This is a genomic window from Pelomonas sp. Root1237 (assembly GCF_001425055.1).
Lineage (GTDB): Bacteria > Pseudomonadota > Gammaproteobacteria > Burkholderiales > Burkholderiaceae_C > Pelomonas.
Genome location: NZ_LMDK01000016.1, coordinates 112,963 through 222,316, shown reverse-complemented (window position 1 = coordinate 222,316; position 109,354 = coordinate 112,963). Strand labels below are relative to the sequence as shown.

Genomic DNA, 109,354 nt, shown 5'->3' with positions numbered 1-109,354 from the left:
AGCTGGCGGCCTCGCCCTCGGCCGCGCCGGCGGCCACCATCAGCGGCAGCAGATGCTCCTCGCGCGGATGGGCCAGGCGGGCAGCGGGTGCCTGGGCCCAGGCCTGCAGGCGCTCAGCACGGCCGGCCGGAGAGGGCAGGGTGGACTGCAGCCAGGCATCAAAGGCGGCGGACGGCTCACGGCCGGCCGAGCCGTAGAGGCGCAGGTTGTGGAAGCTGAAGCCGCTGCCGAGGATGAGCACGCCTTCGTCGCGCAGCGGCGCCAGGGCGCGGCCCAGCGCGATGTGTTCGACCGGGTTCAGGCCGCGCTTGAGCGACAGCTGCACGACGGGCACTTCGGCGTCGGGGTACATCGGTACCAACGTGCAGAAGGCGCCGTGGTCGAAGCCGCGTTGGGCGTCGCGGGCGGCGGGCAGGCCGGCGGCCTGGATCAGTGCGACAACACGCTCGGCCAGCGCCGGATCGCCCGGTGCCGGGTAGACCACCTCGTAGGTGTGGGCCGGGAAGCCGCCGTAGTCGTAGAGCATGCCCGGTGCGGGCGAGGTCATGACAGTGAAGGCGGCCTCTTCCCAGTGGGCCGAGATCATCAGGATGGCCTTCGGCTTGGCCGGCAATGTGGCCGGTAGGGCTTGCAGCGAGGTCTCAAGCCTGGCGTGGGCGCGACGGTAGTCGCCGTCCATGAACGGCCAGGGGCCGCCGCCGTGGGAGAGGAAGAAGCTGGGCAGGCGAGGGGTTTGCATGCCCATAAGACTAGGCCCGCTTGCGCGGGCCTGGGTTCAGTCGGCTTGATGCCGGCGTTCGCAAAAGCCGAACGTCAGCCGCCGCGGCGACGCCGGGAGGCTGCGAGGGCCGTCACGCCGGCCAGGCTCAGCAGCGCCAGGTCGGCCGGCTCGGGCAGACGGCCTGGATCGGTGGTGATGGAGGTGTCGCTGGCCAGCCGCCAGTTCAGGATGTCGTGGTTCTGGTAGCCCGAGCCGGTCGCGGCCGTGAAGCCGACGAAAGCGTCGTTGGTGCCCAGGGCCGAGCCGATGTCGATATTGAAATTGGTGATGAGCTTGTCCGACGGCGACTGTCGACTGTCAAACCCCTCGACACCACCTAATTTGGCGGCTTCAGGGCCCGTCGATAATCCGCGCCCCATGTTGACGACACCCCTGGACACCGACGACACCGCGCGCCCCGATCGCGTGGAGGACTACTTCCGCGACGGCGCCGCGCCGGCGGATGCGCTGCTGTGGTGGCAGCTCGAACGCCAGGACGCCTTGCAGGTCGCGCTGCGGGCGCTGTTCCAGGGCCCGGCGGGCGTCACGCGGCTGCGGCTGTGGGTGTTCTTCGAGCTGCTGGCTTTGCGCGAGTCGCGCCTGACCCGCGAGGCCTTGAACCAGGCCTTCCACGTGCTGCGCGACGAGGTGCTGGACAGCGTGCTCAAGCGCCTGCGCGAGGCCGACCTGCTGGCCTGGGACGCGACCGCGCAGACCTATGCCGTCACGCCGCTGGCCCAGCAGCTCGTGGGCCTGCTGCAGCCGCTGACGCAGGAGCAGGCGCCCGACGGCGACCTGGCCTCGCTGCTGGCTGGCGTGGCCGGCGCCCATCAGCTCGGCACCTTGCAACCTGCGCAACTGCAGCATCTGCTGGCCCAACTCTCACGCCTGTACGACGAGTTTGCCGATGCCATCGCCAGCGGCAGCGAGTTCGCGCTGCGCCGCGCACGCACCCGTTTCGAGAAGGCGCTGACGCTGGTGGATCGAGCTGGCGAGGCGCTGGGTGCCATCATTGCCCAGGCCGAAGCCGCCGGCGATGCCCGTCTGGAGCGCCTGGCCCGCGAGCTGGGCCTGGCGCAGGCGCGGCTGCTGGCGATGGCCAGCCAGTTCAACCGCGCGTTGCAGCAAGCCGACCGCCAGCGTGTGACGCTCGGCTCCACCGGCATCACGACGACCGATGTTCGCCGCTGGCTGCAGAGCCAGGGCGACCTCGCCAAACTGCTGGCTGATGGCTGGGAGCGGCCGGTGCACCCCGTGCTCGTGTCGCAGCACGACCTCGTCGACACGGCCGAGGCCGAGTTCGAGCGCGACCGCCCCAAGCCTGCCGAGATCGCCGCGCTGCCGCAAGGCCAGGCCGCGCCGACGGGCGAGCTGGCTGTCATGCAGTTGCCGCCTGACATGGACCAGATGCAGGCGTTGCTGACGGCCTGGGCGGCCACTGATCCCATCGAACGCGACCTGTCACCCGCCGTGCTGGGTGACAGCTATGCCCGCGCCGCCTACCGCGCCCAGCTGCTGCCACTGCTGGGCGACGCGCAGGCGCGTCACCTCAAGGGCGCCACCGGCGACATGGCCCGCCAGCCGTGGAGCGTGCGCTGGTCCGCCGAACAAGGCCCCGTCGACGACGAGTTCGTCAAATGGATGAGCCGCGGCGTCCTCACACCTGAATCTTCTTCATGAGCCAACCTCTCGACGACGCCGCCCAACTGGCGGCGCAACTGCTGGCCCGGCGCTGGCTGCCGCGCAGCCACCCGCTGGTGCGCCGCGCGTTGATCGACACCGAGCTGTGGACGCTGCTGGGCCAGCGTCTCGGGGCCGTCGGGCTCAAGGTGGTGGACAACGTGCACGCCGACCACATCGCCGTCGCCCTCGTGCGACCGGCCGAAAGCGCCGTGTTCGGCGAGATGGGCCTGGCCGCCAACAACAACCTCGACCTGCCGCGCGACGGTGTGGCCTTGCTTGTCGTGCTGTGGTCGCTGATCGTTTTACCGAAGCGCCAGCGCCAGGTGGCGCGCAGTGACGCCATCCATGCCGGACAGGGCGAGATGTTCGCGGCCGACAAACCGCTGCCCCAGGCCGCCAGCGTCGCGCCGCTGATCAGCTACCGCAGCCTGCTGGCCGACTTCGGCGACCAGCTCGGCAAGAAGCTGCGGCTGGACACCAACCTCAAGCTGCTGGAGCGCCACGGTTTCGTCACGCGGCGCGGCGAGGACATCGCCGAGGGGCCGCTGCTGGACCTGCTGATCGACTACGACCTGCTGGCACCGCGCATCCTCGATGGCGCCATGGGCGACGTGCTCGCGCGCGCCGGCCACGCGCTGCCGCGTGAAGAAGAACAACAACATATCGACGACTGATGTTCCACCTGCAATCGCTCGAACTGCTGCACTGGGACTACTGCCAGCGCGTCACGCTGCCGCTGGACGGCGCCATCATCACCATCGCCGGCCCCAACGGCTCCGGCAAGACCACGCTGCTGGACGCCATGCGCACGCTGCTGGGCCTGGAGTGCTCGGGCGGCCGCACGTACAAGACCTACGCCCGGCACGCCAACGCCGAGACGGCCTGGCTGCGCGCGCTGGTGGACAACCGCCCGCGCTCGCGCCAGAACAGCAGCCGGCCATTCGCTTCGTCGCTGCTGTACGGCGACCAAGTGACGCTGGCCTGCCGCATCGAGCGCCACGGTGGCGACTGGGTGCGCCGCTACACCATCCTCGACGGTGCGCATGAGATCGAGCAACTGGCCGAAAAAGGTGACCGCGACTGGCTGGGCATCGAGGCGTGGAAGAAGCGGCTGGAAGCGGCCGGCCTCACGCGCGCCATCGGTCGCGTGCTGGCGCTGGAGCAGGGCCAGACCGACCGGCTCTGCGAGCTTTCTCCAAAGGAGCTGCTGCGCCTCGTCTTCGAGGTGTTCGGCGACCAGGAGGTGCTGGACCGCTACGAGCAGGCGCGCAGCCACCAGCAGCACCTGGGCAAGGAAGTCGAGCAGGCCGGCGCCGAGCTGGCGCACACGCAGGCGCAGCTCAGTGACCTGGCCAACCGTGTCAACAGCCACCGCCAGTACCAGCTCAAGATCCAGGAGCGCGAGCGCCTGGCCACCGAGGTGTTGCCCGTGCTGCGCTGGAGCGAGGTCCGCGAGCGCGTCACCCGCGATGCGCGCGAGCTGCACCGCCAACGCCTGTTCGCGTCGGGCGATGTGAAGGCGCTGAGCGAGAAGCGCGCGGCGCTGCACGGGCTGTTCACGGCGCAGGAAGCGGCCAAGGAGCGCATGAAGGCGCTGGACGGTGAACGCCGCGAGGCCCGCGCCGCGTTCGACTCGGCGCGCGAAGCCGAGCGGCCCGCCGAGGCCTTGGTCAAGCGTGAGGACGAACTGAAGGCGCTGGCCGACGTGGAGGCCGATGCCGCCGCGCTGACGGCGCGCATGCAGGAACTGGCCGGCGAACGCGAGCGCCTGCGCGCCGACTACACCCGTGCCAGCGACAAGGCCGCCCGCGCGCAGACCGCATTGGGCGAGCTGAGCGGCAAGCGCCTGCCCCCGCCGCCGCCCGAGGTCGCGCCGATGAAGCGCGCGCTGGACGACGCGGGCATCGCCCACCACCTCGTTGCCGACAGCGTCGACATCGCCGACGAAACCTGGCGCGCCGCCGCCGAAGGCCTGCTGCGCCCATCGCGCTGGGTCGTCGTGCTGAAGCACCGCAGCGACGAAGGCCGCGCCTTCGACATTGCGGCGAAGCAGCGCTACCGTCACTACGTCGTCGCCGACACGCAGGCCGCAGGCCAGGCGCCGGCCGGCTCGCTGCTGGCGGCGCTGAACGTCAGTGCGCCGCTGCCGACCTGGCTGGTGCGCCAGCTGGGCGGCATCCGCTGCGTCACGTCGACGGAAGAGGGCGCCAAGGCTGGCGGCGAATGGATCACGACCGACGCCTACTACCGCGACGGCCGCGGCGGCCGCAGCGTCTTCGTCGAGCCGCGCGACCATCAGTTCGGCGCGTCGGCCGTGGACTCGCGCCGCGGTGCGCTGGAGGCCGAGCTGGCCCGCTGGGACGGTGAGCTGAGCCGCATCGCCAAGGCGCAGGCGGAAGTCGAACGCCAGTTCAAGGACGTGCAGCGCGCAGCCGTTGGGCATAAGGCTGCGCAGGAATTGAGCGAACGCTCCGACGAATTCGCCGAAGCCCGCGCGCGCCTGCCGGTGCTGCGCCAAGCGCGCGCCGAAGCGTCCACCCGCATGAGCCAGATCGACAGCGAGCACGACCGCGTGCTGCGCGACTCGACCCGCAGCGAGCAAGCCTATGAAGGCGCGCAGATCGCGCTGAAGGACGGTGAGGGCTCCGCAGCCGGCCGCCTGCGCGAGCACGAGGCGAAGCGGGATGCTGTGCGCACGGCATCGCGCCAGTCACGCACGCAGAAAGCCCAGTTCCCCAAATCCTGGGTCACGGCCATCGCGCTGGCCGCGCTGCGTGACGAGTTCGAGAACGCCCGCCAGGCCGAGATCCGCGCCCACCACGTCGACCAGGAACTGCAAGGCGGCCACTGGGAGGTCGACGCCAGCGTCGTGGACCGTCACGCCCGCATGTCGGCCCAGGTGCACGAGCAGGACACCCAGCTCAGCGATCGCCGCGCCAGCAACGAGCTGGCCCGCATCGCCGCCTTCAACGCCCGCGAGCGCTACATCGACGTGATGCGCGCCACCGTGCGCCGCTACAAGAAGAACGTCGCCGAGCTGGGCGAACTGGCCGGCGTTACCGCCGAGGCCGTGCTGCCGCACCTGGACAACGACGACACCGTGCTCGCCCAGGCCGGCCTGCAGGTCAAGTTCAACTTCGACGGCAAGGGCGAGGTGGGGCTGAACGACGGCGAGGCGTCGGGCGGCCAGCAGGTGCTGAAGAGCCTGATCCTGCTCGTGGGCCTGATGAAAGACGACGAGACGCCGGGCGGCTTCGTCTTCATCGACGAACCCTTCGCCCACCTGGACGTGCGCAACATCCAGCTCGTCGGGCACTTCCTGCGCTCGACCCGCGCGCAATACCTGCTGACGACGCCGATCACGCACAACGTCGAGGTGTTTGAGCCCAGCGAGATCACGCTGGTGACGAGCAAGAAGCCGCGCGGCGAGCGTTGGGCGCCGCCGATTGCCGTGCTGGCGCGCCGGCCGGAAGTCTCCGTGTATGAATGACTGGGACTACCCGTCCCCGTTCACGCTGGCGCTGACGCCGGCGGCCGAACACATCGACGGGTTGGACCACACCAACAACGCCGTCTATGTGCAATGGTGCGAGCAGGCCGGCTGGGCGCATTCCGAGGCGCTCGGCCTGTCGCTTGACGACTACCGCCGCCAGGACCGCGCCATGGCCATTCGCGAAGGCCACTACGACTACCTGCTGCCTTCGTTCGAGGGCGAGGCCCTGGTGCTCGGCACATGGCTGACCGACAGCGACGGCAAGCTGACGATGGAGCGCCGCTTCCAACTGCGCCGCGCGAGTGACGGCGTCACGCTGGTGCGCGGCCGGTGGTTGCTGGTGTGCATCGAGATCAGCAGCGGCAAGCCGCGGCGCATGCCGCCCGAGTTCCTGAGCGCCTACGAAACGGTGGTGGTGCCCAAGCCTGAGTGATATACGTTTCGTATACGAAGCGTATATAGTCGCGGCATGGGAATCGTCAAAATCTCCGATCCGATGCACGAGAGCCTGCGCGTTGCGAGCCAGGCCTTGTCGCGTTCCATCAATGCCCAGGCCGAGCACTGGATGCGCATCGGCATGCTGGCCGAACTGCACCCGCAGCTGAGCCACAGCGAGATCTGCCAGCTGCTGATCCGCGCCGAGCAGGAGGGCGGGCTGGACCTGGCGCGCCTGGCCGGCTGGGCTCAGGCACCCAAGGCCAAGGGGGCCCGGGCATGAAGAGCCTGAAACTGCGAACATCCGCCGAGGTCGCCAAGGCTCGCGAGGCCGGGCACCTCATCGCCGAGGTGCTGGCCATGCTCAAGCCCCATGTCGTGCCCGGTGTGACGACCGAGGAGCTGGACGACATCTGCCACGACTACATCGTCAACACGCTGAAGTGCATCCCGTCCAACGTCGGCTATCACGGCTACCCAAAGACAGCCTGCATCTCGCCGAATCACGTCGTCTGCCACGGCATTCCGTCCAAGGACAAACGGCTGAAGAAGGGCGACATCGTCAATGTGGACGTGACGCTGACCAAGGACGGCTGGTTCGGCGACAGCAGCCGCATGTTCATCGTTGGCGAGGCCAATGTGCTGGCACGCCGGCTCGTCAACACGACCTATGAGGCGCTGCGCGCCGGCATCCGCCAGGTGCGCCCGGGTGCGACGTTAGGCGATGTGGGCCATGCCATCCAGACGGTCGCGCACGCGGCCGGTTTCAGCGTCGTGCGGGAGTACGGCGGCCACGGCATCGGCGACGTCTATCACGACGACCCGCACGTCAATCACTTTGGCCGCCCGGGCGAAGGCCTGAAGCTGCAGGAGGGCATGATCTTCACGATCGAGCCCATGATCAACGCGGGCGCCGCCGGCATCCGCGAGCTGAACGACGGCTGGACGGTGGTGACGCGCGACCACTCGCTGTCGGCCCAGTGGGAGCACATGGTCACCGTGACGGCCAACGGCTTCGAGATCCTGACGCCGTGGCCTGACGGCCTCGGAGACTATCCGGCCATCGAGTAGGCCTTGGCCTACGGGGCGATGCAGGCCGCTCCGGCAGTGGGTGAATGCACTGGGTCGCACAGTGAATGCGTCGTCGCCTCGGGAGCCGTCATGACCGAATCCTTCACGCAATTTCTGCACGCGAGAGAAGTCGCCTCGCTCGACTACGTGCGCGGGCAGCCGGACGCCTTCCTGGCGCTGGCTGCCGCGCACGGCAAGGCGAGCTTCTTTCCCCCCGGCGGTGGCCATGTGCGCGGCGCGGTGGCCGTGAAGGAGCGCCAGGCCAAGGATGCGGAGGCCTTCGACGAGGGCACGCAAAGCAGCCGCTTCGAGATCTTCCACAGCGCGGCCGACCACGAGGTTGGCTACTGGACCGGCCTGCAGCACGCCAGGGTGCAGATAAAAGGCAAGGACGAGTTGCTGTCGATGACGCTGCGCGTCACCGAGGTGTTCCGTCGCGAAGACGGCGAATGGAAGATCGTCCACCGTCACGCCGACATGCTGGCCGAACCTCAGGAGAAGGCCGAGCACTGAGCATTCAAGCCGGCGTCGCCTCCGCCCGCAGCTCGCGCGCCGCCGCCACCATGTGGGCCAGCGCCGCCTCGGTCTCCGGCCACCCCCGCGTTTTCAGCCCGCAGTCGGGATTGACCCAGAGCAGGTCAGCCGGGATGACCTCGGCGGCCTTGCGCAGCAGGCGCAGCATCTCGGCCGCGTCGGGCACGCGCGGTGAGTGGATGTCGTAGACGCCAGGGCCGATCTCGTTGGGGTAGCGGAAGTCGCCAAAGCCGCGCAGCAGTTCCATGTCGGAGCGGCTGGTCTCGATGGTGATGACGTCAGCATCCATGGCTGCGATCTCGGGCAGGATGTCGTTGAACTCCGAGTAGCACATATGGGTGTGGATCTGCGTGTCGTCACGCACGGCGCTGGCAGAGACGCGGAAGGCACGCGTGGCCCAGTCCAGGTATTCGCCCCATGCCGCGCGGCGCAGCGGCAGGCCTTCGCGGATGGCAGGCTCATCGATCTGGATGACGGCAATGCCGGCGGCTTCCAGGTCGGCCACCTCGTCGCGGATGGCCAGCGCGATCTGCAGCGCCGTGGTGGCGCGCGGCTGGTCGTCGCGCACAAAGGACCATTGCAGGATGGTGATGGGGCCGGTCAACATGCCCTTCATGGGCTTGGCCGTCAGGCTCTGCGCGAAGACGGTCCAGTCCACCGTCATGGCCTTGGCGCGCGACACGTCGCCGAACAGCACCGGCGGCTTCACGCAGCGTGAGCCGTAGCTCTGCACCCAGCCGTTGGCGGTGAAGGCGAAGCCCGAGAGCTGCTCGCCGAAGTACTCGACCATGTCATTGCGCTCGGCCTCGCCGTGCACGAGCACGTCCAGCCCTAACGCTTCCTGCTTGCTGACCGCCAGCTGGATCTCGCGCTGCATGGCTTCGCGGTAGGCGGGCTCGGCGAGCGTGCCGCGCTTGAAGGCGGCGCGGGCAGCGCGGATCTCGGCCGTTTGCGGGAAGGAGCCGATGGTCGTCGTCGGGAAGGCTGGCAGGCGCAGGCGCTGGCGTTGTGCGGCCTGACGGGTGGGGAAGGGTGAGCGGCGCTGATCGGCATCGGTCGGCAAGGCCTTGAGACGGGCCGCGACGGTGCCATTGCGCACCCGCCGGCTGGTGACGCGGTTGGCGCGGGCAATGCGCGACTCGGCCAGTTCACGGGCCACGCTCGCTTCGTCGCCCCACAGTGCTCGCTTGAGCACGCGCAACTCGTCCAGCTTCTCGACGGCGCCGGCCAGCCAGCCCTGCAGCTCGGTGTCCAGAGCCGCGTCGTGGCGCAGGCTGAAGGGCACATGCAGCAGCGAGCAGGACGGCGCCACCCACAGCCGCCCGCCGCGCAGCTCGCGGACCTTGTTCAGCTGTGACAGCGCTTGGTCGAGGTCGCTGCGCCAGATGTTGCGGCCGTCGATGATGCCGACCGACAGCTCGCGGTCCAGCGGCAGGCGCAAGGCCACCGGCAGCAGCTCCTCGGGGGCGCGCACGGCGTCGACATGCAGGCCGGCGACGGGCAGCTCGCAGGCCAGGGCGAGGTTGTCGCCCAGTGGTGAGAAATAGGTGGCCAGCAGCAAGGGCTGGCCGACGACGCCGAGGCGTGCATAGGCCAGGCGCAGCGCGTCTTGCCAGGCGGGCGTGAGGTCCAGGCCGAGGATGGGTTCGTCTAGCTGCACCCAGGTCACGCCGCGGGCGGCCAGACGGGTCAGCAACTGCTCATAGGCGGGCAGCAGGCGCTTGAGCAGCACCAGCCGGTCAAAGCCTTCCTGCTTGCTCTTGCCCAGGTAGAGGAAGCTGACCGGCCCCAGCAGCGCGACCTTGGGGCTGGCCGGCAGGGCGATGGCCTCATCGACTTCGGCGAGCAGGCGCTCGGCATTCAGGTTGAACTCGGTGGCGCTGTCGAACTCGGGCACGAGGTAGTGGTAGTTGGTGTCGAACCACTTGGTCATCTCCAGCGCGGGCACGCCATCGACGTGAGCGCCGCTGCAGCCGCAGGCCTCGGTGTGCGCATGGGTCGTCGTGATGCCGCGGGCCATCGCGAAATAGCGCTGCAGCGGGGTCTCCTGGCCGTTGAAGCCGAAGCGAGCCGGTTCGCAGCCGAACAGCTGGATCAGGTGGGCGACATGGTCGTAAAGCGCGAAGTCGCCGACGGTGACATGGTCCAGCCCCGCGTCCTGCTGCAGCTTCCAGTGGCGGGCGCGCAGCTCGGCGGCCTTGGCTTCCAGCTCGGTGGCGGGCAGCTCGCCGCGCCAGTGGCGCTCCAGCGCCGTCTTCAGTTCGCGGTGCTCGCCCATGCGCGGGAAGCCGAGGATATGAGTCTTGATCATGGTGAATCGAACAATGCTGAAATCGATTCGCGATGATCGGCACTTCATGACTATGATTCAAACGAAACGTTTTCTGAATCATCACAAGTTCCGCTCATGAAAACGCCGCTCGAACTGCGCCATCTGCGCACCCTGGTTGCTTTGCGCGAGGCCGGCAATCTGTCCCGAGCGGCGCAGTTGCTGAACCTGACGCAGTCGGCCTTGTCCCACCAGCTCAAGGCCCTGGAGGAGCACTACGGCGCCGAGCTGTTCGCCCGCAAGAGCAACCCGCTGGTGTTCGGCGCGGTCGGGCAGCGGCTCTTGAAGCTGGCAGACATCGTGCTGACCCAGGTCGATGAGGCTGATCGCGACGTGCGCCGGCTGGTGGACGGCTCGGCCGGCCAACTGCGCATCGCCGTGGAATGCCACACCTGCTTCGACTGGCTGATGCCGGCCATGGACGCCTTCCGCGGCCGCTGGCCGGAGGTGGAGCTGGACATCGTCTCCGGCTTCCAGGCCGACCCCGTGGGTCTGTTGCACCAGGATCGCGCAGAGCTGGCCATCGTGTCGGATGTGGACGCCGACGAGACGGGCGTCGTCGTCCACCCGCTGTTCAGCTTCGAGATCATTGCGCTGCTGCCCAAGGGCCATGCGCTGCTGGCCAAGCCCTGGCTCGAAGCGCTCGATTTTGCTGACCACACCCTCATCACCTACCCGGTGCCCGACGAGATGCTGGACCTCGTGCGCCGCGTGCTGCAGCCCGCCGGCATCACGCCGCCGCGCCGCACCAGCGAGCTGACGGTGGCCATGCTGCAGCTGGTGGCCAGCGGCCGCGGCATTGCGGCGCTGCCGCTGTGGGCGGTGGAGGGCTATCTGGCGCGCGGCTACGTGGCGCGCCAACGCATCGGGGAGGGCGGGCTGACCGGGCGGCTCTACGCCGTCAGCACCGAAGGGCTCGCGGCCAAGCCCTTCCTGGCCGACTTCGTGCGGCTGATGCGCGAGACCTCGCTGCTCAATCTGGCCGCCGTGAGCCTGCTCTAGTTGCGAGCGTGGGTCACGCGGTATCCGGCCACGCCAGGCAGCTCATGCAGGCGGCCGGTAAAGCGGCACAGCGTCTGGCCCTTGAAGTTCTGCTTGGCCGTGCAGACGAAGCGCCACTCTTCATGGTCGCCCTGCTTCTCGATGCTCAGCGAGCCGGGCGCGAAGCGGTAGCCCAGGCCATCGGCGAACTCGGCCAGTTCGGCCTGCGTGAAGCGCCGGCCCGATTCGCCGCGCAGCGTCACCGCGATGGCCGGGTGGGAGGGCAGGCGGCTTTCCAGCTTGGCGCCCCACATCATCAGCGTGGCGCACAGCAGCGTCAGTGCGATGGCGGCGAAATAGAAGCCCATGCCCAGCACGATGCCGATGGCCGATGCCGCCCACATCGAGGCCGCCGTCGTCAGCCCCGAGATGTTCATGCCCTCGCGCATGATGACGCCGGCGCACAGGAAACCGATACCCGTCACCACACCCTGAATCACGCGGGTCGGGTCGGTGAACTGCGGCAGCGAACCGCCGGCCATGTGGCCGCCGAACCATTGGTCGGGGTAGCCGACGAGGATGGTCACGGCGCAGGACGCCATGCAGACCAGCGCGTATGTGCGCATGCCGGCGGCACGGCCGTGGTAGGCCCGCTCATAGCCGAGCAACAGGCCCAGCACCATGGCGCCCAGCAGATGCATCAGCATCAGCACGTTGGCCGCCCATTGGCTGTCGGTCCAGTAGCGCAGCAGGTGGTCGGTTTCGAGCATGGCGTGGGCAATGGCGGGGCAAACCTGCCCCGCGACCACGCTAACCCAGTCCAGCCCCGCTCGCCAGGGGGCTGGACGCGAAGGGATTCAGGCCAGGGCTGTCATGCGCTCAACGAGCACGCAGCGCACCCATTTGCGCGCCGTGATCTGCGCGGTCTGCGCGAGCAGGAACTCCTCGGCCTGGGAGTTGGGCGACTCGAACTCGAAGCCGCCGAGCTGCACGATGCGGCTCAGCGGCCGCGTCCAGACGCGGCGCACCTCGGCGCTGAAGAGGGGCACGCCCTCGTCCTCGCCGAGCAGCAGGCGCAACTCGTAGTGCTGGGCATCCAGCGGCGGCTCGGCCGCGGCCAGGATCTGCAGGCCGGCCTCGCTGAGGTTGACGACGACACCGCCGCGCTTCTCGGCCAGGCCCTCGGGCTTGATGACCCAGACCGGCAGCTGTTCGTGCTCGTCGGGCACCAGGAAGAACTCGACGCGAGGGAAGCGGCGTTGGTCAATCGACATGATGTGATCTGGGTTCGTGAACGGGCTGGATCAAAGCATCCGCGAATGACAGGCGCTTGTCAGTCGCCTGCCGTCGCTTGAAATGGCTTCGGGTCAGACCGCAAGCAGGTCGACCTCGAACAGCAGCGTCGCGTTCGGCGGGATGACGCCACCGGCACCGTGGGCGCCGTAGCCCAGCTCCGGCGGCAGCACCAGCATGCGCGTGCCGCCGACCTTCATGCCCTGCACGCCTTCGTCCCAGCCCTGGATGACCTCGCCGCCGCCGAGGCGGAACTTGAAGGGCTGGCCGCGGTCCTTGCTGGAATCAAACTTCTTGCCACGCATGCCGTCCTTGTAGAGCCAGCCGGTGTAGTGCACCGACACGCGCTGGCCCTTGCTGGCTTCGGCGCCGTCGCCCACCACGCGGTCCTCGTACTGCAGGCCGCTGGAGGTGGTGTGCAGGTTCAGCTCGACATGTTCGGGGCCGCCGGCGAGGCCCAGCAGTTCGACCTCGAAGCACAGCGTCGCATTCGGCGGGATGACGCCGCCGGCGCCACGCGCGCCGTAACCCAGCTCGGCCGGGATGATCAGCGTGCGCTTGCCACCGATCTTCATGCCCTGCACGCCCTCGTCCCAGCCGCGGATGACCATGCCGGCGCCGAGTTCGAACTCGAAGGGGTCGCCGCGGTCCTTGCTGGAGTCGAACTTGTCGGTCTTGGCGCCGTCGACCCAGAGCCAGCCGGTGTAGTGGACGGTGACGTCATGGCCGGCCGCTGCCTGCTTGCCATCGCCTTCGACGGTGTCGTCAAACTGCAGGCCGGTGGGCGTGGTGTTCATGGGAAATCCTTGCTGTGGGGAAAGCCCCGGATTGTCGCCTCCTGGCCCAGGCGGCTGTTTCGTCGCCTGGGAGGTCTTGGTGTCGATTGCTCAGCCCTTTGTTCGTCGTGTCGAAGGGCGCCTTTGCCCTGCCGCTTCTGAGAGAGACGCATGAACTATCTGCTCATCATCGCCCACGACGACGGGTTTGCACCTACGGAGCGCCTCGTTGCGGAGATCATGGACTGGATCAAGTCGATGGAGGCTCGCGGTATTCGAGTCCAGGGCAACCCACTGCGGCCAGCCTCTGAGGCTGTCACCGTGCGCGTGAGGGATGGAAGGATCAGCCCCTCTGCAGGGCCGTTCTCGCGCTCGCGCGAACAAATGTGCGCGTATGAACTCATCCAATGCGCCAGTCTGGACATCGCCGTCGAGGTCGCAGCCAAACACCCGATGGCTGCAGTTGCCACGATTGAGGTCAGGCCGGTGTGGAGCCAGTTGTCGGAAGGTTGAGCCTGTTCCTGCTCGGCGCGCCAGCTTGTGCGTCTCAACTCGAACGTTCGCCCGCTGATTCCCTCACCAGCGCTTCCCATTTCGACACCGAGCCCGTCAGTACTTCCTCGGCGCTGTTCATCCCGTCCGGCAAGCGCAGCCCCAGCCGACTCGCGGCATCGCGCAGCCGCCCGGCAGGGTCGGCAAGGTCGATGGCCGCCGCGCCGTTCTGCTTGGACAGCTTGTGCCCGTCCACCGCCAGCACAAGCGGCGTGTGCAGATAGCGCGGTGTCGGAAAGCCAAGTGCTCGTTGCAGCGCGATCTGGCGCGGCGTGTTGTCGGCCAGGTCCTCACCGCGGACGATGTCGGTGACGCCTTGTTCGGCATCGTCGGCGACGACGGCGAGCTGGTAGGCCCAGAGGCCGTCGGCGCGCTTGAGGATGAAGTCGCCGACTTCGGTTTCGAGGTCTTGCGATTGCGCGCCCAGCCGGCGGTCCTGCCAGTTGATGCGGCCCGCGACGCGAAAGCGCCATGCCCGCACCGGCCGGCCGTGGGTGCCATCTCGGCAGGTGCCGGGATAGATCAGTTCACCATGCCTGGGCTTGGGGCCGGCTGCCGCTGCGATCTCGGCGCGGGTGCAGGCGCAGCCATAGGCATGGCCGGAGGCAATCAGCCGGTCCAGCGCGGCTTGATACAGCTCGCCGCGGCGCGACTGCCAGACGGGCGGCTCGTCGGGTCGCAGGCCGAGGGCATCGAGCTGGCCGAGGATGACCTCGTCCATGCCCGGCGGGCAGCGCGGGCCATCGACGTCTTCGATGCGCACCAGCCACTCGCCGCCGTGGGCGCGGGCATCCAGCCAGCTCGCCAGCGCCGCCACCAGCGAGCCGGCGTGCAGCGGGCCGGTGGGCGAGGGCGCGAATCGACCTCGATAGCTCATCAGAGCAGCAGCCCCTCGTGCTGTTCGAGCAGTGCCTTGCGCGTCGTCTCGCTGCGCAGCTTGTCCAGCCACCATGCCAGCGCCTTGCCCGGTGCGGGACCGGTGTCGCGCCAGGCGTAATGCATCTTGCCGGTGCGGTGGCCTTCGTAGGTGGCCTTGCGCACCAGGCGGCCGGCCTCGATATGACGGCGCACGATGGGCACCGGCAGGGAGCCGCAGCCCAGGCCGCGCATCATGGCCTCCAGCTTGATGGCCAGCGACGGCACGGTCAGCACGTCCTGGCCTGGCAGCAGACCGACGCTGAGCGGCGCCATCAGCCGGGCGCTGTCAGCCACGGCAACGATGCGGTGCTCGGCGATCTGGCTTGCGCTGAGCGGCTCGGGCAGGCTGGCCAGCGGATGGTGGGGCGCAATGCAGAAGGCGAACTCCAGCTCTCCCGCGAACTCACAGTGAATGCCGCTGTTCTGCAGCTGCCCCGGTACACCGACTGCTATGTCGGCCTGGCCATGCAGCAAGGCCTCCCAGGTGCCGGCCAGCACCTCCACGCGCAGCTTGAGCCGGGTCGGCGGTGGGCCGCCGCCGTCGATCTTCTCGGCGTAGAAAGCTTCCATCAGATCGAACAGGGCCCGGCGGGCGACGGCGTCATCGACGGCCAGCGTCAACTCGCTTTCCCAGCCCGTGGAAATGCGCCGCACGCGGTTGGCCACGGCGTCCAGTTCCTGCAGCAGGCGCCGGCCCTCGTGCAGCAGCTCCTGGCCGGCCGCTGTCAGTACGGCCTGGCGGGAGCTGCGGTCAAACAGCAGCACGTCGAGTGCGTCTTCGAGCTGGCGCACGGAATAGGTCAGCGCCGACGGCACGCGGCCCATCTCGCGAGCCGCTGCGGCAAAGCTGCCGGTGCGGGCGATGGTGTCCATCATGGACAGGGCTTCCGGGGTCAGTGCGCGGCGTTTGTCCTGGGGATTCGGCATGCGTTCAGTCTATTTGAATGATGTCCTCAACGCAGGCCGACTCCCGGATACGAGGGTCGCTCCTACATTGACTCCATCGCCAACAAGCAAGGAGCCCGGCATGCAAAACCCAGTGATGCAACTGATCAAGTCCAGTGACCGCGGCTACGCCGACCACGGCTGGCTGAAGTCCTTCCACAGCTTCTCCTTTGCTGACTACTACGATCCGGCCCGCATGGGCTTCGGGCCGCTGCGTGTCATCAACGAGGACAAGGTCGCTGCTGGCAAGGGCTTCGGCACGCACGGCCATCGCGACATGGAGATCATCAGCTACGTGCTCTCCGGCGAACTGGCGCACAAGGACAGCATGGGCAACGGCGAGGCCGGTGGTGCGAACGCTGGTGTCATCCGCCCCGGCGATGTGCAGCGGATGAGCGCCGGTACCGGCGTGATGCACAGCGAGTTCAACCATGCCAAGGACGAAACGACGCACTTCCTGCAGATCTGGATCCAACCTGACGCCCGCGGCATCGCGCCGAGCTATGAGCAGAAGCACTTCGACGCCGACTCCAAGCGCGGCCGGCTGCGTCTCGTCGCGGCCAACGACGGCTCGCAAGGCTCGGTGACCATCCATGCCGATGCCAAGCTGTATGCGGGCCTGTTCGATGGCGCCGAGCAAGCGGAACTTGAACTGGCGCCCGGTCGCCTTGCCTATGTGCACCTCGTGCGCGGCGCGCTCAGCGTGAATGGACAAGACCTGACGACCGGTGATGCCTTGCAGATTCGCGAAACATCGCGCCTCGCCTTGACGGCCGGCCATGATGCCGAGGTCCTCGTCTTCGACCTGGCAGCCTGAGTTTCTTATCCCCCACCCACAGAGGAATTCCTCCATGAGCAAGATCGTTGTCGTCTACCACTCCGGCTACGGCCACACCAAGCGCATCGCCGAGACCGTTGCCGAGAGCGCGGGCGCCCAGCTCATCGCCATCGACGCCGAAGGCAATTTGAAGGACGCAGACTGGGAAGCGCTGGCCGCGGCCGACGCCATCGTCTTCGGTTCGCCCACCTACATGGGCGCGGCCAGCTGGCAGTTCAAGAAGTTTGCCGACGCATCCAGCAAGGTCTGGTTCGGCCAGGGCTGGAAGGACAAGCTGGCCGCCGGCTTCACGAACAGCGCCTCCATGAACGGCGACAAGCTGTCGACGCTGCACTACTTCTTCACGCTGAGCCAGCAGCACTCCATGCTGTGGGTGGGCACGGGCATGATGCCGGCCAACAAGAAGGCTTCGACGCGCGACGACATCAACTACGTCGCGTCCTTCGGCGGCCTGATGACGGTCTCGCCCAGCGACGCCTCCACGGACGAAATGGCCGCGGGCGACTTCGCCACGGCCAAGGCCTTCGGCGAGCGCATCAAGACGGTTGCCGCCCGACTGAGCAAGGCTTAAACCAGGCCCAGATCGCGCGCGCTGGCCCCGGGAAAGACGGCGGCCAGCTGCGCGTCGTTCAGGCCGTACATACGCTTGAACAGGCCGCCAAATAGCGCCCGGTACTCGTTGAGCACCGGGTAGTCGCGGTTCTGGAACAGCGTGGCGGCCTTGACCTCCACCTGCTCGCCCATCACCCGCCCGCCCTTCACGCCGCCGCCCAGCACCCAGTAGGCGCTGCCGTGGCCATGGTCGGTGCCGCGGTTGCCGTTCTCGCGGAAGGTGCGGCCAAACTCGCTGACCACCACCACCACGGTGTTGTTCCACTGCGGGCCCATCTCGTCGGCAAACAGCGCGAGGCCGCGGCCGAGCTCACCGAGCTTGGTGGCAAGCTGGCCGGTCGCACCGCCCTGGCCCACATGGGTGTCCCAGCCGCCGACGTCGATGAAACCCAGGGTCACGCGTTCGCGCATCAGCCGTGCGATGCGCCGTGCTTCGAGCGCAAAGCCCTTGGCGGCAATGGCACCGCGGCTGGCCGCTTCCATTTCACCGGCCATTTCGCGTGACACCTCGTCGCGCACCTCGAAGCCGCCGCTGACCGTGTTGGCCATGCGTGTGCCGGCGTACATGCCGGCGATGACCTGGGCCTGGGCGGCATTGATGGCCGGCTTGCCGAGGTCGCGCAATGCCTGGTTGGCCACCGGCAGATTGCCACGCAGGATCAGCGGCACCTGGTCGGTGAAGGCCATGGCTTCCAACCTCGAACTGACGGGCGAGCCCGCACCCAGTACGCCGGCCAGCCGGTTCATGAAGCCGCTGCGGAAGTCACGGCTGCCCTCGTCGGCCTGGCCCAACTCGATGTGGTCCTGGGTTTCGAAATGGCTGCGTGTCGTGTCGTTGGTGCCGGCAAAGGGCACGAAGGCGGCCTGGCCTTTGAGCCAAAGCGGGTGGATGCTGTCGGCCACCGCGGGCGACAGGCCCCAGCTCGCGTCCAGCGGCAGCGCGGCCGTCTTGGCGATGGCGATGTTGGGCCGGGCCTCGTAGTAGAAGCTGGATGAGGTGGGCACCAGCAGGTTGGCCGCGTCATAGGCACCGCGCAGGAAGACGACGAGCAGGCGCGGCGTGTCGGCCGCCGCGGCCCACAGTTGTGTGGGCAGGGCGGCCGTACCAAGGCCAGCGAGGCCGAGCTGGAGCAAAAGGCGTCGGTTCATGGCGTCACCTGTTCATGAAGTCGGGGGAGGCCAGCAGGTAGGTGTTCCATTCCTGTGGCGACGTGGCCTGACCCAGCGCCTGCTGTGTGGCGGCGGCCAGCCGCGGCGCGATACCTTCGTAGTACAGCGGGTGGGCGATCTGCGGGAAGGCCGGCCTGTCCTTGGCCTCGCCCTCGACCTTGAAGAGGCCGGCGCTGCCGCTGCCGATGGCGCGAGCGATCTCGAAGCGCGTCGTCATCTGGCCCGGGCCGGCCCAGGCGTTCTCGTCGAGCGCATAGCCGTCGGGCGTCTGGCGGTTGTAGGGCGCCTGGCCGAGGCGGTAGAGCCAGCCGATCATCGGACCGGTGTTCAGCACCACCTTGTCGGCATAGGCCAGGCGCACGGCCGACACGACGTAATGCGTCGGGTCCTTGAACTTGCGGCCCAGGGACGCCTCGAACTCGGGCGAGCCCACCATGGCACGCAGCACCTCGGCGATGCGGCCATCGCTCTGCTGCCAGCGCTCCGCCATGCGCTCCACCAGCGCCGGCGGCGGCTCGTCGGCGACGAAGTACTGGGCCAGCTTGCGCGACACGAAGTGGGCCGTGCTCGGGTGTTTGGCCAGCAGGTCCAACACCTGGTCCAGTTCGGCCTCGCCCTGGCCCTTGACGGTGACGCCGAGCAGTTGCTTGTCGCCAAAGTCATGCCGCGCCGGGTTGAACTCCATCAGCCCGTCTCGGCGGTATTGCGCCTCCTGCGCGGGCTTGAGCTTGGGTTTGTTGTCGGTCAGGTTCACGCCCAGCCCGGTCAGCACGCGGGCCAGCTCCTGCACATCCTTCTGGCTATAGCCACCGCCCACGCCCAGGGTGTGCAGTTCCAGCAGCTCGCGGGCGTAGTTCTCGTTGATGCGGTTGGCGGCGTTCTGCTCGTTGTCCAGGTAGCGCAGCATGGCCGGGTGGTGGGCCGTGTAGCCGAGCAGGTCGCGAAAGCGCCCGAGCGCGCGTTCGCGCAGACCCTGCTCGTAGTCGCCCACCATGACGCGCAGGTTGCTCTTGTACTGGTGGACGTTGAAATGGTTGAACCAGAACCAGGTCATCTGCTCCTGGACCTGGTTGGGCGAGTACAGGGCATTCAGCAGCTGGCGCGTCGACGCCTCGCGGGCCAGCTTGGTCAGGGCCTGCTGGTAGTTCTTCTGCGCCTCCGCCTTGGCCATGTCGTCGGTCAGTGCATCGGCGGCCTTGCGCTGGGCTTCCATCTGCTGCACCAGGGGCAACAACGGCTGCTGGGTGACGGCGAGAGCCTGGATTTGCGCCTGAGCGGCTTCTGGCAGTGGGCCCGGGATGCGAGGCTGGAGCTGGGCTTCCAGCCAGACCTCGCGGCCCTGGCGGCGGACCTGGCTGAGATCGGCGCTGCTGGCACCCCAGCTCAAGCGATCCAACCACAGCGTGTCGGCGGCTGCGCTGTGGCTGCCCACCATGGGCGCCTGGAATGGCGCAGCGGCACAGCCGGCCAGCAATGCGGCGGTGCAAAGCGCGAGACGGGGCAAGGCTGTCATGGCGGGCGGGCCTTTCGGGCTGAGTCCGGGCCAACGGTCGGTCGCGGCCCGGCGTTGACCCCGGCAGGCTAGCAGACGCGCCGCCCCCCTAATGTGTCTGTCGGCTGCCGTCATGTTGCTGGTTTGTGGTCTTGGACCGCGTCCTTGCCGCCCTTTGTGTCGAGGCGGTGCTATTTCGAAGACATGCCAGACACCGGTGCCCGCCACATTGCGGCGGCCAGCTTCATTGACGACGTGACGCTGACGACCGCGGCCGTGCCGGAGCCAACGCCGTCGGCTCTGTTGCTGGCCGGCACGGCCGCACTGGGCGGGGTGACCTGGCAGCGTCGACGCCGCTGAGCATCGTTGGGCAGCGCCGGGCGGCTCACCGGCCACCCGGCGTGCAGCGGATGCATGGCCCTGGACTTGCCGGGCTTGCTGTCAACGCACGCAGCCGTTACTGTTTGCGCATGCAAAGCGGTCGTCGAGTTCCGCTCAGGGTAGGGCTGGTGCTTGCGGTAGCCGGGTTGTTCGCTCCGGCTGCCGAGGCGGGTTGTTCGCGTGCGATTGACGTGCCGGTGTCGCCAGCGGGACGGCTGGTGTTCGTCGAAGATGAGCGCGTCGAGGGCGTGCTGCCGGAACTGCTGCGCGAGCGCGGCGCGCTGCTTGGCTGCGAGTTCCGGTTCAGCGTCGTGCCCCGCGCGCGCGCCGCGCGAACGGTGTTCGAGGCGCAGGATGGCGATCTCTATTTGCCGGCATTGCGCAAACCCGAGCGCGATCAGACCCATCTCTTCGTACCCTTGAGTCGCCAGGGCGTGGCCGTGGCGACGCTACGCACGCACGCGCCGGTGCCGGCCGACCTGAGTCGGCTGTTGGCCGACAAGAGCCTGCGCGGCATCTTCGTGCGTGGCTACTACTTCGGGCAGGCCTATGGCGATTTCGTCGACCAATTGCTGGCGGACAAACGTGCCGACATCGTGCCCGACATCGAGGCGCTCAGCCGCATGTTGCGAGCGGGCCGCGCCGACTTCACGCTGCTGCCCCACGTGACCGGCCAGGGTGCCCTGGACCTGGCGCCACGGATGCCGCTGTCGCAGACGGCTTTTCGCATCGAGCTGCTGGAGACCCTGCCGCTGATGGAGAACGGTGTCTATCTGGCCAGGCGCAATCTCGACGCCGCCGACCTGGTGCTGCTGGTGCAGATGTTCGAGCGGGCCGTCGCCGAAGGGGCGCTCCGGCGAGCCTATCTGCGCTACTACCCGCCGGAGGTGGTCGACCACATGCGCTTCTGACCGACTTGGTGCGCTTACTTCGAACCCGGCGCGTAGATCTGGTCGAACACACCGCCGTCGTCGAAGTGGGCCTTCTGGGCCTGGCGCCAGTTGCCGAAATACTCGTCGAGGGTGAAGAGCTTGACCGGCCCGAACTGCTTGGCGTACTTGGCAGCGACCTTGGCGTCACGCGGGCGGTAGTAGTTCTTGGCCGCGATCTCCTGGCCCTCGGGGCTGTAGAGGTAGTTCAGATAGGCCTCGGCCTGCTTGCGCGTGCCGCGTTTGTCGACGACCTTGTCGACGATGGCCACCGGCGGCTCGGCCAGGATGGACACGCTGGGCGTGACGATCTCGAACTTGTCCGGGCCGAGCTCCTTGACGGCCAGGTAGGCCTCGTTCTCCCAGGCGATCAGCACGTCGCCGATGCCGCGCTCGACAAACGTCGTCGTCGAGCCGCGTGCGCCCGAGTCCAGCACCTTGGTGTTGGCGTAGATGCGCTTGACGAAGTCCTTGGCCGAGTCGGGCGTGCCGCCGTTCTTCAGCGCATAGCCCCAGGCCGCCAGGTAGTTCCAGCGCGCCCCGCCGCTGGTCTTGGGGTTGGGGGTGATGACGTCGACGCCGCTGCGGGCCAGGTCGGGCCAGTTGCTGATCTTCTTCGGGTTGCCCTTGCGCACCAGGAAGACGATGGTGGAGGTGTAGGGGCTGGCGTTGTTGGGCAGCTTCTTCTGCCAGTCCAGTGGCAGCAGCTTGTGGTCGGCGATGGCGTCGATGTCATAGGCCAGCGCCAGCGTGACGACGTCGGCCTCCAGCCCGTCGATGACGGCGCGGGCTTGCTTGCCGGAGCCGCCATGCGAGGCCTTGACGCTGACGGTCTCGCCGGTCTTGGCCTTCCACTGCGCGGCGAAGGCCTTGTTGAAGTCCTGGTAGAGCTCCCGCGTCGGGTCGTAGGAGACGTTCAGCAGCGAGGTCTGCGCAAAGGCGCCGGTGGCGGCGAGAGCGAAGGAGAGGGCGGTGAGAAGGCGGCGCATGGTGTTTGAGTTAGGGGTAAGGCGGTTCACTCTAGGGATCAGGGCAGGAGCGGGCAAAGAAGAAGAGCGCGCAAGCTCATGCGGCTTTCGACCAGGCCAGCACGGGTTCAGCCGCCACGGTCGGCAGCTCGTGGCGGGCCGCATCGACGACCTCGCGCTTGAGCGGCGAAGCAAAGGTCTGGATGAACTCGTAGATGTAGTCGCGCAGATAGGCACTGCGCCGCACGGCCAGGCGCGTCATGTTGTCCTCGAACAGATGGCGGGCATCGATGGCACGCAGATGGCGGTCGCGCTCCTCGTCGAAGGCGATGGCCGCGACGATGCCCACGCCCAGGCCCAGCTCTACATAGGTCTTGATGACGTCGGCATCCATCGCGCTCAGCACGATGTGGGGCTGCAACTGGGCCGCGGCAAAGGCCTTGTCGATGTGGGAGCGGCCGGTGTAGCCGGGCTCGTAGGTGACGATAGGAAATTGGGCCAGGCGGGCCAGCGTCAGCGGGCCATCGAGCAGCGGGTGGTCGGGCGGCACGACGACCGAGTGCGTCCAGCGGTAGCAGGGCAGGGCGACGAGTTCAGGGTACTGGGCCAGCGCCTCGGTGGCGATGCCCACGTCGGCCTCGCCATCGAGAAGCAGGCGGGCAATCTGCTGGGGCGAGCCCTGCTGCAGATGCAGGCTGACGTCCGGGTGATGGGCGCGGAAGTCGCGCACGGCGGGCGGCAGCGCATAGCGCGCCTGGCTGTGCGTGGCTGCGATGCGCAGGCGGCCGCTGCCCGCCTGGGCGAAGTCATCGGCCGCGCGCTTGAGGTTCTCGGCTTCCAGCAGCAGTCGCTCGATGACGGGCAGCACGTGCTCGCCCGGCTCGGTCAGCCCTGTGAGGCGCTTGCCCACGCGCACGAAGAGCTCGATGCCGAGCTCCTCTTCCAACTCGCGGATCTGGCGGCTCACGCCGGGTTGCGAAGTGTGCAGGGCCTGCGCGACTTCGGTCAGGTTGAAGCCGCGGCGCTGGGCTTCGCGGACGGAACGGAGTTGCTGGAAGTTCATGCGAGGCGATTCTGCAAACAGCGATCACTTCTGTCGTCGAACCATTCGCCATATCGTTATGCACTTCGTGGTGGTGTCAGGCGGTTTTGGTACGCCTACAGTTGGCCGGCATCCAAGGAGTCAATGCATGCATAAGGAAGCCATTCCGACCCAGGCCTGGGCCTTGTTCGATCGCTACGTGCACGGCGACCTGAGCCGGCGCGGGTTTCTTGAGCAGGCCGCCAGCTTTGCCGGTGGCCCGGCTGGTGCCGCTGCGCTGTTGGCCACACTCAGCCCCAATTTCGCCGCGGCCCAGCAAGTCAAGCCAGATGACCCGCGCCTGGTGACGCGCCGCCAGGCCTTCGATTCGCCGCAAGGCAACGGCAAGGTGCAGGGCTATCTGGCCAAGCCGGCAAGTGCCGCGGGCAAGCTGCCCGCCGTGCTCGTCGTGCATGAGAACCGCGGCCTGAACCCGCACATCGAGGACATCGCCCGCCGTGTCGCGCTCGCCGGCTACGTGGCCTATGCGCCCGACGCACTGGCGCCGCTGGGCGGCTACCCGGGCGACGAGGACAAGGCGCGCGAGCTCTTCGGCAAGCTCGACGCCGGCAAGACGCGTGCAGACATCGTCGCCGCTGCTCGCGGGCTGCTGGCGCTGCCGGATGCCAATGGCAAGGTCGGCGTGGTCGGCTTCTGCTGGGGTGGCTCGCTGACCAACCATGTGGCCACGCAGGTGCCTGAGCTGGCCGTGGCCGTGCCCTTCTACGGCGCCGCGCCAGCGCTGGAAGACGTGCCGCGCATCAAGGCGCGGCTGCTGCTGCACTACGCCGGCAACGACGAGCGCGTCAATGCCAGCTGGCCACCCTATGAAGCCGCGCTGAAGGCGGCGGGCGTGCGCTACGAGCAGTTCGTCTACGCCGGCACCCAGCACGGTTTCAACAACGACACGACGCCGCGCTATGACCCCGCGGCGGCGCAGCTGGCCTGGGAGAGGACGCTGGCGGTATTCAAGTCAGCGCTCGGCTAGGGCGCGCAGGCGCGATACGCTTGCGGCTCCCGAGGCCCGACGCGAGCGCGCCATGACACAGCATCGAATCAGACGCGGCAGTTTTGTCTTCCAGGTCCGACCGGCCAGGGCCGGCTGGCGGCTGGCGGTGTTGGCTGCCGTGAGCCTCATGAGCCTTTTGGGCGCTTGCGGTGCCCCCGGCCCTGCCACGGCCCCCGCGGCAGCGCCGGTCCCGGCCGCCGTGCCTGCACCGCCGCCGGCGCCGGTGCCACCCCCCACGCTGCCGTTCGATGCCGCCGTGCTGCGCGCCGCCACGGCTTTGCTCGCCGATGCGCAGCCGGCCGAGGCCCGGGAGCTGGTGATCGACCCTCTGGTGGACGGTGTGACCGGGCTTCAATCGAATGCCACGCAGACGCTGGGCGCGCAACTGGTCAAGCTGATCGGCCAGCAGTACCCGCGCTACAACGTCAAGCCGTTCAACCCGGTCAACGTCGTGCGCGGGCCGCTGATCCTGACCGGGACCTTCACCGGCGTGAATGCCGAGCGCAAGAGCGAGGGCAGGCGCGAAGCCTTCCGGATCTGCCTGGCCCTGGCGGACCTGAAGACCGGCAAGCTGGTCAGCAAAGGCCTGGCCTTCGCGCTGCCCGAGGGCGTAGACACGACGCCGTTGCCGCTGTTCGCCGATTCACCGGCTTGGGCGCCGGACGATGCCACCACCGGCTATGTGCGCACCTGTCAAGGCACCAAGCCCGGCGACGCCATCCACCCGCTGTACATCGACCGCATCGTGACGGCTGCGACCATCGCTGAGGCCAGCGAGGCCTATGCCGCCAAGCGCTATGCGCAAGCCGCCACGCTGTTCGAGACGGCGCTGGCCAGCCCCGGCGGCAACCAGTTGCGCGTGCACACCGGGCTGTACCTCACGCGGATGCGGCTCGGCCAGCGGTCGGCGGCGGCCAAGGCCTTCGGTGACATCGTCGAGCAAGGGCTCGACCAGAAGCGGCTGGGCGTGAAGGTGCTGTTCAAGCCCGGCACCGCGGCGATCTGGTCGCCGCCGGGCACCACGGCGTTGCCTTATGCGATGTGGATGGGCGAGATCGGCCGCCGTGCTGCGGCGCGGCCGAGTTGCCTGGACGTGGTCGGCCACACGAGCGCAAGCGGCGCCGAGCCGGTGAACGAAAGGATTTCGCTGATGCGCGCGGAGATGGTCGCGGGCGAGTTGAAGCGGGTGGCACCCAAGCTGACGCCGCGACTGGCCAGCAGTGGCGTCGGCTCCAGGCAGGCGCTGATCGGCAACGGCCGCGACGACCTGTCCGACGCGCTCGACCGGCGGGTCGAGTTCCTCGTCCGCGGCTGTTGAACTCTCGGCTGCCGAGCCGCCACTTCAGATGGCAAAGGCCCACTCGCGGAACTCGGCATGGCGCGGCCGCTGCTCGGCAGCGGCGCGCGCCCGGGCCGCTTCGATCCAGCTCTTGGCCAGCGGGAAGGGCCCGAAGCCGGCCTCGGCATTGATGTGCCCGACCGGGCCGAGGTTGCTGTAACTCGCTCCCCAACGGTGCGCCCAACGCGCGGCGCTGGCGGCGCTCATCCAGGGATCGGTGCTGCTGGCGATCAGGCGCGAGCGGCGCGGCAGGCGATGGTGGGGCAGCGACTCGGCGATGCCGAACTTGTCAGGCTCGGCCGGGGCAACGAAAAGGGCCTCGCGAATGGGGGAGTCAGGGTGGTCAGCCAGGTGGCGCGCCAGCGCCAGGCAGCCGAAGCTGTGGGCCACGGCCAGCCATTCCCCTTCACCCGCCACTTCCAGCGTGCGCTGAATGCGCTCGGCCCAGCGCTCCAACTCGGGTTTGCTCGGGTCGCGCTGCGTGACGCGGCGGGCGTCGCGGTACTGCCCCTGCAGCCAGGTTTGCCAATGCGCCGAGCCGCTGTCGTTCAGGCCCGGGATGATGAGAACGCGCGGCGGCTGGTAGGCCATGGCTTACAGCGTCGCGATCGACACTTCGGTGGACTTGACCAGGGCGACGACCTCGCGGCCGACCTCCAGGCCCAGGTCCTTGACCGAGCGTGTCGTGATGACCGAAGTGACGATGTCGCCGTTGCGGGTGAGGACGTCGACCTCGGAGACGACCGGGCCTTCGATGATTTCCTTGATCGTTCCGCGGAACTGGTTGCGCACGTTGATGGCGGTGATGCTCATTGGGTGTTCCTTGAACAGTGGAACCCCCAGTGTGGTCAGCGCCCTGCGATCAAGGAAGGAAGCAATGCGCAGCAGCGCATGCGCGGGCCGAATATGCCAGCCGGGTGCGGCGCGGCTCAGCGGGCCTTGGCCGGGCGCGCGGGCTTGGCTGGCGTTTCGGGCAGCAGCGCTGAGCAATCGGTGACCAGGCCGTCGAGTGAAGGGTGATCGATGCAGTCCTCGTAATCGGCCCGGGTCGGACGCAGCTTCCCGGCTGCGGGCGGATCGAACCGCAGCGCCGTGTCGTTTCGGCGTTTGGCGGCACTGGCAGCGGACTCGGGCACGACGGCCGATGCAGGGCGTGGGAGCCCACAGGCGTGAGCAGGCCGGGTGAGGTGGTAGACGCCGAGGACGGCGAGGGCGGCGAGGCCGATCAGGCGGCGCTGCAGGGCGGGGATGGGCATGGCGGGCTCCTGGCAGGGCCCGCCGGCGGACTTCGTCGACGCTGACCCTTGCCTGGACGGACGCAAACCCGACCAGCAAGCGGACGGCCGGCGGGGGTGACCCCCTAGATGCCCGCGCCGGCCTCGAACAGACTCAACCGTGCCGCGCTCAGCTTCACGCGCTGACCGCCTTGCAGCCGCAACGTGTCTGCCTCCTCGCGCGTCAGCTCTGCCTCCAGCGGCTGGCCATCCGGGCCGATCAGCTCGACACGCGCGCTCGCGCCGAAGGACAGCACGCGCTCCACGGTGGCCGACAAGCCGTGCGCCGACTCGTCAGTCAGGATCTGCAGTTCATGTGGCCGCGCATAGGCCTGCACTTCGCCGTCACCATGCGCGCCCTGGTGCGGCAACTGGTGCTCGCCCATATGCAGCACACCGCCGCGTGAGTGGCCGACGAAGCGGTTGACAGCACCAAGGAAGCCGTAGACGAAGGGTGTGGCTGGGCGCTCGTAGACCTCCTGCGGCGTGCCAACCTGCTCGACGCGGCCGTGGTCCATCAGCACGATGCGGTCGGCGACTTCCAGGGCTTCATCCTGATCGTGCGTGACGAAGATGCTGGTGATGTGCAGCTCGTCGTGCAGGCGGCGCAGCCAGCGGCGCAGCTCCTTGCGCACCTTGGCGTCGAGCGCGCCGAAGGGCTCGTCCAGCAGCAGCACGCGCGGTTCCACGGCGAGTGCACGCGCCAAGGCGATGCGTTGGCGCTGGCCGCCCGAGAGCTGGGGCGGGAAGCGGTCGCCCAGCCAGTCCAGCTGCACGAGCTTGAGCAGCTCGGTCACGCGCTTCCTGATCTCGGTCTCGGGCAGGCGCTGCTTCCTGGGCTTCACGCGCAGGCCGAACGCGACGTTGTCGAACACCGTCATGTGGCGGAACAGCGCGTAATGCTGGAACACGAAGCCGACCTGGCGTTCGCGCACATGCGTGTCGGAGGCGTCCTGGCCGTCCAGTAGCACGCGCCCGCGGTCGGCCTGCTCCAGACCAGCAATGATGCGCAGCAGCGTCGTCTTGCCGCAGCCCGACGGGCCGAGCAGTGCCACCAGCTCGCCGGTCGGGAATTCCAGCGACACGTCACCCAAGGCGGTGAAGTTGCCGAAGCTCTTGTGGATGTTCTGAACCTGGATACCCATCATTCGCTCCCGTGCGACGACTGGCTGGCGCGCCACTCGATGAATTGCTTGATCACCAGCGTCACCAGCGCCAGCAGCGCCAGCAGCGAGGCCACGGCGAAGGCGGCCGCGAACTGGTATTCGTTGTAGAGGATCTCGACGTGCAAAGGCAGCGTGTTGGTCAGGCCGCGAATGTGGCCAGAGACGACCGACACCGCGCCGAACTCGCCCATGGCGCGTGCATTGCACAGGATGACGCCGTACAGCAGGCCCCACTTGATGTTGGGCAGCGTGACGCGGCGGAAGGTCTGCCAGCCGCTGGCGCCGAGCACAGTGGCCGCCTCTTCCTCGTCGCGCCCTTGCGCCTGCATCAGCGGGATCAGCTCGCGGGCGACAAAGGGGAAGGTCACGAAGACGGTCGCCAGCACGATGCCAGGCACGGCGAAGATGATCTTCACGTCGTGAGCCTGCAGCCAGGGGCCGAACCAGCCCTGGGCGCCGAAGATCAGCACATACATCAGGCCGGCCACGACGGGTGAGACCGAGAAGGGCAGGTCGATCAACGTGATCAGCAACTGCTTGCCGCGGAACTCATGCTTGGCGATCAGCCACGACGCGCTCAGGCCGAACACCAGGTTCAACGGCACCGCGATGGCCGTGGCGATCAGCGTCAGTTTGATGGCGGAGAAGGTTTCCTCTTCGGCGATGGACGCGAAGTACACCTCCCAGCCCTTGCGCAGCGCCTCGGTGAACACGGCCACCAGCGGCAGCAGCAGGAAGACGGCGAAGAAGGTCAGGCCCAGCGCCAGCAGCGTGAAACGCACCGCGGGCGATTCGCGCGTGGCCGGGTTGTCCTGATACTTGGCGCGGGCACGCGGTGGTGCGAGGTGCAAAGCCGTGCTCATCGCTTTCCTCCCCGGCGCGAACTCCAGGCCTGCAGGCCGTTGATGGCCAGCAGCAGCACAAAGCTGACGATCAGCATGACGGCCGCGATCGCCGTGGCGCCCACGTAGTCGTACTGCTCCAGCTTGGCAATGATCATCAGCGGCGTGATCTCGCTGACCATGGGGATGTTGCCGGCGATGAAGATGACCGAGCCGTACTCGCCGACGGCGCGCGCAAAGGCCAGCGCGAAGCCGGTCAGCAAGGCGGGCAGCAGCGTGGGTAACACGACATAGCGGAAGGTCGTCCAGCGCTGGGCGCCGAGTGATGCCGCGGCTTCTTCCAACTCGGTCTCCATGTCCTCCAGCACCGGCTGCACCGTGCGCACGATGAAGGGCAGGCCGATGAAGATCAGCGCGAGCAGGATGCCCAGCGGGGTAAAGGCGATCTTGATGTCGTACTTGGCAAAGAGGGAGCCGACCCAGCCGTTGGGCGCATACAGCGCTGTCAGCGCAATGCCGGCCACGGCGGTCGGCAGGGCGAAAGGCAGGTCGATCAGCGCGTCGACCAGCTTCTTGCCCGGGAACTCGTAGCGCACGATGCACCAGGCCAGGATGAGGCCGAAGAAAAGGTTGATGAGGGCGGCCAGCAGCGAGGCGCCGAAGCTGAGCTTGTAGGACGCCATCACGCGCGGCGCGGTGGCGGCGGCCCAGAAGGCGTCGAAGCCATGCCCCGAGGACTTCAGGAACACCGCGATCAGCGGCACCAGCACGATGAGGGACAGGTAGAACAGCGTGAAGCCGAGCGTTGGCGCAAAGCCGGGCAGTACGCGTCGTCGTAGGAACAGGGCCATGTCAGTTGTATTTGTTTTGCATTCCGGGCCGAGCGCCGGGCCGCTCCCTAGCCGGCCCGCTTAGGCGATGTGCTTGCGGCTCAATGCCGCAAGCATCGCCATCCCCTCGGGGGATCGACCAGGTACGCCCGCGTTCAGCGCGGCGCGACTGGGCGAGGGGCTCCATGTCAACGCTTGATCCCCGCCATCACCTGGTCGAACGAGCCACCGTCGGCAAAGTGGGTCTTGCTGACCTTGGCCCAGCCGCCCAGCGTCTGGTCCACCGTGAACAGCTTGATGTTGGCGAAGCGCTGTGCGTGCTTCTTGAAGACGGCCGGGTCGCGCGGGCGGAAGTTGTTCTTGGCGATGATTTCCTGGCCTTCCGGGCTCCAGTGGAAGTCGAGGTAGGCCTTGGCCAGTGCCGCGCTGCCTTTCTTGGCCGCGACCTTGTCGACGATGGCCACCGGCGCGTCGGTCTCGATGGAGATGCTGGGGTTGACCTGCTCGAACTGGCCCTTGCCGAACTCGTTCTCGATCAGTTCGACCTCGGCCTCGAAAGTGACGAGCACGTCACCGATGCCGCGCTGCGTGAAGGTCGTCGTTGCGCCGCGGCCGCCACCGTCCAGCACCGGCACATTGGTCAGCACCTTGGTCACCAGCTCCTTGGCCTGGGCCTCGCTGCCGCCGGTGGCGATGACGCTGCCCCAGATGGCCAGATAGCTGTAGCGGCCGTTGCCGGTGACCTTGGGGTTGGGGATGATGACCTGCACGCCAGGGCGGGCCAGGTCGCTCCAGTCCTTGATGCCCTTGGGGTTCCCCTTGCGCACGAGGAAGGTCATGGTCGACGAATAGGGCGCCGCGTTGTTCGGGAAGCGGCTGCGCCAGTCGGCCGGCGTCAGCCCGGCGCTGGCGAGTTGGTCCACGTCGGTGGCCTGGTTCATCGTGACGACGTCGGCCTCCAGGCCGCCGATGACGGCACCGATCTGCTTGCTGGAGCCGCCGTGGCTCTGGTTGACGGTCACGGCCTGGCCCTTGGCCTTCTGCGCGGCAACGAAGGCCGGGTTGATCTGCTTGTAGAGCTCGCGAGCGACGTCGTAGGAGACATTGAGCAGCGTCGCGTCCGAGGCCAGGGCGGGCAGGGCGGCCGTGGCGGCCATCAGCGCGACCAGGGCACGGCGGGTGGGCAGGAAAGGGGGCATGACTGGGCCGTCGGGTGAACGAAAGCCGAGAGGGTGCCCAAAGTCTCTTATTCGCGGAAGGACAGTTTTCTTATTTCCTTATTCGTTCCAAGGCATTGAGTGGCGCGCTGCTTGCTAATCTCATGAGCATGCCGTTTGCCCTTGACCACCCCTCGACCGCCTCGCTGCTGCTGGAAAGCACGGGTGAAGGCATCTTCGGCATCGACATGGCCGGCTGCTGCACCTTCGTCAACCGTGCCGCCTGCGAGGCCCTGGGCTGGCGCACGGAACAGGTGCTGGGCCGCAACATGCATGAGCTGATCCACCACTCGCGAGAAAGTGGTGCCCACTATCCGGAGTGCGACTGCCCCATCTTCAACGCCTTTCGCCGTGGCGAGCCCTGCCGCATTGACGACGAGGTGCTGTGGCGGGCCGACGGCAGCGCTTTCCCCGCCGAATATTCGAGCTATCCCGTCATCGAGGCCGGGGAGGTGCAGGGCGCCGTCGTCACCTTCGTTGACATCTCGGCGCGTCGCCAGGCCGAGGCGCTCCTGCGCGCCAGCCATGACGAGTTGGAGCAGCGCGTGGCCGGGCGCACCGCCGAGCTGCGCGAGCTGGCCCACCACCTGGAGGCGGTGCGCGAGACCGAGCGCAAGCGCATCGCCCGCGAGATCCATGACGAACTCGGCTCGCTGCTCGTCGCGTTGAAGATGGACCTGGACTGGCTGGCCCGCCGCGTCGGCGATGCGACACAGCGTGAGCCCATGGTGGACAAGTGCCAGCGCATGGGCGGCCTGGTGGACACGGCGGTCGACTCGGTCGGCCGCATCATCACGGACCTGCGCCCCAGCATCCTGGACCATCAGGGCCTGTGGGCGGCGCTGGAGTGGCAGGCCCAGGAGTTTGAACTGACCGGCAGCGACGAGCGCCAGGTCGACTTCAAGATGCACGTGGCCGCCGACGTGGTGCCGCCGGAAGGGGGCCTGGCCATCGCGGTGTTCCGCATCTTCCAGGAGGTGCTGTCCAACATCGCCCGGCACGCGCGGGCGCGGCATGTAGCCATCCGCCTCGACGTGGACGCGCCGCCAGGGCCGGTGCTCTACCTGCAGGTGCGCGACGATGGCGTGGGCGCCGCGCCCGAGGCGCTCAACGATGCGCGCAGCTACGGCGTGCTGGGCATGCGCGAGCGGGCGGGACATTTTGGCGGGCGAGTGGGCATCGAGAGTTTTCCAGGGCGGGGCACCACCGTCAGGCTCGTCATGCCGTTGGAGCAAGCATGAAGCCCCTCGTCCAAGGAATACCTTGGCCGGGACCGCGCTGCGGCCAGTGGCCGCAGCGCTTCGGCAGGCACAACGCGCCCACTGGGCGCGTTATGTCCGGCCTCAGCCCCCGGGGGGACGGCGATGCTTGCCGGATTGACCGGCAAGCACATCGCCCGGACGGGCCGGCTTGGGAGCGGCCCGGCGCTCGGCCCGTGGAGGACAAATGATCCGTGTGTTGATCTGCGACGACCACCTCATCGTCCGCCAAGGCATCAAGCAGGTGCTGGCTGAAGCCGAGGATCTGCAAGTGGTCGGTGAGGCCGCCAACGGGCCCGACGCCATCCAGCGCGTGCGCATCGGTGGGGTTGACGTCGTGCTGCTGGATATCGCCATGCCCCAGCGCGACGGCCTGGACATCCTGAAGGCGCTGAAGTCCGAATTCCCGAAGCTGCCGGTGCTGATGCTGTCCACCTATCCCGACCGCCAGTACGCCGTGCGCAGCTTGAAGCTCGGTGCGGCCGGCTACCTGAACAAGAGTGCGGACAGCGAACAGATGATCGACGCGGTGCGCAGCGTCGCCCGCGGCAAGCTCTTCATCACGCCCAGCGTGGCCGAGCAGCTGGCCGGCGCCATCGGCGCGGGTGGGCCGGGTGGCCGGCAGGCGGACGACACGCAAGCGCTGCACGAACTGCTGTCGCATCGCGAATATCAGGTCTTCAAGCTGCTGGCCGCCGGCCGCAGCGTGGGCGAGATCGCCGAACAGCTGGTGCTCTCGCCCAACACAGTGTCCACCTACCGCGCCCGGGTGCTGGAGAAGATCGGCGTGCACAATGACGTGGAGCTGGCGCTGTTCGCGGTGCGCATGGAGCAGGCGGGATAGGACCGCTTCCCGAGAAGTGAAACCCTGTTTCGTTTTGCGCGGTACATTGCCGACCGCATGCATCACCGCGCCGGTCGGCGCACAGAGAGAACTTCATGAGCGCCACCCAGCAAATCGCCGAAGCCTTCACCGCCGCCCGCGCCGCCGGCCTTGCGATCGCAGCCTACCCCGGCACGCCGCCCGCGACGCTGGCCGAGGCCTATGCCATCCAGGCCGCCGCCATCGCGCGCTGGCCCGATGCGGTCAAGGGCTGGAAGGTCGCCCGTGTGAACCCGGCGTTCGCGGCGCAGTTCCCTGAAGAGCGTCTCATCGGGCCCGCCTTTGCCGCCAACGTCCACCACGTGGCGCAAGGTGTTGCCGCGCAATGCCCGGTCTTCGAAGGCGGCTTTGCGGCGGTCGAGGCCGAAGTCGTCATCGTCGTCGCGGCCGACGCGCCGGCAGGCAAGGCCGACTGGACGGCCGACACCGTCGCCCCGCTCGTCAAGTCCATGCACATCGGCGTGGAAGTCGCCAGCAGCCCGCTGGCGACGCTGAACGACATCGGCCCGGGGGCCGTCATCTCCGACTTCGGCAACAACTGGGGCGTCGTCGTCGGTGCAGAGATCGCCAACTGGCGCGAGCTGGAAACCATCGATGTGGAGACCTTCATCGATGGCCAGTCGGTCGGCACCGGCAAGGTCGCCATCAAGCCAGGGCCTCTCGGCGCGCTGGCCTTCACGCTGAACAAGCGTGCCCAGCAGGGCGAGATCCTGCGCGCCGGCGACGTCATCTCGACCGGCATGATCACCGGCGTGCACGACATCCGCATCGGCCAGCAGTCGCGGCATGTGTTTGCCGGCGTGGGCGAGGTGCAGGTGCAGATCACGCGTGCGGCGGGCGCGGGTCGCTGATCCTGGTCACAGTGCTGATCGCCTCAAGCGAGTGCGCGCTCATCGCGCTCATTCAAGCCGCGGGGATCGCTTCACGGCAGCTTCTGCATTCCTCGCTGCACGGCCAGTTCCGCGACCTTCCGGCCGAGAGCCGTGGCGTGCTCATCAGCCGTGCGGGTGTGAATGCCTGCCCAGATCCGGGCATTCTCGATCTCCGTCGCCGCCTGGGAGAAGCTGCTGAAATGACGCGTCAGCGCGTTGTTGAAGGTGGCGCTGAAGGGCACGCCGTCGTTGCCGAACAGCAGTTGGAGCGACCTGGACCAGGCGCCTGACGTCGCCGAATGGCCGGAGAGGTAGTCCGGGTGCGGCGGCGTGTTGATCAACGGCTCCCAGGTCGGGTCCGCATTGCTCGAAGCGGCGCGGATGGCCGTCACCGGGCGCCAGGTGCCCATCTTGCGCTTGACCTCCCAGCTGGCGATCACGGCGTCGAGCGCGGCCATGTTGATGATGGCGAAGATCCGGGCGTTCTCCGGCGTCGACGTGCCCTTGGCGGTGGCGGCGGCGCGCGCGGCGGCGTTCCACATCTGGCCGCCGTTTATCAGCGTGAAGATGGCCGCCGCCGTCTGGTCGGCAGTTCGCTCGGTGGAGTTGCGCCCGCCCAGGCGCCTCACCTCGTCGAGTTCCTTGGCGTATTGCACACTGTCAATCGCCAACGGGCCGGGCGCCGTCACTTCCGCCGCTGATTTGAGGAAGAAGGGCTTGACCTCGGCCCAGTGGATCGAGGCAAAGCCGCCCATCGAGGGCGGCGCCGGCTGCCAACTGCCTCGGGCGGTGGCTGGCGTGTAGACGACGCGGGCGTTCCAGCCGTCGCTGCTGCGCATGGCGATGCATTGCTCGGCGACCTGGCGGCCCAGGGCGCTGCCATCGCTCTTGCCGGCGCCATCGGGCAGCTTGGCAAGCGACGCCTGCAACGCGGCGTCGAGTGCAGGCTTTTGCAGCGGGTAGATCGACGCCAGCACCGCATGTGCCGCCGATGCCGCCGCCGCCTCGGCCGATGCGCCGGCCGGTGCCGCGGGGGCGGGACTCATGTAGGCCTGGTGCGTGCGCGTGATGGCGTTGACGGCGTCGAACATGGCGACGTGCGTGAGAGCCAAGGCACGCATCTCGACTTGCGGCGTGCTGGACGCCGTGAGGCCGAGCGCCGTGACGTTCCAGTCCGTGACAACGTCGGCTCGCGCCGAATGCAGGGCAGTCGCCAGCACGGCGGCCAGCAGGCATCTCCAAGCGGCAAGTGTCATCGCGGCTCCTTTGCAGTCGACGGTTCGAGGCTCCGCCCGCCCCGGTGGCCCGGCAACCCCTAGAAGGCGGCGCGATGGCTCGGTGTCCTCTCGGTTGAGGATTGCCGCGGGGGGATGCGAGCGTCAGTCCAGCATTGCGACTGGCCCCTCCGGCATCGCGGTCGTCAACGGCCCTCGTGGGCACATGAACAAACGAAACAAACGCCCGTCCGGCCTGAAACCGCCGCGCGACAGGCGGCAGGCACAGTGCGATGCCTTAGTTCCAGGAGACCGTCATGCCTTCACAAGCTTTCCAAGCATCCTCTGCTCGCCATGTGCTTGCCGCACTCGTTGTCGCTTTCGCCTTCACTTCGGGCCTGGCCCATGCGGCGGATGCCGAGCAAGGCATCGAGCAGGCGCTCAACGCAGCGCTGCAGGACAAGCGCGGCATCACGCTCTATGTGAACGGGCAGGCGATCTCGGGCGCCGTGACGCGCATCGAGCCGGGCCGCTGGGTGGAACTGCGCAACCAGCAGCACGGCCACATCGTCGTCCGCCTGGACCGAATCGACGGCATTGCGGCGCCCTGAGGGGCGCGCGCGTTCAAGCCTTGCTCAGGCGGGCCGCCACCTCCGGCGGCAGCGGCATGAACTCGCGCACGTCCTGCGCGCAGCGGCAAGCGGCGGCGATCTTGGCGGCCCAGTGGTGGGCGGCGTCCCGGTCGGGTACGTCGACACGGTGAAGCCGGGGATGGCGCTCTGTCTACACGCCCAGATACCTGCCGGGTTTGTGGTTCAGTGTGAGGATGGCGCCGATGGCCACGGCGCCAACGACTGACTGCAGAACCCGAACGGGCGGCACGGTGAAAAGCGCTGCAAGCACGACCAGGACATCGACCGACATCTGAATCTTTCCTGCACTCAGACCCTTGGTTTGCTGGAGCCACTGCGCCACGATATTGACGCCGCCGACGCTCGCCTGATGACGAAGCAGGGCCAGGAGGCCGAATCCGACGAGAAAGCCACCAAGTACCGCGGCCACCCAAGGGTTCAGGAACTCGAAGCGGACCACCCTGGGTGCCAACGCCGTACAGGCGGAAACCAGCGAGACGGCAAGGAGGCTTTTGAGCGTGAACTCTCTGCCGAGGCGCTGCCAGGACAGCAGGAAGAACGGCAGGCTGAAGGCGAAGAAGCACAGCGCCAGACTGAGGCCGCTGGTGTAGCTGGCGAGGAAGGCAACTCCCGCGACCCCGCCCGTCAGCAGGCCGGCATGTGCAAACATGGTGAGGCCCAAGGCGACGAACAATGAGCCCGCTATTAGTGCATGGCCGTCATCAAGCCAGGTGTGAACGGGCGGTTCTGTTGAAGTTCGATCCATGCCGGCACACAAGCACACTGCGTGCCGTCGCGGCAATCACCGGGTGTGGGTACTGAACCCCAACAGACGCGGAGGCGCTGATCGTGTTGGGGTTCACTACGCTCACCCCACGAGCTGATCCAGGGCGCCAAGTCGGCCGTGATGACCGCGCATAAACGCAGCGACAAGATCTCGCAGTGGCTGGTGCAGTTGCTCGCCCGCGTGGGCTGGCAAAAGGCGGTGGTGGCGCTGGCCAACAAGAACGCGCGCATCGTCTGGGCGCTGCTCGCCAAAGGGCGAGAGTTCGATCCGAATTACGTGTCGGTCAAGCCTGGCGAAGTGCCGCCGATACCGGTCCTGGCGCAGGCCTGAACGCATTCCCCGACGAACAAGTTCTTCCGGTAGACGTGCGTTCGAAGATGCAATTCACAGGTCAGACCGGCAGCAGGCAAGCTCGACTAACCGGGTGCCGCGCCAATTGTGGCGACGGCGGCGAGTGAATGGAGCCCTGCTGAGCGGTTGGTATCTGGGCCCAAACCGAATCCCGAGTGCAACAAGGCCGCCTGTAGATGATGTGCAGTCTGTTCTCTGTGGCGCTGCATCAAATCGAATGCAAGTCTTGATGGGAAAACAGCAAAGGCGTGATTAACCGGGAAGTCCCTGTAGCGCGGTTAGGCAAGCAATCGATCCTCTGAGCCTGGATTCCAACGATACTTATATTTTTTTTTATCGGCTTCCAGCAGTCCAAGCACAACAAGTCTGTCAATGGTCTCATACAGAAACATACTTGCTGCATTATCTGTACAGAGCACACCCTTGTACTCACGAAATTGATCATAACTACCGTCATCTGGCTGAAAAAGGCCAAGGCAGATACCGAGCTTGTAGGCTGTTATATCAGGATCTTCCCATTCGAGGAGATTTTCCTTTAGGGCTCCTGCAATTGGTGCTAGCAGTGAATCCAAGTGCACTCCTTTGCTTAACGTTCGCGCTCAGCGGGCGGCGAAGCCGTCCGCTGCAGCAAAAGGTTAAACCTCATTCTTCGCCGACCGCTTGTTCTTCGAAATGAGCACTTGCCCCAGCGGCTCATCGGGCGACTTGCGCCATTGCCGCGGTTTGGTTGCCCGCATAGTGTTCTCGGCCACATCCAGTTGATCGATGTTCGTTGCCACAACCGCTTTTGCCAGCGCCGAATCTTGTGCACGACGCTCGGACCGAATGTCCAGTGCTTTCGACAACGGAATGTTCTTCCGCGAAGACTTGCTGTTCTCGCCGTATGTATTCCGGCGGTCCTTGGCGTAGCTCAGTTGCTTCTTCTGTTGGGGCGTCATGAGGTTTAACGTGCAGGTGAGCGGACGCCGAAGGCGGTCCGCTCCAGTGACAGGTTGGACCTCAGTCCCCGAGGGAGACGGCACATGGTTCAGATCCTTCGAAGGGCACGGTAATCATTGCATCGGCCCAGCCGGTTAGAGAGAACTCGACCGAAAACTTCCCCGACTCGTACACCGTAAATCCGTCGCAAACTAGTTCCCCGTGCCCGGCGATGAACTCCTGCGCGCCATCGTGCGATCTGACGAAGGATTCAGCTGCTTGAACAAGGTGGTTGGGCTCCCGCAGAAGCCGGCGGGCAACCTCAACAACCTCCGAGCTTGGCTGCTCCTTGCCTCCCTCCATGCTGACGCAAAGACAGTCTTGTGTCTTCACGGGAAACCACATGGTTCGCACTCGCGTGAACTGGCCAAGTTCCGAATCCTCGAACCTGCGCTGGCGCAAGAAGTCAAACATCTGAGGTTCAACGTGTTCTGTGGAGACAGGCGGCGCTGCCTAGGCAGGCGCGCTGCGCTCTAGATCGGCGCATTGCAGCGCAGGCAAGTGCTTGAATCAACACAAAAAGTCTCCCGTTCCACTGCATTCCATACAGCATTAAATTTCCGGCAAAAGCGGCTCGCACTTACAAGTTCTCTGCCGTGCGTTGACGCCTGATGATGCCAGCGGCGCTGGCTCTCGCCCCGCCGCCGCCAACCGCTGCAGACCCAGGTTTTCCCTGGTAGTTCCAGCCCTACAAAAACTCGCCGCCCCCCACGATTCCGCGACGACGCGCTGGTTCCTAGAGTCGCTCCCATCCTGAGGAGCACTCGATGACCCACGATCCCTACGACGCCGACCGGCCTTTGCTGATGCATTGCGCCTGCGGCCAGCACGCCAGCGCTGCTGACCATGCTGCTGCCGAACTGCGCGCACGCAGCAAAACGGCCGACTTCGAGACCGAGTCCGCCAGCTTCGTCGAAGCCACGCTCGTGAAGGCGCTATTCCCGCAGGACGCTTTGCGCCGCCGCTTCTTGAAGGCCGTGGGCCGCCGCACGGCGATGGCGGCCATCGGCAGCGTGCTGCCCCTCGCCTCGCTGCAGGCGATGGCGCAGGGCACTCAGGGAGCACTGGAGAAGAAGGACCTGAAGATCGGCTTCATCCCCATCACCTGCGCCACGCCGCTGATCATGGCGCACCCGCTCGGCTTCTATGCCAAGCAGGGGCTGAACGTGGAGGTGGTGAAGACGGCGGGCTGGGCGTTGATCCGCGACAAGATGATCAACAAGGAGTACGACGCCACGCACTTCCTGTCGCCGATGCCGCTGGCGATCAGCCTGGGCCTGGGCGCGCCGGCCACGGCGATGAACGTGGCGACCATCCAGAACACCAACGGCCAGGCCATCACGCTCAGCGTCAAGCACAAGGACAAGCGGGACCCGGCGAGCTGGAAGGGCTTCAAGTTCGCAGTGCCCTTCGAGTATTCGATGCACAACTTCCTGCTGCGCTACTACGTGGCGGAAGCGGGGCTGGACCCGGACCGCGACATCCAGATCCGCGTGGTGCCGCCGCCCGAGATGGTGGCCAACCTGCGCGCCGGCAACATCGACGGCTTCCTGGGCCCGGACCCGTTCAACCAACGCGCCGTGTACGAGGAGGTGGGCTTCATCCACCTGCTGACCAAGGAGCTGTGGAACGGCCACCCCTGCTGCGCCTTCGGCACGAGCATGGAGTTCATTCAGAAGAACCCCAACACCTTCATCGCGCTGTACCGCGCGGTGCTGACCGCCGCGGCGATGGCCCGCGAAGCCAAGAACCGCGAACTGATCGCCAAGGTCATCGCGCCGCAGGCCTATCTGAACCAGCCGGAAACCGTCATCGCCCAGGTGCTGACGGGCAAGTTCGCCGACGGGCTGGGTAATGTGAAGGTCGTGCCGGACCGTGCCGATTTCGACCCGATGCCCTGGCAGAGCATGGCCGTGTGGATGCTCACGCAGATGAAGCGCTGGGGCTATCTGAAGGGCGACGTGAACTACAAACAGATCGCCGAAAAGGTGTTCCTGCTGACCGATGCGCGCAAGCAGATGAAGGCGCTCGATCAAGCCGTGCCGGAGGACAAAGCCGGCGGCTATCCAAAGTTCAAGGTCATGGGCAAGGAGTTCGATCCGGCCAAGCCCGACGCCTACGTCAACAGCTTCGCGATCAAACGCACATGAAGCCCTCGCTTGCTTTCCGCGCCGGCCTGCTGTCTCTGCTGCTGCTTGGCTGTCTGCTCGGCCTATGGCACCTAGCCACGCTGGGCAGCGGCGCCAGCGCCGCACCCGCAGCGGCGATGACGCCCGAGCAGATCGAGTACGCCAAGCTGATGGGCAAGCCGGTGGACGCCACGCCGGTGGCCGCCAAGAGCGGCTTCCCGACGCTCGCGCAGATGGGCCGCACGGTGGTTCATCACCTGTCCGAGCCTTTCTATGACCGCGGCCCCAACGACAAGGGCATCGGCCTGCAGCTGGCCTATTCGCTGGGCCGCGTGGGGCTGGGCTATCTGCTCGCGGCGCTGGTCGCCATCCCACTGGGCTTCGTCATCGGCATGAGCCCGCTGATCTACCGCGCGCTCGACCCGTTCATCCAGGTCTTGAAGCCCATCTCGCCGCTGGCCTGGATGCCGCTGGCCCTCTACACGATCAAGGACTCGGCCGCGAGCGGCATCTTTGTCATCTTCATCTGCAGCCTGTGGCCGATGCTGATCAACACGGCCTTCGGCGTGGCCGGCGTGCGGCGTGAGTGGCTGAACGTGGCGCGCACGTTGGAAGTCACACCGCTGCGCCGCGCCTTCGAGGTCATCCTGCCGGCGGCGGCGCCCACCATCCTGACGGGCATGCGCATCAGCATGGGCATCGCCTGGCTGGTCATCGTCGCGGCCGAGATGCTGGTGGGTGGCACGGGCATTGGCTACTTCGTCTGGAACGAGTGGAACAACCTCAGCCTGCCCAACGTCATCTTCGCCATCCTCGTCATCGGCCTCGTGGGCATGGCGCTGGACCTGCTGTTTGCCCGCGCCCAGAAGGCGGTGACCTATGTCGACTGAACTCGTCCAAGTGCAAGGCCTGGCCAAGCGCTATGGCAACGCGACGGTCTTCGATAACGTCAACTTCACGCTGACCGAGGGCGAGTTCGTCTGCATCATCGGCCACAGCGGCTGCGGCAAGACGACCATCCTCAACGTGATGGCCGGGCTGGAGCAGGCCAGCGACGGCCACGTCTTCATGGCCAAGCGCGAGGTGAACGCGCCAGGGCTGGAGCGCGGTGTCGTCTTCCAGGGCCATGCGCTGATGCCGTGGCTCACGGTGCGTCAGAACATCGCCTTCGCGGTACGCAGCAAGTGGCCCGGATGGAAGCGCGCCGAGGTCGATGCGCAGGTCGAGAAGTACGTCGCCCTCGTCGGCCTGACGCCGGCGTTGGACAAGAAGCCCAGCCAGCTGTCCGGCGGCATGAAGCAGCGCGTGGGCATCGCCCGCGCCTTCGCCATCGAGCCGCGCATGCTGCTGCTGGACGAGCCCTTCGGCGCGCTCGACGCGCTGACACGCGGCACCATCCAGGACGAGTTGCTGAAGATCTGCGCCGCCACGCGCCAGACCGTCTTCATGATCACGCATGACGTGGACGAAGCCATCCTGCTGGCCGACCGCATCCTGCTGATGGCCAACGGCCCGCAGGCCCGCGTGGCCGAGATCGTCGTCAACACGATGCCTCGTGACCGGCAACGCGCCACGCTGCACCACGACCCGCAGTTCTATCGCATCCGCAATCACCTCGTCGACTTCCTCGTCGAACGCAGCGCCACGCTGTCGCACGGCCGGGCGCCCGAGCACCCGCCTGAGGTGCGGCCGGGTCTTGCGCAGACCGCTGAAGTCATTCCCCTAGACCCCTCACTCACCACCCTCAGGAGCCAAGCATGAGCCGCCTCGACGTCACCGAAAAAATCATCGCCACCAAGGTCGCCAAAGGCATCAAGTGGGCCGACGTGGCCACTGAGCTCGGCCTCAGCAAGGAGTGGGTCACCGCCGGCTGCCTGGGCCAGATGACCTTCAACGAAGAGCAGGCGACCAAGCTGGCCAAGGTCTTCGACCTGACCGAGTGTGAGACGCAGTGGCTCAAGGTCGTGCCCTACAAGGGGAGCCTGCCGACCAGCGTGCCCACCGACCCGCTGATCTACCGCTTCTACGAGCTGATCAGCGTCTACGGCACGACCTTCAAGGAGCTGATCCACGAGGAGTTCGGCGACGGCATCATGAGCGCCATCGACTTCAAGATGGACTTGCAGCGCGAGCCGAACGCGGCCGGCGACCGCGTCAACATCGTCATGAGCGGCAAGTTCCTTGGCTACAAAACCTACTGACATGAAGCCGCCGCTTCCACCCTTCACGCCAGAGTCCGCGGTGCAGAAAGTGCGCCTGGCCGAAGACGCCTGGAACAGCCGTGACCCCGACCGCGTCGTCGGCGTCTACACGGACGACACGGTCTGGCGCAACCGCGCCGAGTTCCCGGTCGGCCGCGAGCAGGTGCATGGCTTTCTCGTGCGCAAGTGGGCGCGCGAGCTGGACTACCGGCTCATCAAGGAGCTGTGGGCTCATGACGGCCATCGCATCGCTGTGCGCTTTGCGTACGAGTGGCACGACGACTCCGGCCACTGGTACCGCAGCTATGGCAACGAGAACTGGGAGTTCACCGCAGAGGGCCTGATGCGGCGGCGCTTTGCCAGCATCAATGACCTGCCCATTGCGACATCGGCGCGGCTGTTCTTCTGGCCGCTGGGCCGGAGGCCGGATGAGCATCCGAGCCTGAGCGACCTGGGGCTCTAGGCGCGAACGGCCAGCATCACTGCATACGCCTTGAATACGGCCGTTGCCGGTTGGCCCACGGCCAAGCCGAGGCCGTCGACCGCGTCATTGGTGACGCTCGCCGTGACCACCGTGCCGCCCGGCAGCGTCACGCCGATCAGCGACGACACCGCGCCGCGCTCCACGCGCGACACCGTGCCGGCCAGTTGGTTGCGGGCCGACAGCCTGTAGCCGCCGAAATCCGTCACCAGCACGATCTCGCTGGACTTCACGAGGGCCAGCGCCTCCTGGCCCGTCTGCACCTGCAGTTCCAGCGCGGCCTCGGTCGTCAGCGAGGCGGTGATTTCCTGGCCGCCGTCCAGCGCGACGCGCACCGTCGTCGTGGCCGGGCCGGGGTTCACGCCCGAGATGCGGCCGAAGAACTGGTTGCGGGCGGTGGTCTTCATGCTCATCCTTTTCAGCAGCGCGTCGAGCGCCGGTTGGGTGGCCAGCCAGGCGGCCTGTTCGTGCAGGAAGGCGGTGTGTCGGGCCTGAAGTTCGCGCCAGGCGGCGAGCAGGATCTCGCCCTCGGCCGTCAGCCGCGTGCCGCCCCCGCCAGCGCCGCCCGTGGCCTTGTCGACCAGCGGCGCACGCGTCAACGCCGCCGCCGCGTCCAGCACCAGCCAGGCGCCCTTGTAGCTGTAGCCGGCGGCCTTGGCGGCCTTTTGCAGCGAGCCGGTCAGCGCCAATGCGGCCAGCAGGTCGAAGAAGCGGCCGTCGAGCCGGCCGGCCAGGCGCAACTCGCCCTGCAGCAACGGGTGGTCGGGAGTGCTCATAGCAGTCGGGCGCGCAGCTCGGGGTCGTCGGCCCGCAGCCGCTGGCTGACCTGGCCGCCGTCGACCAGCACGATCTCGTCGGCCAGCGTTAGAACGTCGTCGGCATCGTGGCTGACCATGACGGCCGGGATGCCCCATTGCGCCAGCACACGTTGCAACTCCGTGCGCAGTTCGCGGCGCAGCGCGCTGTGCAGCGCGGCGAAGGGTTCGTCCAGCAACAGCACCTTGGGGTTGCAGGCCAGCGCCCGGGCCAGCGCCACGCGTTGCTGCTGGCCGCCGGAGAGCGTGGCCGGTTTGCTGCGCGCCATTGCCGTGAGGCCGAAGGATTCGATCAGCTCGTCCACTCGCGCCGCGTCCGCGGCCTTCAGACGCTTGCGCCAGGTCGTCAGCCCGAAGGCGATGTTGTCGCGCACGCTGAGGTGGGGGAACAGGGCGTAGTGCTGGAACAGATAGCCGACGCCGCGAGCCTCGGGCGGCAGGTTGATGCCGGCGGCGGTGTCCAGCAGTGCGAGGCCGTTGAGCTTCATATGCCCAGCGCGCACTGGCAGCAGTCCGGCCATGGCCTGCAGCGTCAGCGACTTGCCGGCGCCCGACGGGCCGTAAAGGGCGACGAAGGGCGCCTCCGTGGCAAAGGCGACGTCCAGGTCGAAGCGGCGCCGGGCGTCGCTGACTGAGAGTTGCAGGCGAACGTCGATCAAGGTTTACCGAAACCGTACTTGGCCAGGATGCCCTGGGCTTCGGCCCCGCCGAGGAAAGCGACGAAGTCTCGCGCCAACGCGGCCTGCCGGCTGCCCGCCACGACGGCGGCCGGGTAGGTGATGGGCGTGTGGCCGCCTACCGCCGCGACCACGCGCAGCTTGTCCTTGGCGATCTCGGCGTCGGTGCGGTAGACGAAACCGGCCTCCACCTCGCCGCGAGCGACGTAGTCCAGCACCTGGCGCACGTTGTCGGCGAAAACGAGCTTGGGGCTCACCGCCGACCAGAGCTGTGCGGCCCCCAGGGCCTGCTGCGTGTATCGGCCCACGGGGACGGAGGCCACCTTGCCAACCGCGATGCGCTTTACGGTGGGCAAGGTCAGGTCGGCCACACGCCTGACGGGGCTGTCCGGCGGCGCCACCAGGACCAGGGTGTTGCTCGCGAAGTCGCGGCGAGTTCCGGTGGCAATGAGCTGTTGGTCGGCACTGCGGTTCATCGTCTCCTGGTCGGCGCTGACGAAGACGTCCACCGGTGCGCCCTGGGCGATCTGCTGCAGTAGCACGCCGGAGGCGGCGAAGTTGAAGCGCAGCGTCGCGCCGGGCTTGGCCGCCTCGAAGCGCGGGGCGATCTCCTTGAAGGCGTCGGTCAGGCTGGCGGCGGCGGACACGGTCAGTTGCTGGGCATGGGCCAGCAAGGGAATGGCGGTCAACAGGAGCAGCAGGCGCTTCATGACGGCGAGCTTTGCAGAAAGCGGTTGGACAGCACGAGGATGGCGACCGAGAAGGCCGACACGACGAGGGCGAGCGTCAGGGCCAGGTCGTCGCGCCCGGCCTGCACAGCGTCGTAGATGGCCATGGAGGCGGTCTGGGTCTGGCCCGGAATGGAGCCAGCCACCATCAGCGAGGCGCCGAACTCGCCCATCGCACGGGCGAAGGCCAGCAGCGTGCCGGCGAGGATGCCGGGCCAGGCCAGCGGCAGCGTCACGCGCAGGAAGGTGCTCCAGCCCGACTGGCGCAGCGTGCGCGCGGCGGCTTCAAGGTTGCGGTCGACCTGGGAGAAGGCGCTGCTGGCGCCCTTGAGCACCAGCGGCAGGGCCACCAGCGCCGAGGCGATGACGGCGCCGTGCCAGTTGAAGATGATGGTGTAGTCGAAGTGTTCGCGCAGCCAGCCACCGAGCACGCTGCGCCGACCCATCAGCACGAGGATGCCGTAGCCCAGCACGGTCGGCGGCAGCACCAGCGGCAGCATGCAGATGGCCTCCAGCAGGCCTCGGCCCGGGAGCCTGGTGCGCGCGAACACCCAGCCCAGGGCGACGCCCAGTACCAGGGCCAGCGCCGTTGCGACGACGGCCACGCGCAGCGTCAACGCCAGCGGCGCGGCGTCGAACTGGCTCCAGAGGTCGGTTGGCATGGTGGCGTAATGTAATCAACTACATCACGAATTGCCGGCCGAAGCGTGGACAGGCCACGGCGCACTATGCTGTCAAGCAACGCCATGGAACTGCTGATCGATCTCTTTGCCCGCTACGGCCTGCTTGCCGTGGCCGTCGCCGTGCTGCTGCACCAGCTCGGCGCGCCGCTGCCGTCCACGCCCCTGCTGCTGCTGCTGGGCGCGGAGTCAGCGGCACGCGAGGGCTTCGCGTTGCGTGCCTTCGCCGCCATCACGCTGGCGGCGATGGTGGCCAATGTGCTTTGGTTCTGGGCGGGCCGGCGCCTGGGGCGGCGTGTGCTGGCGGCGCTGTGCCGCATTTCCATCTCGCCGGACAGCTGCGTGCGCCAGAACGAAATCAGCTTCGCCCGTCGCGGCGTGCTGACCCTGCTCATTGCCAAGTTCGTGCCGGGGCTGTCCATGCTGGCGCCGCCGCTGGCCGGCGCCCTGGGCATGACGGCGGGGCGCTTCCTGACCTGGAACCTGCTCGGCTCGGCCCTCTGGGCGGCCGCGGGCCTGGCGGCCGGCCGCGTCTTCCATGCGCAGATCGATGCCGTGCTGCGGGAGCTGAGCCAACTGGGCGGTGCCGCCCTGGCCCTCGGCGCAGCGATCGTCGCCGCCTATCTCGGCTGGCGGCTGTGGCGGCGCGCCGCCGTCCGGCGCGAGTTGAGCCGTCTTGAGCGCCTCGGCCCCGACGAGGTGTTGGCGTTGATGCAGCAGGGCAGCAATGTCGTTTTCGTCGACGTGCGTGGCGTGCCGCTGGGCGGCCGCATTCCCGGCGCGCGCCATCTCGACCTCGGCGCCCTGGGCGATGCGGCCCTGGCAGGCTGGCCGTTGGAGGCGGAGTTCATCACTTACTGCGCCTGTCCCAACGATGTGTCCGCCGCGCGCGCCGCGCAGTGGCTGAAGGCCAGGGGGCACCAGGCCCGTGTGCTGCGAGGCGGCATCGACGCCTGGGCGCAGGCCGGCCATGCCCTCGAAACGGCATGAATTCATGTTCGGCCGGCATTGAGTGGTGGGTGTTGGATCTAGTATTTACCCTACAATCGGGTTTACCCTAGATCGACGAGCGGGCCACGAGCCCAAACCACCATGAGCCTGATCCAAAACTTGCTGCAATCTCTGCGCACCGCGCTGACCGTTGACACCGTCTCCGACGTCGAAGAGCGCTATCTGTCCAGCGCCATTGACCACGCCGACCTCGAGCGCCGCATTGCAACCCAATCGCGTGCCTCCATGTCGATGGCACCGATGAACATCGGTCGCTGAGCCAAGCCGGCTTCGCAAAAACGGCCCCGTCAGGGGCCGTTGTCGTTTCCGGGCTGCGCTTACTGGATCAGGCCGTTCTTCAGCGCGTAGTAGGTCAGGTCGCTGTTGGTCTCGAGCTTGATCTTCTCCAGCACCCGGGTGCGGTAGGTGCTGACGGTCTTGACGCTGAGGAACATGGCCTTGGCCATGTCGCCCACCGTCTCTCCCTTGGCCAGGCGCAGGAAAACCTGCAGCTCGCGCTCGGACAGCGACTCGTGCAGCGGCCGGTCGGAGCCGCCGCCAGCGACGCCGTCGGCCAGCAGCTCGGCCACGGCCGGGCTGATGTAGCGCCGGCCGCGCGCGACGGTGCGGATGGCGTTGGCGATCTCCTCCGGATCGCACTCCTTGTTCAGATAGCCGCTGGCGCCCTGGCGCAGCAGCGCCGTGGCGTAGTGCGTCTCGGGGAAGCCGCTGAGGATGAGGATGGGCAACTCGGGGAAGCGGGTCTTGATGGCCGACAAGGCATCCACGCCGCTCTGCCCGGGCATGGAGATGTCCATCAACAAGACATCGACCTCGCCGGTGCGCGCCAGCTCGAGCGCGTCGCGGCCGTTGCCGGCCTCGCCTGTCACGCGCAGGTCGACGTTTTCGCCGAGGAACTGACGCAGGCCGGACCGCACGATGGCGTGGTCGTCAACGATGCCAATGCGAATCATGTTGCGCTCCGAATCAGTTGTGATAACGAGTAAAGCGTAGCGAGGGCAAACGGCGTGCGCGATCAGCGCTGTCCTACAAGGGGTATAGGCCGGCCGCTTGTCCTACGGGGCCACGCGGATATAGCCGGTAGCCGGCGCCAGCGGTTTTTTGCAAAGTCGGCTCAGGTCTTCCAGACCATGGAGCGAGTGATGAAAACCCTGGCCGAAACCTTGGCCCGCCTTCTTCCGCCGCTGTGGCTGGTCATCGCCCTCAGCGCCGCGCTGGGCGCCGCCTTGCTGACGGCCTTTGTCGACCTCCTTCAACAGAACGTTCGCCGTGGCGAGGAGATGCGCCACTGGCAACGAGTCGGCGTTGTCCGACACCCGATAGGCGCCGTGGCTGCCGCCGCGCCGCAGGCGCAGCCGCCACAGTTGCCCACATCGTTTTCCCAACACCTTCAGCGATGAAGAAAGGACGCATGATGAACCGCATCCCCACCCCCCGCACGCCGCTGATTGCCGCCCTGGCCCTGGTCGCCGCTCTGGCCGCCTGCAGCAAGCAGAACGACGAACGCACTGCCGGGCAAAAGCTCGACGGCGCAATCGCCGACGCCAAGCAGGCCGGTAACGAGGCCAAGACCGATGCCCGCCAAGCCGTGGACAAGGCGGAGACCAAGCTGAAGGACGCGACTGCGGCCGCTGCTGACGCCGCTACCGACGCGACCATCGTCACCAAGATCAACGCCGCGCTGATGGCCGATGACAGGCTCAAGGCCACCAAGATCGACGTGCGAGCCGAGGACGGCCGCGTCACGCTGGTCGGTACGGCCCCCGACGCCGGCTCGCAGGCACGCGCGACGACGCTCGCCTCAGCAGTGAACGGCGTCCGCTCAGTGGACAACCAGCTCGTGGTGGCACGCAATGGTTGACAAGCAAAGGCCTCTGCAACTGGATGAGGCCGGCCTGGAGGCGGCGCGCGGTCATCTCGATGATGGCGCGGTCACGCCGGCCTACGGGCCGTGGCGTGAAGACATCGTCAGCCTCCTCAACGGTGCTTTGGCCACCGAGCTTATCTGCGTGCTGCGCTACCGCCGGCACCACTTCATGGCCACGGGGCTGGAGTCGCCCAGCATTGCTGCGGAATTTCTCGTCCATGCCGATGCGGAGCTGGGCCATGCCGACCGGCTGGCCGAGCGCATCGTGCAGCTGGGCGGCGAACCCGACTTCAACCCTGTGGGCCTGCCAGAGCGTAGCCACGCGGACTATGACCCGGTCAACGACCTCAAGGCCATGATCAGATCCAACCTCATCGCGGAGCGCGTGGCCGTCGAAAGCTACCGCCAGATGATCCATCTGGTCGGTGACAAGGATTCCACGACCCGGCGCCTGCTGGAGGACATCCTGGCTGACGAGGAAGAGCACGCCGACGAGTTGAAGGACTGGATGGCGCGTGCCTGAACTGGAGTTATCCATGCCCGTGTTGCGCGCGTTTCTCGTCGAGAACAGCCCGGTGATCCGCGAGAACCTGGCGGGCACGCTCGAGGAAATGGCCAACGTCGAAGTCATCGGCAGCGCCGGCGATGAGGAGTCGGCCGTGCATTGGATGAGCCGAGAGGCCGCCCAGAAGGCCGATGTGGTCATCGTCGATATCTTCCTGAATTCCGGCAACGGTCTGGGCGTGCTGCGTGCGGCTCAGCGTTTGGGCATGGCGGCGCGCCGCATCGTGCTGACCAATTACGCGACCGAGGACATGCGCCGCCGGTGCGCCACACTGGGCGCAGAGCGCGTGTTCGATAAATGCCGCCAGCTCGATGAACTGATCAACTATTGCGCCGATCTGGCTGCCGGGCGATCTCCGCAGCTGGCGTAGTCAACCCAACCGACGGTCGATGACAGGTGGGCGCTGAGGCGCCCGCTTTGCTGTTCACCAGGTCGCTGAATAGCTGAGCATGACGCGGCGGGCCTGCGGGCGCAACGTCAGCCGGCTTTGAGAACTCAGCTGGTACGAGAACGCACCGCGCAAGCCAGTCAAGCCTTCTCCCTTTGGGCGTTCGAAAGCCATGCGCGATGCCCAGCCGCTGTCACGCTGCCAGACCGGTGTTTCCACACCGCCGCTCAACCTGGTGTTGAAGTTGTAGCTGACGCCAGCCCACAGGGCCTCGCGCACGGCGGCTTGCGGCCCGAGCTGCGCGGGTGAGCGAAGTTGCTGTTCGAGCCCCAGCTGATAGCGCCAGCGCGAGCGTTCGCGCTGGCGACTAAGCCATTGCGGGTCGCGCCAATTCAGCTCGGGGTCCGATGCATATTGCGGCGTCGCTTGGCTGGCCAGACCGATACCAGCGCCCATACCGGTACTGGCTGGCACACCCTGGGCATGAACACCTTGGGCGAGAGACAGGCCGAGCAGCGGGAAGAGCAGGCGGAGATTCATGGCGCAGCACTTCAAGGTTTGATGAGTCGGATGATGGGTGGTGAGCTTCGTCGGCGGTGTCGGCCTGCGGCAGTAGCAGCTATCGGACAACGGGAAGCCCGCATGCACGCGCCGATGCAGTGGCGCGCGGTCCTACAGCCTGCGACTGCACTCGCTGACGGGTGGGGCCATGGCCGCCAGTCAGACTTGCAGCGTGAGGCCCACCGGGCCCGTCAGGAGATCGCCATGAAACCCGTCACAAGCCCCCACGCCGACGACTGGCGCGCCCGTCTGCCGGCTTATGGTGAGTCCACCGATCCTGCCGTCGCACCGCCCGTACGCCGCTTGCGCGACGACGAGAGGCCTCGCAGGCGCTCTAGCGCTGGCGCCTGGCTCCTCGCACTGGGCCTGGGCGCCGCTATCACGGCGATCACCGTTGCCACCCTGCAAGACTCCCGCACCCCGGGCACCCAGCTTGACGACGCGATTGCGAGCGTGCGCAACTTCGGCCATCGCATCGGTCAAACGGTGACGGATTCTCAGAACGCGGCCGTCGAGGCCTCGCGCAGTGCCGTGGACGGCGTTGGCACGGCCATCGATGACACGGGCATCAGTCTCAAGGTCAAGACGGCGCTTGCTGCCGACCCGGCCCTCAGCGCGCCGCGGATTGAGGTGACGACGACAGGCGGCATCGTGCGTCTGGAAGGCCCGGCCCCCGATGCGGCCGCCAAGGAGCGCGCCACGGTGCTGGCCGGAGCCCCACAGGGCGTGCGTGGCGTGGATAACCGCCTGACTCTGCCGCAGGCGGGGCGAGTGGTCGCGGTGGCGGACGGCATGCCCGCCGCGGCCAGTGCGGCGCATTGAACGTTTCTCCAGGTGCGAGAACGCCGGCTCGAGAGCCGGCGTTTTTTCGTCATGCCACCGCTGCGGTATCGCAGCGGTGGCGCCTCATCACTGGAAGTAGCGGGCCTTGGCGCTGGCCTGGCAGCTGTCCTTGGCGTCGCCCGATAGCGAATCGCAGCGTTCGTTGGCGACCTTGTAGTCGGCCTTCAGCTTGGTCTCCAGCGCATCTGACTGCGCGGACGCGACCGCCTTGTTGGCCTTCAGGTCAGCCTTGGCCTTGTCATGCTCGGCCTTGGCTTCGGCGACGCAGACGTCCTTGGCATTGCCGGACTTGTCATCGCACATTTCCTTGGCCAGCTTGTAGCGTGCCTCGTAGCGAGACTCCAGGTAATCGTTGTGATCCTTGACCGTGCCGGTGTACTGGTATTCGAGGTTGGCCAGGGCGACCTTTTCATGAGCCTTGGCGCGCTCGACGCACACGTCCTTGGCATTGCCCGCAAGGGAACCGCATTTGTCGCGCTCGGCCTTGAACATGGCCTTGACCTCATCCTTGGCTTGCGAATAGACGGGCTTGGTCAGATTGGCCGAAGCCGCGCCGGCGAGGCCGACCAGTGCGAGGGCACACAAAAGACGGGAGGTGCGGATTTGCTTCGTCATGGGGATCTCCTTTGGCTTGATGGGTGGCAGCGTCATGCCTTCAACAAGGCAGGTGCCACGCCGCTGAGCTTAGGAATCCACCCGTGCCGGCCGTGTCGGCGTCACGGCCCTGCAAAGGTCGGACGAGGCCGCGTGGGCGAAGCCCGGGTGAGGCCTTGAGTAATGCTCATGTTTCTGGATGGCGCTCATCCGCCTCGCCTGCTCGTTCGTGATGGGCCTGCTGGTGTGCAGGATGACGCTGCGCCGCCGCATTCCCTTCGCCTTCGCCGCGCTGTCATTCGATGCGTCGGTCACACTGCCCGCCGCCGCCGCCGAAAGCCGAAGCTGAGACCGTCCGATGCCAGAGCGGGGACGGCGGCCTCTGAATCTCACCCAATTGGAGATTGACCGATGAAATGCTTTATCTGGCTCACATGCCTCGCCGCCATGGCTTGCGGGGTGGTCACCGACGCCCTGGCCGCGCCGCCCAAGAAGCTCCTCATCGTCACGACGACGATGGGCTTTCGCCACAGCTCCATCGAGACGGCGGAACGCGTGCTGGCGTCGCTCGGACAGTCGTCCGGCTCGTTTGACGTGGAGCTGGCGGCCGTCACGCCCGTCGAAGGCACCGCTGCGGCGGTCTACGCCGAGCAGGTCAGAACCATGCTGGAGCGCAAGCTGAATCCTGCGGCGCTGAAGCGCTACGACGGCATCGTCTTCGCCAGCACCACGGGCGAGCTGCCACTGCCCGACAAGGAGGCCTTCATCCAGTGGATCAGGGACGGCGGCGCCTTCATCGGCATTCACAGCGCCACCGACACCCTGCACGCCTACCGCCCCTACATCGACATGCTGGGCGGCGAGTTCGACTATCACCGCGAGCAGGTGAGCATCGAAGCCCTCAACCGCGACGCCTCGCACCCGGCGAACCGCCATCTGCCCGCCACCTGGACCCTTGATGGCAAGCTTGAGGAGATCTACGTCTTCAAGAACCATGACCCCGCTGGCGTGCACGATCTGCTCGTGCTGGATCGGCATCCGAACACCCACGCGCCCGGGCACTTTCCGATTTCCTGGTGCCGGAACTTCGGCAAGGGCCGGGTGTTCTACACAGCGCTGGGCCACAACGAGCATGTGTGGCTCATGCCAGCCTTCCAAAGTCACGTGCTGGGCGGCATCGCGTGGGCATTGGGGCTCAAGTAGTCGTATAAATCGGTGGTCTGGCGATGCAGACCAGTTCTCTCATACCAACAGGAGGCGGCCATGAAAGCTGCGACAGACTGGAAGATTGGGACCCGTCTGACAGCGGGATTTGCAATGGTCATCGCGTTGCTGGCCGCGCTGGCCATCATCGGCGTGACGAAGATCAACGCGGTGAATGGCAGCACCGAAATCATCCTGCACGACCGTTTCGTCAAGGTGTCGCTGGCTCACCTCATCGAGAACGAGGTGAACGCGCAGCTGCGAGCCATCAGGACGGCATTGATCGCCTCCGACAAAGGGGTTGTCGACAAGGAGCTGGCCAAGATCGAGGCCTCCGTGCCCGTGGTGAACGACGCCATCCAGAAGCTGACGGCTACCGTGCACAGCGAGCGGGGCCGAGCGGCCTTGCAGGCGCTGGTCGACGGCCGGGCGAAATTCAAGGAACACCAGGCGCCTCTGATTGAAATGATCAAGGCCGGAAAGGTCGAGGACGGGCGCACAGAACTCATCACCGGCATCCTGCCGGTGCAAGGCGTCTATCTGCATGCGGTCGAGGAGTTCGCCAAGTCCCAGACCGAGAGCATGGAGCAGTTTGGCGCCGAGGCCAAGGAAACCGCCGCTGCAGCGAAGTTCCTCATGATCCTGCTGTCGGCTGTCGCCGTGGGCCTTGCAACCCTGATCGCCGTCTTGCTGAGCCGTTCAATCACGAGGCCGATCGCCGAGGCGCTGCACGTCGCCGAGACCGTTGCGTCCGGTGACTTGACCTCGGAGATCAAGTCGCATGGCCGGGACGAAACGGGCCAACTGCTGCTGGCGCTGCATTCGATGAATCAGAGCCTGGTGCGCATCGTGGATCAGGTGCGCCTGAGCAGCGAATCGATCGCGACGGGTTCGCAGGAAATCGCCACCGGCAGCGCGGACCTGTCCCAGCGCACTGAAGAGCAGGCCTCCAATCTGGAGGAGACCGCTTCGTCGATGGAGGAGCTCACGGCCACCGTTCAGCGCAGCGCTGCGTCCGCGCGTGAGGCCGCTGCATTGGCTGGTGCCGCCAGCAAGGTGGCGACGCGAGGCGGCGCGGTCGTCTCGGAGGTGGTCACGACCATGGGGAACATCAGTGCCAGCTCGCGCAAGATTGCCGACATCACCGGCGTGATCGACGGCATCGCCTTTCAGACCAATATCCTGGCCCTGAACGCCGCCGTCGAGGCTGCGCGAGCGGGCGAGCATGGCCGCGGATTCGCGGTTGTTGCGGGCGAGGTGCGCACGTTGGCACAGCGCGCCGCGACCGCGGCCAAGGAAATCAAGGTATTGATCGGCGAGAGCGTGGAGCGGGTGGATGCCGGCGTGCGGCTCGTCGAAGGTGCAGGCGTGACGATGGAAGAGATCGTGCGCAACGTGCAGCAGGTCGCGACGCTGATTGCAGAGATCGGCACCGCCGCGGACCAGCAGAGCGTTGGCATCGGAGAGGTCAGCAACGCCGTGAACCAGCTGGATCAGGTGACCCAGCAGAACGCGGCGCTGGTGGAGGAATCGGCGGCTGCCGCGGATAGCCTGAGTCAGCAGGCGCGGCGCCTGACCGAGGTGGTTGGCGTGTTCAAGCTTGGAACTGGGCAGTGAGCGCGTAACGACTGAGGATTGGCAAGCGGGCCCCGTCCGCGACCGCTCAGGTGCGCGACCGGTACCTGCAGCGCCATGTTCGCAGCCCTACTTCTTCCGGTTGCCGCCGCTGAGGTCACTTGCCGGTTGCCCGGCCTTGCCTTGCTGCTCCTGCGTGGCTTTGATGAAGGGTTGCGCCATCTCCAGGGCGTAGCTGAGTTCCACCTTTTGCATCACGCTTTCCTTGTCGACCGTCCACTCCTTGAAGGGCGCGTCGGGCACGGAGTCGCGGCGCATCTCGGCGAGGATGTCGCCACGGGTTACGCCTGCGTTGAGGCGACCCTGCCACTGCCTGGCCCATTGAGCCGTGGGCTCGTCGCGCATGTTCTGTACTAGCGAAACGAGAGTCTGGTGTGCCTCGTCTGCATTGCCGGCATAGGCGTAGGCCAGCGCTGCGGAACGCGCGAGCGCGTCGACTTCGCGCGCGGTCTGCCAGGCCGAGATGACACCCTGCAGCGCAGCACTGTCTGGGGCATCCGTGGCGGCCACTTCGGTCTTGAAGACGGCCAAGGCAGCTTCCGGTGATTGCGGATTCAAGCCGCGGGCGCGCTGCAGATGGCCCTGGGCGGCCTGGAGATAGGCGCGCCTGGCATCACCCTCGTTGCGCTCGGCCAGGCGCAGATTAGCCATGCCCAACAGATACCGGGCCTCGAAGTTGGCGTCATCCCCTTGCAGGACGGCATTCAGCGCCGGCAAGGCTTCCTGCGGGTTCCCCCAGTCGATCTGCGCCCGGCTCAAGGTGAGGCGGGCCAGGTCGTCGTTCGGGAACTGCACCGCCAGGCCGGCGACCTTCTTCAGCAGCGCCTCCCCGGCTGGTCGGCTCGGGCACGCCTTCAAGGCGGCATCCGCCAGCACGAATTCGCCCGCCGCGCGGGGCAGCGCATGGAACCTCAGCCGTGCAGCCGGAAGGGATGGTTGTGCCACCCGCAGGGCCTCCATGCCCCGAAGGCCATACCGCCACATCACCGCGCTGATCTCGGATGCCTTGACGTTGTAGGCCCGTTCAAAGGCCGTCGTCGGGGAAGCGCCGCGGTCCACGAGCCCGAGATACCGGTTCAGGCGCTTGCGCCTGTCTTCCGACGACAGCATGTAGTGCGTCAACAGCCAGGACTTCGCCTCGAACTCCAGGCGCACGCCAGCGTCGCCGGCGTAGTTGTGGGCGTTGGCGAGCCTGTGTTGCAGGACGTCGTCGTATTCGAGGCTGTACCTTCGGCCGTCATCGATGAACTTCAGGTAGCGGGCGATGGCTTTCGGTGTTCGACCCACCACCATCTGCTTTTCCGAGAACCGCACTGCGGAGAAGTACTGCGCGAAGCCATCGATGAACGACGTCGGGGTGCGGATGTCCGTATGGCGATAGAGAAAGTGCCGCGCATACGCCTCGAAGACATAGGACAGCGTGTCGTTCAGCGGGGACTTGTCGAGCTGCTCGTCGCGGAGGCTGGGGACGCGTTCCAGATGCACCCCGAACCCCTGGACGCCGGAGGTGCAGCTGCTGTACAGGCCCACGGCATCGGCCGGCACGCTGGCGTCGATCTCACCCAGGGCCGAGGCGCGGCTGTGGTAGTACAGCGTCAGCTTGGGTTCCGGCTGCTCGGCCTGGCGCAGGGGCTGGGTGTAGATGCGCAGCAGATGGTCGAGCTTCTCCAGGTTGTCCAGCAGCTGGGTGACGTCTTCCTGGCTGGCGTCGGAGTACACGACGAAGCGCTGGCTTTCGGCCCGGAACCACGCGGAGAGATCGCCCCTCTTGCCGGCCACCACCACGCGCGGTTCCAGATTCGTCGGGCCGGATTGCTGGGCGCCAGCGGAGCAGGCCGACAGCAGACAGAGGGCGGCAGCGAGCGTGTTCGCCCAGGGTCCGTTGCGCATGGGAAATTCCTTTTCGATGTGTGAGAGGCGAGTGAGACGCCGCGGGTCCGATTTTCGTCGTCAGCGCGCGGCGGAATCACTGTCGCTGTTGTCTTTACTCGACTTCGCGTCTGTACGAAGGTCTGGTTAGCGACGGCAGAGAAGGGGGGCGCCAGGCGGTGGCCCTCAAGGCGTGCACAGGAACGGTTTCGCCGCTGTTGCCGCGACCGTGGGGGTCGTCTCCATTTGTGCAACCAGCTTTGGCAGGGCTTGCGCCAGTGCGGCGCGATCCTGCGCGGTGTCGCGGCGCAGCGTGACGCTGTCGTTGTCACCGAGGACAAAGTTGCCGATGTACATGGCACGACCTGCAGGCAATAGGAATGCCTGGTCCTTCGCAGCGAACCTGCCGCCGTTGAAGGCGCTGTAGATGTAGGGGCCCGGGGGCACGTCAAAGGCGAAGAAACGAGTCGGGCCTGGGACGCCGGGCGCGTTGACCTCGATCCGGTTGTACGAAAAGCAATTGCCCGTGATCTTCTGCTGGGTCACGTCGTACTGATCCAGGACCACCCCGAACCGTTCGAAGCGCCACGGGCGATCAACCGTGACGCCGACCACGGCGATGGCGCGCTCACCGTGCGGATCCAGCGCCGCGCCGTCGTAGGGCTTGGCTGCGTTGATCACGCATCCCGTCAACCAGCCGGTCGCGGCGAGGGCGAGCCAGCGCGCCGCGTGGCGTTGTCGACGCGTCATGGGGCCTTCGGCTCGATGTGCAGGATGACGCGCTGGTAGCGGGTGAGGGCGGGCGTGCCCTTGTCCGTGACCTGCACGATGACGTGCGCCGTGGCCGGCGCGTCCACCTCGGGTGTGCGCAGGCCGATGCGGGCCTGGACTTCGGTGCCCAGCGGCAGCGGGGCTTTCAGCGTGCCGGCCTCGGGGTAGGCCAGCCACAGGAAGCTCAGGCTGTCGCCGTCGGGGTCGCTGCTGGGGCTGGCGTCGAGGGTGACCCAGTCGCCGCCGCGTACATGCAGCTCGGTGGCATGGGCCAGGCGCACGACCGGCGCGTGGTTGGCCTCGGCAGGCGCACGCGTCGTCCACAGCAGGCGGGCGGCGAAGTCGTTCTGGATGGCCTCGCGCCAGCGCCACAGCGTCACGAGCGCATCGTTGAACTCACGCTCCCCGGCCTTGACGGGGCGGCCGTAAGCTGCAGGAACAACGGGCCGGAAGCGATCCACGGCATTGGTCCAGATCGGGCGCGTCTCGGTCTCGACGGGCACGCCGCCGGTGAAGCCGTCCGGGTCGGTGTCCTCGCGGCGCGGGGTGTAGAGCTCGTAGCGCCCGCCCCAGCCGCCCCAGTTCGGGTGCTCGGGCGCGTTCAGGCCGTTGGGGATGAGGCCGAGGAAGGAGGGCGTGTCGCCTTCCATGCCGTAGGCGATGTCGGGGTAGGCGGCGCCCAGCGGGCCGTGGCCCTGCTGGATGTTGCGGACGATCCAGGCGTTGCTGACGTGCTGGTTGTCGATGCCCTCGATCTCGCGGTGGATCGCGGCCCAGGTGGGGCGCGCATAGCTGCCGGGGCTGACGATGTAGAAGAGGCCCGGGAACTCGCGGCGCAGCCAGGCGCCGCTGTCGTCCTGGTCGGAGATGGTGTAGACGCGCAGGCGGCTGACGGCCGCGTCGACGGCTGCTTTCGGGCGCGTGCGCTTCAGGCTGTGCAGGGCCTGCGCCAACGTGTTGGCCCCGCCCCAGACGCTGACCCACAGCGGGCGCGGATCGGGGCGTTCGAGCTCGCGCAGCAGCAGCTCGGAGCCGGGGCTGTCGCGCCCGTCACCGATGGCCTGCAGGCCGTAGCCGGGCTGCCCCGTCACGACGCGGGCCAGCAGCAGCGCGGCATCGGGGTAGGCGCGGTCGTGCTGGCGCAGCCTTGGCAGCACCTGGGCGTAGTGCTGGATCACCCGTTTGATCGACTCGGGATGCACGCCCTGCTTCATGTGCACCGAGGTCGTGGCCACGAGGCCGCGCAGCTCGATGTCGTTGGCGTAGAGCAGCAGCCGCACCAGGGACTGGGTGTCGTCCGGCTCGTTCTCGATGTCGGTGAGGACGACGAGGCGCGGTTTGATGAGTGGTGGTTCGGCCACGGCGACGCCCGGCAGGGCGAGCAGGCCGATCAGCAGGGTGATGCCGAGTCTGAGCACCGGTCGAGGCCTCAGCGGAACAGGCGCTGCGCGAAATGGAAGAGGTTCTCGGCCCAGCTGTCGCGGTCGTGGCCGGATTCGTCGACGTTCCAGAGGTGCGGGACGTCCCCGGCCTTCAGCGCACGGTGCACGCCCTGGGAGACGTTGATCAGCCCGTCCTTGTTGCCGCAGGACAGGTAGAGCAGCGCGAGCTGGCGCCGGGCGGCAGCGGGGTCGGGCAGCAATTCGGCGGCGGGCTTGGTGTTGGGCGCGGAGGAGAAGCCGCCGACCCAGGCAAAGGTGTCGAGGTGGGCCAGGCCGAAGTTCAGCGCCTGGCCGCCGCCCATGGACAGCCCGGCCAGCGCGCGCTGCTTGCGGTCGCCCGAGGCCGAGTACTTCGCTTCGACGGCCGGGATCAGGAACTCCAGCAGGTCGCGCTCGAACTTGGCGAACCCGGCGGCGTTCTCCGGCGTGAATACGCGGTCTGCGGGCGGCGAGCGGTCATCCGGCAACGCGCGGCCATTGGGCATCACGACGATCATCGGCAGCGCCTTGCCGTCGGCGATGAGGTTGTCCAGCACCTGGGGCGCCCGTACATAGCCGCGCCATTCGTGCTCGTTGCCGCCGATGCCGTGCAGCAGGTAGAGCACGGGGTAGCGTCGCTCGGCCGAATAGCCCGGCGGCAGATAGACGCTGGCCTTGCGCTGCGTGCCGGTCACGCCCGAGGCGTAGCTCAGTTCCTCGATGCGGCCGGCCACCACGCCGGGCCTGGCGTCGGCGAAGCCGGCGGGTGGCGCGGGGAAGGCACGCACGTCGTCGGCCGCGAGCGTGATCGTGCGGTCGAAATTGGCGCGCGCCCGGTCTGGCGTGACGGTCTCGACGCCTTGCGCCCAGGCGGCGGTGGCGAGTGCCAACAGGGCGATGGCGGCCAGTGTCTTGGTGTGTTGCATTTGGAGTGGTTGGGTCAGGGGTGATCAGCTCTTGCGCCCCATGCGCCAGCCGTCGACCACCGCCTTGGTTAGCAGATTGGCCTCGCGTTGCTGCGTGGCGGTGAGGGGCGCTGGCGGGTTCATCTGCGATACCGCATCAATTATTTTTTCCATCACCTTTGCCATGCCCGGCATACGCTCTTCCTGGATCTGCAGATAGGCATTTTTGTAGCCGCTACGGTGTGTCGGCGTGATGCCCAGGTCGCGCGCCATATCGCCGGATGCCATGACAAGCGACATCAGCGTGTCAGGGTCGCCGGTCGCAGCGGCTACGAACACATCGTGCTGCAGCTTGCCAATGAGCGCCGGATCCGCCTTGCCCTTGGCGTCGGGCGACTCCAGCGATTGCAGATAGGCCATCGCCGCTCCTGCAGCACCGCCCTCATAGGCTTTTTGCAGGAGCTCACCGCTGCGCGCCAGCGTGGCGGCGTCAAAGACCTGGCAGCGACGCTGCTCGCGCTGGGCGTTGGTGATCGTCTCGTTGCTCACGCCCTCCTCGCCGCCCATGTCCTTGAGCGCCTTCTTGACATTGGCTGGCATCAGGTCCGGTTGATCGCGGAGGGCGAAGAGGGCTTCCGGGACCTTGGACATCATTGAGCAATGCTGAAGCGTCTGGGCCGCTTTCAGCGCATCCTCCGCAGTCCCGCCGTTCAGGCCCAGCTGCACCTTGCGCAGCGACTCGGTCGGCGATTCGCCTTCGGGCGGTGCTGCGACATTGGCGCGACCGGGCAGCACGGGCCTGCTCGCGGCAGGCGTCGGTACTGCCTGGACCGCGACGGCTGCGGCGCTGGCTGCTTCGGCTGGTGTTGCGAGCGCTGCGGGCATTACGGGCGCCGAAGCCTGCACGGCAACCGGTGCTTCGCCGGCCGGCTTGTGACCGTACAGCCAGGCAGCGGCGCCGCCGGCAAGCAGCAGCACCGCGGCGCCCACCGCATTGCGCGTTCGGTGGCTGGCCTGATCCTTCTGTGTCTTCTTCATCTTGTGTTCTCCCTGGGACCGTCGAATGTCGCCGTGCCTACTGCGGGGCCGAGGCGGCTGCGGCTGCGGCTGCGGCCGGCGGGCGTCCGAGCAGCCGGCGGGGGATGTACTGGTAGTCCTTGCCGTCCGGCTTCTTCCAACCCAGGATCAGCGCGAGACCATAGCCAGGCCCCTGGAAGTAGCGCACACGGAAATTGCGCAAACCCTTGGCCAGCTTCACGGTTTCCATCAGCGGATAMGCCGCATGGATGCCGTCGTTGTTGATCACCTCCACGTCATCGATGGTGAGGATGGCCCCRTCRTCAGACAGCAGCATGAGGTCCATGGTGAGGTCCTGCGGCATGTTGACGGTGAAGCGGATGTCCAGCCCGAACCATTCGTTCATGTCCAGGCCAGGGAANCCGATCAGCTGGTCCACCTTCATCAGACAGCAGCATGAGGTCCATGGTGAGGTCCTGCGGCATGTTGACGGTGAAGCGGATGTCCAGCCCGAACCATTCGTTCATGTCCAGGCCAGGGAAGCCCTCGCGGTGGTCGCGCGGCGTGATGTCGAGCTGGGCCAGGCAAACGGTCTTGATGGGTTTGCGCCGGCGCATTTCGTTCACCGACTTGGYGTCCGGTCGGAGGCGGTAGACCTCGGCCACCATCGGCCGGTCCGGTGAGTCCGCGCATTCCTCAAACAGCTTGGCCGGCGCCGCGCTGCTGGCCGCCGGGGCAGGCGCTGGCGGCGGGGCCACGCTGACAGCCGGCGGTGCCGGCGCCACCGCCACCACCGGCGCGACGGCTTGCGGCACGGGCGCGACCTTGGGCACCTCGATCACCGGGAGTTCGGGCATGGGCGGCATGCTCGGGGGCGGCAGRTCGGGCATCTTKGGGGCGGGTGGCGGGGGCTCGGGAGGCTTTGGCGGGGTCTTGAGCTCAACGATGCTCACATCCGTGATGCGGGGCTTCTCTGGGGGCGGCACGCGGGTGCGCCACATCAGCACCGCCGCCAGCAGGATGAGATGGACGATCACCGCAATGGTCAGCGCATAGCCGTTGACCCCCCGCCGCCATTGCTGCTGCTGTCCGGTTTCGGTGGGCTTGCCGGCCTCGGGTGGTATCGGGTTCATGGTCTTCTACTTCAGCAACTTAAAACGGGTTCATGGGCATAGATGGGAGCCTGCCACCGCCAGCGCCAGGCGGCACGGCGGCGGGGCGGGGCGCCGTTCATGCACCGCCCCTCGCCAACACCTGGCCAAGGAAGGCCTCATGCGAGGGGAGCCGGGCGACCGACTCGGCGATGGCGTGGCGGCGCTGCTGCAGGGCCTGTCGCGCCTCGTCGGGCGGCATTTCCTGCAGAACCGGGTCGGTGCGTTCGGGCCAGTGCTGCATGCCGGCATGGATGGCCAGCCAGCTGTGCTCGTCAAAGCCCTCGTCGCCCTGCAGGTGCAGCAGGCCCAGGCGGCGCCAGGCGTCGATCTTGAAGGCCAGCGTTTCGGGCAGCTCCATCGTCGCCATGTCGCGCCACAGCGCGCTGTCGCGGCGCGCCGTGAGGCAGTAGTGAAGGATGATGAAGTCGCGGATGCGGTTGAACTCGCGCACGGCCCGTGCGTTGTAGCCGGCCACCACGCCCTCGCTGATCGGCTGGCCGGACGTCAACAGGGTCATCAGGTGGCCCAGGCCACTCTGGATCAGGAAGATGCTGGTCGATTCCAGCGGCTCCAGGAAGCCCGAAGACAGGCCGAGCGCCACGACGTTGTGGACCCAGAAGCGCTCGCGGTGGCCGGTGGTGAAGCGCAGCAGCCGCGGTTCGGCCAGGGGCTTGCCGTCCAGCTGCTGCAGCAGCTGATCGCGGGCGCGGTCGGCGTCGATATGGCGGCTGCTGAAGACATGGCCATGCCCGGTGCGGCTTTGCAGCGGGATGCGCCAGGCCCAGCCGCCTTCGAGCGCGGTCGCGCGGGTGTAGGGCGTCAGCGCCGTGCCGGTGCGCTCGCAGGGGCAGGCCCAGGCGCTGTCCACCGGCAGCCAGCGGCTGAAGTCGACGAAGGGTTCTTCCAGCGTTTTGCCCAGCAGCAGCGAGCCGAAGCCGGAGCAGTCGATGAAGAGGTCGCCTTCGATCTCGCGGCCATCGGCCAGCCTGAGGCTGTGAACGCCGCCGTCGGCGCGCCGCGTGACGCCGACGATGCGTCCGTCGGTGCGGCGCGCGCCACGGCCGAAGGCCAGGCGGCGCAGGAAGCCGGCATAGAGGGTGGCATCGAAGTGATAGGCGTACTTGTAGGGTGCGCGGCCCTCGTCGTCGGGTTGCATGAAGCGGCCCCGCATGGCCATGACGGTGGGCAGGCATTGCTCGCCAAGCCCGCCGAGCGCCGGGTCGGCCAGGCGCCGGTACTGGCCCCACAGCGCGTGCGGCCCCTGCATCTCGCCGAAGTCGCCGAAGGTGTGGAAGTAGCGTTCGCCCTGCACCCGCCAGTCGCGGAACTCGATCCCCAGCTTGTAGGTGCCGTGCGTGGCGCGCAGGAATTCGGCCTCGTCGATGCCGACCAGCCGGTTGTAGTTGCGGATGGACGGGAAGGTCGCCTCGCCGACGCCGATGATGCCGATCTCCTCGGACTCCACCACCTCCACCGTGCAGCGCCCCTTCAGGCCGGTAGCGATGGCGGCGGCGGTCATCCAGCCTGCGGTGCCCCCGCCCACGATGACGATGCGATTGAAGGTCTGGGTCATGAGGGGCTCTTTGGGTTCAGCTTGCCGGTTCCAGATGGGCGGTGGGGTCGCAGATGGCGCGGCTCAGAAGGCGTCGAGGGTCAGGCTGCCCAGGTCCAGGCCGTCGCCGCGGGCGCGCAGCGTGGCGCGGCCCGGGCCGCCGGTGGATTGCAGGATCACCTGCGCTTGGCCGTTGAACACGCTGCGCTGCCATGGCCCGGCGGCGGTGGACGTGCGCAGCGTCGCCCAGCGACGGCCGCCCTGGGCGTCGTCGAAGAGCTTGCGCGTGCCACCGGCTGGCGTGGCGAAGACCAGGCTGAGCGTGTTGCTATCGTTCAACTGCGCCGGGTCGAGGTCGATCACGCCCATGCCTTCCTCGGGCCGCGGCGTCACCGGGCGGCCATTCAGGTACACCTGCACACCGGGTGCGATGTCGCCCACGAACAGCGATGCGCGTCTTGCCGTCGCAGGCGGGCGCGCAAAGCTGGCATGCACCACGTTCCAGGCGCTGTCGGCCGGTTGCGCGTCGGCGGGCACCCAGGCGAAGGGGTCACGCCCCTTGGCCTCGCCGGCACCGGCCAGCAATGCCGCGGCGTCTTCCGAACGTGCCACGCCTTGCAGGCGCCAGTGGCCGAGCGCGGCGTAGCGATGGAACTCGGCCGGCTTGTCGGCCTCGTGAGAACCCGGGTCGCCGTTGCCCATGCCGATCAACCGCGCGGGGCCTGAAACCTCGAAGCTGAGGCGCTGGTTGGCGGTGGGAACGACGCGGCCTTCACGGTCGACGACGCTGACACGCACCACCGCCACGTCGTCGCCATCGGCGCGGATGCGTGCGCGGTCCGCCGTCAGCCGCACGGCGCTGCCGTCGCCGGTGGTGGTCACGGTCTCGGTCACGACCAGCTTGCCGGCCTGGTAGCCGCGCGCCGTCAGGCTGCCCGGCGCGTAGGGCACGCTCCACTGCAGATGGGCGTAGCGCGCCAGCGGCTTGCGGCCGAGCGAGCTGCCGTTCAGCAGCAGTTCCACTTCGTCGGTGTTGGCGTAGACGCGCACGTCGATGGGCTGGCCTTCTCGGCCGGGCCAGTTCCAGTGGGGCAGCACATGCACCATCGGCTCGGACGTCCAGGCAGCCTTCAGGTAGTAGCCGCTGTCCTTCAACGCACCGGTCGTGTCCATCATGCCGAACTGCGAGGAGACGGCGGGCCAGCCGTAGGGCGTGGTCTCGCCGCGGTAGTCGAAACCGGTCCAGACGAACATGCCGGCCATAAAGGGGCGCTCGGCGTTGAAGCGCCAGGCCTCCTCGATGGACGCCGTCGACGCGCCGCCGGAACGCTTGTCGTAGGCGGCGACGTGCACCCGCGCCGGGTCGTCGGCGTAGATGCCGCGCGTGGCGTAGGTCAGGCCTTCCTCGGTGACGACGGACGCACGCTCGGGGAAGCGCTTATGCATCGCGTCGATGTCGTGCTGCGCCTTGTAGTTGAAGCCCAGCACCTCGGAGCCCGCCGCCGTGCCTTCGGGCCCACCCGAGCTGGAGGCAGCCAGCGTGGTGGGGCGTGTCGGGTCCATGCGCTTGACGATGGTCTGCATCTCGCGCGCCAGGCGGGTGCCGATCTCGCTGTTTTCGATCGCCCATTCCTCGTTGCCCACGGACCACAGGATGACGGACGGGTGGTTGCGGTCGCGCCGCACCATGCGCTCCATCTCGTCGCGGATCTGCGGGGCCGTGCCCATCATGCGGTGCTCGTCGATGACGAGGATGCCGAGGCGGTCGCAGGCGTCCAGCAGTTCGGGCGTGGCCGGGTGGTGCGCCGAGCGGATGGCGTTTACACCCATGTCCTTGAGCATCTTCAGCCGCGCGTCATGCATGGCATCCGGCAGCGCGATGCCGATGCCGGCATGGTCCTGGTGGTTGTTGGTGCCGTGCAGCTTGACGTGCTGGCCGTTCAGGAAGAAGCCCTGGTTCGCGTCGAAGCGGAGGGTGCGGATGCCGAACGGCGTGTCGTATTTGTCGACCACCTGGCCGCCGCGCTTGACCTGCGTCGTCAGCGTGTAGCGCTGCGGCGTTTCAAGCGACCACAGCTTCGGTGCGGTCACGCGCAGCATGGCGCTGGCCTCGGCGGTGGCGTCCGCCGCCACGCGCCGGGCGGGCACGCTGCCCCGCGCGACGACCCGGCCCTCGGGGTCGCGCAGCTCGTGTTCCAGGCTGAACGACTCGGCGGCCTTGCCGTCGTTGCGCACCGTCACGTCGACGGCCACGTCGGCGCGGTTGCCGTTCACCGTGGCACGCACGAACGTGCCCCAGTGGTCGACGTGCAGTGGCTCGGTCTGGGTCAGCCAGACGTGGCGGTAGATGCCCGCACCTTCGTACCACCAGCCTTCCTGCGTGGTAGCGTCCACGCGCACGGCGACGATGTTGCGGCCACCGTAGTGCAGGTAGTCGCTGATGTCGACGCGAAAGCTCGAGTAGCCGCTGGCCTCGTGGCGCAGGTAGTGGCCGTTGACCCAGACCACGCTGTCGCGGAAGACGCCGTCGAACTCCAGCGCGATGCGCTTGCCCTTCGCGGACGCAGGAACAGCGAGCTCGCGCCGGTACCAGCCGACGCTGTTCTCCGGAAAGGCCCTGCCGATGGCCTTGGAGCCGTGCGTCGTGCTGCCGCGTGCGTCGAAGGGCAGTTCCACCGCCCAGTCGTGCGGCAGGTCGACGCGGCGCCACGGCCGGTCGTCGAATTCGGCCGACGCGGGGCCATCGCCAAAGCCGGCCTTGGCGAAGAAGAAGGCCCGCGTGCTGTGATCGAAGTCCTGTGCGGGATCTTGCGCGTGGCCGAGCGCGAAGCGCCAGCCGTCGTCGATGCGGGTGCGCTGGCGCGGGTTGTCATTGGCTGCTGCAGGCCCCGCGCACAGCGTCAGCGCAAGCAGCCAGGTGAAGAAGGAGGAGAACTTGTTCATGGCTTCTTGGCGGTGTCGGCGGCGTTGGCAGCGTTGACGATGAGTTCGATGACGGCGTCCTTGCGCGCGCCAGTCTTGCGGTCGAACAGGCCGCCGGTGTCCCAGTAGACGGGCACCATGCCGTGGCGCACGGCCGAGCCGGTGATGTACTCGTTCCAGTACATGCGGTAGCGGTCCATGCCTGGGTAGGCGCGCTTCATGGCGACGGCGTATTCACCCAGCACCACCGGCACGCCCTTGTCGATGAAGGCGGCCTTCAGCGCCTGGAAGGCGGCATCGACCTGGGGCTCGTTGGCCCAGGTCACGGTGGCGGCAGGGTCGGTGGCGATCTTGCCCCACTGCCAGATCTTGCTCTTGTCGTCGATGGTGAAGGGGAAGGGGTCGTAGTAGTGCACTTCCATCATCAGCCGTGCGGGCACGGTGTCGGCGGGCAGCTTGGCGTTGCATCCCAGTGCATCGATGTGACTCGTGTTGTAGGACTGCACGATGAGGTGGCGCTTGGCGTTATTGCCGCCGGTGGCGCGCACGGTGTTGACGAAGGTCTGGTTGAAGCTGTTCTGCACCGTGCAGTTTTCGGGCGTGGGCCGGCCGTATTCCTTCTCGATGTGCACTTCGTTCGTGCCGGCGAACAGCAGGTGGTCGTCGTAGCCCTCAAAGTTCTTGGCGATCTGGGTCCAGAACTTCGTCAACCTGGCATTGACCTCGGCCTGCTTGGCGTAAGTGGGGTGGTCCGCCCAGCCGCCGTCCCAATGGGTGTTGAGCAGCACGTACAGCCCGGCCTTGCGGGCGTAGTCCACCACCTGCGTGACGCGGGCCATCCAGGCGGGGCTGATGTTGCCGTTGGCATCGGCGTACTGGTTCCAGGCCACCGGGATGCGCACGGTGTTGAAGCCGGCCGCCTTGAAGGCGGTCATCACCACCTGGTTGGCGGGTGGGTTGCCCCAGGCGGTTTCGCTTGGTACGGCCTCGAGCGTGTTGCCCAGGTTCAGGCCGGGCGACATCTCCCGGGAGAGCTGCAGGCTGGTCAGTTCGCGCATGCCGGCGCCGTCGGCGGCGCAAGCCGCAAACGTGCAGGCCAGCCCGAGGGGCAGCAGAAGCGTCGAAAGAAGGGTCTTCATGGATTTCTCAGTGAACAACAACGACGGCATACCCGTCTTCAGCGCAAGGATTCCAGGATCACCGCGGCACCGCCGCGATGACCAGGTTCAGCTTCAAGCCAGGCCAGCGCCGCGGATCTTCAGCGCCACGGCCGGCGTGCCGGCGAGGCCCTCGGGCAGCTTCACCTCCAAGCCCTTGCGGCTGCGCGTGAAGGCCAGGCTGTCCGTCGAGCCCAGCACCTCGACGCGCTCGATGGCATCGGGCGCCAGCGCCGAGTCCTGCGCCAGCGCCTGGATGCGCAGCAGGCCGCCTTTGGGCCAGCCCAGTGCGATGGCGTAGAGGGCGCCGCCCTTGGTCGTGAAGCGGATGTCCTCGGCGCCGAAGTGCGCCTTGCCTTCGCTGAACATGCCGCCGCCCACGCGGGTCGGGCCTTCGCCGAAGCTGCGCCAGGGCCGTGTGCCGTGGATGGCCTCGCCATTGCGGCCCATCCACTCGGCCATCTGCTCGAGGAAGCGGCGCTCGTCGGCATCGATGCTGCCGTCACCGCGCACGGGGATGGACAGCAGCAGGTTGCCGTTCTTGGAGACGATGTCGCACAGGCTGTGGATCACGCTGGCGGCCGACTTGTAGCTGTGGTTGTTGAACACGCCACGGTTGTAGTGCCAGTCGCCGATGCAGGTGTCGGTCTGCCAGGGCAGCGGCTCGATGCCTTCGCGCTGGCCGCGCTCGACGTCCTCGACGACACCGGCACGGCGCTCGGGCGGCAGCACCTTGGCATTGACAACGGCCTCCAGCTTGCCGCCGTGCCAGGCCATGCTGGCGTTGTAGTAGTGCGCCGTGATGTCCAGCCCGGCCTGGCCCAGGGGCAGGCCGGAGTTGTCGAAATAGACGAGGTCGGGTCGGTAGCTGTCGATGAGGTCGCGGCAGCGCAGGAACCACTGGCGGGTGAACGCCGGGTTGTGCGGCGGCGCCTTCTCGTCCCAGACGCGGTCGTTCTGCTCATGCCACTCGTTGGCCGTGCGGATGGTGTTGATGCCGTCGGGCATGACCATGTTGCGGCCGGTGTAGAGGTCTTGCGGATCCAGGCCTTCCCACCAGGTGCCCTTGCCGTCAGCCTTGGTCAAGCGGTAGGCGTCGTAGCGCTGGCCGGCCAGCGGGCCTTCGGGGTCGTAGCCGTAGGCCGTCTGCAGCCAGTGCCAGGCATGCGCCGAATGGTTGCTGACGCCAAAGCGCAGGCCCTTGGCACGCGCCACCTTGGCCCATTCGCCGACGAGGTCGCGCTTGGGGCCGACGCGCACTGAGTTCCAGCCGTGGTACTTGGAATCGTAGGCGTCGAAGTTGTCGTGATGGTTGGCCAGCGCGACGAAATACTTGGCGCCGGCCTTGGCGTAGAGGTCCATCAGGGCCTCGGGCTCCCAGGCCTCGGCCTTCCAGCGGTTCTGCATCTCCATGAATCCGACCTTGGTCGGGTGGCCATAGGTGCGCACGTGGTGGTCGTACTGCCAGTTGCCCTGGGTGTACATCTGGCGGGCGTACCAGTCGCCCATCTCGGGCACGCACTGAGCGCTCCAGTGCGCCCAGATGCCGAACTTTGCGTCGCGGAACCAGTCCGGTGTGCGGTAGCCCTCGACGAGGGAGTCCCAGGTGGGCTTGAACGGGGCGGGCGCAGCCTGCGCCGCGGGCAGGCCGGTGGCGCCAGCGGCAGCGGTGGCGGCCTGAAGGAAGGAGCGGCGGGTCGGGAGATGTGCGGACATGGCGGTGTCAGATGTGGAGATGGGCATGGCGCGCCGAAGCACGCCATGCCCGTTTTGCGATGCCGGCCCTGTGGTTGCCGGTGGGGACGTTTACCTTGTAGCGTCGACGAGGGCCTTGATCAGGTCAGGCAGGCGCGGCGCACCGGTGTCAGCCATGCCGCTGCCGCAGCCCTGGGCGTGAGCCAGCGCTGGCAGCGCTGACCACAGGCACAGGCCCTTCAATAACTTGGACTTCATGGATCAACCTTTTCTCTGGCGGAAATGCTCGGCGCGAATGTCTCCGTCGCGCTCGGGCTTTGGGAGGGATCTCAGGGCTCGGGCCCGATGCCGTTGTAGCTGAAGTGGCGCAGGCGCACCTCGCCATCGCCGGCGGCGAACAGCGCCGGCCGCAGGCTTGCAAGGCTGCTGACGGCGGTCTGGTGCAGGGCTGAAACCTCCGTGAGCCACGGGTTGCAGGTCCAGGGACCGTCGCCGATCGCGTGCTCGAAGGTCAGGAGGTGGCGGCGGTTCGTCACGCGCAGGCGGTGATGCTGCCCTTGCACGGCCTGCCGCATCCAGCCGTGGCGCTGGCCATAGCTGTAGGTGTGCATCTGGCCGTCGCCGATGCCCACGCCGACGAAGCCGCGCGCGTCATGGAAGAGAGCCAGCCCACCCTGGGCCGCACCTTCAAGCTCGAATTCGATCTCGGCGGTGTAGCTGCGATCGCCCGCGAGGCAGGTCAGCGGTGAGCAGTCGGACAACCCCGTGCCCTTGCCCCGCAGCGTCAGACCGGTGCCGTCATAGCGGGCGCGCTGCAGGTCCTCGGGCGTTGCGTCCTGGAAGGTCCACTGCAGGCCGAGGCGGTCATGCGTGAAGTCGTCGCTGAGCGAGAGACCCGCTGCCAGCACCGATCCACCGCGCGGCTTGCGCTGGGCCCGGTCGAGCGGGTCGCCATTGCTGCGCGGCCAGCCGTCACGCGTCCATTCGATCGGCGCCAGCAGCACCTGCCGCCCGAGGGTACGGTAGCCGCTTTCGTGGCCGTGGCACAGCATCCACCAGTCGCCTGCCTGGCCTTCCACCAGGCTGGCAGGGCCGCTGGTGCGCCACGGCCCGTCCGCTGCGCTATCGATCAGGCTGAACGGGCCGTCCTGCCAGGGCCCGGCGATGGAAGGCGCTCGCGCCACCTTGACCACATGGCCGTCAAGCGCGTTGGCGCCCTGGGCCTGGACGCGGTAGAAGAAGTCGCCCCGGCGCAGCAGCTTGGCGCCGGCGATCGCGGCCGGTGCGGCGCTGCGGGCCGTCTGGGCATGGACAAGCCCGCCGACGGTGGCCAGCCCGTCGTCCGTGAGGCCGACGCGCCGGTCGCCGTTGACGAAGAGATGGCGCCTGCCGTCCTCGCCCACGACATGGGCTGGGTCCAGGCATCCCTGCAGCTCCAGGTCGACGGGATCGCTCCAGGGCCCGCGGATGCTGTCGGCGTGCATGACGTGGATGCCGACCCCCTGAGGCCGTAGCAAGGGGAGGTAGAGGAAGTAGCGGCCGTTGTGCCGGACAAGATCCGTCGGCGAGCCCGTGCCGAGCGGCTGGTTCAGCGCCGCGGCGATGGGCACCCAGTTCACCAGGTCGCGCGAATGCCAGACCACGGCACCCGGACAGGACTGCCGCGACGAGAAGGTCATGTAGTAGTCGGGGCCGTCCTTCAGGATGGCGGGGTTGGGATGATCGCCGGCCACGACGGGGTTGCGAAAGCTTCCGTCGCCCAGGTCCGCCAGCCGCTGGCCGTCGATGCCGCGGCCCCAGGACTGGGTAGGGCGGGTCGTGCCTGCGCTGCCGAGGGCTGCCACCACGGCTGGATGCCGCGGAACCAGGGGCAGCGTGGCCGGCGTGTTCATGCCTTGGACACGAAATGGTCGTGCGCCCACGCGCGGCACGGCAGGCCGCCCGGCATCCGGGTCGGCTCGGCAGCGGTGGCCGCCAGCGTCATGGCGTCGACCTCAGCAGCTTCTGCAGCGTCGGCGCCATGGACCGCTGCCAGATGTCGTAGCCCTTGGCGTTGGGATGCAGCAGGTCGGGCATGACGTCCTTGCCAAGCGTGCCGTCGGTATTGAGCAGCGCGGCATTGATATCCAGGAAGTGAACGCTGCGGCCGTCGGCCAGACCTTCGAGGAGCTTGTTGACGCGCTGGTTGATGCCACGCAGGAAGTCGTCGGGTTTGTCGCCGCGCGGGAAGATGGCCAGCAGCAGCACCTGGGTCCTGGGCAGGCGCTGGCGCAGCTCGTCGAGCAGGCGCTTGATGCCGGCGGCCGTCCGCTCCGGCGCCTCGGCGCGGTGGCCGGTGTTGTTGGTGCCGATCATCAGCACGGCCACCTTGGGTGCGATGCCGTCGACCTCGCCGTGCTGCAGCCGCCACAGCGCGTTCTCGGTGCGGTCGCCGCCGAAGCCCAGGGCCAGTGCGTGCAGCGGCGCGTAGTGGCGCTGCCAGACCTCGCTGCCGTCCTTCTCCCAACCCTGGGTGATGGAGTCGCCGATGAAGACGACTTCGGGCGGCGTGCCGGCGGCGATCAGCCGGGCCTTCTCCTGCAGCTTTTGCTCGTGGCGCGGCTGCCACCAATCGACGGCCCAGGACTCGTTGAGCATGGCCGGCGTGACGGACTCGGTGCGGTAGTCGGGGCAGGCCAGCCCGGCCTTGGCCGTGCGCGTGATGCGCACGTTGGCGACGCTGACGCGGCCCGTGCCGGTCGCGTCGATGGCGAATGGCAGCCTGACCTTGGAGAAGTCGGCGCCTTCGCGCGTGAAGCAGCTCATGGCCAGGGAGACGTGCTGCCAGCCCTTGCCGGCCCAGCTGCGCGCCGGCTCGATGAGGTTGACGCCGCGCTCGCAGCCGTCGCCGCAACTGAGCTTGGCACGCACACCGCCCTTGGCGAGTTCGGCCACATCGAGGTCGAACTCCAGCGTGCCGCCCAGGTAGGGGCGCAGGTCCAGCGGCTCGCGGCTTTCGATGCGCAGCGTGGCCTGCCAGAGATCCTTCCAGTCCAGCAGCACGGCCTCGCGTTTGCCGCCGGTCGTGAGTGCGCTGGCGGCCAGCGTGCTGGCTCGTGCGTAGTCGGCGGTCGGCGCCGGGACGACGACGCCGTCGCCTGCCAGCTCGACCTGGTTCTCCCAGTGGCCGACGACGGTGCGCCAGGCGGCCGATGGCGCCGGCAGGAGGGTGATGTCGGGCGCTGCCTGCGCCAGGGCGCCCAGGGCCGCCGTGGTGAGCAGCGCGCCGAGGAATGACGTGCGAACGCCGCTCACTTGTAGCGCCCCATCTTGACCTTCAGCACGCGCGGGTTCGCGACGAAGTTCAGGCCCCAGTCGACCTGGTCGCCGTTCCAGCGGCGCTCCATCACCCACTTGCCGCTGGTGTCGAAGTGGCCTTCCTCGGCGTACTCGATCAGCGTGCGGCCGCTGCCTTCGACGTCGTCGATGCGCACGCGCGCCTGCTGGCCCACGAGCAGGAATTCGTCGTCGCCGATCTGCGCGATGGACACGCCACCGACGAGCTTGGCGGCATGCGCCGGCGCCTCCTTCTGGTTGCCCGGCCATTCACGCTCGCCGAACTGCCACTGGCCGAAGGTGACGTGGGCCTTCCAGCCCTTCATCGTGACGAACTGGTCGGCATGGTCGTCGGGCTCGGACACGCCGTGCGTGTGGCCCTCGAAGGCCCATTGCGCCCACTGGCGCTGCATCGGCCGGAAGGCGGCGAAGATCTTGGCGAAAGGCTCCAGCGTGGCCTTGTCGTTGGTCTTGGCGCCGAGCGGGTAGTTGGCGTAATCGAAGTAGTCGATGCCGAAGGGCGAGACGCCGATGGAGCCGCTGCCCAGGATCTGATAGAGGTAGCGGGCATAGAGCTCGGCATTGCCGATCTCGGGCACGAACAAGGCGTTGTCGGGACGCTTGAACTTGGCCAGATTGGCGTTGAGCTTGGCCGACTCGGGGTTGTAGATATCGGGGCCGACGATGTCGATGGCGGGCGCGGCGGCCTTGTAGATGTCGATGACGTCGTAGGTCGGGCCGCCGCTGGCGAAGTTCTTGTTCCAGGGCTTGGGCGGCTGCTCCAGCGGGTCGCGCAGCGCGTTGTTGACATACATCGGCAGGTCGTAGACGGCGCGGCCGGCCTTGGCGATCTCGCCGATGTAGCGGGCCTTGGCCCAGGCGTGGAAGTACTCGTCGGCATAGTCGCCGTAGACGGCGCGCCAGTTGCCCTTGGCCGCACCCGGCACCGGCGCCTTCTTGCGCGCCAGCACGGCGGCTGGCACGTCGGCTTCGAAAGCGGCCTGTGCTGTCTTGCCGAAGTCGCGCACCAGGCCGAAGGTGCCGACCTCGTTTTCCACCTGCACCATCAGCACGGTGCGCTCGTTCTCGTCGATCTTCTTCAGGTGGGCCATCAGCGCCGTGAAGGCTCGTCTGTCGGCCTTGAGTGTTTCTTCGCCGAGGGGCGAGAGGCAGTAGCTGTTCTTGCCGTCCGGCTCGACCATGCGCGGGAAGCGCCGGTTGTCGAACTTGACCCAGGCGGGCGTGTACTGCGGGCTGGTGTTCTTCCAGGTGCCGAACCACAGCAGCACCACGCGCACCTTGTTCTCGCGCGCCTGCTTGACGAGGGTGTCGACGAAGGAGAAGTCGAAGCGGCCTTCGACGGGTTCGATCTGCTCCCAGGCCACCGGCACCTCCACGGTGTTGGCGTGGATGTAGGCAATGGCGGGCCAGACCTTCTTCAGCGCCTCTGGGTAGTTGCTGGAGTTGTGGACCTGGGCACCCAGGATGGTGAATGGCGCGCCGTCAACGATCAGCGCGTGACGGCCGTCGCGCTGGGCGAGGCGGGGCATGTCGGCCGCGAGGGTGGCCGTGGCGGCGAGGGGCAGGGCAACCGCCAGCGCCACTTGGGCGAGACGGCGCGAAAGAAGATTCGGCATGGCGGCGGGAATGGGCCGGCCAGCACTTGCGCGCCGGCCGACAGAGGGATCAATAGGTGCAGCGAACCTGGAGGGTGTCGCGGCGGCCTGAAGCGAAGGCAGTTCGCGCTTTCAGGCCGATGGCCTGCGGCGTTCGGTCAAACCACTTTGGTATTGCCACTTTGCCATTTCGACTTTTTGGTAAGACCAGTGAATACCCTAATTGATCCTGCACAAAGGGGCTATTCAGTGGGATTTTCGTGACGTGGCCGCGAGTTTCGCAATTTGGGGCGTTAGCATGTGGTCAGTCCAATTGCCACATCCAGGGAAACATGGCTCAACACCCTCGCGGTAGCGACACGCGCCGCCAGTACCAGTTGGTCGCGGACCGCATTCGAGCCTTGATCGAGACGGAAGGCCGAGAGGCCGGGTCGCGGCTGCCGGCGGAGCGTGACCTCGCCTTGCAGCTCGGCGTGTCACGGCCGTCGTTGCGCGAGGCACTCATTGCGCTGGAGATCGACGGCCGCGTCGAGATCCGCGGCGGCTCGGGCGTGTATGTCTGTGCCGGCCAGGACCAGGGCGATGTGGCAACGTCGGCCCTGGGAGACAGCCCCGGCGAACTCATGCAGGCGCGGGTCGTGCTCGAAAGCGCGGTCGTCACGCTGGCGGCAGCCCGGGTCACGCCGGCTGGATTGCAGCGTATCGAGGAGGCCTTGCAGGCGATGCGTGAAGACCATGCCTTTGGGCGCAAGCCGGTCGAGGCCGACCGGCGTTTTCACTTGGGCATTGCCGAGATGTGCGGCAATTCGGTGCTTGTCGGCATGGTGGGAACGCTGTTCGATGGCCGCCACAGCCCGATCTCCTCGCGCATGAGCGGGCGCTTCGAGCCAACGCATGCCTGGCACGTGGCGCTGGCGGAGCACCAGGCCATCCTCCATGCGCTGGAGGCGCGCAACCCGCAGGCTGCGGCTGCCGCGATGGGCAGCCACCTGCTGGCGTCGCACGGCCGATGGATCGGCGAACCGTCCGATCCGCCGGCCGGGGCGGCTGCCGCCGACTGAGGCAACGACCAGCCTCGCGCCGGCATGGCGCCTCAAACGGTCAGATCCTTGAGCGATTTCGCCAGGGTTTTCCTTGCGAAGCCGAATCTTTCGCGTGGCGCGCGATAGCATTTGGTCAGTCCAATTTTTTGATTCAAGTGAGCCATGGCCAGTCAACCTCGCGGCGGCGGCGACGCCCGCCGCCAATATCAGCTGGTCGCGGACCGGATTCGAGCGTTGATCGAGACCGAAGGCATCGCCGACGGATCACGCCTGCCGGCGGAGCGTGAGCTGGCGCTGCAGCTGGGTGTGTCTCGGCCATCGTTGCGCGAGGCGCTGATCGCGCTGGAGATTGACGGCCGCGTCGAGATCCGCGGCGGCTCGGGCGTGTACCTCTGCGCCGCCACCGAGCGCGGCAATGTGGCGACACCCGCGTTGGGCGAGAGCCCCGCCGAGCTCATGCAGGCGCGCGTCGTGCTCGAAAGTGCGGTCATCACGCTGGCCGCGGCCCGGGTCACCAAGGCCGGGCTGAGGCGCATCGAGGACGCGTTGGAAGCGATGCGCGAAGATCACGCCCATGACCGCAAGCCTGTCGAGGCGGACCGGCGCTTTCACCTCAGCATTGCCGAGATGTGCGGCAATTCGGTGCTTGTCGGCATGGTGGGAACGCTGTTCGACGGCCGCCACAGCCCGATCTCCTCGCGCATGAGCGGGCGTGTCGAGTCAACCCACACCTGGCAGGCGGCGATGGCTGAGCACGAAGCCGTCCTGCATGCGCTGGAGGCGCGCAACCCACAGGCCGCAGCGGCGGCCATGTGCAGCCATCTGCTGGCCTCGCACGGTCGCTGGATCGGCGAACCGTCCGAATCGGCTGTGCGGCGCGCCATCGCCGTCTAGCGCGGCGCTGGCGCCACGCGCCTCACATGACGGCGCCCAGCTGCCAGGGCACGAACTCGTTGTCACCCAGGCCATGCTGCTCGCTCAGCGTGAGACGGCCCGACGCCGTCTCCACGATCAGCCGGAACAGCGCCTCGCCCGCCTCAGCCACCGTTTGCGAGCCCTCGACGATGCCGCCGGCATTGAAGTCCATGTCCAGGGGCATGCGCTCGAACAGGCGGCTGTTGGTGGCGAGCTTCAGCGAAGGCGTGGGCTTGCAGCCATAGGTCGAGCCACGCCCCGTTGTGAAGCAGATCAGGTTGGCGCCACCGGCCACCTGGCCCGTGGCTGACACGGGGTCGTAGCCCGGCGTGTCCATGAACACCAGGCCGTGCGCCTGAACGGGCTGCGCGTACTCGACCACGTCATTGAGCGTGCTGCTGCCGCCCTTGGCCACGGCGCCCAGCGACTTCTCGAGGATGGTGGTGATGCCACCCGCCTTGTTGCCGGGCGACGGGTTGTTGTTCAGCTGCGCGCCGTGCAGGGCGGCATACGTCTCCCACCACCGGATGCGGGCCAGCAGCCGCTCGGCCACTTCAGGTGATGCGGCGCGCGCGGTGAGCAGGTGTTCGGCGCCGTAGATCTCCGGCGTCTCCGACAGGATGGCCGTGCCGCCGTGGCGCACCAGCAGGTCCACCGCGGCGCCCAGTGCCGGGTTGGCGCTGATGCCGGAATAGCCGTCCGAGCCACCACATTGCAGGCCGATGACGAGATGGGACAGCGCGACCGTGCTGCGTCGCGCCGTGCTGGCTTGCGCGGCCAGTTCGCGGACCAGCTGCTTGCCTTGCTCGACGGCTTCGCGGGTACCGCCGGCCTGCTGGATCGTCAGCACATGGATGCGTTCACGCGCTGCGGCAGGCAGGCCCTGCACCAGCGGGTCGACCTGATTCACTTCGCAGCCCAGGCCGATCAGCACCACGCCGGCAAAGTTCGGGTGGGTCGCGTAGCCGCGCAGCGTGCGGCGCAGCAGCTCCAGGCCTTCGCCTTCGGCGCTCATGCCGCAGCCGCTGCCGTGCGTGATGGCGACCACGCCGTCCACGCCAGGGAAGGCAGCCAGCGCCTCGCCACTGAAAGCCTGGGCGATGGCCTTGCAGACGGTCGCCGAGCAGTTCACGCTGGAAAGCACGCCGATGTAGTTGCGCGTGCCGACACGGCCGTCATTTCGCACGAATCCCTCGAAACTGGCCGCCTCGCCAGCGGCCAGTGGCGCTGCGGGCGAGCGGCTGGCCGCCTGGGGTGGCGCTTCCTTGGCCATGTCGACGTTGTGCACGTGCACATGGTCGCCGGCCTGGATGGCGGTGCTGGCCACGCCGATGGGCTGGCCGTACTTCAGTACCACCTCACCGGGCGCGATGGCGCGCAATGCAATCTTGTGGCCCGCGTCGATGGCAGCGCGAACACGCAAGGCAGCACCACCCGGCGCGGCGATTTCTGCGTTTTCCGCCAGCGCCACGCGCGCCACGGCGACGTTGTCGCTGGCGTGCAGCAGGATCAGCGGCGGCGCTTCGTCAGTCGACATGGAAGACGCACTCCATGGCTGCCCAGTGCTCGCCAGGCGCGCGGCTTTCCAGCGGACGCTGGCAGGGGCTGCAGAAGGTCCACCAGCGGCGGGTTTCGGCGTCGGCGGCGATGGCCGCCATGTCGGCCTCGTAGTCGCTGCCGTGGTATTCCCAGCAGCCGAACAGCAGGTTCTCCGGCTCGCGCAGGAAGATGCTGTAGTTGCGGATGTTGGAGGCGGCCAGGCGCGCCAGCACCGCGGGCCAGACGGCCGCGTGCAGGCGCTTGTATTCGGCGATACGGTCCGGCTCGATGCCGATCACCATGCCCATGCGTTGCATTGCGTGTTCCTTGTTCATTGCGCGGCCAGCGCGGCGTTCAGCCGGGGCTGCACCAGGCCGGGCACATGCAGCCGTGCTAATTCAACCACTGGACGCAGGCGCCGTGATTTTTTCTGTTCATGGTTCTGCGCGATGTCGGCCAGCCGATGGGCCAGGAAGGGGTTCAACAGCCGTTCGCGCAGGGCAACCAGGTAGTCCCGCGCCTGATCGCCCTGGCCCAGCGCGTCGAACACCGGCAGCACCTCCTGCTGCCAGGCGGCTTCGAGCGGCTCGCGCAGCGCCGGGTCCTGCATGGCCTGCAGCACGGTCATGTCGGCTGCAAGGCGGCCCTTCTGCCATTGCTCAGCGAGCAGTGTGTGGCCAAGATTGAGCAAGAAGAGCTTGAGCCGTTCGAAGCGCGCGAGATCGTCGGTGAGGACGACGTCGGGATGCCGACAAGGCAGCTGCAGCCGCGGCTGCGCCTCGACGGCCCACAGCGCATAGGGCTCGGCCACGGCGCCGACCGGCTCCAGCGCCTCGGACACGATGCGGTCCACCAGCGAATTGGCCCACACCGGCCGGGCCTGCAGCCAGTCGACGAAGGCCGGCTTGCACTGCCATTGGCGAGCCAGCGCCACGACGAGGTCGCGCAGCGCATCGCCGTTGCGCGATACCAGCTCGCAGGGCAGCAGCGTCAGCTCGGCGTCGGGCTGCGCCTGCCAGCGGTCGTGCAGCAGCACGAGCAGCTTGGCGGGGAAGGATGAGGGCGCTGCGGCGTCGTCGGACAGCAGGGCGGCGGCGTCAGCAGCGTCCAGCACCCAGCCACCGTCGCCGGTGTTGGAAACGATCACCTGCACAGGCCCCCGCATGCGCCCGCGCACGGCGGGCCAGTCCGTCGCGGCATGGAAGGCTTCGCGCACGGAGCGGCAGGTTCTGCGCTCTTCCACGGGCTGGCCCTGCGCCAGGCCGCGCACGATGACGTCGAAGCCTTCGGCACGGGCCATGGCCTGGGTGCGCATCGTGCTTGCCGGGTTGCCGGTGCTCTGCACCACCGTGATGCCGCCCAGCGCCTCGCCGCGCTCGGTGGCTTCGCTGACGAAAAGGTCGACATGTGCCTGCAGGAAGCGGCTGGTGCCGAACTGCAGGATGGGCTGGCCTGGGTTCATGGGTGCCGAGCGGTTTCGAATTCAGGCATCGCGGGCCGAGCGCCGGGCCGCTCCCAAGCCGGCCCGCCAGGGCGATGTGCTTGCCGGTCGAACCGGCAAGCATCGCCGCCCCCTCGGGGGACCGGCCAAGGTACTCCTTGGACGAGGGGCTTCATGCTCAGCATTCGACGATGGCTTTGATGACGCCCTCGGCAGGGTCCAGCAGGCGCGGAAAGCCGGCGGGTACATCGGCCAGCGTCAGCCGGTGCGTGGCCAGCGCCACGTCGGGCACCAGACCCTCGCGCATCGCCTTCATGACGGTCTCGAAGTCTTCCGTCGTGGCGTTGCGGCTGCTGAGCAGCGTCGCCTCGCGCTTGTGGAACTCCGGGTCGGAGAAGCGGATTTCGCCCTGCACGATGGACACCAGCACATAGCGCCCGCCATGGGCGATGAAGCGAAAGCCGCGCTCCATGGCGCCTGGGTTGCCGGTGGCGTCGAACACCACGTCGAAGAACTCACCCTCGGTGAGCCGCGACAGTTGCGCCTCGTCGCCTTCACCCAGGGCCACGGCCGCAGTGGCGCCGGCATGGCGCAGTGCGAAATCGAGGCGGTCCTGGCGGCTGTCGAGGGCGGTGACGATGGCGCCACGCAGGCGGGCGAACAGCATTGCACCGATGCCGATGGGGCCTGCGCCCACCACCAGCACGCGCTGGCCGGCCGCAACCTCGCCGCGGCGGACCGCGTGTGCGCCGATGGCCAGGAACTCCACCATCGCGGCCTGGTCCAGCGTGATGCCATCGGCCTTGCCGACGAAGCGCTGCGGCACGCTGACATATTCGGCAAAGGCGCCGTCGCGATGCACGCCCAGCACCTGGATGCGAACGCAGCAGTTGGTCTTGCCCTGGCGGCAGGCGATGCAGTGGCCGCAGGACAGGTAGGGCATCACGTAGACCGCGTCGCCCGGCTTCAGGCCGCTGTCGGCGTCGGCGTCCTCCACGATGCCCGAGAGCTCGTGCCCCATGACGCGCGGGTAGCTGAGGTAGGGCTGGTGGCCGGTGAAGATGTGCAGGTCGGTGCCACACACGCCCACGCGCTTCACGCGCAGCAACACCTCCGCGGGGCCGCGCTCGGGGCGAGGGCGTTGGTGAGCGACGAGAACGCCGGGGGATTCGCAGGAAACAGTCAACATGGTTCTAGGTGGTGGAGGCGAGGCGGTAGAGGCGAGCGGCGTTGCCCCCGAAAAGCGCCTGCAGGTCGTCAGGTTGGGGAACCGGGTGGAATTGGCGGGCCAACTGGTGGGCGAGCTGCCACCAGTCGGCGTAGTCGGCAGCCAGACGCAGCACGGGCCAGTCGCTGCCCCACAGCAGGCGGCGCGGACCGAACAGCGTCCAGAGCGCCTGGGCGTAAGGGCTCAGGGCTGCCGCATCGCGGCGTTCACCGGCCTCGGTCAGCAGGCCCGAGAGCTTGCAGTGCACCTGGGGGAGGGCGGCCAATGCGGCGATGTCGTTGCGCCAGGGCTCGAGCTCGCCGCGCGCGATCAGGGGTTTGGCGGCGTGGTCGATGACGAGGTTCAACCGCGGGTGGCGTGCGGCGAAACGGCACAGCGCCGGCAACTGGCGCGGCAGCACCAGCGCGTCGAACACCAAGCCGTGGCGCTGCATGGCCTCGGCGGCCGGGCTGCAGGCCGGGTCGTCGATCCAGTTGTCTTCGGGCAGGTCCTGCAGCATGGGGCGCAGGCCCTTGAGCAGCGGGTGGTGGGCCAGCGCGTCGATCTGCGCTGCCGCATCGGCGGCCTTGAAGTCCACCCAGCCGACGACCCCGCGCACCCAGGGCGTGCGCTCGGCAAGTGCCAACATCCAACGGGTGTCGTCGATGCTCGGCAAGGACTGCACGAGCACGGTGGCGTCAATGCCGGTGGCCTGCAGGTGGGGTGCGAGATCCTCGGGGCCGAAGTCGCGGTAGATGGCCTGCAGCGAGGCGGGCGGCCATTGGCCCTCGCGATCGGCCAGGCGCCAGAAGTGCTGATGTGAGTCGACCTTCATCAGTCGTCCTGGGGCCCGCGCTCGGGCAGGGGCGCATTGCCGGCAATGAGGCCACGGCCGCGCAACCGATGCCAGAGCTCGCGCGGGATGGCGCGCTCCAGCCAGGCGGCGTTGGCTGCGACCTGTTCAGGCGAGCGCATGCCCGCCAGCACGCTGACCACGGCCGGATGCGCCAGCGGAAACTGCAGCGCCGCGGCCTGCAGCGGCACGCCGAACTCGGCGCAGGTTCCGTCCAGGGCCTGCGCCTGGCGCATCACCTGCGGCGGCACGCCGCCATAGTTGTACTTGGCCTGTCCGGCCAGCAGCCCCGAATTGAAGGGGCCGCCAATGACGACGCGCACGCCTGCAGTTGCGCATTGGTCCAGGAAGCCCAGGCTGCCCTGTTCCAGCAGCGTGTAGCGGCCGGCCAGCAGCACGCAGTCCAGCGGTGCGGCGGCGATGGCGTCCTGCGCCACTTCCCATTCGTTCACGCCCAGGCCGATGGCCCGCACGACGCCCTGGCTGCGCAGTTCCTCCAGTGCCCGGAAACCACCGGTGGTCAGCGCGTGCCAATGAAGGTCGTGCTGGTCGCCGTGGGTCAAGCGGCCGATGTCGTGGACGAGCAGCATGTCGATGCGCGCCAGTCCCAGTCGCTGCAGGCTGTCCTCGAAGGAGCGCATCACGCCGCTGTAGCTGTAGTCATACACCGGGCGGAAGGGCAGGGGATTGGCCCAGCCGTCGCTGCCGGCCGCCACTTTCGGGTCGGAATGCATGAGGCGCCCAACCTTGGTGGACAGCACGAAGCTGTCCCGCGGCTGCCGCGACAGGAACTCGCCGACGCGGCGTTCACTGCGCGTGTAGCCGTAGAAAGGGGCCGTGTCGAAATAGCGCACGCCGGCGCCCCAGGCGGCCTGCAGCGTCGCGATGGCCGTGGCGTCATCCACGGCCTCGTAAAGGCCGGCCAGGGCCGCGGCGCCCAGGCCCAGCGTCGTCAGCTGCAGGCCGGCGCCGGTGAGAGGGCGGCTGGGAAGGTGGTTCAAGCGCGGCATTGAAGTTCGTCGCGGGTCCACTTCAGTACAGGACGGCCTTGGCCTCGGGCGACTGCAGGTTGGCCTTGTTGACCCACACGACGCCGGTGTCGCGGAACTTGGGCACGGGCTTCTTCTGCAATACGTCGGAGATGGTCTTGACGCCCAGGTAGCCCATCTGGAAGGAGCTTTGCACCGCGATGCCCGTGAGCGTGCCGTCCTGGACGAACTTCTGCAGGTCCTGGTTGCCGTCGAAGCCGATGGCGACCAGCTTGCCCGCGCGGCCGCTCTGCACCAGCGCGCGGCCCATGCCGACGGCGGTGGGCTCGTTGGCGCCGAAGATCGCCTTGAGGTCGCGGTGGGCGGCCAGTACGTCGGTGGTCTGGTTCATCGCGGTGGCCATCTGCGACTGCGAATAGAAGGGCCCGACGATCTCGAGCTTGGAGTTGGCCTTCAGGTAGCTTGTGAAGGCGCCGACGCGCCCGACCTCGGAGCCGGCCCCGGCAACGAAGGACATGACGGCCACCTTGCCGGTGGTGCCGATCTTGTCGATCAGCTGTTTGGCGCAGAGCTCACCGGCGGCGCGGTTGTCCGTCGTCAGAAAGGACTGGTAGTAGGGCTTGCCGGCCTCGGACACGTGCGAGTCGATCAACACGACGGGGATGCGCGCTTCCCAGGCCTTCTTGATGACCGGCACCAGCGCGTCGGGGTCCGACGGGCCGAGCACGATGCCGGCTACCTTGCGGTTGATGGCGTTCTCGACGAGGTTGACCTGGTCGGCGATGGCTGATTCGCTGGCCGGGCCGGAGAAGGTCAGCGTGTGGCCGGCGATCTCCTTGATGGCGGTCTCGGCGCCCTTGTTGACGTTCTGCCAATAGGTCGAGTTCGTGGTCTTGACGATGACGGCGATTTCGCCGGCTTGGGATGCGGTGCCGAGCAGGGCCAGGCAGGCGCTCACGAGCGCGTGAATCAAAGGACGGGGCATGGGATGTCTCCTGAGGAATGGAACCGGTCTTCAGCGCCGGTTGCGGAGTTGGTCGATCCAGACGGTGACGAGGATGACCAGACCGATGATGATCTGTTGTGTGAAAGACGAGACGCCGTTCATGTTCAACCCGTTGCGCAGGATGCCGATGACGAAGGCGCCGATGAGCGTGCCGGAGATGGTGCCGACACCGCCCAGCAGCGAGGTGCCGCCGATGACGGCTGCCGCGATCGCATCGAGCTCGTACATCACGCCCTCGTTGGGCTGCGCGGTGACGAGGCGGGACATCAGCACGCAGCCGCACAGGCCCGCCAGCGCGCCCGAGGCGATGTAAGCAAACATAGCGACGCGCCCGACGTTGACACCCGACAGCCGCGCTGCCTCGCCGTTGGAGCCGACAGCGTGCAGATGCCGCCCCAGCGTCGTGCGCCGCAGCAGGATGCCGGCGACGATGGCCAGCACGACCATCAGCAGCACCGGATAGGGGATGCCGGGGAAGACGATATCGGGGAAGCCCTGCTCGTCGATCTTCTCGATGCGCCACAGCGCGCCGTTGCCCAGTTCGCCAAAGGCTTCGCCCAGACCGGAGATGGCCCGCGCGTCGGTGAGCTGCAGCGCAACGCCGCGCGCCACCAGCATCATGCCCAGCGTGGCGATGAAAGGCGGCAGGCGCAGGCGGGTCACACACAGGCCGTTGATGGCACCGCACAGCGCGCCGACGACGACGCCGATGGCCATGGCCGGCGGCACCGGCATGCCGTTCTTGACCAGCATGCCCGCCACCACGCCCGATAGCGCCAGCACCGAGCCCACCGACAGGTCGATGCCGCCGGTCAGGATGACCAGGGTCGCACCGATGCCCAGGTAGACGATGGTGCTCACCTGCAGCGACACCGTCATCGCGTTGCCGACCGAGAAGAAGGCGTTGCTCGTCAGCGAGAACACCAGCACCAGGATGAGCAGGCCCGCCAGCGCGGCAAATTTTTGGATCAGGTCTTTCTGGCGGTCGTTCATGTCGTCGGTTCGAGGGATGCCATGGAGGGCTTGGCCGGCTCGGATGAGCCGACGGAGGCATGGTGCATGATGTCGTGCTGGCTGCACGTGCGGGTGTTCAGCAGCGTGGCGAGCTGGCCCTGGCGGAACACCGCCACGCGGTCGCTCAAGCCCAGGATCTCCGGCAGCTCGGAGCTGATCAGCACGACGCCCACGCCTTCGGCCGCGAGCCGGTCCATCAGCTCGTAGATGGCGTACTTGGCGCCCACGTCGATGCCTCGGGTGGGTTCATCGAACAGGATCACGCGCGCTTCACGGAACAGCCATTTGGCAATCACCACCTTTTGCTGATTGCCGCCCGACAGCAGCCGGGCGATCTGGTCCGGCGACGGCGTGCGGATGCCGAGCTGGCTGATGAAGCGCTCGGCCGTGCTGCGCTCGCGCGCCGCGTCGATGAAGCCCAGGCCGCTGGCCAGCGCGCCCAGGTTGGCCAGCGTGATGTTGTGGGCCACGCTCATCTTCACCGCCAGGCCGTGGGCCTTGCGGTCTTCGGAGACGTAGGCGATGCCGGCAGCGATGGCATCGCGCGGCGAGCGGATCTGCAGGCGTTGGCCATCCAGTTCGATCTCACCGCCATCGACAGCATCGGCACCGAAGATGGCCCGTGCGACCTCGGTGCGGCCGGCGCCGACCAGGCCGGCCAAGCCGAGGATCTCGCCGCGCCGCAGCTCGAAATCCAGCGGCCCGAAGACACCCTCGCGCCGCAGGCCGCGCACCCGCAGCAGCACTTCGGTGGAAGGTTGGCGCGTGGCCGGCGGGAACTGCTGGTTCAGCTCGCGGCCCACCATCAGGCTGACGATCTCGTCGATCGACGTCTCGGCCCAGTGCCGGGTGGTGATGTAGTGGCCGTCGCGCAGCACGGTGACGCGGTCGACGATGTGGTCCAGTTCGTCGAGCCGGTGCGAGATGTAGACGATGCCCACGCCGGAGCGCTTGAGTTCCTGCACCACCGCCAGCAGGCGGGAAGCGTCCGCCTCGCCGAGCGATGACGTGGGTTCGTCCATGATCAGCAGCCGCGCATCCATCGACAGGGCCTTGGCGATCTCGACCATTTGCTGCTGCGCGATCGACAGGGCCGAAACCTCGGTATCCGGGTCGATGTCCATGCCCAGCCGCTGCAGGCAGGCGAGCGCGCCTTTGCGCTGCTGAGCCCTGTCCACAAACCAGCCGCGCCGCGGCTCGCGACCCAGCCAGATGTTCTCGGCCACGGTCAGGTGGGGCACCAGGTTCAGCTCCTGGTGAATCATGACGATGCCGAGTTCCTGCGCGTGATGCAGGCCGCCGACGCGGACGGGCTGGCCGTCGATGCGGATCTCGCCTTCGTCGGGTGTGTAGACGCCGCTCAGGATCTTCATCAGCGTCGACTTGCCGGCGCCGTTCTCGCCGCAGATCGCGTGGACCTCGCCGCGACGAACGTCCAGCTCGACGCCCGACAACGCGGTGACGCTATCGAAACGCTTGCAGACGCCGCGCATGCTCAGCAACGATGAAGTGGAGGACTCGGCCTGGAGCGAGGTCATCGCGACAAGGTTTCCTTAATAGTCAAAATATTGGTCATGCCACTTTGCCATATGGAAAATTTGGTAAGACCAGTGAATACCCGGGCCGGATTGCCGATCAGCGGTAGCGATTCAACAGCTTCTCCAACGTGCCGTCGACGCGCATGCGATCGATGACGCGGTTCAGAGGCTGAAGGAGGTCGGCCTTGGCCGGTGACAGCGCGCAGCCCAGCCGGTAGGGCTCGACCTCGAGCACTTCGCGCAGGTTTGACGTCGGATGGCTCTTGACGTAGTGCGCCAACGCGGCGCGGTCCGTCACGGCGTAGCGGACTCTGCCCAGGGCCAGACGACGCAGATTCGTCTCTGCGTCGGCGACGTCCTCTCGGGCGATCGGCCGCGCCAGCACCTGATCGATTGCCGGGTAGCGGTAGCCCAGCACGGTGCCAAGTGGTTCGTCGCGCAGATCCTGCAACTGCGACACGGCGGGCGAGTCCGGACCGGCCGCGATGATGCCCGTGCCCGACAGGAAAAGCTGCGTCCAGAGCACATCGGCCTCCAGCCATTCCGGCTTGGCGTAGCACAGCAGATCGGCGGCACCAGACTCCACGGCCAGGGCCGCGCGTTTGCTCGGGAGCGGCAGGAAAACTGGGCTCAGCCCAAGTTGCCGGGCGAACACCTCGCCCAGGTCCTTGAGCAAACCCGCGACGGGTCGCTGCTCAGCCATCCTGAGCATCGGCATCGACTGGCTGGTCGGCGCCACGATGCGCAAGACCGCCGGTTCAGCGGGACATGGGCACACCCACGCGAGCAAGGTCAAGGTCAGGGCGAGCAGATGCCATCGAGCCCAGGAAGGGCGTGGGCTCTTCTTGTATTCCTGCATCATCGCTTTGGAGTGCTTTGCGTCGACCTGGGTGGCGAAATCAACGCGCTCCGGTGGCTGTCATACCTGCCCCCGCGTGGCTTCCAGCTGCACGCGGATCTCGGCCATGCGCTTCTCGGTCAGCTCGAAGCGCAGCAGCGACACCAGCGCCAGCACCAGGCCGATGACGGGGATGGTGGACAGCAGGATGCGCATCATGAAGATGGCGTGCGGCGTCTGCAGGGCCTCCAGCTTGGCGTCAAAGCCGGTGAACTGCAGGATCCAGCCCGAGGCGCCCGTGCCCAGCGCGATGCCGACCTTGGAGATCCACGACTGGCAGGCCGAGAACGAGCCCTCGCGGCGCTGGCCGGTCTGCATCTCGTCGTAGTCCACCACGTCGCCCAGCGTGGCGTTGTACAGCGTCCAGAACCCTGCACCTGTGAAAGCCACGAAGCCACAGGCCAGCAGCTGCAGATAAGGCCGCGCCGGGTCGTACAGCCACCAGTCGCCGATGAAGGCGCAGATGGCCAGGAACAGCACTGCCGCCAGGCCGACCCGCTTGCCCTGGCGGCGCGCGATCCACGCGAAGAAGGGGATGCCCGCGAAGCCGAAGGCCATGCCCGACAGGCCCATGGCCGTGTTCCACTTCGCGCCCTCCACGACGTTGCCGCCGCAGACGTAGTAGACCGTCGCGTAGTAGCCGAGCGTGCCCACCATGGCCGTGCCGGTGCCGTAGGCCAGCATCATGCCCAGCACATGGCGGAAGGGCCTGCAGCGCAGCGTGCGCCACAGCGTGTCGGCAAACGGGATGTGGGTCTGTGTGCGCGACACCAGCTTCTCGTAGTAGCGCTCGCGCACCAGCAGGAAGATGGCGATGGAAGCAGCCACCATGATGGCGCCGAGGATGGCGCAATAGGTCTGCGCGCCGCGCAGGATGTCGGGCTTGCCGTTGGCCTGGTTGAAGATGGCCAGCGTCGTGAACTGGGCGGCGAAGAACATCGCCAGCTCGGGCCCCTTCTGGATGGCGTTGCGGATCGCCATCACCATCGTGCGCTCGTGGTAGTCCGGCGTCATCTCCGCACCAAGGCTGCTCCAGGGCATGTTGAAGCAGCTCATGATGGGCACGTAGATCACCGTGCTGACCAGCATGAAGATGAAGTACTCGGATTGGGTCCACCCCTTGCCGACAGCGAACATCAGTGGCAGGCCGATGCCGGCAAGCACGCCGCCCACCAGGATGAAGGGACGGCGGCGCCCGTAGCGCGTGCGCGTGTTGTCCGACAGCCAGCCGAAGACGGCGTCCGAGCCGGCGTCGACGAAGATCTTGATCATCTGCACCGTCGAGATCAGGCCGGGGGCCACGCCGAGGAAGATGTTGAAGACCTGGTAGGCCAGCGACGGATAGAGCCAGTGGCCCCACATGTCCAGGATGGACCCGAGGCCAAAGCCGATCTTCTGCCGCATCGGCAGGCGATCCGCCGCCGGCGGCACGACGCGCTCCAGGTGAAGGGTGCTCGCGTTCACAGGATGCACCGCTCGCGCATGACTTCGGCGTAGTAGCGCGCCGACAGCTTCGGGGTGCGCACCTGCGTGGCGTAGTCGCAGTGCACGATGCCAAAGCGCCGCTGGTAGCCGTCTTCCCACTCGTAGTTGTCGATGAAGCTCCACAGGAAGTAGCCGTGCAGCGGCACGCCGTCGGCAATCGCGCGGTGGGCCTCGCGCAGGTGGTTGCGCAGGAAGTCGCGGCGGTGCAGGTCCAGCACCTCGCCGTTCACGACTGGCTCGTCGTTGTAGCCGCAGCCGTTCTCGGTGATGTACAGCGAAGCGTGGCCGTACAGCTCATGGCAGAAACGGGTGGCCCAATAGATGGCCTGGGGCACCAGGTTGAGCCAGAGGCTGTCGGCGCGCGGGTAGTTGGCCGGCAGCGGCACGGCCTCCCAGGCGGCGCCATCCTTGCCGGCGCGCACGTACGTGGCGGTGTAGATGTTCAGGCCCAGGTGGTCGGTGGGCAGGCTGATGAGCTCGAAGTCACCGGGCAGCACCTGCGGGGCATCGCTGCCCACGCGGGCCAGATAGTCGGCCGGGTAGTGGCCGGCGTGCATGGCGCCCAGCACGTGCGCGTTCTTCTCCAGGAACCAGGCCTTGGCCGCGGCGATGTCGGCCGGCGTCTCGGTGACGGGCACGCAGACATCGCAGTTGTCGGTCAGGCCGACCACGGCGCCTGCGCCGCCGAACTCGCGCACCGCGCGCACGCCGTGGCCGTGGCACAGCAGCGCGTGGTGGAAGGTCTGGTTGACGACGGCCGCGCTCTCCTTGCGCCCCGGTGCCTTGGTGCCATAGCCGTAGGCCAGTTGCGTGAAGCAGCGGATCTCGTTCATCGTGATCCAGTGCTTCACTTCACCAGCGAAGGCCTTGACGACCGTGTCGGCGTAGCGGCCGAAGGCGTCGACCGTCACGCGCGACGTCCAGCCGCCGCGGTCTTCCAGCGCCTGCGGCAGGTCCCAGTGGAAGAGCGTCACCCAGGGCTCGATGCCGTGCTTCTTCATGCTGGCGAAGAGGTGGTGATAGAAGTCCAGGCCGGCCTGGTTCAGCTCACCGTCGCCGTTCGGATAGATGCGCGGCCAGGCCAGCGACAGGCGGTAGTTCTTGACGCCCAACGACGCCATCAGCGCGAAGTCGTCATCGAAGCGGTTGTAGTGATCGCAGGCGACGTCCAGGGTGTCGTCGTCATGCACCTTGCCGGGCGTGCGGCAGAAGCGGTCCCAGATGGACTCGCCCTTGCCATCGGTGAAGGCGGCGCCCTCGATCTGGGGTGCGGCGGCGGCAACACCGAAGACGAAGTCGGCGGGGAAGGGGCTGGAGTAGGTCAGCATCGCGCTGTTGCGCGCCTCGCTACTCAAGGCACTTCCGGGTGTCGCGGCGGTACCTTTGATGAAGGGGGCGCTTCCGGTGTGGCGGGCAGTCGCGGGCGCGACCGGAACGAAGTCGGGCAGCAATGGGAGAGCGTGGGTCATGGCAGGGCGTCGGCCTGTTGTTTTAACGAGGCCGGTCAGCCGCAGAAGCGGTTGACCAGGTTCTCGAAGACTTCCTGGCGGCCGGACACGGGCGCCACGTCGGTGTTGGCGGCGAGCACCTGGTCGGCGAGGCAGGCGCGTCCCAGCCGGCGTAGCGGCTGTCCACGGCGGCCTTCAGGCGGCCGTCGTTGACCATCTTCTCGGCGATCAGCAGCGCCTGCGCGCACACGTCCATGCCGCCGATGTGGCCGTGGAACAGGTCCTCGGCATCGATGGACTGGCGGCGCACCTTGGCGTCGAAGTTCAACCCGCCCGAGCCCAGCCCACCGGCCTGGATGACGTGGTACAGCGCCACGGCCGTCTCCGGCACGTTGTTGGGGAACTGGTCGGTGTCCCAGCCCAGCTGCGGATCACCSCGGTTCATGTCCAGGCTGCCCAGGATGCCCAAGGCGCCTGCCGTGGCGATCTCATGCTCGAAGCTGTGGCCCGACAGCGTGGCGTGGTTGGCCTCGATNGCAGGCGCGTCCCAGCCGGCGTAGCGGCTGTCCACGGCGGCCTTCAGGCGGCCGTCGTTGACCATCTTCTCGGCGATCAGCAGCGCCTGCGCGCACACRTCCATGCCGCCGATGTGGCCGTGGAACAGGTCCTCGGCATCGATGGACTGGCGGCGCACCTTGGCGTCGAAGTTCAACCCGCCCGAGCCCAGCCCRCCGGCCTGGATGACGTGGTACAGCGCGATCGCCGTCTCCGGCACGTTGTTGGGGAACTGGTCGGTGTCCCAGCCCAGCTGCGGGTCGCCGCGGTTCATGTCCAGGCTGCCCAGGATGCCCAGCGCCCCGGCCGTGGCGATCTCATGCTCGAAGCTGTGGCCCGACAGCGTGGCGTGGTTGGCCTCGATGTTGACCTTGACTTCCTTCTCCAGGCCGTARCGGACSAGGAAGCCGTASACGGTGGCGGTATCGAAGTCGTACTGGTGCTTGGACGGCTCGCGCGGCTTGGGCTCGATGAGGATGGCGCCCTTGAAGCCGATCTTGTGCTTGTACTCNACGGTGGCGGTATCGAAGTCGTACTGGTGCTTGGACGGCTCGCGCGGCTTGGGCTCGATGAGGATGGCGCCCTTGAAGCCGATCTTGTGCTTGTACTCMACCACCATGTTCAGGAAGCGGCCGAGCTGGTCCAGCTCYTGGCCCAGGCGCGTRTTCAGCAGCGTCTCGTAGCCCTCGCGGCCGCCCCACARCACGTAGTTCTCGCCGCCGAGCTTCAGCGTCGCGTCCATCGCGTCGCGCACCTGCAGCGCGGCCATGGCGAACAGCTCGGGGTTGGGGTTGCTGGCCGCACCGCTCATGAAGCGGCGGTGGCTGAACAGGTTGGCCGTGCCCCACARSAGCTTCAAGCCCGTGGCCTGCTGCTTCTCGCCGAGCACGTCGACCATGCGCAGGAAGTTCTCGTGGCTCTCGCGCGGCGTGGCGCCTTCCGGGGCGACGTCGCGGTCATGGAAGCAGTAGTAGGGCGCGCCSAGCTTSKCRAAGAACTCGAAGGCSGCGTYGGCCTTGAGCTTGGCCAGCTCCATCGGSSWGCCGCCCTGGAACCAGGGGCGCTCGAAGGTGGCGCCGCCGAACGGGTCCAGGCCSGTCCAGACGAAGTTGTGCCAGTAGCACACGGCAAAGCGCAGGTGRTCCTCCATGCGCTGGCCCAGGACGATGCGGTCCTTGTCGTAGTGCTTGAAGGCCAGGTCATTSKGGCTGTCGGCGCCCTCGAARCGGATCGGGGCGATGGCGTGGAAATAGCTCGTCATAACTCGGGGGTCAGGCACCGCGCAGGCGGCGGTAGAGGTCACGGAAACGCGCCAGGCGGGGRGCCAGGCGSGCATGGCGTTCGGGGTCGGGAGAGAAGAGGGCAGTCACGGTGATTGGGTGCAGCTGAGATCGATGCCGAGATACATCAGTGACCTTCTAAGAGACCGTGACGGCACTGCCGCCGTTTGCCGAAGGCAGGGCGGGGTGCGTCAGGCGGTAGCGAACCAGTGCAGCCGCGCCAATGGCAACGGCATTCAGGCCAAACCGGGAGGTGCGGACCGTCGGACTGGCGGAACTGCCGAAAGTGTTGTGAGCGTCCAGTACATCCAGCGCCGGCTGCAGGAATGGCGCGCCCAGTTCGGTGACGGAGCCGCCAAGGACGATGCAGCCCGGGTCATAGGCGGTCGCCAGATTCAGCAGCAGCATGCCCAGATGGTGGCCAGCGGAGGTGACCGCTTTCAGTGTTTCGCGATCCTTTGAGGCAAGGTGTTCGCGCACCTCGCCGAGCGAGTGTCGAACGGCGGTGCCGGCGCTGCCGCGCTGGACGGCCCGTGTCGCGATCATGGCTTCAGCGCAACCGCGCCGCCCGCAGGAACACAGAGGCCCATTGAACTGCAGGACCATATGACCTACCTCCTCTGCGTATCCCCGGCTTCCAGTCAGCAGACGACCTCCCACGATGACACCAGCGGCGATGCCTTGGTTGATGGAGACATACAAGAGCGGGTCCGAGTCAGGGGTGGGGTTGAACTCCAGTTCTCCCAGCGCGGCCATGTCGGCTTCGTTCTGCACAAACAGCGGGGCATCGGCGAGCGAGGTGCCGCGAAGCTTCTCACTCAATAGTGCGGCGATGGGCACGTCACGCCAGCCCAGATGGGGGGCGAAGTTCACGATGCCTTGCGCCTCGTCGATGCTACCCGGCAACCCGATGCCGATGCCGAGGACTTGCTGGCCAGGGCGGACCTGCCTGTGCAAGTCCTGTAGCGCGCTTGCGAGACTGGCCACGCAGGCCTCGGCGGTCGGACTGGCCCCGTAGCGAGCGGTCACGCAACCTTGAATCTCGCCCGCCAGCGAAGTGGCGACAGTGCGCACGGACTCAATGCCAACCTCTGCGCCAATGAGGAGCAGAGGTGTGAGATCGGTCTTCAGCAGCTGTTGGCTCCCCGTCGCTTCGGCCAGCACGTGTTTGTCTCCTCCGTTTGCTTGGTCGGACCGGGCTTTATTTTCTATCAAATGCGGTCAGACCAAATATTAATTTGAGCGACGCACAAAGTAAAGCAAAAAAGCAATCGTTGGTTGCGCCATGCTGACCGAGCGCCAGTGCGGCCTTCACGGTCGGTCGTGGGCGCCGACGACAGTGTCGCGGCGCGTGGCACGGCCAGCCGCAGGGTGGGCCATCAGGCCATCACGGCGCAGGTCAGCGAGGGGGCGTTGCGCGAATGGGGGCTGGACGTGGATGGCCAGCGCCCGGCGCTGAAAAAGTCGTCAATCCAACGCCGGGGTGGCTCAACCCAAATCGAGCACCAGGCGACTGCTGCGCGCCCGTGAGCAGCAAGGCGTGAACTGGTCGTTTGCGGCCTGCTCCTCGGGCGTGAGGTACAGGTCGCGATGCTCGGGTTCCCCGCCAATCACCCGCGTCAGGCAGGTGCCGCAGACGCCTTGCTCGCAGGAGGTCAGCAGGGGTGCGCCCGCGGCGATGAGGGCCTGGGCGGCGGTCTGATGGGCGCCAACAAGGATCACGCGGCCGCTGCGCGCAAGTTCGATTTCGAATGGGCCGTCCTGACCGGTCGAGGCCGCCGGCGCGCCCGCGAAGAACTCATGGTGGACCCGACCCTCTGGCCAGCCGTGGCGTTTCGCGGCGTCGGCTACCGCATCGATCAGCCGCTTGGGGCCACAGACGTAGACGTGGGTGTCGGCATCGCGAGTAGCCAGCAGTGCTTGCACGTCGAGGCGGTCGCCAGCCACGTGAAAACGCGCAGCGCCAGCCCAGGCGCTCGCCTCGATCTCCGCGCGGAAGGCCATGTGCTCGGCGCTGCTCGCCGCGTAGTGGAGTGCGAAGTCCGCGCCATCAGCCGCGAGCTGGCGAGCCATCGCCAGGATGGGCGTGATGCCGATGCCGCCGGCAATCAGCAGGCTGCGGCGGGCCTGCGCCGCTAGCGGGAAGTGATTCTTCGGTGCGCTGACTTGCAGCGTCTGGCCCGGCGCCAGCAGCTCGTGCACGGCCCGCGAGCCGCCGCGCGACTGCGTGTCGAGTAGTACGCCGAGCACATAACGATGGGTCTCGGCGGGGTCGTTACTGAGGGAGTATTGGCGCACGATGCCGCTAGGCAGATGGACGTCAAGGTGGGCGCCGGCCGTGAAGGCGGGCAGGGCGCCACCGTCGGCGGCCACCAGGGTGAGGGCGCAGATGTCCTGCGCGACCGCCGTCTTGGCCTCGATGCGGACCGTGATCATGCTTGCGCCGCCATCAGCCGGTCGATGACCTTGCGCGACTGCACGCCGCCACCGTCGATGTTGAGCATCAGCAACTGGCGTTGCGGCCAGGCCAGCAGGTTGAGCTGCTGGCGCTCCAGCATCTCCTGGTCCTCCGCAAAGATCTTGCCCTGGCCCTCGCGGATCTGGGCCGTCAGCGCCTCGTCCTGCGGCTTGAACTTGCGCGCCATGCCCCAGAAGTAGTGGATGGAGGTGTCGGTCTCGGGGGTGATGAAGTCCACCACCCAGCTCGCTGCCTTTACTGCGTCGGGTGCCTCATAGCCGCCCTGGCCGGCCAGCGCTACGCCTACCTCGATCATGATGTGGCTGGGCGGCGTGAAGTGGCAGATCTGCCAGCGGTCCACCGGCTGGTCGTCGGGCAGGCCGTTCATGCGCAGGGCCATCTTCCAGAACGGCGGCGCCTCGATGCCTTGCATGTGGCGCTCGGTGATGACGTGGTCGCCGTCGACGCGGGTCGTGCAGGGGATCTCGTCGATCTCCTTCTGGCCGATGCTGTTGGCGTGCACATAGGTCTCGTGCGTCAGGTCCATCAGGTTGTCGACCATCAGCTTGTAGCCGCAGGCTATTGTGTACAGCCCGCCGCCGTAGCCGAAGGCGGGGTTGCCCAGCCATTCGAAGGCGGGCAGCTTGGCCACGTCGGCCTGGGCCGTATCGCCTGGCCAGACCCAGATGAAGCCATCGGCCTCATGGACCGGGAAGCTGCGGATCGCGGGGAAGCCACGCACGCGCTGGCAGGGCATGGCGACGGTCTTGCCGTCGCCGCCCATGGCCAGGCCGTGGTAGCCGCAGACGAGGGTGTCGCCGTGCACGCTGCCCAGCGACAGCGGCGCGCCGCGGTGGGGGCAGAAGTCCTCCACCGCGCTGACGTGGCCGGCGCTGTTGCGGAAGAAGGCCATCGCGTGGTTGCAGACCTTACGGCCCAGGGGCTTGCCGGTGCCGACCTCGTCGCTGCGGGCGGCCACGTACCAGGTGTTGGTGATGAACATGAGTTCTCCTTCAGCGCGGGGCCATGCGCAAAGCGCCGTCCAGGCGGATGACCTCGCCATTCAGGTGGCCGTTGGCGACGATGTGGGCGGCCAGCGCGGCGAACTCCTCGGGCAGGCCCAGGCGTTTGGGGAAGGGGATGGACGCGGCGAGCGACTGCTGCACTTCTTCCGGCAGCTCCTTCATCAGCGGCGTGGCGAACAGGCCCGGCGCGATGGTGCAGACGCGCACGCCGAACTGCGCGAGGTCGCGTGCCAGCGGCAGCGTCATGCCGACGATGCCGCCCTTGGAGGCCGAGTAGGCCTCCTGGCCGACCTGGCCGTCGAAGGCGGCGACCGAGGCGGTGTTGACGATGACGCCGCGCTCGCCATCGGCCAGCGGCGCCAGCGCCACGATGCGGCTCGCGGCCAGGCGCGTGACGTTGTAGGTGCCGATGAGGTTGATGCGCACCACGCGCTCGAAGTCCTCCAGCGGTGCGGGCGAGCCGTCGCGCTGGACGATGCGCTTGGCACTACCGATGCCGGCGATGTTCATCAGGATGCGGGCCGGGCCGAAGGCGGCAGCGGCCGCGTCCAGCGCGGCGGTGACCGAGGCCGCGTCGGTGATGTCGCAGCGCAGCGCCAGCGCGCGGTCGGCGCCGATGTCGGCGGCCACGCGCTGGGCGCCGGCTTCGTTGATGTCGAGCAGGGCGACGCGGGCGCCCTGGGCGGCGAGGGCGCGCGCCACGGCTTCGCCGAGGCCGGAACCGGCGCCGGTGACGAGGGCGGTTTGTCCAGAGATGTTCATGGTGTTCAGCGGTGTGGGGTGATGACGTCGGGGTGGCCCACGGGGGCCTCGTGCAGCAGCTCGACCAGAGCCGCGCGGCGGCTCAGCACAGCGCGCTGGTTGATCGAGCCCTTGTCGGTGATCTCGCCGCCGTCGATGGACGGCGGCTCGGCCAGCAGCAGCAGCCGGGCCGGGCGGGTGGCGCTGCCGGTGCCTTGGGCCCAGAGCTGGTTGGCCAGCGCCTCGAAGAAGGCACGCACGGTCGAGTGGTTCAGCACGTCGGCGGTGGGGGCGGTGTCGGGCAGCTCGGCCAGACGGCGGGCTTCGTTCACGCGCGGCACGATCAGCAGGCCGATCTCGTCGCGCCCCAGGCCGGTGACGACGGCGTCGTGCACGCACGGGAAGCCCAGGGCGATGACGCGGGCGCGCAGTGGGCCGACGCTGACGAAGGTGCCGGTGGAGAGCTTGAAGTCCTCGGCGATGCGGCCGTCGAACATCAGGCCCTGGGTGGGGTCGGCGGGGTCGCAGGGCCGGGCGGCGTCGCCGGTGCGGTAGTAGCCCTCGTCGTCGAAGGCCTCCAGCGTCAGCTCGGGCTCGCGCCAGTAGCCGGGCATGACATTGGGGCCGCGAAAGCGCACCTCGGCCTTGTCGCCCATGGGAACGAGCTTGACGTCCACGCCGGGTATCGGCAAGCCGATGAAGCCGGCGCGCGCCTCCTCGGGAATGGCGAAGGTGCAGGTGGGTGCGGTCTCGGTCATGCCGAGGCCCGCCGCGATGCGGATGCGCTGGCCGATGGCGGCTTCGGCCAGCTGGTTGAAGGCGTCCAGCGTCTTCGGCGACAGTCCCGCACCGCCGCATTCGACCAACTGCAGCCGGCTGAAGAAGTGGTCGCGCAGCACCGTGTCGGCCTGCAGCGCCGAGATGAGTTCGTCAAAGCCTTTGGGCACGTTGAAGAAGATCGTCGGCGCCACCTCGCGCAGATTGCGCAGCGTGGCCTCGAAGCGCCCCGGCACGGGCCGACCCTCGTCGATGTAGAGGCTGCCGCCGTTGTAGAGCACCAGCCCCAGGTTGTGGTTGCCGCCGAAGGTGTGGTTCCACGGCAGCCAGTCCAGCACCACGGGCGACTGCTCGGCCAGGAAGGGCATGGCCTGCAGCGTCATCTGCTGGTTGGCGCACCACATGAGCTGGGTCATCACCACGCCCTTGGGCGCCTTGGTGGAGCCCGACGTGAACATCAGCTTGGCGATGGTGTCGGGGCCGATCTGGGCGTGGGCGGCGTCGAGCGCGGGACCGGGCGGCGTGTCCAGCAGGTCGGCGAAGCGCTCGGTGGCCCGGCCTTCGAGCCGGCCCTCGCCGAGGATGACGCGGGTGTCCGCCGTGACCGTGGCCTCGATTGCGCGGGCATAGCCCGCGTCCGCCGCGTAGACCGCGCCCGGCGTGGCCTTGGCGAGGATGTGGCGCAGGCGGCCGTGGTCGGTCGAGACCAGCGAATAGGCCGGCGAGATGCTGACGCTGGGGATGCCGGCCCACATGGCGCCCAGCATCAGGCTGAGGTGCTCCAGGTCGTTGTCGGACAGGATGACCAGGGGTTTTTCGACGCCCAGGCCACGGTCCAGCAAGGCCTGGCCGAGGGAGCGTGCCCGCTCGACCATCTCGGCGTAGCTGATGCAGCGCCAGCCGCCGTTCGCCTCGCGTTGCGCTGCCAGCAGCCGGTCCGGCGCCACCTGTGCCCAGTGCAACAGACGCTCGCCCATATGTCCCGGGTAGGCCGCCAGCGGCTCGGTTGAGCGCAGCACGAAGCCGCCGTCGGCGCGGTGCTCGACGCTGGCGTTGTCCAGGCAGCCACCGATGGCGACCGGGCGGTAGCGCGGCTTCATGACTTGACGACCTTGGGCGTGCGCTTCTGCAGGAAGTCCTGCAGGCGCTGCTTGGCCACGTCGTCGCCCTGGGCGATGGCCGCCATCAGCGACTCCATGAAGAGGCCGTCGGCCTGCGACAGGTCGGCAATGCGCGGCAGCGCCTGCGTCACGGCGAAGTTGGACAGCGGCGCGTTCTGCGCGATGCGCCCGGCCAGTTCGATGGCCTTGGCAACAGCCTGGCCGGCCGGCACGACGTACTGCACCAGGCCGCGCCGCTCGCCTTCGTTGGCGTCCAGCACGCGGCCGGTCAGCATCATGTCGGTCATGCAGGCCACGCCGGCCAGGCGCGGGATGCGGGCCGAGCCGCCGCCGCCGACGAAGATGCCGCGCTGGCCTTCGGGCAGGCCGAAGTAGGCGGTCTCGTCGGCCACGCGGATGTGCGCGGCGGCTGCCAGCTCCAGCCCACCGCCGACCACGGCGCCATGCACCGCAGCCACGACCGGCGCGCGGCAGAACTGGATGGCGTCCATGACGACATGCCAGCCGCGCGAATGCAGCACGCCCTCGGCCACGCTGCGCTCGCTGAGGTCCGACAGGTCCAGGCCGGCGCAGAAGTGGCTGCCCTCGCCGCTGATGACCAGGGCCTTGGTCGACGCCGGCAGGTTGAGCAGGGCGGTGTGCAGCTGGCGCATCAACTCTTCATTGATGGCATTGCGCTTGGCCGGGCGGTTCAGGCACAGGTGCGTGACGGCGGCGGCATGCTCGATGCGCAGCAGGTCGAGCTGGGCCAGCAGGCCGCTGGCGGGGAGGAAGTCGGTGGCGGCGTTCATGCGTGGGTCTGCTTGGAGAGAGCGGCGGCCAGGCCGCCCCAGTGTTCGCTAAAGAGGCCGACGTCCATGGTCTTCACGTCGCGCATCAGCGGGCGGAATTCCATGTGGGCCAGCACGTCGCGTTCGAGGTCGATGCCGGGTGCGATCTCGGTCAGCTCCAGGCCTTCCGGGCGCAGCGCGAACACGGCGCGCTCGGTGACGAACAGCACCTCCTGGCCGCGCCGTGCGGCATCGCGGCCGTTGAAGGTGATCTGCTCGACCTGCTCGACGAACTTGCGCGCGCGGCCTTCCTGGCGGATGTGCAGCTGGCCGTCGGCCACCGCGAGGTCTACGCCACCGGCAGTGAAGCTGCCGCAGAACACGAGGCGAGGCGTGGAGGCCGTGATGTTGATGAAGCCGCCGCAGCCGACGGGCCGGCCGTTGAACTTGCTGACGTTGACGTTGCCGTGGCGGTCGGTCTGGGCCAGGCCCAGGAAGCTGCAGTCCAGCCCGCCGCCGTCGTAGAAGTCGAACTGCGAGGACTGTTCGATGATGGATTCGGGGTTGTAGGCCATGCCGAAGTCGCCGCCTTGGGCCGGCACGCCGCCGTTGACGCCGCACTCCACGCTGAGGTTGAGCAGGTCGGACACGCCCTCCTCGGCGGCCACCGACGGGACGCCTGCCGGGATGCCGATGCCCAGGTTTGTGACGGCACCCGGCTGCAATTCCATGGCGGCACGGCGGGCGATGACCTTGCGCTCGTCCAGCGGCATGGCCGGCATGCTGCCCAGCGGCACGCGCACATCGCCGCTGAACGCCGGGTTGAAGGCCGTCGTGATGGTCTGTAGATGGTTCTCGGGCTTGGCGACGACGACGTAGTCCACCACCAGGCCGGGCACCTTGACGCTCTTGGGATGCAGGCTGCCGGCGGCCACGACGGCCTCGACCTGCGCGATGACGATGCCGCCGCAGGCGCGCGCGGCCTGGGCGATGGACAGCTGCTCCAGCAGCACGCCTTCCTTGTCCATGCTGAGGTTGCCGCGCTCGTCGGCGTAGGTGGCACGGATGAAGGCGACGTCGATGCGCGGCGAGGGATGGAAGAGCCATTCCTCGCCCTCGAATTCGACCAGGCGCACCAGGTCTTCCTGCGCGGCGGTGTTGAGCTTGCCGCCCTCCAGCCGCGGGTCGACGAAGGTGCCCAGGCCCACCTTGGTCAGCAGGCCCGGCGAGCGGCTGGCGATGTGGCGCGTGAGGCTGGACAGCGAGCCCTGCGGGAAGTTGTAGGCCTCCACCTCGCCGGCATGCACCATGGCCATCATGGCCTTGCCGGTCTGCCCGAAGTGCCCGGCGACGACGCGCTTGACCATGCCCGCGTGCGCCAGATGCGCCATGCCGCCGCTGCCGGCGTTGCCGATGGCACCGCAGGCCCAGGTGGTGAGCTGGCGCGGGTGGCCGGTGGCCAGGAAGTGGCGCTCCAGCCCTTGCAACGCCTCCTCGGCCAGGCCCATCATGGCCAGGCCGCCGAGGAAGAGGGTGGCGCCGTCCTTGACGAGGGGGCCGACCTGGTCGGCAGTGATGATCTTCATGCTTGTGTGTTCTCGATGAGCAAGGCCATGCCTTGGCCGCCGCCGACGCAGGCGGAGACGACCGCGTAGCGACCGCCACGGCGTTGCAGTTCGCGGGCGGCGGTGAGGGTGAGGCGCACGCCGGTGGCGGCGAGCGGGTGGCCAAGGGCGATGGAGCCGCCGTTGACGTTGAGCCGGTCCAGGTCCAGGCCGAGCTCCTTCACGCAGGCCAGGGTCTGGGCGCCCTGGGCCTCGTTGATCTCGAAGAGGTCGATGTCCGACAGCTTCAGCTCGCAGCGCTGCAACAGCGCGCGGATGGCCGGCGCCGGGCCTATGCCCATGATCTCGGGCGGCACGCCTGCCGCTGCCGCGCCGCGAAGCCGGGCGATAGGCGTCAGCCCGCGGTCACGCACCTGCGCGCCCGAGGCCACGACGACGGCCGCCGCGCCATCGACCAGGGCTGCGGAGTTGCCGGCCGTCTGCACGCCGCCTTCATAGACTGCGCGCAACGCGGCCAGAGCTTCGGGCGAGGAGGGGCGGGGGTGGGTGTCGCGGTCCGCGGCGGCCACCTTGCGCGGCAGCTTGATGCCGCGCGGCTCGTAGCCTGCCAGTTCGAAGCGCTCGCTGGTCACCGGCGCGATCTCGCCCGCGAGGAAGCCGTCGGCCTGGGCGCTCAGCGCACGCTCGAAGGAGGCGGCGGCGTAGGCATCGACCTCGGCGCGGGTGATGCCGTATTTCTTGGCCAGGTTCTCGGCCGTCTGGATCATCGAGACCTTGGCGGCGGGGTCGTCGAGCGCCTCCCAGAGGAAGTCCTTGAAGTCGACCGGCGCGCCGAGCTTGAAGCCGCTGCGGTGGGTGTAGGCGCAGATCGGGTTGCGCGACATCGACTCCGCGCCCACCACCAGTGCGAGGCTGGCGTAGCCGAGGGTGATCTGGTCGGCCGCCTGGCGAATGATCTCGAAGCCGCTGCCGCAGATGCGCTGCACGAGGATGGCCGGCACGGCTATGGGCACGCCGGCATACAGGCCGACGTGGCGCGGCAGCATGTAGGCATCGAACGACGCCTGCGCCATGGAGGCGGTGACCACCGAGTCGATGGCGCTGCCCGCCACGCCGGTGCGCTCCAGTGCGGCGCGGGCCGCCTTGATGCCGAGGTCGATGGGAGAGATCTCGGCAAGCGCGCCGCAGTAATCGACCCAGGGCGTGCGCGCGCCACCGAGCAGCCAGTGGTCGTCGAATCGGGCGGAGAAGTCGGACATGGGTGCGGCTGGCGCAGGCCAGCTTCGAGGCTGTTGATGATTAACAGTATTAACTAAATCATCAGGACTGCATCTAGGGTTTGCACCGACAACTTGATCCTTGAATCGACGAGATCAACCTTATAAGTGCAGCCGTTCGCTCGCGGCGGGCCGAGTCTTCACTCGTCGCGGTGCTGGCAATTGATTTGTTAAAACAACTGATCTGCGCACTTCAACCAGGTGAAGGCGGCTGGGCGGCGCGTTGCAGCCGATAGGCCAGTTGCGCCCGCGTGATGCCCAGCCGACGGGCAGCCGCAGCCAGGTTGCCGTTCTCGGCCTCGGTGGCTTCCTGCAGCAGCTGGCGCTCGATGGCGTCCAGCTCGACATGGCCGGCCCCGCCGGTTTGCAGGGCCTCGCCGAGCAGGTCGAGCAGGCGCGGCGGCGGCGCGGCCGCCTTTTGCAGCGTGCCATGGGCGCCGATGGTCAGCAGGGCCTCATCGCTGAGCTGTTCGCGGCGGAACATGTGGGCCACGTCGATGGCCTGGTCGTCCTCGGCCGAGATGACGCCGCGCTCCACCAGGTTCTGCAGCTCGCGGATGTTGCCCGGGAAGGCGTAGTGCAGCATGGCCCGCACGGCGCGTGGCGTGAAGCCGGTCGGGTGGCGACCGTGGCGTTGCGCTTCGCGACGCAGGAAATGCGTCATCAGCAGCGGGATGTCGTCGCGCCGCTCGCGCAGCGGCGGCAGGTGGATGGGGTAGACGTTCAGGCGGTAGAAAAGATCCTCGCGGAAGCGCCCGGCGCGCACCTCGGCCTGCAGGTCCACGTTGGTTGCGGCGACGACGCGCACGTCCAGTTGCAACGTGCGCGTGCCACCCACCCGTTCGACCTCGCCCTCCTGCAGCGCGCGCAAAAGCTTCCCCTGGCTGACCAGGCTGAGCGTGGCGATCTCGTCGAGGAACAGCGTGCCGCCGTCCGCCCGCTCGAAGCGCCCCGGGCGTGACTGGCTGGCGCCGGTGAACGCGCCGCGCTCGACGCCGAAGAGCTCGCTCTCGATCAGCGTCTCGGGAATGGCGGCGCAGTTCACGGCCACGAAGGGCTGGGCGGCGCGCGCGCTGATGCGGTGCAGCCGGTGCGCGAAGGCCTCCTTGCCGACACCCGACTCGCCGGTGAACAGCACCGTGGCGCGCGTGCCGGCCACGCGGGCCAGTTGATGGCAGGCGGACGTGAAGGCCGACGACGCGCCGACGATGTCGTGGCGCTCGGCGCTGGGCCGTTCATCCGAGCCTGCGGGAGTGGCGGCCGCCGGCGCCTCGGCGGGCGCGGACTCGGCGGCGTTCAGGCGATGGAATTCCTTGGCTTCGAGATAGCGCAGGTCTTCGCTGATGTCACCCCAGGCCGCAGCGTGGCGGCCGATCACGCGGCAGGCGCTGGCGCCCATCGAACGGCACTCGATCTCGCGAAAGATCACGAGCTGGCCGAACAGGCTGGTCACGTAGCCGGTGGCATAGCCCACCTGCGACCAGCAGGCGGCCTCGGTGCCGACACCGTAGGCGCTGATGTGCTCATCGTCTTCGCTGGAGTGCTCCCACAGGAACTCGCCCTCGTAGGTGCCGCGGTGGATGTCGAAGTCGAAGGCGAGCGGCGTCACCTTGACCACGCCTTCGAGTGCATGCAGCCGCGTGCCGGCCATGAAGACGTTGGCCGCGTCGGCATTGGGCCAGCGCTCGCGCACGAGCTGGGCGTCGCGGGCGCCGGACACATAGCCGGCCCGCGTCAGCAGGCCGCGCGCTCGCTCCATGCCGAGGGTGTCGATCAGCTCGCGGCGCAGGTGACCGACGGAGGAGCTGTGCAGCAACAGCATGCGCTGGTCGTTCAGCCAGATGCGGCCATCGCCGGGCGAGAAGAACAGCGACTCGGTCAGGTCGCCCATCGTCGGCGCCTGGTCCTCGACGAAGTGCTTGCTGTCGCCCCGCTTCAGCATGGTGCCGGTCTGGCGGGCCACTTCGGCCAGGGAGATGCGAGGTAGCTTGGTCATGAGGTGATGAATTGAGCAGGTCGGCGGCTTGTCACTCCCTCGAATTGTTTTCATTTGATAAATATCAATGTCGGGGGATAACCCGCGTTTGGTGCATTTTTTCCGGGGCCAGGGAAAGTCCCGAGGGAGGTCGATGTTTTCACTCTGAAAACGATCTGTCGTGGCGCAGTGGTGCACCTCGGTGGCGCGGCGCGCTGGCACGGCGTGGCACACGCGTTGCACTGCAAGTGGGCAAGCGAGCACCGAGTTCGCGCTTTTCGCAACCCACCTCAGCAGCCCCGCCATGACCCCTCAGCCCCTACTCGACCCCACGCTGTGGCGTGAACACCTGTACAGCAGCGGCTGGCGCGCCGCCTCGCAGGCCGCCGACCTGATCGAGCCCGCGACGGGCGCCGTGCTGGTGCGCACCGGCCGCGCCGTGGCCGCCGACGTGCCGCCCGCGACCCTTGCCGCCACCACCGCCCAGGCCGCCTGGGCTGCGCTGCCGCCGCGCGAGCGCGCCGCCGTCTTCCTGCGCGCCGCCCAGCTGTTCCAGCAGCATTTCGACGAACTGGCGCTCTTCGTCACCCGCGAGAGCGGCGCCATCCTGCCCAAGGGCCAGCACGAGCTGCGCGAGGCCATCGCCTTCTGCCAGATCGCCGCCGCCATGCCGCTGCAGTCGCAGGGCCAGGTCTTGCCCAGCACGCCGGGCCGCATGTCCATCGCCCGGCGCGTGCCGCTGGGTGTCGTGGGCGTCATCTCGCCGTTCAACTTCCCGCTCATCCTGACGCTGCGCGTCGTCGCCCCGGCGCTGGCCGCAGGCAACGCCGTCATCATCAAGCCCGATCCGCGCACGCCGGTCAGCGGCGGTTTCATGATCGCCCAGGTCTTCGAGGCCGCCGGCCTGCCCGCCGGCCTGCTGCACGTGCTGCCCGGCGGTGCCGATGTGGGCGAGGCGCTCGTCACCGACCCGGCCGTTGCGATGATCTCCTTCACCGGCTCGGCCGGCGTGGGCCGGCGCATCGGCGAACTGGCGGGGCGGCACCTGAAGAAGGTCTCGCTGGAACTCGGCGGCAGCAATGCGCTCGTCGTGCTCGATGACGCCGACCTCGACCTCGCCGCCAGCAACATCGCCTGGGGCGCCTGGCTGCACCAAGGCCAGATCTGCATGGCCAGCAACCGCGTGCTGGTGCACGAATCCATCGCGCCGGCCATCACCGAGCGCCTGGTGGCCAAGGCCCAGCACCTGCCCGTGGGCGACGGCGCGACCGGCCAGGTTGCCCTTGGGCCCCTGATCGACGAGCGCCAGCGCGACCGCGTGCACGCCGCCGTGCAGGCCAGCGTCAAGGCCGGCGCCCAGCTGCTGGCCGGTGGCAGCTACGACCGCCTCTTCTACAAGCCGACCGTGCTGGCCGGCGTGAAGCCCGGCATGCCGGCCTTCGACGACGAGACCTTCGGCCCGGTCGTCAATCTCGTCACCTTCAAGACCGACGAGGAGGCCGTGGCGCTGGCCAACACCGGCCATGGCGGCCTGGCGGCGGGCGTGATCTCCAAGTCCGTGGGTCGCGCCCTGGCGGTGGGCAACCAGCTGCGCGCCGGCATGGTCCACATCAACGACCAGACCGTCAACGACGACGCGGTCAACCCCTTCGGCGGCCCCGGCATCGCCGGCAACGGCAACTCGCACGGCGGCCCCGGCGATTGGGAGCAGTTCAGCACCTGGCAGTGGCTGACCGTGAAAGACACGCCTCCTCAATTCCCGTTCTGACGCGACAACAAACCAACAGGAGACAAGCATGAACTTCCAAGGCAAGACCATCGTCATCACCGGCGTCAGCTCCGGCATCGGCGCCGAGACCGCGCGCTTCCTGCGCCTCAAGGGCGCCCGCGTCATCGGCGTGGACCGCAACGAGCCGCTGCTGACGCTGGACGGCTTCATCAAGGCCGACCTGTCCGAGCAGGCCGCCATCGACGCCGCCTTCAAGCTGCTGCCCGAGCGCTTCGACGCGCTGTGCAACATCGCCGGCGTGCCCGGCACCGCGCCGGTGGACCTGGTGGCCCGCGTCAACTACCTCGGCCTGCGCCACCTCTGCACCCGCGCGATGGAGCGCCTGCCCCAGGGCGGCGCCATCGTCAACATCGCCTCCATCCTCGGCGCCGAGTGGCCGGCGCGGCTGGACCTGCACAAGGCGCTGGCCGAGACGCCGAACTTCGAGGCCGGCCTGGCCTTCCTCGCGAAGAAGCCGGTGCCGCAGGAGACCTGCTACCAGTACTTCAAGGAAGCGCTGATCGTCTGGACCCTGACCCAGTCGCAGAAATGGTTCCTGGGCAGCGGCGTGCGCATGAACTGCGTCGCGCCCGGCCCGGTGCTGACGCCCATCCTCGGCGACTTCGTGCAGATGCTCGGCGAGGAGCGCGTGCAGAAGGACTCGCACCGCATCAAGCGCCCCGCGCTGGCCGACGAGGTCGCGCCGGTGGTGGCCTTCCTGTGCGCCGACGAGTCGCGCTGGGTCAGCGGCGTCAACCTGCCGGTGGATGGCGGCCTGGCCTCCACCTACTACTGACCCTCCCGCGCACCGAGGAGACACACATGCAACACCCCCCGCATGACACGGGCTACGAGCGCAAGACGCTCGTGCTGATGGGACTGGGCTTCGGCCTGGTCGGGTTGGACCGCTGGATGATTGCGCCGCTGTTCCCGCACATCATGAAAGACCTGGGGCTGGACTACCAGCAACTGGGCACGTTGATCGGCGTCCTCAGCCTCACCTGGGGGGCGTGGTCCATCCTCATGGGAAGGCTGTCGGACAGCATCGGTCGCAAGCGGATCCTTGTGACGACGATGGTGGCGTTCTCGCTGCTGTCGGGCCTGTCGGGCCTGGCCAGCGGCTTCGCCAGCCTGATGTTGATCCGTGCCGTGATGGGCGTGGCCGAAGGCGCGTTCACGCCCGCCAGCATCGCCGCCACGGGCGAGGCCTCGCTGCCCGCGCGCCGCGGCTTCAACCAGGGGCTGCAACTGAGCATGTTCTCGCTGCTCGGCCTGGGCTTCGCGCCCATCATCGCCACGCAGCTGCTGCAGGTGCTGCCGTCATGGCACTGGGTGTTCATGGTGTCGGCGCTGCCGGGGCTGGTCGTGGCGGTGTTGATCGCACGCAACTTGCGCAGCGATGCGCCGCCGGCACGCGCACCCGGGGCCGCCGCCGCCCCGGCGCCGCGTTGGAGCACGCTGCTGCGCTCGCGCAATGTCTTGCTGGCCATGCTGGCCGTGCTGTGCGCCATGGCCGGCATCTTCGTCATCAGCGCGATGGTGCCGATCTACCTGGAGCATGTGCTCAAGCTCAGCACGCAGGAGATGGGCTACGTGGTGTCGGCCATCGGCTTCGGCGGCTTTGTCGGTTCGTTCGGCCTGTCGGCCCTGTCGGATCGCATCGGCCGCAAGCCCGTTGCGATCAGTGCCTTCATCGGCTCGGCGGTGCTGCTGTATGCCTTCGGGCAGACCGGCGCCAACCCGCAGATGCTGTTCACCCTGCTGTTCGGCCTGTCGGTGTGCGCCTTGGGATTGCTGGGCCTGATCTCGGGGCCCATCGCCACCGAGGCGGCCCCGGCCGGGCTCATCGCTTCGTCGGTCGGCTTCGTGTCGGGCGCGGGCGAGATCTTCGGCGGCGGGCTGGCACCCGTCCTGGCGGGCTATGTGGCCCAGCACCACGGCCTGCCCGCCACGCTGCACGTTGCCCTCGGCGGCTTCGTCTGTGGGGCCATCGCATCGCTGTTCCTGCTGGAAACCGCACCTTGTCGCCAGCAGCGCAGCGGCCTGCCAGTGGAGGGCGGGCTGACCTCGACCTCACTCTGATTTCTCGCACGGGCCGGTGAGCCCGAAATTTCTACAAAACCGGAGACAACATGACAAGACATACCCGCCATGCGCTGGCGGTGGCGGCAGCGCTCGCCCTGCCCGCCGCTTCCCACGCCTTCGGCATCGAGCTGCCCAGCAGCGACTACAAGCTGCGCCTAGACCTGACGCCCAAGTACAGCACCGTCGTGCGGCTGAAGAACCCGTCCGACGCGCTGACGCGGCTGGACGTGGCCAAGGACCCCGGCACCGTCAATGAAGACGACGGCGACCACAACTTCAAGCGCGGCCAGATCTCCAACCGCTTCGACCTGCTGGCCGAGATCGACCTCGCCGGCCCCGGCTGGGGTGCCCGGGTAAGCGGTAACGCCTGGCGCGACTCGGTCTATCTGCGCCAGAACAGCTATGCCGGCACCGCGCTCTACGCCGGCGGCAACGCCCTCGGCCCGACGATCCCGACCTCCAACACCTTCACGGGCCAAGCCTCCAACGACTTCCTGCCCGACACCCGCCGCCAGCATGGCCAAAGCGGCGAGTTCCTCGACGCCTTCGTCTACCTCAAGGGCGAGGTCGGCGGCATGAAGAGCACCGTGCGCATCGGCCGCCACACGCTGCAATGGGGCGAAAGCCTGTTCTTCGGCCAGAACGGCATTGCCAACGCGCAGGGGCCGGTCGACGTCGCCAAGATCGTGTCCGTGCCCGGCTGGCAGTTCAAGGAAGTGCTGCTGCCGGTCGAGCAGATCTCGGGTTCGCTGCAGATCGCCGAAGGCATCTCGCTGGGCGCTTACTACCAGCTCAAGTGGCGGCCGAGCAAGATCCCGGGCGTTGGCAGCTTCTTCTCCAACCAGGACTACGTCGGCACGGGCACCGTCAACTTCGGCCTGACGCCGCAGGGCGCTCCCATCCTGCTGAGCTACGACAAGAGCAAGGACCTGCGGCCGCGCAATTCGGGGCAGGGCGGCGTGCAGCTGCGCCTCAGCCCGACGGGCGGCGACTACGAGTTCGGCCTCTACGCGGCGCAGTACCACGACAAGACGCCGGCCGTGCCGGTGTTCGACTTCGTCAACGGCAACGTGCACCTCGCCTACGGTGACGACATCAAGACGGTCGGCGCCAGCGTCACGTCGTCGGTGGGCCAGCTGAACTGGGCCGTCGAAGGCTCGGTGCGCTGGAACGCGCCGCTGACGAGCGATCCCGCCGTGCTGGGCCTGGGCCCCGTGCTGGCCTGCGGCGGCAGCGACAACCCCTGCTTCGCCGTCGGCCGCACGGCCCACCTGCAGGCCTCGGGCATCTATGTGCTGCAACCCGGCGCGCTGTGGCAGGGCGGCGCGGTGGTGGCCGAGCTGGCCTACAACCACCGGCTCAGCATCACGAAGGACATCTTCGCGACCCCGACGGGTGCAAGCATGGGTATCGGCGGGCTGGACCCGAACAGCACCAAGGGCGCTTTCGCCTTCCGCATGCTGTTCGAGCCGCAGTACTTCCAGGTGCTGGCGGGGCTGGACCTGTCCGTGCCCATCGGCCTTGGCTACAACTTTGGTGGCCGGTCCTCGTCCATCGCCAACTTCGCCGGCGGTGCGGCAAGCGCGGGCGACTACAGCATCGGGCTGAAGGGCAAGTACCAGAACGACTGGAACTTCGCGCTGACCTACAGCGACTTCTTCGGCACCGCCAAGACCTTCACCGAGACCCTCGTCGCCGGCAGCGGCTCGCCGCGCCAGCTCACCTTCGGCCAGTCGCTGCGCGACCGCGCCAACGTCAGCTTCACCGTCTCGCGCACCTTCTGAAGCCCCACGGAGCACTTCACATGAACCGCATTCATTTCAAGGCCACGTTGCTGGCCACCGCCCTGCTGCTGGCCGGCCCGGCCCTCGCCGCCGTGTCGGCCGATGAAGCCGCCAAGCTCAAGACCACGCTGACCCCGCTGGGCGCCGAGCGCGCCGCCAACAAGGACGCCAGCATCCCCGCCTGGGACGGTGGCATGACCAAGGCACCCGCCGGCTTCAAGCCCGGCGACGCCCGGCCCGACCCCTTCGCCGCCGAGAAGCCGCTGTACAGCATCAACGCCAAGAACATGGCGCAGTACGACGCCAAGCTGAGCGACGGCGTCAAGGCGCTGATGAAGAAGTACCCCGACTTCCGCATCGACGTCTACCCCAGCCACCGCACGGCCGCCGCGCCGCAATGGGTCTACGACAACACCTTCAAGAACGCCACGCGCGCCAAGCTTGTCGACAACGGCCAGGGCACCGAAGGCGCCTATGGCGGCACGCCGTTCCCGATCCCCAAGGACGGCTACGAGGTGTTCCAGAACCACCGCCTCGCCTGGGTCGGCACCTATGCGCAGGCGCCGGTGCGCGTCTGGGTCGTGACGGCCGACGGCAAGCGCGCGATGGCCTCCGGCGGCACGCAGAGCTTTCGCCGGCAGTTCTACGACCCCGAGGGCAGCCTGGAGAAGTTCGACGGCTATGCCGGCCTGGGCAAGTTCGTCGTCAGCGAGCCGGGCTCCAAGGCGGGCGAGGCCATCCTGGCGCACGACAACCTCAACGCCGGCAACCCGCGCGGCCTGTGGCAATACCTGGTGGGCCAGCGCCGCGTGCGCAAGGCGCCGTCGGTGGCCTATGACACGCCCGACTCGGTGACCTCGGGCATCGGCCTGTTCGACGAAGCCTTCATGCTCTTCGGCCCCATCGACAAGCACAACCTCAAGCTGGTCGGCAAGCGCGAGCTCTTCATCCCCTACAACAACAACCGCGCAGCGTCTGCCAAGGTGGCCGATCTCGTCACCCCCAACACGCTGAACCCCAGCGTTGTGCGCTGGGAACTGCACCGTGTCTGGGAGGTCGAGGCCACGCTGGCCGAGGGCAAGCGCCACGTCGTGCCCAAGCGCAAGTACTACATCGACGAGGACAGCTGGC

The 109,354-nt window shown here is 67.7% G+C and carries 106 protein-coding genes and 6 pseudogenes (2 of these 112 running past the window's edge); 42 read left to right on the top strand and 70 right to left on the bottom strand.

Features of this window, described 5'->3' with window-relative positions:
• A protein-coding gene (locus tag ASC91_RS13840; protein WP_082532766.1) for a class III extradiol ring-cleavage dioxygenase crosses the window boundary here: on the bottom strand, positions 1-739 show its 5' portion. Its footprint begins 62 nt before the window's first position; 739 of the gene's 801 nt are visible here — the first part of the coding sequence; the start codon lies at positions 737-739; its stop codon lies off the left edge, out of view.
• 74 nt (positions 740-813) lie between these two features.
• Positions 814-1,140: a PEP-CTERM sorting domain-containing protein gene (locus ASC91_RS13835; protein ID WP_056197652.1), complete on the bottom strand. Its 327-nt coding sequence runs from the start codon at positions 1,138-1,140 to the stop codon at positions 814-816.
• On the opposite strand from ASC91_RS13835, the gene ASC91_RS13830 reads away from it, so the two are divergent.
• The 7 genes from ASC91_RS13830 (at position 1,139) to ASC91_RS13800 (ending at position 7,955) form a co-directional block, all read left to right on the top strand.
• Positions 1,139-2,440 carry a hypothetical protein gene (locus ASC91_RS13830; RefSeq protein WP_056197650.1) on the top strand — a complete coding sequence of 434 codons (1,302 nt, stop codon included), beginning with the start codon at positions 1,139-1,141 and terminating at the stop codon, positions 2,438-2,440. The two genes, ASC91_RS13835 and ASC91_RS13830, sit on opposite strands and share 2 nt — an antisense overlap.
• On the top strand, positions 2,437-3,117 hold the full coding sequence (locus ASC91_RS13825; protein ID WP_056197649.1) for a hypothetical protein: 681 nt from the start codon (positions 2,437-2,439) through the stop codon (positions 3,115-3,117). Before ASC91_RS13830 ends, ASC91_RS13825 begins: the two co-directional genes overlap by 4 nt.
• Positions 3,117-5,933 carry an ATP-binding protein gene (locus tag ASC91_RS13820; protein ID WP_056197647.1) on the top strand — a complete coding sequence of 939 codons (2,817 nt, stop codon included), beginning with the start codon at positions 3,117-3,119 and terminating at the stop codon, positions 5,931-5,933. Before ASC91_RS13825 ends, ASC91_RS13820 begins: the two co-directional genes overlap by 1 nt.
• The gene (locus tag ASC91_RS13815; protein ID WP_056197645.1) at positions 5,926-6,369 is read left to right on the top strand and encodes a thioesterase family protein; all 444 of its coding nucleotides are present in this window, start codon (positions 5,926-5,928) and stop codon (positions 6,367-6,369) included. Before ASC91_RS13820 ends, ASC91_RS13815 begins: the two co-directional genes overlap by 8 nt.
• Before the next feature lie 36 nt (positions 6,370-6,405).
• Positions 6,406-6,654 carry a ParD-like family protein gene (locus ASC91_RS13810; protein WP_056197644.1) on the top strand — a complete coding sequence of 83 codons (249 nt, stop codon included), beginning with the start codon at positions 6,406-6,408 and terminating at the stop codon, positions 6,652-6,654.
• Positions 6,651-7,442 carry a type I methionyl aminopeptidase gene (gene map / locus ASC91_RS13805; RefSeq protein WP_056197641.1) on the top strand — a complete coding sequence of 264 codons (792 nt, stop codon included), beginning with the start codon at positions 6,651-6,653 and terminating at the stop codon, positions 7,440-7,442. Before ASC91_RS13810 ends, map begins: the two co-directional genes overlap by 4 nt.
• A 90-nt stretch (positions 7,443-7,532) precedes the next feature.
• Positions 7,533-7,955 carry a nuclear transport factor 2 family protein gene (locus tag ASC91_RS13800; protein ID WP_056197640.1) on the top strand — a complete coding sequence of 141 codons (423 nt, stop codon included), beginning with the start codon at positions 7,533-7,535 and terminating at the stop codon, positions 7,953-7,955.
• Between the two features lie 4 nt (positions 7,956-7,959).
• On the opposite strand, the gene metE is transcribed toward ASC91_RS13800, so the two are convergent.
• Entirely contained in the window at positions 7,960-10,287 is a 2,328-nt protein-coding gene (gene metE, locus ASC91_RS13795) for a 5-methyltetrahydropteroyltriglutamate--homocysteine S-methyltransferase (RefSeq protein ID WP_056197638.1), read from the bottom strand.
• A gap of 96 nt (positions 10,288-10,383) precedes the next feature.
• Here metE and ASC91_RS13790 point away from each other — a divergent pair, with 96 nt between their 5' ends.
• Entirely contained in the window at positions 10,384-11,307 is a 924-nt protein-coding gene (locus tag ASC91_RS13790) for a LysR family transcriptional regulator (RefSeq protein ID WP_056197637.1), read from the top strand.
• Here the strand turns inward: ASC91_RS13790 and ASC91_RS13785 are convergent.
• The 4 genes and pseudogenes from ASC91_RS13785 to ASC91_RS30320 form a co-directional block, all read right to left on the bottom strand.
• Positions 11,304-12,056, bottom strand: a complete 753-nt coding sequence (locus ASC91_RS13785; RefSeq protein WP_056197635.1) for an MgtC/SapB family protein — start codon at positions 12,054-12,056, stop codon at positions 11,304-11,306. The genes ASC91_RS13790 and ASC91_RS13785 overlap by 4 nt on opposite strands.
• Before the next feature lie 87 nt (positions 12,057-12,143).
• Entirely contained in the window at positions 12,144-12,560 is a 417-nt protein-coding gene (locus ASC91_RS13780) for a PilZ domain-containing protein (RefSeq protein ID WP_056197633.1), read from the bottom strand.
• Positions 12,561-12,653: 93 nt separating this feature from the next.
• On the bottom strand, positions 12,654-13,001 hold the full coding sequence (locus tag ASC91_RS30325) for an FKBP-type peptidyl-prolyl cis-trans isomerase (RefSeq protein WP_394326331.1): 348 nt from the start codon (positions 12,999-13,001) through the stop codon (positions 12,654-12,656).
• 30 nt (positions 13,002-13,031) lie between these two features.
• Positions 13,032-13,376, bottom strand: a pseudogene (locus ASC91_RS30320) (FKBP-type peptidyl-prolyl cis-trans isomerase); the annotation flags it as partial.
• 150 nt (positions 13,377-13,526) lie between these two features.
• Here ASC91_RS30320 and ASC91_RS13770 point away from each other — a divergent pair.
• Positions 13,527-13,868, top strand: coding sequence for a YciI family protein (locus ASC91_RS13770; protein ID WP_056197626.1), 342 nt, complete (start codon positions 13,527-13,529; stop codon positions 13,866-13,868).
• Positions 13,869-13,902: 34 nt separating this feature from the next.
• On the opposite strand, the gene gluQRS is transcribed toward ASC91_RS13770, so the two are convergent.
• Positions 13,903-14,784 carry a tRNA glutamyl-Q(34) synthetase GluQRS gene (gluQRS, locus tag ASC91_RS13765; RefSeq protein WP_056197624.1) on the bottom strand — a complete coding sequence of 294 codons (882 nt, stop codon included), beginning with the start codon at positions 14,782-14,784 and terminating at the stop codon, positions 13,903-13,905.
• Positions 14,784-15,752 carry a LysR family transcriptional regulator gene (locus ASC91_RS13760; RefSeq protein WP_056197622.1) on the bottom strand — a complete coding sequence of 323 codons (969 nt, stop codon included), beginning with the start codon at positions 15,750-15,752 and terminating at the stop codon, positions 14,784-14,786. Before ASC91_RS13760 ends, gluQRS begins: the two co-directional genes overlap by 1 nt.
• Before the next feature lie 112 nt (positions 15,753-15,864).
• Between ASC91_RS13760 and ASC91_RS13755 the strand changes: the two genes are divergently transcribed.
• Complete coding sequence (locus ASC91_RS13755; protein ID WP_056199538.1) at positions 15,865-16,587, top strand: pirin family protein; 723 nt, start codon at positions 15,865-15,867, stop codon at positions 16,585-16,587.
• A gap of 34 nt (positions 16,588-16,621) precedes the next feature.
• Complete coding sequence (locus tag ASC91_RS13750) at positions 16,622-17,179, top strand: flavodoxin family protein (RefSeq protein ID WP_056197620.1); 558 nt, start codon at positions 16,622-16,624, stop codon at positions 17,177-17,179.
• On the opposite strand, the gene ASC91_RS13745 is transcribed toward ASC91_RS13750, so the two are convergent.
• Together ASC91_RS13745 and ASC91_RS13740 are read right to left on the bottom strand one after the other, a co-directional pair.
• Complete coding sequence (locus ASC91_RS13745; protein WP_056197618.1) at positions 17,176-18,369, bottom strand: DUF1501 domain-containing protein; 1,194 nt, start codon at positions 18,367-18,369, stop codon at positions 17,176-17,178. The two genes, ASC91_RS13750 and ASC91_RS13745, sit on opposite strands and share 4 nt — an antisense overlap.
• A 4-nt stretch (positions 18,370-18,373) precedes the next feature.
• Positions 18,374-19,903, bottom strand: coding sequence for a DUF1800 domain-containing protein (locus ASC91_RS13740; RefSeq protein WP_056197616.1), 1,530 nt, complete (start codon positions 19,901-19,903; stop codon positions 18,374-18,376).
• 183 nt (positions 19,904-20,086) lie between these two features.
• Between ASC91_RS13740 and ASC91_RS28855 the strand changes: the two genes are divergently transcribed.
• Positions 20,087-20,242 (top strand): PEP-CTERM sorting domain-containing protein, encoded by a 156-nt coding sequence (locus tag ASC91_RS28855; protein WP_082532673.1) that lies wholly within the window; start codon positions 20,087-20,089, stop codon positions 20,240-20,242.
• Positions 20,243-20,481: 239 nt separating this feature from the next.
• The gene (locus ASC91_RS13735) at positions 20,482-21,174 is read left to right on the top strand and encodes an ABC transporter substrate-binding protein (RefSeq protein WP_056197614.1); all 693 of its coding nucleotides are present in this window, start codon (positions 20,482-20,484) and stop codon (positions 21,172-21,174) included.
• A 14-nt stretch (positions 21,175-21,188) separates the two neighbouring features.
• Here ASC91_RS13735 and ASC91_RS13730 read toward each other — a convergent pair whose 3' ends face one another.
• Together ASC91_RS13730 and ASC91_RS13725 are read right to left on the bottom strand one after the other, a co-directional pair.
• Positions 21,189-22,181, bottom strand: a complete 993-nt coding sequence (locus ASC91_RS13730) for a sulfate ABC transporter substrate-binding protein (RefSeq protein WP_056197613.1) — start codon at positions 22,179-22,181, stop codon at positions 21,189-21,191.
• A gap of 76 nt (positions 22,182-22,257) precedes the next feature.
• Positions 22,258-23,223 carry a CysB family HTH-type transcriptional regulator gene (locus ASC91_RS13725; RefSeq protein WP_056197611.1) on the bottom strand — a complete coding sequence of 322 codons (966 nt, stop codon included), beginning with the start codon at positions 23,221-23,223 and terminating at the stop codon, positions 22,258-22,260.
• A gap of 127 nt (positions 23,224-23,350) precedes the next feature.
• On the opposite strand from ASC91_RS13725, the gene ASC91_RS13720 reads away from it, so the two are divergent.
• Positions 23,351-24,229 (top strand): dienelactone hydrolase family protein, encoded by an 879-nt coding sequence (locus ASC91_RS13720; protein WP_056197609.1) that lies wholly within the window; start codon positions 23,351-23,353, stop codon positions 24,227-24,229.
• Between the two features lie 148 nt (positions 24,230-24,377).
• Positions 24,378-25,568, top strand: a complete 1,191-nt coding sequence (locus ASC91_RS13715) for a hypothetical protein (RefSeq protein ID WP_200955286.1) — start codon at positions 24,378-24,380, stop codon at positions 25,566-25,568.
• A gap of 24 nt (positions 25,569-25,592) precedes the next feature.
• On the opposite strand, the gene ASC91_RS13710 is transcribed toward ASC91_RS13715, so the two are convergent.
• From ASC91_RS13710 to ASC91_RS13680, 7 genes are all read right to left on the bottom strand, one after another.
• On the bottom strand, positions 25,593-26,180 hold the full coding sequence (locus tag ASC91_RS13710) for an alpha/beta hydrolase (protein ID WP_056197606.1): 588 nt from the start codon (positions 26,178-26,180) through the stop codon (positions 25,593-25,595).
• A gap of 3 nt (positions 26,181-26,183) precedes the next feature.
• Positions 26,184-26,402 (bottom strand): molybdopterin-binding protein, encoded by a 219-nt coding sequence (locus ASC91_RS13705; protein WP_056197604.1) that lies wholly within the window; start codon positions 26,400-26,402, stop codon positions 26,184-26,186.
• A 116-nt stretch (positions 26,403-26,518) separates the two neighbouring features.
• Positions 26,519-26,845, bottom strand: a complete 327-nt coding sequence (locus ASC91_RS13700; RefSeq protein ID WP_056197602.1) for a hypothetical protein — start codon at positions 26,843-26,845, stop codon at positions 26,519-26,521.
• 104 nt (positions 26,846-26,949) lie between these two features.
• Positions 26,950-28,008 (bottom strand): sulfate/molybdate ABC transporter ATP-binding protein, encoded by a 1,059-nt coding sequence (locus tag ASC91_RS13695; RefSeq protein ID WP_056199536.1) that lies wholly within the window; start codon positions 28,006-28,008, stop codon positions 26,950-26,952.
• On the bottom strand, positions 28,008-28,892 hold the full coding sequence (gene cysW, locus ASC91_RS13690) for a sulfate ABC transporter permease subunit CysW (protein WP_056197600.1): 885 nt from the start codon (positions 28,890-28,892) through the stop codon (positions 28,008-28,010). Before cysW ends, ASC91_RS13695 begins: the two co-directional genes overlap by 1 nt.
• Positions 28,889-29,722, bottom strand: coding sequence for a sulfate ABC transporter permease subunit CysT (cysT, locus tag ASC91_RS13685; protein ID WP_056197598.1), 834 nt, complete (start codon positions 29,720-29,722; stop codon positions 28,889-28,891). Before cysT ends, cysW begins: the two co-directional genes overlap by 4 nt.
• Positions 29,723-29,889: 167 nt before the next feature.
• On the bottom strand, positions 29,890-30,900 hold the full coding sequence (locus ASC91_RS13680) for a sulfate ABC transporter substrate-binding protein (RefSeq protein ID WP_056197595.1): 1,011 nt from the start codon (positions 30,898-30,900) through the stop codon (positions 29,890-29,892).
• Between the two features lie 128 nt (positions 30,901-31,028).
• Here ASC91_RS13680 and ASC91_RS13675 point away from each other — a divergent pair, with 128 nt between their 5' ends.
• From ASC91_RS13675 to ASC91_RS13665, 3 genes are all read left to right on the top strand, one after another.
• Positions 31,029-32,159 (top strand): PAS domain-containing sensor histidine kinase, encoded by a 1,131-nt coding sequence (locus tag ASC91_RS13675; RefSeq protein WP_082532764.1) that lies wholly within the window; start codon positions 31,029-31,031, stop codon positions 32,157-32,159.
• Between the two features lie 205 nt (positions 32,160-32,364).
• Positions 32,365-33,021 carry a response regulator transcription factor gene (locus ASC91_RS13670; protein WP_056197591.1) on the top strand — a complete coding sequence of 219 codons (657 nt, stop codon included), beginning with the start codon at positions 32,365-32,367 and terminating at the stop codon, positions 33,019-33,021.
• Positions 33,022-33,116: 95 nt separating this feature from the next.
• Positions 33,117-33,911, top strand: a complete 795-nt coding sequence (locus ASC91_RS13665) for a hypothetical protein (protein WP_056197589.1) — start codon at positions 33,117-33,119, stop codon at positions 33,909-33,911.
• A 71-nt stretch (positions 33,912-33,982) separates the two neighbouring features.
• Here ASC91_RS13665 and ASC91_RS13660 read toward each other — a convergent pair whose 3' ends face one another.
• On the bottom strand, positions 33,983-35,188 hold the full coding sequence (locus ASC91_RS13660; RefSeq protein ID WP_056197587.1) for a vanadium-dependent haloperoxidase: 1,206 nt from the start codon (positions 35,186-35,188) through the stop codon (positions 33,983-33,985).
• Between the two features lie 275 nt (positions 35,189-35,463).
• On the opposite strand from ASC91_RS13660, the gene ASC91_RS13655 reads away from it, so the two are divergent.
• The gene (locus ASC91_RS13655; protein WP_157281612.1) at positions 35,464-35,757 is read left to right on the top strand and encodes a hypothetical protein; all 294 of its coding nucleotides are present in this window, start codon (positions 35,464-35,466) and stop codon (positions 35,755-35,757) included.
• 172 nt (positions 35,758-35,929) lie between these two features.
• On the opposite strand, the gene ASC91_RS13650 is transcribed toward ASC91_RS13655, so the two are convergent.
• A complete protein-coding gene (locus ASC91_RS13650) occupies positions 35,930-36,544 on the bottom strand; it encodes a YitT family protein (RefSeq protein ID WP_056197583.1) in 615 nt (204 codons plus the stop codon).
• A 114-nt stretch (positions 36,545-36,658) separates the two neighbouring features.
• Here ASC91_RS13650 and ASC91_RS13645 point away from each other — a divergent pair.
• Positions 36,659-36,895 (top strand): annotated as a pseudogene (locus ASC91_RS13645) (IS110 family transposase); the annotation flags it as partial.
• A 299-nt stretch (positions 36,896-37,194) separates the two neighbouring features.
• On the opposite strand, the gene ASC91_RS29435 reads toward ASC91_RS13645, so the two are convergent.
• Positions 37,195-37,488: a hypothetical protein gene (locus tag ASC91_RS29435; protein WP_157281610.1), complete on the bottom strand. Its 294-nt coding sequence runs from the start codon at positions 37,486-37,488 to the stop codon at positions 37,195-37,197.
• 63 nt (positions 37,489-37,551) lie between these two features.
• Positions 37,552-37,854, bottom strand: coding sequence for a hypothetical protein (locus tag ASC91_RS13640; RefSeq protein ID WP_056197579.1), 303 nt, complete (start codon positions 37,852-37,854; stop codon positions 37,552-37,554).
• An 807-nt stretch (positions 37,855-38,661) separates the two neighbouring features.
• On the opposite strand from ASC91_RS13640, the gene ASC91_RS13630 reads away from it, so the two are divergent.
• From ASC91_RS13630 to ASC91_RS13610, 5 genes are read left to right on the top strand one after another with little or no spacing between them, the layout of a single operon-like run.
• A complete protein-coding gene (locus ASC91_RS13630; RefSeq protein WP_056197575.1) occupies positions 38,662-40,044 on the top strand; it encodes a CmpA/NrtA family ABC transporter substrate-binding protein in 1,383 nt (460 codons plus the stop codon).
• Positions 40,041-40,913 (top strand): nitrate ABC transporter permease, encoded by an 873-nt coding sequence (gene ntrB / locus ASC91_RS13625; protein ID WP_056197573.1) that lies wholly within the window; start codon positions 40,041-40,043, stop codon positions 40,911-40,913. The genes ASC91_RS13630 and ntrB overlap by 4 nt, the downstream gene beginning before the upstream one ends.
• Positions 40,903-41,784: an ABC transporter ATP-binding protein gene (locus tag ASC91_RS13620; RefSeq protein ID WP_056197571.1), complete on the top strand. Its 882-nt coding sequence runs from the start codon at positions 40,903-40,905 to the stop codon at positions 41,782-41,784. The genes ntrB and ASC91_RS13620 overlap by 11 nt, the downstream gene beginning before the upstream one ends.
• Positions 41,781-42,224 carry a cyanase gene (cynS, locus tag ASC91_RS13615; protein ID WP_056197569.1) on the top strand — a complete coding sequence of 148 codons (444 nt, stop codon included), beginning with the start codon at positions 41,781-41,783 and terminating at the stop codon, positions 42,222-42,224. Before ASC91_RS13620 ends, cynS begins: the two co-directional genes overlap by 4 nt.
• A 1-nt stretch (position 42,225) precedes the next feature.
• A complete protein-coding gene (locus ASC91_RS13610) occupies positions 42,226-42,687 on the top strand; it encodes a nuclear transport factor 2 family protein (protein ID WP_056197566.1) in 462 nt (153 codons plus the stop codon).
• Here ASC91_RS13610 and ASC91_RS13605 read toward each other — a convergent pair.
• From ASC91_RS13605 to modB, 4 genes are read right to left on the bottom strand one after another with little or no spacing between them, the layout of a single operon-like run.
• A complete protein-coding gene (locus tag ASC91_RS13605; protein ID WP_056197564.1) occupies positions 42,684-43,481 on the bottom strand; it encodes a TOBE domain-containing protein in 798 nt (265 codons plus the stop codon). The genes ASC91_RS13610 and ASC91_RS13605 overlap by 4 nt on opposite strands.
• The gene (locus ASC91_RS13600; protein ID WP_056197562.1) at positions 43,478-44,179 is read right to left on the bottom strand and encodes a sulfate/molybdate ABC transporter ATP-binding protein; all 702 of its coding nucleotides are present in this window, start codon (positions 44,177-44,179) and stop codon (positions 43,478-43,480) included. Before ASC91_RS13600 ends, ASC91_RS13605 begins: the two co-directional genes overlap by 4 nt.
• Positions 44,176-44,907, bottom strand: a complete 732-nt coding sequence (gene modA, locus ASC91_RS13595) for a molybdate ABC transporter substrate-binding protein (RefSeq protein ID WP_056197560.1) — start codon at positions 44,905-44,907, stop codon at positions 44,176-44,178. The genes ASC91_RS13600 and modA overlap by 4 nt, the downstream gene beginning before the upstream one ends.
• Positions 44,904-45,587 (bottom strand): molybdate ABC transporter permease subunit, encoded by a 684-nt coding sequence (modB, locus tag ASC91_RS13590; RefSeq protein ID WP_056197558.1) that lies wholly within the window; start codon positions 45,585-45,587, stop codon positions 44,904-44,906. Before modB ends, modA begins: the two co-directional genes overlap by 4 nt.
• An 84-nt stretch (positions 45,588-45,671) precedes the next feature.
• On the opposite strand from modB, the gene ASC91_RS13585 reads away from it, so the two are divergent.
• Together ASC91_RS13585 and ASC91_RS29430 are read left to right on the top strand one after the other, a co-directional pair.
• Entirely contained in the window at positions 45,672-46,595 is a 924-nt protein-coding gene (locus ASC91_RS13585) for a VTT domain-containing protein (protein ID WP_200955285.1), read from the top strand.
• A gap of 102 nt (positions 46,596-46,697) precedes the next feature.
• Positions 46,698-46,874, top strand: coding sequence for a hypothetical protein (locus tag ASC91_RS29430; protein ID WP_157281608.1), 177 nt, complete (start codon positions 46,698-46,700; stop codon positions 46,872-46,874).
• Positions 46,875-46,933: 59 nt separating this feature from the next.
• Here ASC91_RS29430 and ASC91_RS13580 read toward each other — a convergent pair whose 3' ends face one another.
• The gene (locus tag ASC91_RS13580; RefSeq protein WP_056197556.1) at positions 46,934-47,569 is read right to left on the bottom strand and encodes a response regulator transcription factor; all 636 of its coding nucleotides are present in this window, start codon (positions 47,567-47,569) and stop codon (positions 46,934-46,936) included.
• Positions 47,570-47,758: 189 nt separating this feature from the next.
• On the opposite strand from ASC91_RS13580, the gene ASC91_RS13575 reads away from it, so the two are divergent.
• Genes ASC91_RS13575 through ASC91_RS13560 form a run of 4 tightly spaced genes read left to right on the top strand, consistent with a single transcriptional unit; the run spans position 47,759 to position 49,418 of the window.
• Positions 47,759-48,016: a hypothetical protein gene (locus tag ASC91_RS13575; RefSeq protein ID WP_157281605.1), complete on the top strand. Its 258-nt coding sequence runs from the start codon at positions 47,759-47,761 to the stop codon at positions 48,014-48,016.
• Positions 48,013-48,477 (top strand): BON domain-containing protein, encoded by a 465-nt coding sequence (locus tag ASC91_RS13570; RefSeq protein ID WP_056197552.1) that lies wholly within the window; start codon positions 48,013-48,015, stop codon positions 48,475-48,477. The genes ASC91_RS13575 and ASC91_RS13570 overlap by 4 nt, the downstream gene beginning before the upstream one ends.
• Positions 48,470-49,006, top strand: coding sequence for a bacterioferritin (locus ASC91_RS13565; RefSeq protein ID WP_056197551.1), 537 nt, complete (start codon positions 48,470-48,472; stop codon positions 49,004-49,006). Before ASC91_RS13570 ends, ASC91_RS13565 begins: the two co-directional genes overlap by 8 nt.
• A 13-nt stretch (positions 49,007-49,019) precedes the next feature.
• On the top strand, positions 49,020-49,418 hold the full coding sequence (locus tag ASC91_RS13560) for a response regulator transcription factor (protein WP_056197549.1): 399 nt from the start codon (positions 49,020-49,022) through the stop codon (positions 49,416-49,418).
• A 54-nt stretch (positions 49,419-49,472) separates the two neighbouring features.
• On the opposite strand, the gene ASC91_RS13555 is transcribed toward ASC91_RS13560, so the two are convergent.
• Positions 49,473-49,976, bottom strand: a complete 504-nt coding sequence (locus ASC91_RS13555) for a hypothetical protein (RefSeq protein WP_056197547.1) — start codon at positions 49,974-49,976, stop codon at positions 49,473-49,475.
• Between the two features lie 225 nt (positions 49,977-50,201).
• Here ASC91_RS13555 and ASC91_RS13550 point away from each other — a divergent pair, with 225 nt between their 5' ends.
• Positions 50,202-50,819 carry a BON domain-containing protein gene (locus ASC91_RS13550; RefSeq protein ID WP_056197545.1) on the top strand — a complete coding sequence of 206 codons (618 nt, stop codon included), beginning with the start codon at positions 50,202-50,204 and terminating at the stop codon, positions 50,817-50,819.
• A gap of 87 nt (positions 50,820-50,906) precedes the next feature.
• Here the strand turns inward: ASC91_RS13550 and ASC91_RS13545 are convergent, their stop codons facing one another.
• Positions 50,907-51,455 carry a hypothetical protein gene (locus ASC91_RS13545; RefSeq protein ID WP_056199530.1) on the bottom strand — a complete coding sequence of 183 codons (549 nt, stop codon included), beginning with the start codon at positions 51,453-51,455 and terminating at the stop codon, positions 50,907-50,909.
• Positions 51,456-51,633: 178 nt separating this feature from the next.
• Here ASC91_RS13545 and ASC91_RS29425 point away from each other — a divergent pair, with 178 nt between their 5' ends.
• The 3 genes from ASC91_RS29425 to ASC91_RS30780 all read left to right on the top strand — a co-directional run bounded on the left by ASC91_RS29425 (position 51,634) and on the right by ASC91_RS30780 (position 54,254).
• On the top strand, positions 51,634-51,783 hold the full coding sequence (locus tag ASC91_RS29425) for a hypothetical protein (protein ID WP_157281602.1): 150 nt from the start codon (positions 51,634-51,636) through the stop codon (positions 51,781-51,783).
• A 62-nt stretch (positions 51,784-51,845) separates the two neighbouring features.
• Positions 51,846-52,637: a ThuA domain-containing protein gene (locus ASC91_RS13540; RefSeq protein ID WP_056197542.1), complete on the top strand. Its 792-nt coding sequence runs from the start codon at positions 51,846-51,848 to the stop codon at positions 52,635-52,637.
• A gap of 60 nt (positions 52,638-52,697) precedes the next feature.
• Positions 52,698-54,254, top strand: a complete 1,557-nt coding sequence (locus ASC91_RS30780; protein WP_056197540.1) for a methyl-accepting chemotaxis protein — start codon at positions 52,698-52,700, stop codon at positions 54,252-54,254.
• 87 nt (positions 54,255-54,341) lie between these two features.
• Here the strand turns inward: ASC91_RS30780 and ASC91_RS13530 are convergent, their stop codons facing one another.
• The 15 genes and pseudogenes from ASC91_RS13530 to ASC91_RS13460 form a co-directional block, all read right to left on the bottom strand.
• Positions 54,342-56,057, bottom strand: a complete 1,716-nt coding sequence (locus ASC91_RS13530; protein ID WP_157281599.1) for a hypothetical protein — start codon at positions 56,055-56,057, stop codon at positions 54,342-54,344.
• Between the two features lie 270 nt (positions 56,058-56,327).
• Entirely contained in the window at positions 56,328-56,891 is a 564-nt protein-coding gene (locus tag ASC91_RS13525) for a hypothetical protein (protein ID WP_056197537.1), read from the bottom strand.
• Positions 56,888-58,330: a DUF1593 domain-containing protein gene (locus ASC91_RS13520; RefSeq protein WP_056197535.1), complete on the bottom strand. Its 1,443-nt coding sequence runs from the start codon at positions 58,328-58,330 to the stop codon at positions 56,888-56,890. Before ASC91_RS13520 ends, ASC91_RS13525 begins: the two co-directional genes overlap by 4 nt.
• A gap of 11 nt (positions 58,331-58,341) precedes the next feature.
• A complete protein-coding gene (locus tag ASC91_RS13515) occupies positions 58,342-59,259 on the bottom strand; it encodes an esterase family protein (RefSeq protein ID WP_056197533.1) in 918 nt (305 codons plus the stop codon).
• A gap of 24 nt (positions 59,260-59,283) precedes the next feature.
• The gene (locus ASC91_RS13510) at positions 59,284-60,276 is read right to left on the bottom strand and encodes a hypothetical protein (protein ID WP_056197526.1); all 993 of its coding nucleotides are present in this window, start codon (positions 60,274-60,276) and stop codon (positions 59,284-59,286) included.
• 37 nt (positions 60,277-60,313) lie between these two features.
• A complete protein-coding gene (locus ASC91_RS30935; RefSeq protein WP_157281593.1) occupies positions 60,314-60,661 on the bottom strand; it encodes a PA14 domain-containing protein in 348 nt (115 codons plus the stop codon).
• A gap of 16 nt (positions 60,662-60,677) precedes the next feature.
• A pseudogene (locus tag ASC91_RS29420) lies at positions 60,678-61,388 on the bottom strand (hypothetical protein); the annotation flags it as partial.
• Positions 61,389-61,485: 97 nt separating this feature from the next.
• Positions 61,486-62,982, bottom strand: a complete 1,497-nt coding sequence (locus ASC91_RS13490) for a tryptophan halogenase family protein (RefSeq protein ID WP_056197518.1) — start codon at positions 62,980-62,982, stop codon at positions 61,486-61,488.
• Between the two features lie 63 nt (positions 62,983-63,045).
• Entirely contained in the window at positions 63,046-65,904 is a 2,859-nt protein-coding gene (gene galA / locus ASC91_RS13485) for a beta-galactosidase GalA (RefSeq protein WP_056197516.1), read from the bottom strand.
• Positions 65,901-67,022, bottom strand: a complete 1,122-nt coding sequence (locus tag ASC91_RS13480) for a glycoside hydrolase family 5 protein (protein ID WP_056197514.1) — start codon at positions 67,020-67,022, stop codon at positions 65,901-65,903. The genes galA and ASC91_RS13480 overlap by 4 nt, the downstream gene beginning before the upstream one ends.
• Before the next feature lie 93 nt (positions 67,023-67,115).
• Complete coding sequence (locus tag ASC91_RS13475; protein ID WP_056197512.1) at positions 67,116-68,756, bottom strand: alpha-L-fucosidase; 1,641 nt, start codon at positions 68,754-68,756, stop codon at positions 67,116-67,118.
• A gap of 90 nt (positions 68,757-68,846) precedes the next feature.
• Positions 68,847-68,993 (bottom strand): hypothetical protein, encoded by a 147-nt coding sequence (locus ASC91_RS29415; protein ID WP_157281587.1) that lies wholly within the window; start codon positions 68,991-68,993, stop codon positions 68,847-68,849.
• Positions 68,994-69,064: 71 nt separating this feature from the next.
• Positions 69,065-70,627: a family 43 glycosylhydrolase gene (locus ASC91_RS13470; RefSeq protein WP_056197510.1), complete on the bottom strand. Its 1,563-nt coding sequence runs from the start codon at positions 70,625-70,627 to the stop codon at positions 69,065-69,067.
• 88 nt (positions 70,628-70,715) lie between these two features.
• On the bottom strand, positions 70,716-72,029 hold the full coding sequence (locus ASC91_RS13465; RefSeq protein WP_235531982.1) for a GDSL-type esterase/lipase family protein: 1,314 nt from the start codon (positions 72,027-72,029) through the stop codon (positions 70,716-70,718).
• The gene (locus ASC91_RS13460; RefSeq protein ID WP_056197509.1) at positions 72,026-73,687 is read right to left on the bottom strand and encodes a DUF5597 domain-containing protein; all 1,662 of its coding nucleotides are present in this window, start codon (positions 73,685-73,687) and stop codon (positions 72,026-72,028) included. The genes ASC91_RS13465 and ASC91_RS13460 overlap by 4 nt, the downstream gene beginning before the upstream one ends.
• A gap of 311 nt (positions 73,688-73,998) precedes the next feature.
• Between ASC91_RS13460 and ASC91_RS13455 the strand changes: the two genes are divergently transcribed.
• Both ASC91_RS13455 and ASC91_RS13450 read left to right on the top strand, forming a co-directional pair.
• Positions 73,999-74,727 (top strand): FadR/GntR family transcriptional regulator, encoded by a 729-nt coding sequence (locus tag ASC91_RS13455; RefSeq protein ID WP_056197507.1) that lies wholly within the window; start codon positions 73,999-74,001, stop codon positions 74,725-74,727.
• Between the two features lie 144 nt (positions 74,728-74,871).
• Entirely contained in the window at positions 74,872-75,603 is a 732-nt protein-coding gene (locus ASC91_RS13450; RefSeq protein ID WP_056197505.1) for a FadR/GntR family transcriptional regulator, read from the top strand.
• A 22-nt stretch (positions 75,604-75,625) separates the two neighbouring features.
• Here ASC91_RS13450 and ASC91_RS13445 read toward each other — a convergent pair whose 3' ends face one another.
• The 24 genes and pseudogenes from ASC91_RS13445 to ASC91_RS13340 all read right to left on the bottom strand — a co-directional run bounded on the left by ASC91_RS13445 (position 75,626) and on the right by ASC91_RS13340 (position 102,607).
• A complete protein-coding gene (locus tag ASC91_RS13445) occupies positions 75,626-77,161 on the bottom strand; it encodes a UxaA family hydrolase (RefSeq protein WP_056197503.1) in 1,536 nt (511 codons plus the stop codon).
• Positions 77,151-77,480, bottom strand: coding sequence for an L-rhamnose mutarotase (locus ASC91_RS13440; protein ID WP_056197501.1), 330 nt, complete (start codon positions 77,478-77,480; stop codon positions 77,151-77,153). Before ASC91_RS13440 ends, ASC91_RS13445 begins: the two co-directional genes overlap by 11 nt.
• Positions 77,481-77,494: 14 nt before the next feature.
• Positions 77,495-78,625, bottom strand: coding sequence for a D-mannonate oxidoreductase (locus ASC91_RS13435; protein ID WP_056197499.1), 1,131 nt, complete (start codon positions 78,623-78,625; stop codon positions 77,495-77,497).
• 157 nt (positions 78,626-78,782) lie between these two features.
• The gene (locus ASC91_RS13430) at positions 78,783-79,793 is read right to left on the bottom strand and encodes a zinc-binding alcohol dehydrogenase family protein (protein ID WP_056197497.1); all 1,011 of its coding nucleotides are present in this window, start codon (positions 79,791-79,793) and stop codon (positions 78,783-78,785) included.
• A 4-nt stretch (positions 79,794-79,797) separates the two neighbouring features.
• Positions 79,798-80,646, bottom strand: coding sequence for an amidohydrolase (locus ASC91_RS13425; RefSeq protein ID WP_056197495.1), 849 nt, complete (start codon positions 80,644-80,646; stop codon positions 79,798-79,800).
• Positions 80,646-81,665 carry an aldo/keto reductase gene (locus ASC91_RS13420; RefSeq protein WP_056199524.1) on the bottom strand — a complete coding sequence of 340 codons (1,020 nt, stop codon included), beginning with the start codon at positions 81,663-81,665 and terminating at the stop codon, positions 80,646-80,648. The genes ASC91_RS13425 and ASC91_RS13420 overlap by 1 nt, the downstream gene beginning before the upstream one ends.
• Before the next feature lie 31 nt (positions 81,666-81,696).
• The gene (locus ASC91_RS13415) at positions 81,697-82,638 is read right to left on the bottom strand and encodes an ABC transporter substrate-binding protein (RefSeq protein ID WP_056197494.1); all 942 of its coding nucleotides are present in this window, start codon (positions 82,636-82,638) and stop codon (positions 81,697-81,699) included.
• A gap of 30 nt (positions 82,639-82,668) precedes the next feature.
• A complete protein-coding gene (locus ASC91_RS13410; protein WP_056197492.1) occupies positions 82,669-83,652 on the bottom strand; it encodes an ABC transporter permease in 984 nt (327 codons plus the stop codon).
• A complete protein-coding gene (locus ASC91_RS13405; protein WP_056197490.1) occupies positions 83,649-85,211 on the bottom strand; it encodes a sugar ABC transporter ATP-binding protein in 1,563 nt (520 codons plus the stop codon). Before ASC91_RS13405 ends, ASC91_RS13410 begins: the two co-directional genes overlap by 4 nt.
• Positions 85,212-85,308: 97 nt before the next feature.
• On the bottom strand, positions 85,309-86,073 hold the full coding sequence (locus ASC91_RS13400; protein WP_082532668.1) for an ABC transporter substrate-binding protein: 765 nt from the start codon (positions 86,071-86,073) through the stop codon (positions 85,309-85,311).
• 57 nt (positions 86,074-86,130) lie between these two features.
• Positions 86,131-87,573 (bottom strand): MFS transporter, encoded by a 1,443-nt coding sequence (locus tag ASC91_RS13395; RefSeq protein ID WP_056197486.1) that lies wholly within the window; start codon positions 87,571-87,573, stop codon positions 86,131-86,133.
• On the bottom strand, positions 87,570-89,063 hold the full coding sequence (locus tag ASC91_RS13390) for a GH1 family beta-glucosidase (RefSeq protein ID WP_157281581.1): 1,494 nt from the start codon (positions 89,061-89,063) through the stop codon (positions 87,570-87,572). The genes ASC91_RS13395 and ASC91_RS13390 overlap by 4 nt, the downstream gene beginning before the upstream one ends.
• 35 nt (positions 89,064-89,098) lie before the next feature.
• A pseudogene (locus tag ASC91_RS30305) lies at positions 89,099-89,577 on the bottom strand (xylose isomerase); the annotation flags it as partial.
• A 1-nt stretch (position 89,578) separates the two neighbouring features.
• A pseudogene (locus ASC91_RS30300) lies at positions 89,579-90,108 on the bottom strand (xylose isomerase); the annotation flags it as partial.
• 1 nt (position 90,109) lies between these two features.
• Positions 90,110-90,858, bottom strand: a pseudogene (locus ASC91_RS13385) (xylose isomerase); the annotation flags it as partial.
• A gap of 157 nt (positions 90,859-91,015) precedes the next feature.
• The gene (locus ASC91_RS13380; RefSeq protein WP_056197482.1) at positions 91,016-92,041 is read right to left on the bottom strand and encodes an ROK family protein; all 1,026 of its coding nucleotides are present in this window, start codon (positions 92,039-92,041) and stop codon (positions 91,016-91,018) included.
• Positions 92,042-92,365: 324 nt separating this feature from the next.
• Entirely contained in the window at positions 92,366-93,313 is a 948-nt protein-coding gene (locus ASC91_RS13375) for a PDR/VanB family oxidoreductase (RefSeq protein WP_056197480.1), read from the bottom strand.
• A complete protein-coding gene (locus tag ASC91_RS13370) occupies positions 93,310-94,338 on the bottom strand; it encodes an aromatic ring-hydroxylating dioxygenase subunit alpha (protein ID WP_056197478.1) in 1,029 nt (342 codons plus the stop codon). Before ASC91_RS13370 ends, ASC91_RS13375 begins: the two co-directional genes overlap by 4 nt.
• 10 nt (positions 94,339-94,348) lie before the next feature.
• Complete coding sequence (locus tag ASC91_RS13365) at positions 94,349-95,122, bottom strand: SDR family NAD(P)-dependent oxidoreductase (RefSeq protein WP_056197476.1); 774 nt, start codon at positions 95,120-95,122, stop codon at positions 94,349-94,351.
• A 5-nt stretch (positions 95,123-95,127) separates the two neighbouring features.
• Positions 95,128-96,978: a feruloyl-CoA synthase gene (locus tag ASC91_RS13360; protein WP_056197474.1), complete on the bottom strand. Its 1,851-nt coding sequence runs from the start codon at positions 96,976-96,978 to the stop codon at positions 95,128-95,130.
• The gene (locus ASC91_RS13355; protein ID WP_056197472.1) at positions 96,975-97,790 is read right to left on the bottom strand and encodes a crotonase/enoyl-CoA hydratase family protein; all 816 of its coding nucleotides are present in this window, start codon (positions 97,788-97,790) and stop codon (positions 96,975-96,977) included. The genes ASC91_RS13360 and ASC91_RS13355 overlap by 4 nt, the downstream gene beginning before the upstream one ends.
• Complete coding sequence (locus ASC91_RS13350) at positions 97,787-99,355, bottom strand: acyl CoA:acetate/3-ketoacid CoA transferase (RefSeq protein ID WP_056197470.1); 1,569 nt, start codon at positions 99,353-99,355, stop codon at positions 97,787-97,789. Before ASC91_RS13350 ends, ASC91_RS13355 begins: the two co-directional genes overlap by 4 nt.
• The gene (locus tag ASC91_RS13345) at positions 99,352-100,593 is read right to left on the bottom strand and encodes a thiolase family protein (RefSeq protein ID WP_056197468.1); all 1,242 of its coding nucleotides are present in this window, start codon (positions 100,591-100,593) and stop codon (positions 99,352-99,354) included. The genes ASC91_RS13350 and ASC91_RS13345 overlap by 4 nt, the downstream gene beginning before the upstream one ends.
• A 211-nt stretch (positions 100,594-100,804) precedes the next feature.
• Entirely contained in the window at positions 100,805-102,607 is a 1,803-nt protein-coding gene (locus tag ASC91_RS13340; RefSeq protein WP_056197466.1) for a sigma-54-dependent Fis family transcriptional regulator, read from the bottom strand.
• Positions 102,608-102,890: 283 nt separating this feature from the next.
• Between ASC91_RS13340 and ASC91_RS13335 the strand changes: the two genes are divergently transcribed.
• The 5 genes in view from ASC91_RS13335 to ASC91_RS13315 are tightly spaced (at most 50 nt apart) and all read left to right on the top strand, a layout consistent with a single transcriptional unit that may run on beyond the window.
• The gene (locus ASC91_RS13335; protein ID WP_056197465.1) at positions 102,891-104,354 is read left to right on the top strand and encodes a benzaldehyde dehydrogenase; all 1,464 of its coding nucleotides are present in this window, start codon (positions 102,891-102,893) and stop codon (positions 104,352-104,354) included.
• A 28-nt stretch (positions 104,355-104,382) separates the two neighbouring features.
• Complete coding sequence (locus ASC91_RS13330) at positions 104,383-105,150, top strand: coniferyl-alcohol dehydrogenase (RefSeq protein ID WP_056197463.1); 768 nt, start codon at positions 104,383-104,385, stop codon at positions 105,148-105,150.
• Between the two features lie 26 nt (positions 105,151-105,176).
• Entirely contained in the window at positions 105,177-106,436 is a 1,260-nt protein-coding gene (locus tag ASC91_RS13325) for an MFS transporter (RefSeq protein ID WP_056197462.1), read from the top strand.
• A gap of 50 nt (positions 106,437-106,486) precedes the next feature.
• The gene (locus ASC91_RS13320) at positions 106,487-108,223 is read left to right on the top strand and encodes a DUF1302 domain-containing protein (RefSeq protein WP_056197459.1); all 1,737 of its coding nucleotides are present in this window, start codon (positions 106,487-106,489) and stop codon (positions 108,221-108,223) included.
• 20 nt (positions 108,224-108,243) lie between these two features.
• A protein-coding gene (locus ASC91_RS13315; RefSeq protein WP_056197457.1) for a DUF1329 domain-containing protein crosses the window boundary here: on the top strand, positions 108,244-109,354 show its 5' portion. The gene runs 248 nt beyond the window's last position; the window shows 1,111 of its 1,359 coding nt (coding positions 1-1,111); it begins with the start codon at positions 108,244-108,246; the stop codon falls past the right edge of the window.

What these genes read in the sequence shown, in the direction of transcription:
- ASC91_RS13410 (WP_056197492.1), bottom strand. Translation starts at nt 83,652, where the DNA reads ATGAACGACCGCCAGAAAGACCTGATCCAAAAATTTGCCGCGCTGGCG.
- ASC91_RS13580 (WP_056197556.1), bottom strand. Translation starts at nt 47,569, where the DNA reads ATGATTCGCATTGGCATCGTTGACGACCACGCCATCGTGCGGTCCGGC.
- ASC91_RS13605 (WP_056197564.1), bottom strand. Translation starts at nt 43,481, where the DNA reads ATGAGCACTCCCGACCACCCGTTGCTGCAGGGCGAGTTGCGCCTGGCC.
- ASC91_RS13435 (WP_056197499.1), bottom strand. Translation starts at nt 78,625, where the DNA reads ATGAACCCAGGCCAGCCCATCCTGCAGTTCGGCACCAGCCGCTTCCTG.
- ASC91_RS13710 (WP_056197606.1), bottom strand. Translation starts at nt 26,180, where the DNA reads ATGGCCTACCAGCCGCCGCGCGTTCTCATCATCCCGGGCCTGAACGAC.
- ASC91_RS13540 (WP_056197542.1), top strand. Translation starts at nt 51,846, where the DNA reads ATGAAATGCTTTATCTGGCTCACATGCCTCGCCGCCATGGCTTGCGGG.
- map (WP_056197641.1), top strand. Translation starts at nt 6,651, where the DNA reads ATGAAGAGCCTGAAACTGCGAACATCCGCCGAGGTCGCCAAGGCTCGC.
- ASC91_RS13565 (WP_056197551.1), top strand. Translation starts at nt 48,470, where the DNA reads ATGGTTGACAAGCAAAGGCCTCTGCAACTGGATGAGGCCGGCCTGGAG.
- ASC91_RS13510 (WP_056197526.1), bottom strand. Translation starts at nt 60,276, where the DNA reads ATGAAGAAGACACAGAAGGATCAGGCCAGCCACCGAACGCGCAATGCG.
- ASC91_RS13820 (WP_056197647.1), top strand. Translation starts at nt 3,117, where the DNA reads ATGTTCCACCTGCAATCGCTCGAACTGCTGCACTGGGACTACTGCCAG.
- ASC91_RS13515 (WP_056197533.1), bottom strand. Translation starts at nt 59,259, where the DNA reads ATGCAACACACCAAGACACTGGCCGCCATCGCCCTGTTGGCACTCGCC.
- ASC91_RS29430 (WP_157281608.1), top strand. Translation starts at nt 46,698, where the DNA reads ATGAGCCTGATCCAAAACTTGCTGCAATCTCTGCGCACCGCGCTGACC.
- modA (WP_056197560.1), bottom strand. Translation starts at nt 44,907, where the DNA reads ATGAAGCGCCTGCTGCTCCTGTTGACCGCCATTCCCTTGCTGGCCCAT.
- ASC91_RS13560 (WP_056197549.1), top strand. Translation starts at nt 49,020, where the DNA reads ATGCCCGTGTTGCGCGCGTTTCTCGTCGAGAACAGCCCGGTGATCCGC.
- modB (WP_056197558.1), bottom strand. Translation starts at nt 45,587, where the DNA reads ATGCCAACCGACCTCTGGAGCCAGTTCGACGCCGCGCCGCTGGCGTTG.
- ASC91_RS13815 (WP_056197645.1), top strand. Translation starts at nt 5,926, where the DNA reads ATGAATGACTGGGACTACCCGTCCCCGTTCACGCTGGCGCTGACGCCG.
- ASC91_RS13555 (WP_056197547.1), bottom strand. Translation starts at nt 49,976, where the DNA reads ATGAATCTCCGCCTGCTCTTCCCGCTGCTCGGCCTGTCTCTCGCCCAA.
- ASC91_RS13325 (WP_056197462.1), top strand. Translation starts at nt 105,177, where the DNA reads ATGCAACACCCCCCGCATGACACGGGCTACGAGCGCAAGACGCTCGTG.
- ASC91_RS13675 (WP_082532764.1), top strand. Translation starts at nt 31,029, where the DNA reads ATGCCGTTTGCCCTTGACCACCCCTCGACCGCCTCGCTGCTGCTGGAA.
- cynS (WP_056197569.1), top strand. Translation starts at nt 41,781, where the DNA reads ATGAGCCGCCTCGACGTCACCGAAAAAATCATCGCCACCAAGGTCGCC.
- ASC91_RS13665 (WP_056197589.1), top strand. Translation starts at nt 33,117, where the DNA reads ATGAGCGCCACCCAGCAAATCGCCGAAGCCTTCACCGCCGCCCGCGCC.
- ASC91_RS13335 (WP_056197465.1), top strand. Translation starts at nt 102,891, where the DNA reads ATGACCCCTCAGCCCCTACTCGACCCCACGCTGTGGCGTGAACACCTG.
- ASC91_RS13585 (WP_200955285.1), top strand. Translation starts at nt 45,672, where the DNA reads ATGGAACTGCTGATCGATCTCTTTGCCCGCTACGGCCTGCTTGCCGTG.
- ASC91_RS13430 (WP_056197497.1), bottom strand. Translation starts at nt 79,793, where the DNA reads ATGTTGACTGTTTCCTGCGAATCCCCCGGCGTTCTCGTCGCTCACCAA.
- ASC91_RS13575 (WP_157281605.1), top strand. Translation starts at nt 47,759, where the DNA reads ATGAAAACCCTGGCCGAAACCTTGGCCCGCCTTCTTCCGCCGCTGTGG.
- ASC91_RS13445 (WP_056197503.1), bottom strand. Translation starts at nt 77,161, where the DNA reads ATGTCGACTGACGAAGCGCCGCCGCTGATCCTGCTGCACGCCAGCGAC.
- ASC91_RS13705 (WP_056197604.1), bottom strand. Translation starts at nt 26,402, where the DNA reads ATGAGCATCACCGCCATCAACGTGCGCAACCAGTTCCGCGGAACGATC.
- ASC91_RS13740 (WP_056197616.1), bottom strand. Translation starts at nt 19,903, where the DNA reads ATGACAGCCTTGCCCCGTCTCGCGCTTTGCACCGCCGCATTGCTGGCC.
- ASC91_RS13355 (WP_056197472.1), bottom strand. Translation starts at nt 97,790, where the DNA reads ATGAACGCCGCCACCGACTTCCTCCCCGCCAGCGGCCTGCTGGCCCAG.
- ASC91_RS13620 (WP_056197571.1), top strand. Translation starts at nt 40,903, where the DNA reads ATGTCGACTGAACTCGTCCAAGTGCAAGGCCTGGCCAAGCGCTATGGC.
- ASC91_RS13390 (WP_157281581.1), bottom strand. Translation starts at nt 89,063, where the DNA reads ATGACCCACGCTCTCCCATTGCTGCCCGACTTCGTTCCGGTCGCGCCC.
- ASC91_RS28855 (WP_082532673.1), top strand. Translation starts at nt 20,087, where the DNA reads ATGCCAGACACCGGTGCCCGCCACATTGCGGCGGCCAGCTTCATTGAC.
- ASC91_RS13720 (WP_056197609.1), top strand. Translation starts at nt 23,351, where the DNA reads ATGCATAAGGAAGCCATTCCGACCCAGGCCTGGGCCTTGTTCGATCGC.
- ASC91_RS13350 (WP_056197470.1), bottom strand. Translation starts at nt 99,355, where the DNA reads ATGAAGATCATCACTGCCGACCAGGTCGGCCCCCTCGTCAAGGACGGC.
- ASC91_RS13570 (WP_056197552.1), top strand. Translation starts at nt 48,013, where the DNA reads ATGAAGAAAGGACGCATGATGAACCGCATCCCCACCCCCCGCACGCCG.
- cysW (WP_056197600.1), bottom strand. Translation starts at nt 28,892, where the DNA reads ATGAGCACGGCTTTGCACCTCGCACCACCGCGTGCCCGCGCCAAGTAT.
- ASC91_RS13470 (WP_056197510.1), bottom strand. Translation starts at nt 70,627, where the DNA reads ATGAACACGCCGGCCACGCTGCCCCTGGTTCCGCGGCATCCAGCCGTG.
- ASC91_RS13490 (WP_056197518.1), bottom strand. Translation starts at nt 62,982, where the DNA reads ATGACCCAGACCTTCAATCGCATCGTCATCGTGGGCGGGGGCACCGCA.
- ASC91_RS13370 (WP_056197478.1), bottom strand. Translation starts at nt 94,338, where the DNA reads ATGTTCATCACCAACACCTGGTACGTGGCCGCCCGCAGCGACGAGGTC.
- ASC91_RS30780 (WP_056197540.1), top strand. Translation starts at nt 52,698, where the DNA reads ATGAAAGCTGCGACAGACTGGAAGATTGGGACCCGTCTGACAGCGGGA.
- ASC91_RS13725 (WP_056197611.1), bottom strand. Translation starts at nt 23,223, where the DNA reads ATGAACTTCCAGCAACTCCGTTCCGTCCGCGAAGCCCAGCGCCGCGGC.
- ASC91_RS13345 (WP_056197468.1), bottom strand. Translation starts at nt 100,593, where the DNA reads ATGTCCGACTTCTCCGCCCGATTCGACGACCACTGGCTGCTCGGTGGC.
- ASC91_RS13660 (WP_056197587.1), bottom strand. Translation starts at nt 35,188, where the DNA reads ATGACACTTGCCGCTTGGAGATGCCTGCTGGCCGCCGTGCTGGCGACT.
- ntrB (WP_056197573.1), top strand. Translation starts at nt 40,041, where the DNA reads ATGAAGCCCTCGCTTGCTTTCCGCGCCGGCCTGCTGTCTCTGCTGCTG.
- ASC91_RS13700 (WP_056197602.1), bottom strand. Translation starts at nt 26,845, where the DNA reads ATGCCCATCCCCGCCCTGCAGCGCCGCCTGATCGGCCTCGCCGCCCTC.
- ASC91_RS13455 (WP_056197507.1), top strand. Translation starts at nt 73,999, where the DNA reads ATGGCTCAACACCCTCGCGGTAGCGACACGCGCCGCCAGTACCAGTTG.
- ASC91_RS13330 (WP_056197463.1), top strand. Translation starts at nt 104,383, where the DNA reads ATGAACTTCCAAGGCAAGACCATCGTCATCACCGGCGTCAGCTCCGGC.
- ASC91_RS13475 (WP_056197512.1), bottom strand. Translation starts at nt 68,756, where the DNA reads ATGTCCGCACATCTCCCGACCCGCCGCTCCTTCCTTCAGGCCGCCACC.
- galA (WP_056197516.1), bottom strand. Translation starts at nt 65,904, where the DNA reads ATGAACAAGTTCTCCTCCTTCTTCACCTGGCTGCTTGCGCTGACGCTG.
- ASC91_RS13480 (WP_056197514.1), bottom strand. Translation starts at nt 67,022, where the DNA reads ATGAAGACCCTTCTTTCGACGCTTCTGCTGCCCCTCGGGCTGGCCTGC.
- ASC91_RS13760 (WP_056197622.1), bottom strand. Translation starts at nt 15,752, where the DNA reads ATGCCGAATCCCCAGGACAAACGCCGCGCACTGACCCCGGAAGCCCTG.
- ASC91_RS13525 (WP_056197537.1), bottom strand. Translation starts at nt 56,891, where the DNA reads ATGACGCGTCGACAACGCCACGCGGCGCGCTGGCTCGCCCTCGCCGCG.
- ASC91_RS13670 (WP_056197591.1), top strand. Translation starts at nt 32,365, where the DNA reads ATGATCCGTGTGTTGATCTGCGACGACCACCTCATCGTCCGCCAAGGC.
- cysT (WP_056197598.1), bottom strand. Translation starts at nt 29,722, where the DNA reads ATGGCCCTGTTCCTACGACGACGCGTACTGCCCGGCTTTGCGCCAACG.
- ASC91_RS13830 (WP_056197650.1), top strand. Translation starts at nt 1,139, where the DNA reads ATGTTGACGACACCCCTGGACACCGACGACACCGCGCGCCCCGATCGC.
- ASC91_RS13730 (WP_056197613.1), bottom strand. Translation starts at nt 22,181, where the DNA reads ATGCGCCGCCTTCTCACCGCCCTCTCCTTCGCTCTCGCCGCCACCGGC.
- ASC91_RS13655 (WP_157281612.1), top strand. Translation starts at nt 35,464, where the DNA reads ATGCCTTCACAAGCTTTCCAAGCATCCTCTGCTCGCCATGTGCTTGCC.
- ASC91_RS13800 (WP_056197640.1), top strand. Translation starts at nt 7,533, where the DNA reads ATGACCGAATCCTTCACGCAATTTCTGCACGCGAGAGAAGTCGCCTCG.
- ASC91_RS13320 (WP_056197459.1), top strand. Translation starts at nt 106,487, where the DNA reads ATGACAAGACATACCCGCCATGCGCTGGCGGTGGCGGCAGCGCTCGCC.
- ASC91_RS13545 (WP_056199530.1), bottom strand. Translation starts at nt 51,455, where the DNA reads ATGACGAAGCAAATCCGCACCTCCCGTCTTTTGTGTGCCCTCGCACTG.
- ASC91_RS13745 (WP_056197618.1), bottom strand. Translation starts at nt 18,369, where the DNA reads ATGAACCGACGCCTTTTGCTCCAGCTCGGCCTCGCTGGCCTTGGTACG.
- ASC91_RS13460 (WP_056197509.1), bottom strand. Translation starts at nt 73,687, where the DNA reads ATGCCGAATCTTCTTTCGCGCCGTCTCGCCCAAGTGGCGCTGGCGGTT.
- ASC91_RS13450 (WP_056197505.1), top strand. Translation starts at nt 74,872, where the DNA reads ATGGCCAGTCAACCTCGCGGCGGCGGCGACGCCCGCCGCCAATATCAG.
- ASC91_RS13825 (WP_056197649.1), top strand. Translation starts at nt 2,437, where the DNA reads ATGAGCCAACCTCTCGACGACGCCGCCCAACTGGCGGCGCAACTGCTG.
- ASC91_RS13680 (WP_056197595.1), bottom strand. Translation starts at nt 30,900, where the DNA reads ATGCCCCCTTTCCTGCCCACCCGCCGTGCCCTGGTCGCGCTGATGGCC.
- ASC91_RS13770 (WP_056197626.1), top strand. Translation starts at nt 13,527, where the DNA reads ATGAACTATCTGCTCATCATCGCCCACGACGACGGGTTTGCACCTACG.
- ASC91_RS13405 (WP_056197490.1), bottom strand. Translation starts at nt 85,211, where the DNA reads ATGACCTCGCTCCAGGCCGAGTCCTCCACTTCATCGTTGCTGAGCATG.
- ASC91_RS13835 (WP_056197652.1), bottom strand. Translation starts at nt 1,140, where the DNA reads ATGGGGCGCGGATTATCGACGGGCCCTGAAGCCGCCAAATTAGGTGGT.
- ASC91_RS13785 (WP_056197635.1), bottom strand. Translation starts at nt 12,056, where the DNA reads ATGCTCGAAACCGACCACCTGCTGCGCTACTGGACCGACAGCCAATGG.
- ASC91_RS29415 (WP_157281587.1), bottom strand. Translation starts at nt 68,993, where the DNA reads ATGAAGTCCAAGTTATTGAAGGGCCTGTGCCTGTGGTCAGCGCTGCCA.
- ASC91_RS29425 (WP_157281602.1), top strand. Translation starts at nt 51,634, where the DNA reads ATGGCGCTCATCCGCCTCGCCTGCTCGTTCGTGATGGGCCTGCTGGTG.
- ASC91_RS13340 (WP_056197466.1), bottom strand. Translation starts at nt 102,607, where the DNA reads ATGACCAAGCTACCTCGCATCTCCCTGGCCGAAGTGGCCCGCCAGACC.
- ASC91_RS13630 (WP_056197575.1), top strand. Translation starts at nt 38,662, where the DNA reads ATGACCCACGATCCCTACGACGCCGACCGGCCTTTGCTGATGCATTGC.
- ASC91_RS13400 (WP_082532668.1), bottom strand. Translation starts at nt 86,073, where the DNA reads ATGATGCAGGAATACAAGAAGAGCCCACGCCCTTCCTGGGCTCGATGG.
- ASC91_RS13550 (WP_056197545.1), top strand. Translation starts at nt 50,202, where the DNA reads ATGAAACCCGTCACAAGCCCCCACGCCGACGACTGGCGCGCCCGTCTG.
- ASC91_RS13375 (WP_056197480.1), bottom strand. Translation starts at nt 93,313, where the DNA reads ATGATCACGGTCCGCATCGAGGCCAAGACGGCGGTCGCGCAGGACATC.
- ASC91_RS13640 (WP_056197579.1), bottom strand. Translation starts at nt 37,854, where the DNA reads ATGACGCCCCAACAGAAGAAGCAACTGAGCTACGCCAAGGACCGCCGG.
- ASC91_RS13360 (WP_056197474.1), bottom strand. Translation starts at nt 96,978, where the DNA reads ATGAAGCCGCGCTACCGCCCGGTCGCCATCGGTGGCTGCCTGGACAAC.
- ASC91_RS13810 (WP_056197644.1), top strand. Translation starts at nt 6,406, where the DNA reads ATGGGAATCGTCAAAATCTCCGATCCGATGCACGAGAGCCTGCGCGTT.
- ASC91_RS13415 (WP_056197494.1), bottom strand. Translation starts at nt 82,638, where the DNA reads ATGCCCCGTCCTTTGATTCACGCGCTCGTGAGCGCCTGCCTGGCCCTG.
- ASC91_RS13650 (WP_056197583.1), bottom strand. Translation starts at nt 36,544, where the DNA reads ATGGATCGAACTTCAACAGAACCGCCCGTTCACACCTGGCTTGATGAC.
- ASC91_RS13425 (WP_056197495.1), bottom strand. Translation starts at nt 80,646, where the DNA reads ATGAAGGTCGACTCACATCAGCACTTCTGGCGCCTGGCCGATCGCGAG.
- ASC91_RS13440 (WP_056197501.1), bottom strand. Translation starts at nt 77,480, where the DNA reads ATGCAACGCATGGGCATGGTGATCGGCATCGAGCCGGACCGTATCGCC.
- ASC91_RS13365 (WP_056197476.1), bottom strand. Translation starts at nt 95,122, where the DNA reads ATGAACATCTCTGGACAAACCGCCCTCGTCACCGGCGCCGGTTCCGGC.
- ASC91_RS13695 (WP_056199536.1), bottom strand. Translation starts at nt 28,008, where the DNA reads ATGGGTATCCAGGTTCAGAACATCCACAAGAGCTTCGGCAACTTCACC.
- ASC91_RS13750 (WP_056197620.1), top strand. Translation starts at nt 16,622, where the DNA reads ATGAGCAAGATCGTTGTCGTCTACCACTCCGGCTACGGCCACACCAAG.
- ASC91_RS13610 (WP_056197566.1), top strand. Translation starts at nt 42,226, where the DNA reads ATGAAGCCGCCGCTTCCACCCTTCACGCCAGAGTCCGCGGTGCAGAAA.
- ASC91_RS13780 (WP_056197633.1), bottom strand. Translation starts at nt 12,560, where the DNA reads ATGTCGATTGACCAACGCCGCTTCCCTCGCGTCGAGTTCTTCCTGGTG.
- ASC91_RS13715 (WP_200955286.1), top strand. Translation starts at nt 24,378, where the DNA reads ATGAGCCTTTTGGGCGCTTGCGGTGCCCCCGGCCCTGCCACGGCCCCC.
- gluQRS (WP_056197624.1), bottom strand. Translation starts at nt 14,784, where the DNA reads ATGAGCTATCGAGGTCGATTCGCGCCCTCGCCCACCGGCCCGCTGCAC.
- metE (WP_056197638.1), bottom strand. Translation starts at nt 10,287, where the DNA reads ATGATCAAGACTCATATCCTCGGCTTCCCGCGCATGGGCGAGCACCGC.
- ASC91_RS13790 (WP_056197637.1), top strand. Translation starts at nt 10,384, where the DNA reads ATGAAAACGCCGCTCGAACTGCGCCATCTGCGCACCCTGGTTGCTTTG.